At 64.6% G+C, this 113339-nt stretch carries 102 protein-coding genes, 1 tRNA gene and 1 pseudogene (1 of these 104 running past the window's edge); 56 read left to right on the top strand and 48 right to left on the bottom strand.

Features of this window, described 5'->3' with window-relative positions; genetic code table 11:
* Window positions 1–335: the 5' portion of a tRNA (guanosine(46)-N7)-methyltransferase TrmB gene (gene trmB / locus Q0877_RS09735; protein WP_299167291.1), read on the bottom strand. Its footprint begins 535 nt before the window's first position; 335 of the gene's 870 nt are visible here — the first part of the coding sequence; the start codon lies at window positions 333–335; its stop codon lies off the left edge, out of view.
* 45 nt (window positions 336–380) lie between these two features.
* Window positions 381–1610 carry a M20 family metallopeptidase gene (locus tag Q0877_RS09730; protein WP_299167290.1) on the bottom strand — a complete coding sequence of 410 codons (1230 nt, stop codon included), beginning with the start codon at window positions 1608–1610 and terminating at the stop codon, window positions 381–383.
* A gap of 319 nt (window positions 1611–1929) precedes the next feature.
* On the opposite strand from Q0877_RS09730, the gene Q0877_RS09725 reads away from it, so the two are divergent.
* Both Q0877_RS09725 and Q0877_RS09720 read left to right on the top strand, forming a co-directional pair.
* Window positions 1930–3600: a DEAD/DEAH box helicase gene (locus tag Q0877_RS09725; protein WP_299167288.1), complete on the top strand. Its 1671-nt coding sequence runs from the start codon at window positions 1930–1932 to the stop codon at window positions 3598–3600.
* A 136-nt stretch (window positions 3601–3736) separates the two neighbouring features.
* A complete protein-coding gene (locus Q0877_RS09720; protein WP_299167286.1) occupies window positions 3737–4141 on the top strand; it encodes a YccF domain-containing protein in 405 nt (134 codons plus the stop codon).
* A 10-nt stretch (window positions 4142–4151) separates the two neighbouring features.
* Here the strand turns inward: Q0877_RS09720 and Q0877_RS09715 are convergent, their stop codons facing one another.
* On the bottom strand, window positions 4152–6134 hold the full coding sequence (locus tag Q0877_RS09715; protein WP_299167285.1) for a penicillin-binding transpeptidase domain-containing protein: 1983 nt from the start codon (window positions 6132–6134) through the stop codon (window positions 4152–4154).
* 99 nt (window positions 6135–6233) lie between these two features.
* On the opposite strand from Q0877_RS09715, the gene Q0877_RS09710 reads away from it, so the two are divergent.
* A complete protein-coding gene (locus Q0877_RS09710; protein WP_299167284.1) occupies window positions 6234–7232 on the top strand; it encodes an aldo/keto reductase in 999 nt (332 codons plus the stop codon).
* Between the two features lie 119 nt (window positions 7233–7351).
* Window positions 7352–9949, top strand: coding sequence for an ATP-dependent chaperone ClpB (clpB, locus tag Q0877_RS09705; RefSeq protein WP_299167283.1), 2598 nt, complete (start codon window positions 7352–7354; stop codon window positions 9947–9949).
* Window positions 9950–9960: 11 nt separating this feature from the next.
* Here the strand turns inward: clpB and Q0877_RS09700 are convergent, their stop codons facing one another.
* Complete coding sequence (locus tag Q0877_RS09700) at window positions 9961–11499, bottom strand: septum formation family protein (RefSeq protein ID WP_299167282.1); 1539 nt, start codon at window positions 11497–11499, stop codon at window positions 9961–9963.
* A gap of 274 nt (window positions 11500–11773) precedes the next feature.
* Here Q0877_RS09700 and Q0877_RS09695 point away from each other — a divergent pair, with 274 nt between their 5' ends.
* On the top strand, window positions 11774–12001 hold the full coding sequence (locus Q0877_RS09695) for a DUF3073 domain-containing protein (protein ID WP_299167281.1): 228 nt from the start codon (window positions 11774–11776) through the stop codon (window positions 11999–12001).
* 87 nt (window positions 12002–12088) lie between these two features.
* Here the strand turns inward: Q0877_RS09695 and purM are convergent, their stop codons facing one another.
* The 7 genes from purM to Q0877_RS09660 form a co-directional block, all read right to left on the bottom strand.
* Window positions 12089–13216, bottom strand: a complete 1128-nt coding sequence (purM, locus tag Q0877_RS09690) for a phosphoribosylformylglycinamidine cyclo-ligase (RefSeq protein WP_299167280.1) — start codon at window positions 13214–13216, stop codon at window positions 12089–12091.
* Window positions 13213–14772: an amidophosphoribosyltransferase gene (purF, locus tag Q0877_RS09685; RefSeq protein WP_299167278.1), complete on the bottom strand. Its 1560-nt coding sequence runs from the start codon at window positions 14770–14772 to the stop codon at window positions 13213–13215. The genes purM and purF overlap by 4 nt, the downstream gene beginning before the upstream one ends.
* A 41-nt stretch (window positions 14773–14813) precedes the next feature.
* Window positions 14814–15101: a hypothetical protein gene (locus tag Q0877_RS09680; protein WP_299167276.1), complete on the bottom strand. Its 288-nt coding sequence runs from the start codon at window positions 15099–15101 to the stop codon at window positions 14814–14816.
* 18 nt (window positions 15102–15119) lie between these two features.
* Complete coding sequence (locus Q0877_RS09675) at window positions 15120–16568, bottom strand: DUF2079 domain-containing protein (protein ID WP_299167275.1); 1449 nt, start codon at window positions 16566–16568, stop codon at window positions 15120–15122.
* Window positions 16565–16954: a sterol carrier family protein gene (locus Q0877_RS09670; protein WP_299167274.1), complete on the bottom strand. Its 390-nt coding sequence runs from the start codon at window positions 16952–16954 to the stop codon at window positions 16565–16567. Before Q0877_RS09670 ends, Q0877_RS09675 begins: the two co-directional genes overlap by 4 nt.
* 2 nt (window positions 16955–16956) lie before the next feature.
* A complete protein-coding gene (locus Q0877_RS09665) occupies window positions 16957–17961 on the bottom strand; it encodes an asparaginase (protein ID WP_299167273.1) in 1005 nt (334 codons plus the stop codon).
* Window positions 17962–18037: 76 nt separating this feature from the next.
* On the bottom strand, window positions 18038–19594 hold the full coding sequence (locus Q0877_RS09660; RefSeq protein ID WP_299167272.1) for a molybdopterin-dependent oxidoreductase: 1557 nt from the start codon (window positions 19592–19594) through the stop codon (window positions 18038–18040).
* A 179-nt stretch (window positions 19595–19773) separates the two neighbouring features.
* Between Q0877_RS09660 and purD the strand changes: the two genes are divergently transcribed.
* On the top strand, window positions 19774–21096 hold the full coding sequence (gene purD, locus Q0877_RS09655; protein WP_299167271.1) for a phosphoribosylamine--glycine ligase: 1323 nt from the start codon (window positions 19774–19776) through the stop codon (window positions 21094–21096).
* A gap of 2 nt (window positions 21097–21098) precedes the next feature.
* Window positions 21099–21965, top strand: coding sequence for a phosphoribosylaminoimidazolesuccinocarboxamide synthase (locus Q0877_RS09650; protein ID WP_299167269.1), 867 nt, complete (start codon window positions 21099–21101; stop codon window positions 21963–21965).
* A gap of 80 nt (window positions 21966–22045) precedes the next feature.
* On the opposite strand, the gene Q0877_RS09645 is transcribed toward Q0877_RS09650, so the two are convergent.
* The 5 genes from Q0877_RS09645 to Q0877_RS09625 all read right to left on the bottom strand — a co-directional run bounded on the left by Q0877_RS09645 (window position 22046) and on the right by Q0877_RS09625 (window position 29305).
* Window positions 22046–22122: transfer RNA gene (locus tag Q0877_RS09645), tRNA-Pro, on the bottom strand.
* Between the two features lie 93 nt (window positions 22123–22215).
* Window positions 22216–23985: an ABC transporter ATP-binding protein gene (locus Q0877_RS09640; RefSeq protein ID WP_299167346.1), complete on the bottom strand. Its 1770-nt coding sequence runs from the start codon at window positions 23983–23985 to the stop codon at window positions 22216–22218.
* Window positions 23986–24092: 107 nt separating this feature from the next.
* Window positions 24093–25919, bottom strand: a complete 1827-nt coding sequence (locus Q0877_RS09635; RefSeq protein ID WP_299167268.1) for an ABC transporter ATP-binding protein — start codon at window positions 25917–25919, stop codon at window positions 24093–24095.
* Between the two features lie 120 nt (window positions 25920–26039).
* Window positions 26040–26924, bottom strand: coding sequence for a metallophosphoesterase (locus Q0877_RS09630; protein WP_299167344.1), 885 nt, complete (start codon window positions 26922–26924; stop codon window positions 26040–26042).
* Between the two features lie 53 nt (window positions 26925–26977).
* Window positions 26978–29305 carry a transglycosylase domain-containing protein gene (locus Q0877_RS09625; RefSeq protein WP_299167266.1) on the bottom strand — a complete coding sequence of 776 codons (2328 nt, stop codon included), beginning with the start codon at window positions 29303–29305 and terminating at the stop codon, window positions 26978–26980.
* Window positions 29306–29342: 37 nt separating this feature from the next.
* Here Q0877_RS09625 and Q0877_RS09620 point away from each other — a divergent pair, with 37 nt between their 5' ends.
* From Q0877_RS09620 to Q0877_RS09610, 3 genes are read left to right on the top strand one after another with little or no spacing between them, the layout of a single operon-like run.
* A complete protein-coding gene (locus Q0877_RS09620; protein WP_090584370.1) occupies window positions 29343–29504 on the top strand; it encodes a DUF4177 domain-containing protein in 162 nt (53 codons plus the stop codon).
* Between the two features lie 59 nt (window positions 29505–29563).
* Window positions 29564–29983: a RidA family protein gene (locus Q0877_RS09615; RefSeq protein WP_299167343.1), complete on the top strand. Its 420-nt coding sequence runs from the start codon at window positions 29564–29566 to the stop codon at window positions 29981–29983.
* 4 nt (window positions 29984–29987) lie between these two features.
* Entirely contained in the window at window positions 29988–30899 is a 912-nt protein-coding gene (locus Q0877_RS09610; protein WP_299167264.1) for an NUDIX hydrolase, read from the top strand.
* 172 nt (window positions 30900–31071) lie between these two features.
* Here Q0877_RS09610 and Q0877_RS09605 read toward each other — a convergent pair whose 3' ends face one another.
* On the bottom strand, window positions 31072–31749 hold the full coding sequence (locus tag Q0877_RS09605; protein ID WP_204532184.1) for a Crp/Fnr family transcriptional regulator: 678 nt from the start codon (window positions 31747–31749) through the stop codon (window positions 31072–31074).
* Between the two features lie 234 nt (window positions 31750–31983).
* On the opposite strand from Q0877_RS09605, the gene Q0877_RS09600 reads away from it, so the two are divergent.
* The 4 genes from Q0877_RS09600 to Q0877_RS09585 all read left to right on the top strand — a co-directional run bounded on the left by Q0877_RS09600 (window position 31984) and on the right by Q0877_RS09585 (window position 37078).
* A complete protein-coding gene (locus Q0877_RS09600; RefSeq protein ID WP_299167263.1) occupies window positions 31984–33168 on the top strand; it encodes a MarP family serine protease in 1185 nt (394 codons plus the stop codon).
* 183 nt (window positions 33169–33351) lie between these two features.
* Window positions 33352–35046: an ABC transporter substrate-binding protein gene (locus Q0877_RS09595; RefSeq protein ID WP_299167262.1), complete on the top strand. Its 1695-nt coding sequence runs from the start codon at window positions 33352–33354 to the stop codon at window positions 35044–35046.
* Between the two features lie 86 nt (window positions 35047–35132).
* Complete coding sequence (locus Q0877_RS09590) at window positions 35133–36137, top strand: ABC transporter permease (protein ID WP_299167261.1); 1005 nt, start codon at window positions 35133–35135, stop codon at window positions 36135–36137.
* A complete protein-coding gene (locus tag Q0877_RS09585; RefSeq protein ID WP_299167259.1) occupies window positions 36134–37078 on the top strand; it encodes an ABC transporter permease in 945 nt (314 codons plus the stop codon). The genes Q0877_RS09590 and Q0877_RS09585 overlap by 4 nt, the downstream gene beginning before the upstream one ends.
* A gap of 123 nt (window positions 37079–37201) precedes the next feature.
* Here the strand turns inward: Q0877_RS09585 and Q0877_RS09580 are convergent, their stop codons facing one another.
* From Q0877_RS09580 to acs, 4 genes are all read right to left on the bottom strand, one after another.
* On the bottom strand, window positions 37202–38944 hold the full coding sequence (locus Q0877_RS09580; RefSeq protein ID WP_299167258.1) for an ABC transporter ATP-binding protein: 1743 nt from the start codon (window positions 38942–38944) through the stop codon (window positions 37202–37204).
* A gap of 4 nt (window positions 38945–38948) precedes the next feature.
* Window positions 38949–39425 carry a type II 3-dehydroquinate dehydratase gene (gene aroQ / locus Q0877_RS09575; protein ID WP_299167257.1) on the bottom strand — a complete coding sequence of 159 codons (477 nt, stop codon included), beginning with the start codon at window positions 39423–39425 and terminating at the stop codon, window positions 38949–38951.
* 85 nt (window positions 39426–39510) lie between these two features.
* A complete protein-coding gene (locus Q0877_RS09570) occupies window positions 39511–40809 on the bottom strand; it encodes an MFS transporter (RefSeq protein WP_299167255.1) in 1299 nt (432 codons plus the stop codon).
* A gap of 164 nt (window positions 40810–40973) precedes the next feature.
* Window positions 40974–42956: an acetate--CoA ligase gene (gene acs, locus Q0877_RS09565; protein WP_299167254.1), complete on the bottom strand. Its 1983-nt coding sequence runs from the start codon at window positions 42954–42956 to the stop codon at window positions 40974–40976.
* A 309-nt stretch (window positions 42957–43265) separates the two neighbouring features.
* On the opposite strand from acs, the gene Q0877_RS09560 reads away from it, so the two are divergent.
* Genes Q0877_RS09560 through Q0877_RS09550 form a run of 3 tightly spaced genes read left to right on the top strand, consistent with a single transcriptional unit; the run spans window position 43266 to window position 46182 of the window.
* Complete coding sequence (locus Q0877_RS09560) at window positions 43266–44681, top strand: hypothetical protein (protein WP_299167252.1); 1416 nt, start codon at window positions 43266–43268, stop codon at window positions 44679–44681.
* A 41-nt stretch (window positions 44682–44722) separates the two neighbouring features.
* Window positions 44723–45502 carry an endonuclease III gene (gene nth / locus Q0877_RS09555; protein ID WP_299167250.1) on the top strand — a complete coding sequence of 260 codons (780 nt, stop codon included), beginning with the start codon at window positions 44723–44725 and terminating at the stop codon, window positions 45500–45502.
* On the top strand, window positions 45499–46182 hold the full coding sequence (locus tag Q0877_RS09550; RefSeq protein ID WP_299167248.1) for a CoA pyrophosphatase: 684 nt from the start codon (window positions 45499–45501) through the stop codon (window positions 46180–46182). Before nth ends, Q0877_RS09550 begins: the two co-directional genes overlap by 4 nt.
* Window positions 46183–46212: 30 nt before the next feature.
* On the opposite strand, the gene Q0877_RS09545 is transcribed toward Q0877_RS09550, so the two are convergent.
* Complete coding sequence (locus Q0877_RS09545) at window positions 46213–47919, bottom strand: bifunctional 3'-5' exonuclease/DNA polymerase (protein WP_299167246.1); 1707 nt, start codon at window positions 47917–47919, stop codon at window positions 46213–46215.
* Window positions 47920–48046: 127 nt separating this feature from the next.
* On the opposite strand from Q0877_RS09545, the gene ssd reads away from it, so the two are divergent.
* The 7 genes from ssd to Q0877_RS09510 all read left to right on the top strand — a co-directional run bounded on the left by ssd (window position 48047) and on the right by Q0877_RS09510 (window position 52896).
* Entirely contained in the window at window positions 48047–49114 is a 1068-nt protein-coding gene (gene ssd / locus Q0877_RS09540; protein WP_299167245.1) for a septum site-determining protein Ssd, read from the top strand.
* Window positions 49111–50301 carry a TadA family conjugal transfer-associated ATPase gene (locus Q0877_RS09535; RefSeq protein WP_299167243.1) on the top strand — a complete coding sequence of 397 codons (1191 nt, stop codon included), beginning with the start codon at window positions 49111–49113 and terminating at the stop codon, window positions 50299–50301. Before ssd ends, Q0877_RS09535 begins: the two co-directional genes overlap by 4 nt.
* Window positions 50302–50303: 2 nt before the next feature.
* A complete protein-coding gene (locus Q0877_RS09530; RefSeq protein WP_299167241.1) occupies window positions 50304–51029 on the top strand; it encodes a type II secretion system F family protein in 726 nt (241 codons plus the stop codon).
* Window positions 51026–51589, top strand: coding sequence for a type II secretion system F family protein (locus Q0877_RS09525; RefSeq protein WP_299167239.1), 564 nt, complete (start codon window positions 51026–51028; stop codon window positions 51587–51589). Before Q0877_RS09530 ends, Q0877_RS09525 begins: the two co-directional genes overlap by 4 nt.
* Before the next feature lie 277 nt (window positions 51590–51866).
* The gene (locus Q0877_RS09520; RefSeq protein WP_299167238.1) at window positions 51867–52154 is read left to right on the top strand and encodes a DUF4244 domain-containing protein; all 288 of its coding nucleotides are present in this window, start codon (window positions 51867–51869) and stop codon (window positions 52152–52154) included.
* Between the two features lie 53 nt (window positions 52155–52207).
* Window positions 52208–52528, top strand: coding sequence for a TadE family type IV pilus minor pilin (locus Q0877_RS09515; protein WP_299167237.1), 321 nt, complete (start codon window positions 52208–52210; stop codon window positions 52526–52528).
* Window positions 52525–52896: an Rv3654c family TadE-like protein gene (locus Q0877_RS09510; protein ID WP_367182160.1), complete on the top strand. Its 372-nt coding sequence runs from the start codon at window positions 52525–52527 to the stop codon at window positions 52894–52896. The genes Q0877_RS09515 and Q0877_RS09510 overlap by 4 nt, the downstream gene beginning before the upstream one ends.
* 12 nt (window positions 52897–52908) lie before the next feature.
* On the opposite strand, the gene Q0877_RS09505 is transcribed toward Q0877_RS09510, so the two are convergent.
* Window positions 52909–55263: a DEAD/DEAH box helicase gene (locus tag Q0877_RS09505; RefSeq protein WP_299167235.1), complete on the bottom strand. Its 2355-nt coding sequence runs from the start codon at window positions 55261–55263 to the stop codon at window positions 52909–52911.
* Window positions 55264–55336: 73 nt separating this feature from the next.
* Window positions 55337–55987 carry a GNAT family N-acetyltransferase gene (locus Q0877_RS09500; RefSeq protein ID WP_299167234.1) on the bottom strand — a complete coding sequence of 217 codons (651 nt, stop codon included), beginning with the start codon at window positions 55985–55987 and terminating at the stop codon, window positions 55337–55339.
* A gap of 98 nt (window positions 55988–56085) precedes the next feature.
* On the opposite strand from Q0877_RS09500, the gene Q0877_RS09495 reads away from it, so the two are divergent.
* Entirely contained in the window at window positions 56086–57003 is a 918-nt protein-coding gene (locus Q0877_RS09495; protein WP_299167233.1) for a rhodanese-related sulfurtransferase, read from the top strand.
* A 58-nt stretch (window positions 57004–57061) separates the two neighbouring features.
* On the opposite strand, the gene Q0877_RS09490 is transcribed toward Q0877_RS09495, so the two are convergent.
* Window positions 57062–58177, bottom strand: a complete 1116-nt coding sequence (locus Q0877_RS09490; RefSeq protein ID WP_299167232.1) for a hypothetical protein — start codon at window positions 58175–58177, stop codon at window positions 57062–57064.
* Between the two features lie 280 nt (window positions 58178–58457).
* On the opposite strand from Q0877_RS09490, the gene Q0877_RS09485 reads away from it, so the two are divergent.
* From Q0877_RS09485 to proC, 4 genes are all read left to right on the top strand, one after another.
* Window positions 58458–60080, top strand: coding sequence for a methyltransferase (locus tag Q0877_RS09485; RefSeq protein WP_299167341.1), 1623 nt, complete (start codon window positions 58458–58460; stop codon window positions 60078–60080).
* A gap of 113 nt (window positions 60081–60193) precedes the next feature.
* Window positions 60194–62953, top strand: coding sequence for a type I DNA topoisomerase (topA, locus tag Q0877_RS09480; protein WP_299167231.1), 2760 nt, complete (start codon window positions 60194–60196; stop codon window positions 62951–62953).
* A gap of 44 nt (window positions 62954–62997) precedes the next feature.
* Window positions 62998–63984: a Ppx/GppA phosphatase family protein gene (locus Q0877_RS09475; RefSeq protein ID WP_299167230.1), complete on the top strand. Its 987-nt coding sequence runs from the start codon at window positions 62998–63000 to the stop codon at window positions 63982–63984.
* A gap of 284 nt (window positions 63985–64268) precedes the next feature.
* Window positions 64269–65102: a pyrroline-5-carboxylate reductase gene (proC, locus tag Q0877_RS09470; RefSeq protein ID WP_299167339.1), complete on the top strand. Its 834-nt coding sequence runs from the start codon at window positions 64269–64271 to the stop codon at window positions 65100–65102.
* A gap of 54 nt (window positions 65103–65156) precedes the next feature.
* Here the strand turns inward: proC and Q0877_RS09465 are convergent, their stop codons facing one another.
* Window positions 65157–65825, bottom strand: coding sequence for a TrkA family potassium uptake protein (locus Q0877_RS09465; RefSeq protein WP_299167228.1), 669 nt, complete (start codon window positions 65823–65825; stop codon window positions 65157–65159).
* A complete protein-coding gene (locus Q0877_RS09460; RefSeq protein WP_299167227.1) occupies window positions 65818–67230 on the bottom strand; it encodes a TrkH family potassium uptake protein in 1413 nt (470 codons plus the stop codon). The genes Q0877_RS09465 and Q0877_RS09460 overlap by 8 nt, the downstream gene beginning before the upstream one ends.
* A 171-nt stretch (window positions 67231–67401) precedes the next feature.
* Between Q0877_RS09460 and Q0877_RS09455 the strand changes: the two genes are divergently transcribed.
* The 5 genes from Q0877_RS09455 to Q0877_RS09435 all read left to right on the top strand — a co-directional run bounded on the left by Q0877_RS09455 (window position 67402) and on the right by Q0877_RS09435 (window position 71088).
* Window positions 67402–68550: an acetoin utilization protein AcuC gene (locus tag Q0877_RS09455; RefSeq protein ID WP_299167338.1), complete on the top strand. Its 1149-nt coding sequence runs from the start codon at window positions 67402–67404 to the stop codon at window positions 68548–68550.
* Window positions 68551–68603: 53 nt separating this feature from the next.
* Entirely contained in the window at window positions 68604–69050 is a 447-nt protein-coding gene (locus Q0877_RS09450; protein WP_299167225.1) for a helix-turn-helix transcriptional regulator, read from the top strand.
* 295 nt (window positions 69051–69345) lie between these two features.
* Window positions 69346–70425, top strand: coding sequence for a 3-deoxy-7-phosphoheptulonate synthase (locus Q0877_RS09445; protein WP_299167224.1), 1080 nt, complete (start codon window positions 69346–69348; stop codon window positions 70423–70425).
* A 153-nt stretch (window positions 70426–70578) separates the two neighbouring features.
* Window positions 70579–70791: a helix-turn-helix domain-containing protein gene (locus tag Q0877_RS09440; RefSeq protein WP_299167223.1), complete on the top strand. Its 213-nt coding sequence runs from the start codon at window positions 70579–70581 to the stop codon at window positions 70789–70791.
* Window positions 70792–70989: 198 nt separating this feature from the next.
* Window positions 70990–71088, top strand: a complete 99-nt coding sequence (locus Q0877_RS09435) for a 30S ribosomal protein bS22 (RefSeq protein WP_003792170.1) — start codon at window positions 70990–70992, stop codon at window positions 71086–71088.
* Window positions 71089–71136: 48 nt separating this feature from the next.
* Here the strand turns inward: Q0877_RS09435 and Q0877_RS09430 are convergent, their stop codons facing one another.
* Window positions 71137–71979 (bottom strand): HAD family phosphatase, encoded by an 843-nt coding sequence (locus Q0877_RS09430; RefSeq protein ID WP_299167222.1) that lies wholly within the window; start codon window positions 71977–71979, stop codon window positions 71137–71139.
* Between the two features lie 85 nt (window positions 71980–72064).
* Here Q0877_RS09430 and Q0877_RS09425 point away from each other — a divergent pair, with 85 nt between their 5' ends.
* Together Q0877_RS09425 and Q0877_RS09420 are read left to right on the top strand one after the other, a co-directional pair.
* On the top strand, window positions 72065–72334 hold the full coding sequence (locus Q0877_RS09425) for a glutaredoxin family protein (protein WP_299167220.1): 270 nt from the start codon (window positions 72065–72067) through the stop codon (window positions 72332–72334).
* Window positions 72335–72493: 159 nt separating this feature from the next.
* Window positions 72494–73204, top strand: coding sequence for a redox-sensing transcriptional repressor Rex (locus tag Q0877_RS09420; protein WP_299167219.1), 711 nt, complete (start codon window positions 72494–72496; stop codon window positions 73202–73204).
* 52 nt (window positions 73205–73256) lie between these two features.
* Here Q0877_RS09420 and Q0877_RS09415 read toward each other — a convergent pair whose 3' ends face one another.
* Both Q0877_RS09415 and Q0877_RS09410 read right to left on the bottom strand, forming a co-directional pair.
* Entirely contained in the window at window positions 73257–73925 is a 669-nt protein-coding gene (locus Q0877_RS09415; RefSeq protein WP_299167218.1) for a hypothetical protein, read from the bottom strand.
* A 180-nt stretch (window positions 73926–74105) separates the two neighbouring features.
* On the bottom strand, window positions 74106–74657 hold the full coding sequence (locus Q0877_RS09410) for a YceI family protein (RefSeq protein WP_299167217.1): 552 nt from the start codon (window positions 74655–74657) through the stop codon (window positions 74106–74108).
* Window positions 74658–74858: 201 nt separating this feature from the next.
* Here Q0877_RS09410 and Q0877_RS09405 point away from each other — a divergent pair, with 201 nt between their 5' ends.
* The 5 genes and pseudogenes from Q0877_RS09405 to ccsB all read left to right on the top strand — a co-directional run bounded on the left by Q0877_RS09405 (window position 74859) and on the right by ccsB (window position 79455).
* Entirely contained in the window at window positions 74859–75524 is a 666-nt protein-coding gene (locus Q0877_RS09405; RefSeq protein WP_299167216.1) for a histidine phosphatase family protein, read from the top strand.
* A gap of 86 nt (window positions 75525–75610) precedes the next feature.
* Entirely contained in the window at window positions 75611–76183 is a 573-nt protein-coding gene (locus Q0877_RS09400; protein WP_299167337.1) for a TlpA disulfide reductase family protein, read from the top strand.
* 59 nt (window positions 76184–76242) lie between these two features.
* Window positions 76243–76692 (top strand): annotated as a pseudogene (locus Q0877_RS09395) (cytochrome c biogenesis CcdA family protein); the annotation flags it as partial.
* A gap of 43 nt (window positions 76693–76735) precedes the next feature.
* Window positions 76736–78424, top strand: a complete 1689-nt coding sequence (locus Q0877_RS09390; protein ID WP_299167215.1) for a cytochrome c biogenesis protein ResB — start codon at window positions 76736–76738, stop codon at window positions 78422–78424.
* Window positions 78424–79455: a c-type cytochrome biogenesis protein CcsB gene (gene ccsB / locus Q0877_RS09385; RefSeq protein ID WP_299167214.1), complete on the top strand. Its 1032-nt coding sequence runs from the start codon at window positions 78424–78426 to the stop codon at window positions 79453–79455. Before Q0877_RS09390 ends, ccsB begins: the two co-directional genes overlap by 1 nt.
* An 84-nt stretch (window positions 79456–79539) precedes the next feature.
* On the opposite strand, the gene Q0877_RS09380 is transcribed toward ccsB, so the two are convergent.
* Window positions 79540–80184 (bottom strand): response regulator transcription factor, encoded by a 645-nt coding sequence (locus Q0877_RS09380; RefSeq protein WP_299167213.1) that lies wholly within the window; start codon window positions 80182–80184, stop codon window positions 79540–79542.
* Window positions 80177–81469 (bottom strand): sensor histidine kinase, encoded by a 1293-nt coding sequence (locus Q0877_RS09375; RefSeq protein ID WP_299167212.1) that lies wholly within the window; start codon window positions 81467–81469, stop codon window positions 80177–80179. The genes Q0877_RS09380 and Q0877_RS09375 overlap by 8 nt, the downstream gene beginning before the upstream one ends.
* 184 nt (window positions 81470–81653) lie before the next feature.
* On the opposite strand from Q0877_RS09375, the gene Q0877_RS09370 reads away from it, so the two are divergent.
* Both Q0877_RS09370 and Q0877_RS09365 read left to right on the top strand, forming a co-directional pair.
* Window positions 81654–82736, top strand: coding sequence for an ABC transporter permease (locus Q0877_RS09370; RefSeq protein ID WP_299167210.1), 1083 nt, complete (start codon window positions 81654–81656; stop codon window positions 82734–82736).
* Between the two features lie 28 nt (window positions 82737–82764).
* Window positions 82765–83472: an ABC transporter ATP-binding protein gene (locus Q0877_RS09365; protein WP_299167209.1), complete on the top strand. Its 708-nt coding sequence runs from the start codon at window positions 82765–82767 to the stop codon at window positions 83470–83472.
* 89 nt (window positions 83473–83561) lie between these two features.
* On the opposite strand, the gene Q0877_RS09360 is transcribed toward Q0877_RS09365, so the two are convergent.
* Together Q0877_RS09360 and Q0877_RS09355 are read right to left on the bottom strand one after the other, a co-directional pair.
* Window positions 83562–84044, bottom strand: coding sequence for an Lrp/AsnC family transcriptional regulator (locus Q0877_RS09360; protein ID WP_299167335.1), 483 nt, complete (start codon window positions 84042–84044; stop codon window positions 83562–83564).
* Window positions 84045–84311: 267 nt separating this feature from the next.
* Window positions 84312–84698, bottom strand: coding sequence for a PLD nuclease N-terminal domain-containing protein (locus tag Q0877_RS09355; RefSeq protein WP_299167207.1), 387 nt, complete (start codon window positions 84696–84698; stop codon window positions 84312–84314).
* 30 nt (window positions 84699–84728) lie between these two features.
* On the opposite strand from Q0877_RS09355, the gene Q0877_RS09350 reads away from it, so the two are divergent.
* Window positions 84729–85022: a DUF4229 domain-containing protein gene (locus Q0877_RS09350; protein WP_299167206.1), complete on the top strand. Its 294-nt coding sequence runs from the start codon at window positions 84729–84731 to the stop codon at window positions 85020–85022.
* Window positions 85023–85043: 21 nt separating this feature from the next.
* Here the strand turns inward: Q0877_RS09350 and Q0877_RS09345 are convergent, their stop codons facing one another.
* The 4 genes from Q0877_RS09345 to Q0877_RS09330 form a co-directional block, all read right to left on the bottom strand.
* Window positions 85044–85928 (bottom strand): 1,4-dihydroxy-2-naphthoate polyprenyltransferase, encoded by an 885-nt coding sequence (locus Q0877_RS09345; RefSeq protein WP_299167204.1) that lies wholly within the window; start codon window positions 85926–85928, stop codon window positions 85044–85046.
* A 74-nt stretch (window positions 85929–86002) separates the two neighbouring features.
* Window positions 86003–87136, bottom strand: coding sequence for an AMP-binding protein (locus Q0877_RS09340; RefSeq protein WP_299167203.1), 1134 nt, complete (start codon window positions 87134–87136; stop codon window positions 86003–86005).
* Between the two features lie 6 nt (window positions 87137–87142).
* On the bottom strand, window positions 87143–88114 hold the full coding sequence (locus tag Q0877_RS09335) for a 1,4-dihydroxy-2-naphthoyl-CoA synthase (RefSeq protein ID WP_299167202.1): 972 nt from the start codon (window positions 88112–88114) through the stop codon (window positions 87143–87145).
* Window positions 88115–88162: 48 nt separating this feature from the next.
* Window positions 88163–88600 carry a VOC family protein gene (locus Q0877_RS09330; protein ID WP_299167201.1) on the bottom strand — a complete coding sequence of 146 codons (438 nt, stop codon included), beginning with the start codon at window positions 88598–88600 and terminating at the stop codon, window positions 88163–88165.
* Window positions 88601–88784: 184 nt separating this feature from the next.
* Here Q0877_RS09330 and Q0877_RS09325 point away from each other — a divergent pair, with 184 nt between their 5' ends.
* The 5 genes from Q0877_RS09325 to Q0877_RS09305 all read left to right on the top strand — a co-directional run bounded on the left by Q0877_RS09325 (window position 88785) and on the right by Q0877_RS09305 (window position 93856).
* The gene (locus Q0877_RS09325; protein WP_299167200.1) at window positions 88785–88994 is read left to right on the top strand and encodes a dodecin; all 210 of its coding nucleotides are present in this window, start codon (window positions 88785–88787) and stop codon (window positions 88992–88994) included.
* A 171-nt stretch (window positions 88995–89165) separates the two neighbouring features.
* Entirely contained in the window at window positions 89166–90791 is a 1626-nt protein-coding gene (locus tag Q0877_RS09320; protein WP_299167199.1) for an ABC-F family ATP-binding cassette domain-containing protein, read from the top strand.
* A 250-nt stretch (window positions 90792–91041) separates the two neighbouring features.
* On the top strand, window positions 91042–92238 hold the full coding sequence (locus Q0877_RS09315) for an acetyl-CoA C-acyltransferase (RefSeq protein WP_299167198.1): 1197 nt from the start codon (window positions 91042–91044) through the stop codon (window positions 92236–92238).
* Window positions 92238–92990 carry an enoyl-CoA hydratase/isomerase family protein gene (locus Q0877_RS09310; RefSeq protein WP_299167196.1) on the top strand — a complete coding sequence of 251 codons (753 nt, stop codon included), beginning with the start codon at window positions 92238–92240 and terminating at the stop codon, window positions 92988–92990. Before Q0877_RS09315 ends, Q0877_RS09310 begins: the two co-directional genes overlap by 1 nt.
* Window positions 92991–92995: 5 nt before the next feature.
* Window positions 92996–93856, top strand: a complete 861-nt coding sequence (locus Q0877_RS09305) for a 3-hydroxyacyl-CoA dehydrogenase family protein (protein WP_299167194.1) — start codon at window positions 92996–92998, stop codon at window positions 93854–93856.
* Here the strand turns inward: Q0877_RS09305 and Q0877_RS09300 are convergent, their stop codons facing one another.
* Together Q0877_RS09300 and Q0877_RS09295 are read right to left on the bottom strand one after the other, a co-directional pair.
* Window positions 93857–94252, bottom strand: a complete 396-nt coding sequence (locus tag Q0877_RS09300) for a type II toxin-antitoxin system VapC family toxin (protein ID WP_299167193.1) — start codon at window positions 94250–94252, stop codon at window positions 93857–93859.
* Entirely contained in the window at window positions 94249–94548 is a 300-nt protein-coding gene (locus Q0877_RS09295) for a type II toxin-antitoxin system Phd/YefM family antitoxin (RefSeq protein ID WP_299167191.1), read from the bottom strand. The genes Q0877_RS09300 and Q0877_RS09295 overlap by 4 nt, the downstream gene beginning before the upstream one ends.
* 94 nt (window positions 94549–94642) lie before the next feature.
* Here Q0877_RS09295 and Q0877_RS09290 point away from each other — a divergent pair, with 94 nt between their 5' ends.
* Window positions 94643–95482 carry an endonuclease/exonuclease/phosphatase family protein gene (locus Q0877_RS09290; RefSeq protein WP_299167190.1) on the top strand — a complete coding sequence of 280 codons (840 nt, stop codon included), beginning with the start codon at window positions 94643–94645 and terminating at the stop codon, window positions 95480–95482.
* Here Q0877_RS09290 and Q0877_RS09285 read toward each other — a convergent pair.
* Window positions 95479–96414, bottom strand: coding sequence for an SGNH/GDSL hydrolase family protein (locus tag Q0877_RS09285; RefSeq protein WP_299167189.1), 936 nt, complete (start codon window positions 96412–96414; stop codon window positions 95479–95481). The genes Q0877_RS09290 and Q0877_RS09285 overlap by 4 nt on opposite strands.
* Window positions 96415–96493: 79 nt before the next feature.
* On the opposite strand from Q0877_RS09285, the gene Q0877_RS09280 reads away from it, so the two are divergent.
* Both Q0877_RS09280 and Q0877_RS09275 read left to right on the top strand, forming a co-directional pair.
* Window positions 96494–97555, top strand: a complete 1062-nt coding sequence (locus tag Q0877_RS09280; protein WP_299167188.1) for a bifunctional 2-polyprenyl-6-hydroxyphenol methylase/3-demethylubiquinol 3-O-methyltransferase UbiG — start codon at window positions 96494–96496, stop codon at window positions 97553–97555.
* A gap of 32 nt (window positions 97556–97587) precedes the next feature.
* Complete coding sequence (locus Q0877_RS09275; protein ID WP_299167187.1) at window positions 97588–98337, top strand: tyrosine-protein phosphatase; 750 nt, start codon at window positions 97588–97590, stop codon at window positions 98335–98337.
* Between the two features lie 3 nt (window positions 98338–98340).
* On the opposite strand, the gene Q0877_RS09270 is transcribed toward Q0877_RS09275, so the two are convergent.
* A complete protein-coding gene (locus tag Q0877_RS09270) occupies window positions 98341–98691 on the bottom strand; it encodes a PaaI family thioesterase (RefSeq protein WP_299167334.1) in 351 nt (116 codons plus the stop codon).
* A gap of 167 nt (window positions 98692–98858) precedes the next feature.
* Here Q0877_RS09270 and paaZ point away from each other — a divergent pair, with 167 nt between their 5' ends.
* On the top strand, window positions 98859–100943 hold the full coding sequence (paaZ, locus tag Q0877_RS09265; RefSeq protein ID WP_299167185.1) for a phenylacetic acid degradation bifunctional protein PaaZ: 2085 nt from the start codon (window positions 98859–98861) through the stop codon (window positions 100941–100943).
* Window positions 100944–101056: 113 nt separating this feature from the next.
* Here the strand turns inward: paaZ and Q0877_RS09260 are convergent, their stop codons facing one another.
* Window positions 101057–101191 carry a hypothetical protein gene (locus Q0877_RS09260; protein WP_299167184.1) on the bottom strand — a complete coding sequence of 45 codons (135 nt, stop codon included), beginning with the start codon at window positions 101189–101191 and terminating at the stop codon, window positions 101057–101059.
* On the opposite strand from Q0877_RS09260, the gene Q0877_RS09255 reads away from it, so the two are divergent.
* The gene (locus tag Q0877_RS09255; RefSeq protein ID WP_299167183.1) at window positions 101190–102002 is read left to right on the top strand and encodes a type IV toxin-antitoxin system AbiEi family antitoxin domain-containing protein; all 813 of its coding nucleotides are present in this window, start codon (window positions 101190–101192) and stop codon (window positions 102000–102002) included. The two genes, Q0877_RS09260 and Q0877_RS09255, sit on opposite strands and share 2 nt — an antisense overlap.
* A 176-nt stretch (window positions 102003–102178) precedes the next feature.
* On the opposite strand, the gene Q0877_RS09250 is transcribed toward Q0877_RS09255, so the two are convergent.
* From Q0877_RS09250 to paaI, 3 genes are all read right to left on the bottom strand, one after another.
* Window positions 102179–102784 carry a TetR/AcrR family transcriptional regulator gene (locus Q0877_RS09250; RefSeq protein ID WP_299167181.1) on the bottom strand — a complete coding sequence of 202 codons (606 nt, stop codon included), beginning with the start codon at window positions 102782–102784 and terminating at the stop codon, window positions 102179–102181.
* Between the two features lie 78 nt (window positions 102785–102862).
* Window positions 102863–104194: a phenylacetate--CoA ligase PaaK gene (paaK, locus tag Q0877_RS09245; protein WP_299167180.1), complete on the bottom strand. Its 1332-nt coding sequence runs from the start codon at window positions 104192–104194 to the stop codon at window positions 102863–102865.
* Window positions 104191–104679: a hydroxyphenylacetyl-CoA thioesterase PaaI gene (gene paaI, locus Q0877_RS09240; RefSeq protein WP_299167178.1), complete on the bottom strand. Its 489-nt coding sequence runs from the start codon at window positions 104677–104679 to the stop codon at window positions 104191–104193. Before paaI ends, paaK begins: the two co-directional genes overlap by 4 nt.
* A 187-nt stretch (window positions 104680–104866) precedes the next feature.
* On the opposite strand from paaI, the gene Q0877_RS09235 reads away from it, so the two are divergent.
* Window positions 104867–106711: a gamma-glutamyltransferase family protein gene (locus Q0877_RS09235; RefSeq protein WP_299167177.1), complete on the top strand. Its 1845-nt coding sequence runs from the start codon at window positions 104867–104869 to the stop codon at window positions 106709–106711.
* Between the two features lie 8 nt (window positions 106712–106719).
* Here the strand turns inward: Q0877_RS09235 and Q0877_RS09230 are convergent, their stop codons facing one another.
* Both Q0877_RS09230 and Q0877_RS09225 read right to left on the bottom strand, forming a co-directional pair.
* On the bottom strand, window positions 106720–108891 hold the full coding sequence (locus tag Q0877_RS09230; protein WP_299167176.1) for a S9 family peptidase: 2172 nt from the start codon (window positions 108889–108891) through the stop codon (window positions 106720–106722).
* A gap of 46 nt (window positions 108892–108937) precedes the next feature.
* Window positions 108938–109969, bottom strand: a complete 1032-nt coding sequence (locus Q0877_RS09225) for a LacI family DNA-binding transcriptional regulator (RefSeq protein ID WP_299167175.1) — start codon at window positions 109967–109969, stop codon at window positions 108938–108940.
* A 146-nt stretch (window positions 109970–110115) separates the two neighbouring features.
* On the opposite strand from Q0877_RS09225, the gene pulA reads away from it, so the two are divergent.
* Window positions 110116–113184: a pullulanase-type alpha-1,6-glucosidase gene (gene pulA / locus Q0877_RS09220; protein ID WP_299167174.1), complete on the top strand. Its 3069-nt coding sequence runs from the start codon at window positions 110116–110118 to the stop codon at window positions 113182–113184.
* Window positions 113185–113339 lie beyond the last annotated feature (155 nt).

The following is a 113339-nucleotide window of genomic DNA, read 5'->3' as shown; positions in this document are numbered from 1 at the left end:
ATGCGCAGCAGGGTCTGCGCGAGCCCCGGCTTATACACCTCAAGCGCAAGGAAGTTGCGGTCAGGATCGGCCGCAGCGGCGTGGGCTACCGCTTCACCGAGACCTGACCCGACCTCCACCACCAGCGGGGCATCACGGCCAAAGGAGGCAACGGCTTCGTACTCCCATCCGGGATCAACGGACGTGTCTGCCTGCGAACTGCGTGGAACGTCCACCACCAGGCCCTCAGACAGCTCAGCCCACGCGTCGCGACGCCGACCCTGCAGGCGCGAACCTCGGCGCACGAAGGATACGGGCTGGGAAGGGAAGGGCTGGGGTTCGGGTTGCGTGCTCATCGGTACAAGCGTAGCGAGGCCTGCAAAGCCAACCGTGCAGCTGGATCAGGCGCCGGACAACTCTTCGATCCGCGCGAGGGCCAGCTGCGCATAGAGGGCCGTACCGTCGGCGAGGATGCTGTCATCGAAGGCGGCGTAGGGGGAGTGATTGAAGGCGGTGTCCGCTGGGTCGACGCCCGGCTGCACGGCGGACAGGAACACGAAGCTCCCGGGCACTGCCGCAAGCACACGGGAGAAGTCCTCGGAGCCGCTCAGGGGATTCACCATCTGCGTGTACCGCTCGTCGCCGAACAGCTCCCGCACGTGCTTCTCAAGGTTTGAGGTTTCACTCTCATCCGTCACGGTCAGCGGGTACTCGGTTTCATACTCGACCGTCGCGTAGAGCCCGTGCGCTTCGGCAATACCGTTCACCAGGCGCGGGATCGCGGTGCGCATCAGCTCCCGGTTCTGCTCGGAGAACGTTCGGATTGTTGCTTCGATGCGTGCCGATTCGGGGATGACGTTGCGTTTGGTTCCCGCATGCAGCAGGCCGACGGTCAGGACCACGGGATCGAACATGTCGAACTGGCGGGTGATCACCGTCTGCAGGCTGGTGACAATCTCCGCCGCAACGGTGACCGGGTCTTTCGCGCGGTGGGGTGCCGACCCGTGGCCGCCGGCGCCGTGGACCGTTACATACAGTCCATCGGACGCCGACATCAGCGTTCCGGGCCGGCTGGCGAACAGGCCGTTGGGAAGCAGTGAGGACACCACGTGGATACCGTACGCAGCATCGGGCCGCCGCCCGGCGGCTTCGAGCACACCTTCGCGGATCATCACCCCTGCCCCATCGAAACCCTCCTCGCCGGGCTGGAACATCAGGACGACGTCGCCCGCCAGTTCATCCCGCCGGTCGGCAAGGATTCGCGCGGCTCCGGCGAGCATGGCTGTGTGCAGGTCATGCCCGCAGGCGTGCATGGCGCCGTCAATACGGGAGGTGTACGGAACTCCGGTCTGCTCCTGCACCGGAAGCGCGTCCATGTCGCCGCGCAGCAGCACCACCGGCTTCTGTTCAACCGACGACGGTGCCGTCCCGCGCAGGACAGCAGTCACCGACGTCGTATCCTCACCAATGCTCACCTCGTAGGGGAGTCCATCGAGGGCTTCCAGAACCTTTTCCTGCGTCCGTGGAAGGTGCAGTCCGATCTCCGGCTCCTGGTGCAGCCGGTGGCGCAGCTCAGTCACTTCCCCGGAAAGGTCTGCTGCGGAGGAACGGATATCGGCGGCGTTGGGCATGGATTCTCCTGGGATGTGACGAGGTTATTGGGTGGCACGCGTGGTGGGCTTGCTCACACATGGCCCATCCTTGCCAACCGCCGTCAGGAGCGCAACCGCTCCACTGATAGACTTGAACCACTTGCTTGCGGCATCCGGAGCTTGTTCCTGGAGATTTCCGGGTTCCTTCAGCCGCAGCCTGCGTCGATGAACGCATTCTTTTGTCCCGCGCTATCTCCCAAGATCGTGAGAGCGGTTGACACTGTCTGACTTTCCTTCGGCGGACTCTGGGCACCAACCGGTGCGCAGGGAAGATGAGAAGAAAGTTCGTGTACTTTACATGACTACCTTTGCTGCGCTTGGCGTGCCCACAGCGCTGGTCCGTTCCCTCACCGACCAGGGAATCACCGAACCATTCCCCATTCAGGTCAAGACCTTGCCTGACACCCTCGCGGGCCGCGACGTACTCGGCCGCGGCCGCACCGGCTCGGGCAAGACCCTGGCCTTCGCGCTGCCGATGGTGTCCCGCCTGGCCGAGCGGGAGGCGGCCTACCGCCGCAAGCCCGGGCGCCCGCTGGCGCTCATCCTGGCCCCCACGCGCGAACTTGCCACACAGATCAATGCCACCGTTGAACCCCTTGCCGGCGAACTCGGCCTGAACACCACCGTCATCTATGGCGGCGTGTCACAGGCTCGCCAGGAGAAGGCGCTGCGCGCCGGCGTCGACATCGTCATCGCCTGCCCAGGCCGGCTGGAAGACCTGATGCGCCAGAAGCTGGTCACGCTCGAGTCGGTCGAAATCACCGTGCTCGACGAGGCTGACCACATGGCTGACCTCGGCTTTCTCCCCGTCGTGAAGCGGATCCTCGACACCACGCCCACCGAGGGCCAGCGCATGCTGTTCTCCGCCACGCTGGACAACGGCGTGGACAAGATCGTGCAGCGCTACCTGTTGAACCCGCTGACCCACTCCGTGGACACCACGCAGGCCTCGGTCACCACCATGGAGCACCACGTGCTGCTCATCGGCGATCAGACGCAGAAGAAGCAGCTCATTGTGCAGCTCGCCTCCGGTACCGGCAAGCGCGTTCTCTTCATGCGCACCAAGCATCACGCTCGCAAGCTCGCCAAGACCCTGACCGACGCCGGTATCCCCGCCGTCGACCTGCACGGCAACCTTTCGCAAAACGCACGCGACCGCAACCTCGCTGAGTTCTCCACGGGTGACGTGCGGGTGCTCGTCGCTACGGACGTCGCAGCGCGCGGTGTCCACGTGGATGACGTCGAGCTTGTGGTCCACGTTGATCCGCCGACCGAACACAAGGCCTACCTGCACCGCTCCGGCCGCACCGCGCGCGCCGGTTCTGACGGCACCGTGGTAACGATCACCCTGCCCGAGCAGAAGGGCGAGGTGCAGAAGCTCATGAGGGCCGCCGGCGTCAACGTCGCGTTCGAGAACGTGTCAGCCACCTCACCGCTCGTCGGCAAGCTCATCGGCGACGTTGCAGAGAAGATTGACCCTCGCACCCGTGCCGCACTTCTCGCCCAGCGCGAGACCCCGCGCGGTGGTGGCTCCTCGACCGGAGCGAACGCTGAGCGCAAGCGTGCCCGCCGTGCCGCTCCCGCAGCGGGCGGCCGTGGCGGACGCGGAGGACGCGGCCGTGTTGCAGCGGACCCGCAGGGTAATCGTGCAGAGGGCAACCGTGCGGAGCGCCGCAAGGACCAGCCGCAGGCTGCCCGCTTCGGAACCGACGGCGAGCGCCGTCGTACCGGTGAAGGCGCACCCGCCGCCCCCGGTAACCGTACCCGCCGTCCCCGTCCTGCACGCTCGGGTGATGTCGCAGCGCACAGCGCAACAGGCACACGCGGTGCCGGCACGCAGGGCAAAGCCCAGGCCGGCTCCGGACAGCGTAGCCACGCGCCGGCGTCGTCAGGCCGTCCCGCCGGCACCCGGGGGGCCGGTCCCCGTCGAGCCGGCGCACCGGCGTCGAACGAACGCCGCGGCCGCTAAGCAGCAAGCCGAACGCAACAGCACTGCCCACCGAGCTGAACCAGCCCGGTGGGCAGTGTTGTTTCTGCGCCGATGCGGGTCCAGTCAGGGGAGCCCCTCATGGCTTTTCGACGCCGCTGATGGGAAGAATAGACCTATGAACGCACTCCTGAACATCATCTGGCTTCTATTCGGTGGAATCTGGCTGGCAATCGGCTACTTCCTGGCAGGAATTGTCTGCTGCCTGCTCATTGTCACCATCCCCTTCGGGATCGCGTCCTTCCGCATTGGCGCCTACGCGCTGTGGCCGTTCGGACGCTCAGTAGTGGACCGCGGCGGGCGCACCTACTTTTTCTCCACCGTAGGCAACGTGATCTGGGTTGTGGTGGCCGGTGCGTGGATTGCCATCGGGCACGTGCTGACCTCCATCCCGATGTTCCTCAGCATCATCGGCATCCCGCTGGGCATCGCGAACATCAAACTCATCCCGGTTTCACTGATGCCGCTGGGCAAGGAGATCGTTCCGACGTCGGGCACCCGCTTTCCGCAGCAGCTGAGGTAGCGGCCCGGGTCTACTGACCGGCTCCGCCAAGGAACTCTTCCATCAGCGGGCCTCCCGAGATGGAACCGCGTTCACCCTCCTCAACGAAGACGGCAACCGCGAGGTCACCCTGCAGCGCCACCACCCAGGCATGCGTGCGGGGCGGATCCTCCGTGCCGAACTCGGCGGTGCCGGTCTTGGCGAGGACCGGTTCGCCCGGGATGTCCGCGAGCAGCTGTGCGCCTCCCACTGTGACTACGGCGCCCATCATCTCCCGAAGAGCTGCAGCCTCGTCGGCGGTCAGGGTGCTTGGGGCCGGCGCCTCAATGGTTTCCGCAGTTGTTTCCTCAGGTGCGGCCTCTGTTGCGGACTCTGTTGTCGGTTCAGCAGAAGCCGACGACGACGGCGCCTCCTCCGTCGCGCTTCCCGCCAGGAGCGTGGGCGCCACCCGTTCCCCGGCGCCGACCGAGGCAGCCATGATGGCCAGGGACAGGGGAGAGACGAGGACCTCGCCCTGCCCGATCATTGAGGCCGCGTGTGCGGTACCGTCCGCCTCTGTTGGGACCGAGCCGAAGAAGGCCGGGGTGCCGATCGGAACATTGACTCCGATGCCGAGATCCGCGGAAGCCGACGCCAGTGCCTCCTGGGAGACGACATCGCGCTGTGAGATGAAGCCGGTGTTGCAGGACTGCGCGACAGCCTGCAGGAGAGGGATTTCCCCGGTGAACTGCGCGGGATAGCCGGGCACGTTGTTGAAAGCCCGGCCTTCGACCACCAGCTCCTCCGGGCAGCTGGTGGGGGTTTGAGGGGTGAAGCCGTTCTTGAGCAGGGCGAGCGAGGTGGCCACTTTGAAGGTGGACCCGGGCGGGTACTGGCCGAGGAGCGCGGTCTGCAGTCCTTCGCTTCCGGGCCCGTTCGCCGCGGTAAGGATTTCCCCGGTCGAGGGCCGGATGGCAACAATCGAAGAGGCCGAAGGTTCCTCCGCGAGAACGTCCTCCGCAAGCGTCTGCAACGCAGGGTCCAGGGTGAGCTCCAGCGGTTCTCCGGGAACGGGTGCCTTCTCGAACAGGACCTCGCTGGTACGGGTCTCACCTTCCCCGGTCACGGCCTCGATGACCATGCCCGGCGTGCCACCCAAATGCTGGTCATACTGCAGTTGAAGCCCGGACAGCCCGGCGACGTCGCCTGCCTCCAGCCGCCCCTCCGACTGTTCCACCAGCTCGGCGGTAACCGGGCCAACCGATCCCAGCAATTCACGCGCGAAGGTGCGGGTAGGAGCCAGCGACATGGTGTCCGGGATGCCCGATGCCCCGGGGATGGCGTTGATCTCGTCGTCCGAGACGGGGCGCTCCTCGTTGTCCCGCAGGACAATCGCTTCGACGAAGGCTTGCGCCCCGGCGTTGATCACTTGTTCGTTGTAGGCCGCCGGGTCGATGCCTACCAGCTCGGCAAGGGCTGCGGCCGAGGATTCGAGCTCCGGCGTCTCAATGCGGGTTTTATCGATGCCAATCCGGATGACGGGGCGGTCGGTGACCAGGACCTCGCCTCCAGCACCGAGTATCTCGGCACGTTCGGCGGCTGTGCGGGAGGCGGCAAGCGAGGCATCCGGCCCCAGGCCGTCAACCGCCACGGAGGGGGCCCAGCCCACCTGCCAGGCATCATCGACCAGGGTGAGTTCCGCTGTGGTGGTGTAGGTCCAGTCGCTGTCGATCTCGTCGACGTCCCAGACGTGGTTGAGCTGGGCCGTTGCAGTGTCTTCGCCTGTTGATTCCACGCCGGCCACGGTCACGGTCGGCGACGCGGGGTCGAGCGCAGCCGTGATTTCTTCGAGCTCTGCCGAGGCGTCCTCAGCGGACGCGGACGAGAACGCGACGCCGCTCAGATCCCCGCTCGTCAGGCCCTCGGCGAGACGGTTTGCTGCATCTTCTGCGGTGGGACCGTCCTGCGTGCACGCGGTCAGCGTCAGCGCCAATGCGGCAATGGTCAGGACAGAAGTCAGATTGGTTTTCCCCATGGGCTCCATTATTGCCCACGCGCTTCCCGGACTGGCGGTTTACCCACATATGCCGCGCATACCTGTCCGGAGGGCAGTCAGCGGAATACCATCGGAGGCATGACCCTTTCCCGAATTGAATTGGCAGCCGGCTTCATCGTGAGTGCACAGGGTTTTGGCGGCATGGCGCTGACCGAGGTGTACGGCGGTCTCGATCAGGAACAGGCCCTGAAGACCCTTCACCACGCGGTGGATGCAGGCGTGACGTTCATCGACACGGCTGACGTCTATGGTGCGGGAAGCAATGAGGAGCTGGTCGGCCGGTTGCTTGCCAGCCGACGGAACGACGTGGAAGTTGCCACCAAATTCGGTATCGAGGGCAGCCCGGCCGCCGGGTACACCGGTGTCCGCGGGAATGCGGAGTATGTCCGGACAGCAGCCGAGGCGAGTTTGCGGCGGTTGGGGACGGACGTCATCGACCTCTACTACATGCACCGGCGTGACACATCCGTGCCGATTGAAGAGACGGTCGGAGCCATGGCAGAACTGGTCGCGGCGGGAAAGGTCCGCCAGCTGGGACTATCCGAGGTGACGGCGGATGAGCTTGCCGCCGCCCATGCCGTGCACCCTATCGCTGCCGTGCAGAGTGAGTGGTCGATCTGGAGCCGGGATGTCGAACGGCAGGTTGTGCCCAGGGCTGCCGAACTTGGCGTCGGTTTCGTGCCCTACTCGCCGCTCGGCAGGGGTTTCCTCACCGGCACTGTGCAGGTTCAGTCGCTATCCGCGGGGGACTTCCGTCATCGCGTGCCGAGATTCAGTGCGGACGCGATGGACGCCAATGCCGCCGTGGTGGAAGCGGTCCAATCGGTGGCCGTCAACGTCGGTGCGACGCCCGCGCAGGTGGCGCTTTCCTGGCTTGCGGCGCAGGGTCGGAAATTCGGGCTGCCGGTGGTTCCGATTCCAGGTACCCGCAAGCCGGAGCGGGTGGACGAGAATCTTGGTGCCGTTTCCGTCACGCTTTCGGAGGCAGATTTCGATGTGCTGGACGCGGCAGCGGACCTCGTGGTGGGGGAGCGGAGCGCCAACCCGACGTGGGTGTCGAAAGGCAGGGAGCTCTGAGCGCAGGCTTGCGGCCGCCAGTGGTTCGCCTGCAGTGAAAAGGGCGCTCACGAGGATTGCCGACTAACTTGAGTCGAGTACACTCAACTTAGTTGATGTTGCTATTGCAGGAGGCCAGCATGGACACCAAGTTCACCACCAAGAGCCAGGAAGCACTGTCCGCTTCCGCTATGAATGCCTCCACCGCGGGCAATCCGCAGGTGGAACCCGCGCACGCGCTCAAGGCGCTGATGGACCAGCGCGACGGCGTGGCGGTAGCCCTGCTGACAGCCGCCGGTGTGAGCCCGGACAGCGTCAGCGTGAAGGCGAGCACCGCGATCAAGGCGCTGCCGTCGTCGTCGGGCTCCTCCGTTGCGCAGGCGCAGTTCTCCCGGCCGATGCTGCAGGTCATCACGGCCGCGCAGCAGGAGGCTGAGTCGCTGGGAGACTCCTATGTCTCCACCGAACACCTCCTTCTCGGCATCGCCGCTGACTCCGGTGCCGCCGGCAGGATTCTGCGGGAGGAAGGGGCGTCGCGGGATGCCCTTGTCGCGGCACTTCCCGGCGTGCGCGGTGACCGGCGCGTCACCAGCGCCGATCCCGAGAACACTTTTCAGGCGCTTGAGAAGTTCGGCGTGGACCTGACGGAGATCGCACGTTCGGGCAAGCTCGACCCGGTGATCGGCCGGGACACGGAGATCCGCCGCCTGGTGCAGGTGCTGTCCCGGCGCACCAAGAACAATCCCGTGCTGATCGGTGAACCGGGCGTCGGCAAGACCGCCGTCGTGGAAGGTCTTGCCCAGCGCATGGTTGCCGGCGACGTGCCCGAGTCGCTGCGGGGGAAGACGCTGATCAGCCTCGACCTGGGGTCGATGATCGCCGGTGCAAAGTACCGCGGTGAGTTCGAGGAACGGCTCAAGGCCGTTCTGGAGGAGATCAAGGCATCCAACGGTCAGATCGTCACGTTCATCGACGAGCTGCACACCGTCGTCGGAGCAGGCGCATCCGAGGGTTCCATGGACGCCGGGAATATGCTCAAGCCCATGCTGGCCCGCGGTGAGCTGCGCCTGATCGGTGCAACCACGCTGGACGAGTACCGGGAGAACATCGAAAAAGACGCAGCACTTGAACGCCGCTTCCAGCAGGTCTATGTTGGCGAGCCGAGTGTCCAGGACACCATCGGCATCCTCCGAGGGCTCAAGGAACGCTACGAGGCTCACCACAAGGTTTCCATTGCGGACTCGGCGCTGGTGGCGGCCGCAACGCTGTCCAACCGGTACATCACCGGCCGGCAGCTACCGGACAAGGCGATCGACCTAGTGGATGAAGCGGCGTCGCGGCTGCGGATGGAGATCGATTCAGCACCGGAAGAGATCGACCAGCTGCGCCGCGCCGTCGACCGGCTCACCATGGAGGAACTGGCGCTCGAGGGTGAGTCCGATGAAGCATCAGTGGAGCGACTGGAGGCCCTGCGCGCCGACATGGCGGACCGCAAGGAGCAGCTCGCTGCCCTGAACGCCCGCTGGGAAGCGGAGAAGGCTGGGCTGAACCGCATCGGTGATCTGAAGGCAAAGCTGGATGAGCTGCGCTCGCAGCAGGAACGCACCCAGCGCGAGGGTGATTTCGAGACCGCTTCCCGCATTCTCTACGGCGAGATACCGCAGGTGCAGCGGGAGCTCGATGCAGCGCAGGCCGAGGAGGAACGCTCAGCTGATTCGCCGGAGCTCATGGTCGCCGAGGAGGTCACTGCGTCCGATATTGCGGAGGTCATCTCCGCATGGACCGGCATCCCGGCCGGCCGCATGCTGCAGGGCGAGAGCCAGAAGCTGCTGCACATGGAAGAGAACCTCGGGAACCGCCTGATCGGCCAGAAGAAGGCAGTGGCCTCGGTTTCTGACGCTGTCCGCCGTGCCCGGGCCGGAATCTCGGACCCAGACCGGCCCACCGGGTCGTTCCTGTTCCTCGGCCCCACCGGTGTCGGCAAGACCGAGCTCGCCAAGGCGCTCGCCGACTTCCTGTTCGACGACGAACGCGCCATGATCCGCATCGACATGTCCGAATACTCGGAAAAGCACGCAGTGGCACGGCTGGTCGGTGCACCTCCCGGGTACGTCGGCTACGAGGAAGGGGGACAGCTCACGGAGGCGGTGCGACGCCGGCCCTACAGTGTGGTGCTGCTCGATGAGGTGGAAAAGGCGCACCCGGAGGCGTTCGACATCCTCCTGCAGGTGCTCGACGACGGCCGGCTGACCGACGGTCAGGGACGCACCGTTGACTTCCGGAACGTCATTCTGGTGATGACGTCGAACCTCGGTTCGCAATTCCTGGTGGACCCGACGATGGATGAGCCGGCCCGCAGGGATGCCGTCATGTCAGTGGTGAACGCGAGTTTCAAGCCAGAGTTCTTGAACCGGCTGGACGACATCATCATGTTCGACGCGCTGAGCCTGGAGGAGCTGTCACAGATCGTTGATCTTCAGGTGCACGCCCTCGGTGCCCGGCTTCAGGAACGTCGGCTCACGCTCGACGTCACGGACGCGGCACGGGAGTGGCTGGCACTGACCGGTTTCGACCCGGCCTACGGCGCACGCCCGCTACGCCGCCTGGTTCAGCGGGAGATCGGCGACAGGCTCGCCCGCGGGCTCCTGTCCGGCGGCATCAACGACGGGGACAAGGTGCGCGTGGATCGCGCTGCGGACGGCGCTGAAGGGCTGACGGTCGCCAGCGTCACCGGGTAATAACCGGGCACTTACTCCGTGAGTAGGGTGTCGGTGATGTTGTCCTCGTCGGACACCACGAAGCAGTCGATACGCCGGTCGCCCTCCGCCCAGGTTCCCGACGTCGGTGTGACCTGGGTGAGCGTAAGGCTGGTGTATTCGGCGGCTGCGTTTTCGTCGATCGTCACCGCGTTGCACAAATCATCACCGCTGGCGTTCAGGGCGGTCTCCCCGGGGAACTCCGCTTCTTCGGGGAGGCTGGTGGTCGCCAACAGTTGGGCGTTGTGCGGAGTGGTGCAGGTCACGGTAGTGACGTCAGCGCTGAGGTCCGTCGAGTCGAAGCCGAGTATGCAGGCTCCAGCCCCGAGCTCGAGCGGAGAGACGCCCTCGGCGATGATTCCGTCAGCGCCCGGCGTGGTACTGGGGGAGGAGCCGGCGTCGGCATCGTCTGAACGCAGTGCGCCGACAATGGCGGTGATCGCGAAAATCAGCAGGGCTATCACAGCCAGGCCAATTACACCGAGAATGATCAGCTTTTTCCTGTTCGACCCGCGGGAGGACCGGCCAACGGAGCGGGCACGGATGCGGGTGGGCGCAGGCTCGTCCGGAGCTGCCGGAGGGAGGCCGTAGGGGCCGCCGATGGGCGGCACGGGGCTTGCGGGTGCATGCGGCTGCGGGGAAGGGAAGGGCTGCGCCCAGGGCGCCTCAGGGGCGGCCGAGCCTCCGGCCGGTTCGGTTGCTTCGGGAACCGCGGTTGCTTCCACAGCTTCGGCTGAGCCTGTCGCTTCGGCCTGGTCGGATGCGTCGGTTGCTCGGGGAGCCTCGGGCACTTCGGTTGCTTCCGGAGCAGCCTGCGCTGCGGTTCTTTGGTCTTCCGTCTCGGCTGTTGTGCCAGCTTGCCCGGCTTCGAACAGTGCATCCCAGCGTGACTGCTCCTGGGCCGTACCGGTCCAGCCGGGGTCATCGCTTGAGACGGCGAAGCTTGCCAGCCCCGCGGAAGCATCTTCGCCGGCGGAACCGTCCGTCTCCTCAGACTCGTCAGGCTCGTGCACAGCGGCGTCCGATGCGCCCGCCTCTTCGGAAGCGCTGTCCGGAGCACTCTCACTGTCGACCGTCTCGTCGGTCGCGTCAGATCCGTCGGTCGCCCCAGATCCGCCCGTCGCGTCAGATCCGCCGGTCGCCCCAGATTTGCCCGTCCCGTCACCGGCCGCACCGCCCGCCGGGGCCGTGCCCGCGGGCGCAGCGGCATCTGCCGGATCCTCTGTCGGGCGGGGACCCGCCACGAGGGTTCCGACCTCCTCGGCCTCCTGCGCCACCAGTTCGGCTTCTGCAGCAGCTTCCTCCAGCGAGGCAGCCTTGGCCGCGTCGTCGCTGATCTCTGCCGCCTCGAGGGACGGCTCGCTCAGCTGGACCTCTTCGGCCGAAGTGCTGAGGGTCGGCTCGACGGCGTCGGCGGATACATCCGGATCGGAGAGATGAACCTCGTCAGCCTTGAGGAGGTCCGGTTCCGGTGTGGCCGATTCATTCGCGGCGGAATCGCCATCCTCCGGCTTGTCCGGCTGATCGCTCATAGTGAACTGCTCCCTCGTGTGCCCGCCGCGGTGACGGGCTGACTTTCGTCCAAATTACCCCACGACTCTAGCCAACAACGGGGCTTCTCCGCATGGAGGGCGAAGAACTGTCCGCGCAATGCCGAATCGGGTCCGGGGCCGCCCGCATCGCGGACCCGAGAAACCATGTAACCTATAGAGACGACACATTGACCGGATACTCCGGGGCCTCGTTGCGCCTTTGTTTTAGGCCACAGCGACCACCTCCGGATCGACGCAAAAAGGGGGTCACGCCATGGGGCGCGGCCGTCAGAAGGCGAAAGCCACCAAGCAGGCACGGGACATGAAGTATTTCAGCCCGTCCACGGACTACTCGGCGCTTCAGCGCGAGCTTAAGGCGACCGGTAGTCGCGCCTCCCGCCATGATGATCCGGTCGAGCCGGATTATTCGGCGTATGAGGACAAATACGCGGACCAGTTTGACGATGAAGGGGACGACGGCGGCACCCGCCGAATCGGTTAAGCGTCCTTTTTGAGCTGATCGCTCGCATAAATACGTTGAGAACCAGCGGCCAGGCAGTAGATGCCAGGCCGCTGGTTCTTGTTGTGCTCAGAGTGAGTAGGAGCCGACCAGCCGCACGGAGCCGCCGTCAACGCCCTTTGCGCCCTGCACATAGTCAGGACCGTCAGTGCTTCCATCCGAGGCGCTTCCCACCTGACCCATGACCCACGAGGGCACACCGCGCTCGTTGAGGTGCGCAACCGCGTCGTCAGCTCCGGCGGCCGAAATCACGGCAACCATTCCGACACCCAGGTTCAGCGTCCGTTCCAGATCCGGCAGCGGCACGCTGCCCAACTCTGAGACGAGGCTGAAGACCGGGGGAAGCGACCACGTGGAGCGGTCCACGGTTGCCTCAAGGCCACGGGGAAGTACGCGCGCGAGGTTCGCAGCGAGCCCGCCGCCGGTCACATGGCTGAAGCCGTGAACGGCACCGTCGGATGTGAGGGGGAACCGGCGGGCGAGGTCGAGGCAGTCCGCTGCGTAAACGCGAGTAGGCTCGAGCAGTTCCTCACCCAGGGTGCGGCCGAGCTCTGAAACCTGGCGGTCCAGCGCCCAACCGGCCTGGTTGATGACACGGCGCACCAGCGAGTAGCCGTTCGAGTGCAGGCCGGAAGACGCCATGCCGATGATAACGTCCCCCTCGCGTACACGGTCGGGGCCCAGCAGCGAGTCAGCCTCGACCACACCGGTGGCCGCGCCCGCGACGTCGTACTCATGCTCACCCAGCAGGCCGGGATGCTCAGCGGTTTCGCCGCCCACCAGGGCTGTACCGGCAACGGAGCAGGCCGAGGCGATGCCCCGCACGATCGCGGCAATACGGTCAGGGACTACCTTGCCGCACGCAATGTAGTCCGTCATGAACAAGGGTTCAGCGCCGACGACGACGATGTCGTCCACCACCATGCCCACGAGGTCGAATCCGATGGTGTCGTGGATGTCCATGGCCTGCGCGATGGCAACCTTGGTGCCCACGCCGTCGGTGGAGGTGGCAAGCAGGGGCTTGCGGTAGGTCAGAAGCTTCGACACGTCATAAAGGCCCGCGAAACCTCCGACGCCGCCCACCACGTTGGCCGTGTGGGTGGCCTTGATAGCGTCCTTCATGAGCTCCACCGCCCGGTCGCCGGCTTCGACGTCTACTCCGGCGCTTGCATAGGTGATGGGGTCAGAGGAGGTCATACCCGCTCTTTCTTGTCAGCTTCGGTCAGGAGGGTTTCGAGTTCGTTGCCAGGCCCCGGGTCGCACCCCGTGGCGCCGGCCTTCTCGGCAGGATCCACGCGCTCGAGCAGGTTCTTGCCGCGACGGTCTTCCTCGGGCAGCTCAATCGGGTAGTTGCCGGTGAAGCAGGCCGTGCAGAGCCGCTCCCGCGGCTGCCTGGTGGCTTCGATCATGCCGTCCTCGGAAATGTAGGACAAACTGTCTGCTCCGATGGACTTGCTGATCTCGTCAACTGCGGCGCCGTTGGCAATCAGCTCGGCACGCGAGGCGAAGTCGATGCCGTAGAAGCAGGGCCAGCGCACGGGCGGGGAGGAAATTTTCACGTGTACCTCGCGCGCGCCGGCTTCACGCAGCATGCGCACCACTGCCCGCTGCGTATTGCCGCGGACAATGGAATCGTCGACCACGACAATGCGCTTGCCCTTGATGACAGACTCCAGCGCGTTCAGCTTCAACCGGATGCCGAGCTGGCGCAGAGTCTGGCTGGGCTGGATGAAGGTGCGCCCCACGTAGGAGTTCTTCACGAAGCCGTGCGCAAAGGGAATGCCGGATTCTTCCGCGAAGCCCACCGCTGCCGGTGTGCCGGACTCCGGGACGGGGATGACGACGTCGGCCTCTGCAGTGTTCTCGCGGGCCAGTTGACGGCCCATTTCCACGCGGGAGTCGTACACCGACCGGCCGGCGATGGCGGCGTCGGGGCGGGCGAGGTAAACGTACTCGAAGACGCAACCGGCCGGCGTCGTCGGAGCGAAGCGGCGGGAGCGGACGCCGCCCTCGTCGATGGCAATGAACTCTCCGGGTTCTATCTCCCGGATGTAGCTGGCGCCTACGGTGGCGAGGGCGGCCTGCTCCGAGGCGACTACCCAGCCGCGCTCCAGCCGGCCGAGCACCAGCGGACGGACGCCGTGCGGGTCGCGTGCTGCGTACAGCGTGCCCTCATCCATGAACACGAAGCAGAACGCACCCTCGATTAGGGGAAGCAGGCCCAGGGCCGTGTCCTCGAGGGAGCGTCCGTCGTCGCCGTCCAGCAGGGTGGTGACCAGCGCGGTGTCGGAGGTGTTGCCCTGCGCCATTTCGCCGCTGCGGGGCTTCCCCTGGCGCTTGAGAACCATCTGGTACAGCTCAGCCGAGTTGGTCAGGTTGCCGTTGTGGGCCAGGGCAACCGTTCCGGCGGCGGTGGCGCCGAGGGTGGGCTGGGCGTTGGCCCAATTGGAGGAACCGGTGGTGGAGTAGCGGCAGTGTCCCACGGAGATGTGGCCGGTGAGGGTGTTCAGGGTGGCCTCGTCGAAGACCTGGGAAACCAATCCCATGTCTTTGTAGACGTTGATCCGGGCGCCGTCGCTGGTGGCTATGCCCGCTGACTCCTGGCCGCGGTGCTGGAGGGCGTAGAGCCCGTAGTACGTAAGTTTGGCGACTTCCTCGCCGGGAGCCCATACGCCGAAAACGCCGCAGGCGTCCTGGGGGCCTTTTTCGCCGGGGAGAAGATCGTGGGAAAGCTGTCCGTCACCGCGCACCATTGCTCTATTCTCTCACGGCGGAATGGGGGTTGTTTTCCGGACTATTCGTCGTCGGTGCGCTCCGCCGTCGCCTGCTTCATGCGGCGGACACTGATCCGGTCGAGGAGCAGCACCACCAGGGCGCCGATCAGCAGCCCCGGAATGGCGAAAACCACCGTGAAGAAGCCGAGCACGGACTCGCGGGTGAGCGTCGGATCAGCCGGTCCCGTGTAGGCCACGATCAGCGCGGCGATGAACCCGATCAACGCGCCCAGTCCCATGAACGGTCCGAACTTCGGGGCACGTCGGACGGTGACCTGGCGGCGCTCTGGAGGCTGCTGCGAACTCATGGTTCAAGGCTACCGGGATCAGCTCTCGCGCTTGACCAGTTGGTACCCCGCTTCGTCGAAGATCAGCGTGTAGTCCTCGCCCGGCCAGGTATCCTCGGCGTGCTGTTCCGCACTCTCCGGGCGGGTGGCCCCCCAGCTCCAGTCCTCGGCGTCGACCACGAGGTATTCCGGCGCCGGATTCTCATTGCCGATCCAGTACACCTCGGTTTCCGGCACGAGGTACGGCATCAGGACGACCCCCGACTCCACGGTTGCGCCCGCCGGAATCCGGTCCATCATCCGGTGCGCCGCGTCCCAGCGCGGGGACGGTTGGTAGGTCTCCGGTTTCGCCAGTGCGCCCAGTGCCTGGCCGGGCAGCAGCATGAGCGCCACCACGGTGACGACGGGCACGACGGCGGCGCTATAGGAGCGCAGCCAGCCGTGCCTGCTGCGGCGGGCAAGAAGGATTCCGTGAATGAGAGCGGCGAACAGGACGGGCATGAGCACGGCGTTGTAGTGCCAGTCCGTTCCCCAGTAGGACTCGTTGGTCGCGGCGAATCTCCACAGCAGCGTTGGCAGCAACACCGCGGCCAGCGGCGAGCGGAGGAACAGGAACCCGCCGGCGAGGAGCAGCAGCCACAGCGTCTCGTACTTCTCCGTTGCCGTCAGCATGGTGAACAGGGTATCCACCGGGTTGGCCAGGAGCGCGGCGGTGTCGATGCGGTCCGAGTAGTCGTAGGTGCCGCCGGTGTTGAGCGCCGGCAGGAGGACGCCCACCGACAGGACCACCCAGGCAAGGCCCCAGAGCGCCAGCCACAGGCCTGCCTGATAGCGTCTCCGGAAGCGCCAGGCCAGCACCAGCCCGAACGCGAACACCGTAAGCCCCATGTCCTCCTTCACGAACACCAGCAGCCCGGCGGCGACGACGGCGGTGCGCAGCCTGCCCTCGATGTACGCCTCCAGTGCCAGCGCAAGCAGGGGCAGCGCGAGCGCCACCTCATGGAACTGCACGGCGACGGCGGCCTGGATCCCCCAGGACAGGCCGTACGCCGCTCCGAGAAAGAGCCCCGGGACGCGTCCCACATGCCGTACGGCCAGCCGGGTGAGCACCAGGACGGACCAGCCGATCAGCAGGTTCTGCAGGACCAGCAAGGTGAGCCCCGACGGGAACAGCGCGTAGGCCGGGGCCAGGATGACGAGCAGGGGATGGAAGTGGTCGCCGAGCAGATTGAACCCGTGGCCCTTGATCGGCACAATCGGCGCATCGAAGCCGGCGTAGGCCTTCGCTAGCTGCGTGAAGATGCCGAGGTCCCAGGACGGGGTGCCGAAGCTGTACCACTGGGCAACGGAAAAGACCGTGTACAGGGCCGTGACCACTCCGGCGACGCCCCAGGCCTCCACCGGCTGCCGCCGAAGGGCGGCGAGGGCGCCGCGCAGTCCCCGGACCGGGAAGTTCGGCTCACCTGCGCCCTCCCGCTCGAGGATCATGCCGAATCCGGCCCCGGTGGAGGCGGTAACTGCGGGAAGAGCGGCAACAGCGCCGACAGGTCCGCCCGCTGGCCGGAAGCCGAAACAGCACCTGAGGCAACGGCTTCCGTCCAGCGCAGCGCCCCGGTGATCAGCGCGAGCCAGGTGTCAGCGTCCGTCTCGATCACGTTCGGCGGAGTTCCGCGGGTATGGCGGGGGCCCTCGACGCATTGGGTGACACCGAGCGGGGGTACCCGTACCTCCACGGTGTTGCCGGGCGCGCGTGCGGCGAGTTCCTCCAGGGAGTAGCGCACCGCCGTCGTGCGTTCTGTGCGGTCGCTGCTGCCGGCGGCCACCGCGCGGACCGCAGCGGTGCCGGCTGCCGCAGGGATACGCCGTCGTGCCATTGTCAGTCCAGCAGCGCCATGACGGGGGCAGCGAGGCGCAACTTGCCGACGGGCACGCCGCCGCCGAGCACGGGCTGGACTACCTTCTCCAGCACGGGCGCAACAGCTTCAGCGTCGAGGGCCCCGCTTGCTGCAAGGAGGGTCAGGCCCACCAGGGTGGTGGCCCGGATGTTCCCGTCCAGGACCTTCAGAGCCATCGAGACGCCCGTCGGCGTAGCCATGACGAGGACGCCTTCGGCTCCGTTCTTGGCCAGAATCCCGAGGTCCTCCATGACCACTGAGTTCTCGCGACCGTGGCCGTGCACGGCCCAGGGGTAGTCGAGCATGGCTGTTGCGATGGTGGCTGCGCGGGCATCCGCGTTCTTGTCGCCGGGGGCCTTGGCGATCTTGCCGATGCCGCGTGCCAGTCCAGTGAGGGAGACGGCGCCGAGCGGGGCACCGCAGCCGTCCACCGCCCAGTGCTGCACAGTCTCTTCGGTGTATTCCTCAATGATGGCGGCGATGCGCTGCTGCAGGGGATGGTCCCGGTCAAGGTAGGTCTTGTGGTCCCAGGAGTTCTCGGTGCAGGCCCAAAGGAAGGCGGCGTGCTTGCCGGAACAGTTGAACGCAACGCGCTGGGGGCCCTTGTCAGCGCGGATGAGCCGGTTGCGGGCTTCCTCGTCCTGGGGCCAGTCGGCAGGGCACTGCAGATCGTCTTCGGTGACGCCGGCCGCGCTCAGCATGGACTTCACGACATCCGTATGTTCGGAGCTGCCGACGTGGCTGGCAGCTGCCAGGGCGACCTGAGCTCCGCGCAGCGGGACACCCGACTGCATGGACGCCAGCGCCTGGAACGGCTTCAGGGTGGAGCGGGGGAAGATCGGCGCGTTCACGTCCCCGAGTTCGGTGACCGTTGAACCGTCCGCGGCCAGCACCACTGCTGAGCCGACGTGGCGCGATTCGATGAAGCCGTTACGCTCCAGCACCGCGAGGTCAACCGCGCTGGAGGAGGGAAAAGTGGAGGGCATGGTTCAAGTATTACGCATGTAGCTTGTGCCCACCGAAGGGAACGGTCATCCGGTGGGCACAAGTGCTCCGGCGGGGCTATTCCGCCGAGAACTGCACGGTGTGCCAGCCCGAAGCGCCGTCCGGGACTGTGTCGGCACGCTGTTCGGTCTGGACGCCGTCGGGATGATAGGCCCGTGAGCGGATTCGGTGGGACCCGGCCTCAAGCTGCACTTCGTGGCTCCATTGCCGCCAGGTGTCCACTGTGTACTCGGCGGCGAGGGTTGCTTCTTCCCAGGGGCCGTCGTCGACCTGTACTTCCACCCTGTCGATGCCGCGGTTCTGGGCCCAGGCCGTGCCGCCCACACGGACAGTTCCGGCAGGCACGCTGGCGAAGGCCCGGGGAACTTCGACGCGCGACTGCGTCTTGATGGGGCCCTTCTCAGCCCAGCCGCGGTCGGTCCAATAGGCGGTGGCATCGGCGAACCGGGTCACCTCGAGGTCGACCACCCACTTGGTGGCCGAGACATAGCCGTACAGCCCGGGGACCACCATACGCACCGGGTAGCCGTGCTCAAGGGGCAGCGGTTCGTCATTCATTGCGACGGCGAGGATGGCGTCCCGCTCATCCTGCAGGATGGGCAGGGGAGTGGAGGCGCTGAAACCGTCGGTGCTGGTGGACAGAACCATGTCAGCGCCCGCGGTGGGGCGGGCACGTTCGAGGAGCTTGCGGATTGGGTAGCCAAGCCATTTGGCGTTGCCCACCAGATCCCCGCCCACCGGGTTGGACACACAGGTGAGGGTGATGTGCCGTTCGATCAGTTCGGAGTCCAGCAGATCCTGGAAGTTGATCCGGATCTCCTCCTCCACCATGCCGTGGATGCGCAGTTCCCAGGTGTCGACGTCGATGGCTGGGACCTGGAGGGCAGTGTCGATCCGGTAGAAGTCAGGATTGGGTGTCAGCCACGGATCAACCCCCTCAAGGTCAACATCGACACCGGCAGGGACCGGCATGGCCGGGCTCGCCGGGGCAGGGAAGCTCAGGCGCTCGCGGGCCACGTTCACCGTGTTCCGGATACCGCTGACGACGGCGCCTCCCGCTGCCGTGGCGGCGGCGACGACGGCGGTGACCCCCGCTGCAGCGAAGAACCCGCGCCTGCTGACGGAAGTCCTGGCCCCCACAGGGTGGGAACCGCCGGCACTGAAGGCGCCGTCGTCGTCGTTGGTTCTTGCCTCGGTGTGCGGTTGCGCGGCATGCAGCTTCCGGATCATCCAACGAAGCGCGGCCAGGCCGGCCAGTGTGCCGATAACCGAGGGCACCGCATCGACGGCGGAGGCACCTGCCCGCGAGACGACGGCGGCAACCATCACCGCACCCATGAAGAGGACACCGACTACACCGAGGATCCAGCGGCGCCAGGCGAGGTAGCCGAGAATCGCGGCGAGGATGATGATGGTCACGGCCATGCCGACGAAGAGCGCGAGCTTGTCGTTGGTGCCGAAGGTGTCGATCGCGAAATCCTTCAGCCAGGCCGGCGTGAAGTCGATAAACGTGGAGCCGAGGGCAATCAACGGTGCTGACCGGGTTGAGAAGAACGCGCCGATCAGCTCGGCCACACCGAGCACCAGGCCGGCCGCGAGGATTCCGGCAAGCATCGGTAGGGCTCTTGGCGACGAAGCGCTTCGGGTGGGCTTGCGAACGGCTTTCATACTGAGTGTTCGGAGAGACAGACTTGGCGTATTGGTGATCGAGGTGCAGGTGCGGCTTCACACGGAATTCACACTAACCCTGCGCAGTAGTTGGGCATAGGGGCGACCCAGTACCCTGAACTACTGTGAAGGTTCTTGTGATTGGCCCCGGAGGCCGCGAACACGCCATTGTCCGAGCGCTCCTGACTGATCCCTTCGTGAGCGAGGTGCATGCCGCTCCCGGAAATGCGGGAATGGCGCAGGACGTGCCGGTGCACAGCATCGATGCGAACAGTCCCGACGCCGTGACGGAGCTGGCCGCACAATTGGGCTCCGACCTCGTGGTTGTCGGTCCGGAGGCCCCGCTCGCTGCCGGTGCTGCAGACGCCCTCATCCAGGCGGGTATCCCCGTTTTCGGGCCCACTAGGGCTGCAGCGCAGCTCGAGGCGTCGAAGGCGTTCGCCAAGCAGGTCATGGCCGCAGCGGGCGTCCCGACGGCGATGGCGAAGGTTGCGTCGACCGCCGCAGAAGCCGAAGAGGCGCTGGACTCCTTCGGTGCCCCCTACGTGGTCAAGGATGACGGCCTCGCTGCGGGCAAGGGAGTAGTGGTCACTTCCGACCGTTCCGCAGCCCTCGAGCACGCCCAGGTTTGTTTCGACGCCGGCGGCTCAGTGGTCATCGAGGAGTACCTTGACGGCCCGGAGGTGTCACTCTTTGTCCTCTCCGACGGCTCTACCGTGGTGCCGCTGGCGCCAGCACAGGACTTCAAGCGCATTTTCGATAATGACGAAGGGCCGAACACCGGCGGCATGGGTGCATACTCGCCGCTAGAGTGGGTGCCCGCCGGGCTGGTGGATGAAGTGATCGAGCGCGTTGCGCAGCCCACCATCGAGGAGATGGCGCGCCGCGGTACCCCGTTCACGGGAGTTCTTTACTGCGGGCTCGCCCTGACCTCGCGCGGGTTGCGCGTCATCGAATTCAACGCCCGCTTCGGGGATCCGGAGACGCAGGCCGTGCTCGCCCGGCTCAAGACGCCGCTGGGCGGTGTGCTTCTCGCTGCAGCGAAGGGCGAACTGGAGACCGTCAACAACCTGAACTGGTCCTCGAAGGCCGCAGTCGCCGTCGTACTCGCCTCAGCAAACTACCCCGACAAGCCGCGCACCGGCGATCCGATTTCCGGTCTGGCCGAGGCTGCTGCCCTTGACGGTGTCTCGGTGCTTCATGCCGGCACCGCGCTGGACGGGAACGGCGCGGTGGTCTCTGCCGGTGGGCGGGTGCTCGCCGTCGTCGGGCTTGGTGAGGATCTCGCGGAAGCGCGCGATAAAGCGTACGACGGCGTGAGCCGCCTTGAGCTTACCGGCGGCCAGTACCGGACGGACATTGCGGCGAAGGCCGCGCGGGGCGAAGTCATCGTCTCGCAGCCGGCTGCAGGAACGGGTGCAGTGGCCGGTTCAGAGACGGGGGCATAGTCATGGCACAGGAACTTGCGGGCTGGCGGCACATCTACTCAGGCAAGGTCCGGGACCTTTACGAGCCCGAAACGGGCGAGGACGACCGGGTGTTGGTGGTCGCCAGCGACCGGATCAGCGCCTACGACTTCGTGCTGTCCTCCGAGATCCCGGACAAGGGTCGCGTGCTGACCCAGCTGAGCCTGTGGTGGTTCGAACAGCTTGCCGGCATCCCCAACCATGTCCTTTCCACCGACGTTCCCGCCGAGGTTGAAGGCCGGGCCATGATCTGCCGGCGGCTGGAAATGTACCCGGTGGAGTGCATTGCCCGTGGGTACCTGACCGGTTCGGGGCTCCTGGAGTACAACGAGTCGCGGACAGTGTGCGAGCTGCCGCTGCCGGAAGGCCTGGTTGACGGATCCCGTTTGCCCGAGCCGCTGTTCACTCCGTCGGCCAAGGCCGAGGTGGGCGAGCACGACGAGAACATCACCTACGACGCCGTCGTCATGATGGTGGGGGATGATCTCGCCGCGAAGCTGCGCTCCCTGACGCTCGATATCTACTCCCGGGCGGAATCGATTGCGCTGGATCGCGGGGTCATCCTTGCGGACACCAAGGTGGAGTTCGGGATGTCCCGCTCCGGCGAAGTGACCCTGGGCGACGAGGTGCTGACGCCCGATTCCTCGCGTTTCTGGGATGCGGCCCTGTATTCGCCGGGCAAGGCGCAGCCCTCCTTCGACAAGCAGTTTGTACGGGACTGGCTAACCTCCGACGACGCCGGCTGGGACCGCGTGTCAGAGCCGCCTGCGCTGCCGGCCGGGGTGATTGAGAAGACCCGCGCCCGGTACATCGAGGCCTACGAGCGGCTGACCGGACGGACGTTCACCTAGCGGTACCGGACGAGCCGTTACGGATATGCACTTAATACGAGAGAGGGCCTCACCGTCAGGTGAGGCCCTCTCTCGTATGCTGGTCGGGGTGACAGGATTTGAACCTGCGGCCTCGTCGTCCCGAACGACGCGCGCTACCAAGCTGCGCCACACCCCGATGCACTTCGCGGCCGAAAGGCCTGTGAAAGCAACCTCTCAAGGATAACGGACAAATTCCTCGGACACGAACTAGGACCGAATCAGCAACAGCCTAAACGAGCGAATCCTGCCAGGCCGCGTGCAGTGTGGCGAACCGGCCGTTGCCGCTGATCAGGTCAGCCGGCGTACCGTCCTCAACCACGGCGCCGTCGTGCACCACCAGCACGCGGTCCGCGATCTCCACGGTGGAGAGCCGGTGCGCGATGATCAACGCGGTCCGGTTGCCGAGCAGCTTCTGCAGGCCCTGCTGGACCAGCCGCTCACTGGGGATATCCAGCGAAGACGTTGCCTCGTCGAGGATCAGCACCGCCGGATCCGCGAGGAACGCCCTTGCAAAGCTGATGAGCTGCCGCTGGCCCGAGGAGACCCGGCCGCCGCGCTTGTTCACATCGGTGTCGTAGCCCTCGGGCAGCGACGTGATGAACTCATGCGCTCCCACAGCCCTGGCGGCCTGCTCAATTTCCTCCCGGCTCGCCTCAGGCTTGCCGAGCGCGATATTGTCCGCGACGCTTCCGCTGAACAGGAACGCCTCCTGGGTGACCATGACGACGGCACGGCGCAGGTCACGGGGCGACAGTTGCCTCAGGTCCACCCCGTCTAGGGTGATGCTGCCTTCGGAAACGTCATAGAACCGGGCGATGACCTTGGCGAGCGTCGACTTCCCGGCGCCGGTCTGTCCGACGAGGGCAATCGTCTGTCCTGCGGGAATGGTGAGGTCCATGCGCGGCAGGATGACTGGGCCGTTCCCGTAACGGAATTCGACGCCGTCGAACTCGATCCGGCCTTGCGCGTCCTTCAACGGCACCGGGTTCTTGGGCGGGCGGACGGTGGGCACTTCCTGCAGGAGCCCGGAAACCTTCTCGAGCGCAGCGGCTGCCGACTGGAATGAGTTGTAGAACATGGCCATCTGGTCCACCGGCTGGAAGAACCGCTTGCTGTAGAGCAGCAGGGCCAGCAGCGCACCGATCTCGAGGGAGCCGCCCAGCACGCGGAAGCCACCGAACAGCAGCACCGCCGCAACAGTCACGTTGCCGATCAGTACCAGACCGGGCTGGAAGACGCCGTTGAGATTGATCGAGCGTACCGTCACCTTGCGGTAGTCCTCGGCCAGTTCGTCGTAGCGTTCGGCGTTGACCTTCTCGCGGCGGAAGGCCTTCACGGCGCGGATGCCGGTCATGGTCTCGATGAAGTGGACGATCAGCTTTGCCGATACCACCCGCGACGACCGGTACGCGATCTGCGAGTGCTTTTGGTACCAGCGCGCCAGGAACGTCATGGGGATTGCCGCAACGAGAATCAGCAGTCCGGTGGGCCAGTCCAGCACAAAGATGGTGACGGCGGTGAAGATCATGTACATCAGGCCGGACGCCAGTGAGCTTACGCCGGAGTCCAGCAACTCGCGCAGCGCTTCCAGATCCGAGGTCTGGCGCGAGATGATGCGGCCCGAGGTGTACTTTTCGTGGAATTCGAGGCTGAGCCGCTGCGTGTGCCGGAAGACGCGCAGGCGGAGGTCCAGCAGCATCTCCTGACTCAGTCTGGCCGCCGCAAGGACGTAGCCGGCCGTGAGGGTCGCCGCGAGTACTGCCGCCAGCAGGTAGGTGACGCCCGTTGCCCAGAGCAGCGCAGAGTCGCCCTGCAGCAGCGAGGGGAGTGCATGGTCAATACCGAAAGCGATGATTGCCGGTCCGGCCACGCGTGCGATTTGTGAGAAGACCACGAGGAAGGCGGTCCAGATGAACTGCTTGCGGTTGGGGCGGATGAGGGAGCCGAGCAGTCTGAAGGATCGGGCCCGCACCGACTTGTTCTGCGCCCGGTCCAGCATCACCTCATCCTCGTTGTGGACTCCGGAGGAGATAACCGACGACGACGGCTGGCTCGCGCGGGTACGCTTCTCCGGCTTCTCCGGCTTCTCCTGCTTCGGTGCGGCGCTCATGCGCGAGCCTCCTGGTCGTTGTGCTCCAGCTCTTCGAGCTCGCTGTCGAGGTCCACGGGCTCCTCGGTGAGGCTTGCAATGACGTAGCGGTAGTGGTCGCTGCGCGCCAGCAGTTCGGTGTGGCTGCCGACGTCGGAAATGCGCCCGTTCTCCATCAGTGCCACGCGGTCCGCCAGCGCAACGGTGGAGGGCCGATGCGCGACGATCAGTGTGGTGGTGTCTGCGAGAACCTGGCGGAGCCGCTCCTCCACGAGCTCTTCGGTACGGACATCGAGCGCTGACAGCGGATCGTCGAGCACCAGCACCTTCGGTTTCGCTGCGATGGCCCGGGCGAGCGCCAGCCGCTGGCGCTGCCCGCCGGACAGGCTGAGGCCCTCTTCGCCGATGAGCGTATCCACTCCTTCGGGAAGCGAGTACACGAAGTGAGCCTGCGCGACGTCCAGCGCTTCAGCGAGGATGGCCTCGGCGTCGTCGTCGTTCTGTGCTTCGGCGCCCATCAGCACGTTCTCACGCACTGAGTTCGAGAAGAGCGTGGTGTCCTCGAAAGCTACGGCCACGTGGCGGCGCAGCTCTTCGAGTGAGAACTCGCGCAGGTCGATGCCGTCGATCCGGATCGCGCCGCCGGTGACGTCGTAGAGCCGGGGGACCAGCTGAAGCAGGGTGCTCTTGCCGCAGCCGGTCACTCCTACCAGGGCCATCGTTTCGCCGGCCTTGAGGGCGAGGTTGACGCCGTCGATCACGGACGTTGAAGTGTCTGCCGCGTCGGGATACCGGAAGGAGACGTCGTCGAACGTCACCTCTCCGTGCGGGTCGGTAAGCGTGCGGGGGTTCGGCGGCCCGGTGATGGTGTTCTCGGATTCCATCACCTCGTAGTGACGGTCAATCGCGGTTTTGGCAGTGAATGTCATGGCGAGCAGGGGACCGATGAATTCAACACGGCCCGCGACGACGCCGGCGGTTGCGAAGAACGCCACCAGGCCGCCGATGGTGACGTCGCCGTTGACGGCGAGGAGAATGCCGGTGACCAGCGACGCGCCCAGGGCGAGTTCGGGGAGCAGCGTGACGATGAGGGAGAACGTAGCCAAACTTTTGGCCTTGTGAATCTCCGTTTCGCGCAGTTCCTCGGCCTGGTCGCTGAACGCGTCGAGAGCTTCCCGGCTCCGTCCGAAGGCCTTCAGGACGCGGATGCCGTGAACGGATTCCTCCACAGTGGTGGCGAGGTCACCGGCCTGATCCTGGCTCTTGCGCGAGACCCTGCTGTATGAAGTCCGGAAGCGGAATCCGTAGATCATCACGGGGATCGCCGCTGTAAGGAAGATCAGGGCGAGGGGCCAGCTCATGAAGAACATGATGGCCACGCCCGCGGTCAGCGTGATCGCGTCCACCACGAGCATGATGGCGCCGAATGCCATCCACCGTCGCATGAGGTTGAGGTCGGACATCGCGCGGGACAACAGCTGCCCGCTTCCCCAGCGGTCGTGGAAGGCCACCGCCAGATTCTGCAGATGGCGGTAGAACGACGTGCGGAGGTTGGTTTCGACGGTGGTTGCTGGATTGATGACGAAGAACCGCCGCAGGGCAACAAAAACAGCTTCGAGCACTCCCAGCAGGAGTACGATCCCGGACGCTATCCATACGGTGGACGTGGCCTGCCCCTCGGCAAGAGCGTCATTGACAAGGATGCGGAATACCTGCGGGATGGCAAGCACCATGACGCTCGCACCAAGGGCTGCGAAAAGCCCGAGAACCAACCGCGGAATGATGGGCTTCAGATGCGGGTACAGGCGCCTGAGAGACTCCCACAGCGTTGTTTGCGTCGGCATGTTCTTCTCTCGAAATTGTGAAGATACGAGGGAGCCGAAATTTTCGTGTCCCCCAGCAACAATCCTATGTCAGGCGGTGCTCGACGTGCACGAACGGGAGGGCCGGTGCGTAACAGGAGCTCAGCGGGGCGTGAGCGTCAGCAATACTGCTTCGGGGCGGCAGGCAAAACGGACTGGCGCAAACCGCGAGGTCCCGATGCCGGCGGACACGTTCAGCGGGACCGTCCGGCCGTTGTGCTCCCACCGGGTGAGGCCACGGGCTCGCCAGGTCGGCAGGTCACAGTTACTGACGAGGGCACCGTACCCGGGGACGCATACCTGTCCGCCGTGTGTGTGGCCGGCCAGGATCAGGTCTGCTCCGCCGCCGGTGAAGGTGTCAAGGACTCGCTGGTATGGCGCATGCGCTACCCCGACGCGAAGGTAAGGAGCTTCATGCGCGGTGCTGCTCCCCGAGGGGAAGCCGACAAACTTGTCCCTCTTGAGATGAGGATCGTCAACGCCGCTGAAGTCGAGGCGGACACCCCTCACTCCCATGGACTGCGACCGGTTGGTGAGATCAACCCATCCCGCGGATCCGAACCGGGCGAACATCTGCTGCCACGGCAATTCCTTCAGGGGTTTGTCCCCGCTGTTGGAGGACGGCCCGGTGAAGTACTTGAAAGGGTTCTGCAGGCGAGGGGCGTAGTAGTCATTGGAACCCGGCACAAAGACGCCGGGGAATTCCAGGAGCGGTTCAAGCGCATCCAGCAGGGGTGCGAGTGCCTTGGGGTGGCTGAGATTGTCTCCGGTGTTGACCACGAGGTCGGGCTTCAGCTCGGCAAGGCCCTGCAGCCATTTCGTCTTGGCGGCCTGACGGGGAACCATGTGAATGTCTGCAAGATGCAGAATCTGAAGAGGACGGCTATGCGGCGGGAGGATCGCCAGCGTCTCCTTGCGGAGTCCAAAGAGGTTTCGCTCGACGAACGCTGCGTACCCGAAAGTGGCGACGCCGGCCGCTGCGGTCATACCCAGTGCAAGTGCGGCGCCGGTACGGGTTCCCTCTTTAGCTGTTCCCACGATCAGTCGTTGCCTCCGCCGTTGCCGTCCTCATTACCGTTCCCATTGTTGCCTGAATTGTTCGGCGGCGTAACCGGCAGCGTGTTACCACCCGGTGCCGGCGGGAGGATCAGCTGACCGTTATTGATCGTGCCGTTGTTCGCGCCGTTGCCGCGGTTACTGTTGGACGGTTGTCCGAGGTCGGTGCGCCCTGCGGTGAGCATGTTGGACGGCGGATCAGCGAACGGCTCGGGCTGGTAAGAACCCTGAATCTGCTGCATGTAGCGCGCCCAGGACGGTGCGGCGACAAACGCGCCGTCAATCTCCTCATAAACGCGCCCACCGATCTGGAGTTCGGACAGGGACCCGCTGTTGGCCTTCCAGTTACCAACCCAGCTGGCAGTGGCCATGGCCGAGTTGTAACCCATGAACCAGGTCTGCGAGCGGGCGTCATTGGTACCGGTCTTGCCTGCCATGGGAATGCCACCGAACTCGAGCAGCTGGCCTGAGCCGCGCTCCATTACTTCTTGGGTGGCGTAGTTCACGCCGCGGGCCAGTTCCTTGGGGATGACCTGCTCACATTCCGGCTGCGGCACCGGGAAGGTTGTTCCATCAACGGCGGTGACCTCGGTCAGCGCCCTGGGTTCGCAGGTGAGCCCCTCAGCGGCAAGGCCCGCAAACGCGGTAGCCATCGACATGGGGGAGACCTCGCTACCGCCGCCGATCAGCGCGGACGGCTGTACCTGCAGCGGGGTGTATTCGCCGCTTGCGCTCTTGCCGTCGTGGACGCCGAGCTTCGACGCAATCTCGAAAGGCTTGCAGAGATCAACCTGCTTGGCGGTGAACATGGTCACGGTGTTGTAGGACTGCGCGAGGCCTTCGAGCACCGTGTAATTGCCGTAGTTGATGTCGCCGTAGTTCTGCGGCTCGTAACCATCAGCGTCCGGCAGGACGTACTCGCCGCCCGGCAGGCAGCTCGCCTCCCAGGTTTCACCCTGTGGGTAGAGCTTCTTGCTCCCGTCAACCACGGTGTTCAGTGACCGGCCGTCTTCAAGCCAGGCTGCCACAACGAACGGCTTGAACGTCGAGCCCGGCTGGAAGCCGCCCAGCCCGCCCAGCGGCTTGTTGGGATCGCCGCCTGCGTACTGGTCAACGTTGAAGTTCAACACCGAGTCGCCCGGAGTTTCACCCGGCATAAACCGGGTGTTCTGCGCCATCACCAGGATGTTTCCCGAACCCGGCTGCATGCTCACCATCGAGTGGCCCACAGCGGCGTCAGTGGTTTCCCGGTTGGCAGTCTCATTGATTGCGGTCTGCGCAGCTGCCTGGGCGCGCGGATCGAGGGTGGTCTGGATGGTCAGGCCACCGCGGTACAGCATGTTCTCGCGGTCCTCGCGAGTTTCACCGTAAGCGGGATCGTTCAGGACCAGGTGCGTCACGTAGTCGCAGAAGTAGGGCGCCTGCTCGGCGCCGACGCAGCCGTTAAGGACCGGCGTGATGTTCAGACCGAGATCTGAGGCGACGGCGGCGTCATACTCTTCCTGCGTGATCATCCCGGTCTCCAGCATGCGGCCGATCACCAAGTTGCGGCGCTCCAGCGACCGCTCCGGGTACAGCTCCGGGCTGTAGAAAGTGGGTCCGTTGACAACGCCGGCAAGCAGCGCGGCCTGCTGGATATTCAGGTCCTTGGCCTCCACGTTGAAGAAGTACTTGGAGGCTGCCTGTACGCCGTACGTGTTGCCGGTGAACGGCACGATGTTCAGGTAGCCCGCAAGGATCTCGTCCTTGCTCAGCTCCTTCTCCACGGCAATTGCGAGTTTGGCTTCGCGGAGTTTGTCACCCAGCGTCTTCTGGCCGCTGAACGTGATGTCGCCGCCGCTCTGCATGCTGGCGTCGATGAGCACGTTGTTGACGTACTGCTGGGTGATGGTGGAGGCACCGCGGGTGGTGTCGCTGCTGATGTTGCTGATGGCAGCGCTGATGATGCCCTGCAGGTCCACGCCGCCGTGGTTGTAGAACTGGTCGTCCTCGATCGCGATCAGGGCATCGGTCATGTTCTCGGAGACCTGATCCAGCGTCACTGGCTGGCGGTTCTCTTCATACAGGGTGGCGATCAGCGAACCATCCGAGGCAACGATTTTGGAGGGCTGCGCGAGCGCGCCGCGCTCAAGCTCAGCCGGGAGATCCTCGAAGAACTGGATAGAGGCGGAGGCGCCGGTGCCGGCAGCAGCAGCCACGGGCACCAGGAGACCAGCAGCAAGCACCCCACTCAATCCACTGATTCCAAGAAATGCAATGATTTTCCCCAGGGTGGTTGCCGTGTCAAAGAAAGGAGATTTACGAGCAGCCATGTACTCCAGTTTACAAGCACGCGCTACCCTGTGAGTCATGACCAAATGGGAGTACGCCACAATTCCGCTCATCATCCACGCGACCAAGCAGATCCTCGACCAGTGGGGTGAAGACGGCTGGGAGCTCGTGCAGGTGGTGCCGGGGCCTGATGGCAATGGTCTTGTCGCATACCTCAAGCGGGAGAAAAACGCGTCGTGACCAGCGCCAATGAAGCGGTGTCCGCCGTCGAGAGCAGGCTGGAGGCCCTTGGGATCACCATGCCTGAGGTCGCCGCGCCGCTCGCTGCCTACGTGCCTGCAGTGGTCTCCGGGAACTACGTCTACACCTCCGGGCAGCTCCCTTTTATTAATGGCGAACTCCCAGCTACAGGCAAGGTCGGCAGTGATATAAGTCCGGAACAGGCCAAGGAGTTCGCGGCAGTCTGCGCCGTCAACGCGCTCGCGGCCGTGAAGTCGCAGATTGGTGATCTGGACCGCGTCAGCCGCATCGTCAAGGTTGTCGGTTTTGTGGCATCGGATCCTTCGTTCACCGGTCAGCCGGGCGTTGTCAACGGCGCTTCGGAGCTGCTCGGGACGGTCTTCGGTAAGGCAGGGGTGCACGCGCGTTCCGCCGTCGGAGTCGCCGTACTACCATTGGATTCACCCGTCGAAGTCGAAATTATTGCGGAGTTCATCTAGTTCTGTGAACCGTTCAAGCACCAGGCTCTTTCCAGTTCCGAAGGAGCAGCAGGGCGCCGCCCGCAGCTGGATCGATCACGGCGAGCGCACCCCCATGAAGCCGCGTCCGGCGTCGTCGGTCGTGCTGATCCGTGACGCTCCCGTCGGCACCGAGGTGTACCTTTCCTACCGCCGCGGAGAGTCGCCGCTTGGCGTCGTGGCTTTCCCGGGCGGCAGCGTTGAAGAGCACGACGACGATGCCCTCTCCTGGTTTGGGCCCACACCCGCACAGTGGGCGGCGGCGCTCGCTACCGAGGACCATCACGTCGCGCGGCGCTTCGTGATCGCGGCTATCCGGGAGCTTTTCGAGGAGACCGGCGTGCTGCTGGCCGGGCCGGATGCGTCGAGCCTGGTCGAGGGCACCCGCCAGCCGCAGTGGATGGAGGCCCGCGAAGCAATCGCCGCCGGTGAAAAGACTTTCGCGGAGATTCTCGGCAAGCGCGGACTGGGTCTGCGCACTGACCTCATCAAGCCGCTGTCCGCCTGGCTCAGCCCGGACTTCGCGCACCGCCGGTTCGATACGCGCTATTTCGCGGCGGCGCAGCCTGTGAACCAGGAACCTACGCTCCTTGCCAGCAAGGGCGTGTGGGGGCAGTGGCGATGGTCGGCCGAGGAGATCATGCAGCGCAACACCAGCACGCTCGGAGACGAGGTCGGTCAGCCGAACACGGTCGGCCGGACCCTGAGCGAGTTGACCGTCCCAGCAGTGGAACTCATTCTCGAGAAGATCGGCTCCTCGCGCGGCTGCATCGCCTACCTGTCCCACAAGAGGCCGATGAAGGTGTTTTCACCCCGGCTGACTGAGTCCGGCGGGGAGCCGCAGATCGAGGTCGAATGCTCAACCGCTACGGAAGGTTCCGAGCAGCGCGGCCGCTAGCCGTCGTCGTCGTCCTGGGTACTTGCCCAAGTCATTGGCAACTCCAAGCATTCCCGACTCTTCGGGATAGCGAATTCGCCAGAAGATGCCGCTTAACCCCTAACGAGTGGCTTAAGCGCTAACGCGTGGCCGGAAACCTATCCGGCCACGCGTTAGTTGTGTTGCTCAGGGGCTAGCGGCTCCGCTGACGCAGACGCTGGATGTCGAGGATGACGACGGCGCGGGCCTCCAGACGCAGCCAGCCGCGCTGCACGAACTCGGCCAATGCCTTGTTCACCGTTTCGCGGGAGGCGCCGACAAGCTGCGCAAGTTCTTCCTGCGTCAGTTCGTGGGCAACGAGGATGCCGTCGGTGGCGGGGCGGCCGAAGCGGTCCGCGAGGTCGAGCAGCGCTTTCGCGACGCGCCCCGGGACGTCGGAGAAAACAAGGTCCGCGAGGGACTCGTTGGTACGGCGCAACCGGCGGGCCAGAGCCTGCAGCAGCTGGGCGGACACCTCGGGCCGGGTCTCCAGCAGCGCGCGAAGATTCTCGTTCTTCAGGCCGGCGAGGCGGGTTTCCGACACCGCAGTGGCCGTGGCCGTGCGGGGACTCGGGTCGAACAGGGCCATTTCACCGAACAGCTCGCCGGGGCCGAGGATGGCCAGCAGGTTCTCGCGGCCGTCCTGTGCAGTGCGGCCAAGCTTGATTTTGCCGGAGACGATGAAGTAAAGCTGATCGCCCTGGTCGCCCTCGCGGAAGACCGAAGCGCCGCGGGACAGGTCGACTTCTGTCAGCTCGTCAGTGAGCGCAGCAAAGACCTCGTCGCTGAGTGAAGCGAATAGGGGCGCCCTGCGCAGTACCTCAATATCCATGAAATCTCCTCGGTGTAATGCAAAATGTGCTGCAACAGAACGCGTTGCAAAGCTGGCCAGATTACCGTCTTTTCCCATCTTGCCGTACGCGGCCACGTTGTGACACCTGCTACACGCGTGTTCGCCCCTGGGGTAGGGAATTTCGTACCAGCCATTCCCGGCGGACTGTCAGACCGGGACCGTAGAATCGAAGCTCAGCAGGGGAAGTGAGGCGCTTCCTGGAAGGGGAGTGGCGTGTACGGCTTTACACTCCTGGACATCATTCTGGTGCTGGTGCTGATCGGGTACCTCATAGCGGGGCTGAAGAACGGCTTCCTGGTCACGCTCGGCGGCATCATCGGCTTTGCCGGCGGCGCAGTGGCGGCCTTCTTCGCCATTCCGCTGGTCAGCGCGTGGGTGCCCGACGACGCCTGGCGCCTCGCCGCCGTGATCGCCACCGCGCTGCTCCTGGTGATTATCGGGCAGGCACTCGGCGCCGGGCTGGGGCGGGCACTGAGCAGCCGGGCGGGTTCGGTTCCCGTGCGTGTCCTTGACCGCCTGCTGGGCGGGGTCACCAACGTGACCGTAGCCGCGCTTGTGCTGGCCATGCTTGCGTTCAGCATCAGCACCATGGGCGTGCCGTTCCTTTCCCAGTCAATAGCGTCGTCAAAGGTGCTGAGCAGCATCGACACCCTGACGCCCTCGCCGGTGCGTGCCTGGATGGCGCAGATCCGATCCATCGCAGTTGCTGACGGGATTCCTACGCTCCTGGAAGGCGTAGCGCCGGCCACTCCCGCGCCGGTCCCCGATGCTTCGGTGGACACCCCTGAGCTCGCTGCCGCCTCACAGTCGGTCCTGCGCATCGCCGGCACCGCGTTCCAGTGCGGCCAGAACCAGACGGGTTCGGGTTTCGTCGTTGCACCGGGCAGGGTGGTCACCAACGCCCACGTCGTCGCCGGCGTGAACCAGCCTGTTGTGGAGGTTCCCGGCGCCGGCGCCATGCCGGGAAGCGTGGTCTACTTCGACCCGGTCAGGGACATCGCGGTGATAGCGGTGGACGGGTTGGACCGCCGGCCGCTCGAGCTCGGCGGCGACCTTGAGCCGGGAGACACTGCAGCCTTTGCCGGTTACCCCGCCGGTGGGCCTTTCCAGATCCAGCCGGCGAGCGTCCAGAACCGCTCCGACGTGCTGGTCGAGAACATTTACGGAGCAGACCCGACGGCCGTTGACGTCTACACCCTCGCGGCGAACGTCCAACAGGGAAACTCCGGGGGGCCGCTGCTGGACATGGAGGGCCGCGTAGCCGGCATCATCTTCGCCAAGTCAACCGCGGATGTCCCGGTCGGCTACGCGCTCACGCTCGAGGAGCTCCGCCTCGTCGTCGAACAGGTGGCTGCGCTCAACGAAACGGTGTCAGCGGGACAGTGCACGGAACGCTGAGCTTCACCGCACTCAACCAAGCTGAGCTTCACCGCACTTAACCAAATCGTGATCGGTTGCTGACTGGAAATACTGCGTGTGCCCGCGCTGCGAGTTAGGCTCGTCACACGAGGCAACACGGCACGCCGTGCGCCGCCGGACACAGCGACGTGTCCGCCAGGTAACAGATCATCAGGAGCACTCATGTTCACAAGCAAAACGGCGCGGGGAACGCTTCCCACGAGGAAGCGCGCTGCCGCCATTACTGCCGGTGCCGCGATCAGCGCACTGCTACTCAGCGGTTGCGTGCAGAGCCAGCGCGAGGAGGACGGCGGCGCTGCGGCAGAGGGCGAGGTCGACTCGACCTTCGTGTTCGCGGCATCCTCCGACCCGGCGTCGCTTGACCCGGCATTCGCAAGCGACGGGGAGTCCTTCCGCGTCAGCCGGCAGATCTTCGAAGGCCTCGTTGGCGTCGAACCCGGAACAGCTGACCCGGCGCCCCTGCTGGCCGAGTCCTGGGAGACCTCCGAAGACGGACTGTCCACCACGTTCGCGCTGAAGGAAGGCGTGACCTTCCACGACGGCACCGAGTTCAACGCTGAAGCCGTCTGCTTCAACTTCGACCGCTGGTACAACTTCACCGGTCTGGCCCAGGCGCCGTCGGTGTCCTACTACTACAACAACCTGTTCCGCGGTTTCGCTGACTCCCCGGACGCCGCTGTGTATGAGTCCTGCGAAGTGAACGGAGACCTCGAAGCCACAGTCACGCTCGCGAAGCCGTTCGCCGGTTTCATCCCCGCGCTGTCCCTCCCCGCATTCGCCATGCAGAGCCCCACCGCGCTGCAGGAGTTCAATGCTGATGACATCGGAGGGTCCTCCGAAGCTCCCCAGCTGAGCGAATACGCACAGGGACACCCGGTAGGCACGGGTCCGTTCAAGTTCGACTCCTGGAACGTCGGCGCGGACCTCACGGTTTCCGCCAACGAGGAGTACTGGGGTGAGCAGGGCGACGTCCAGACGGTCATCTTCCGTATCATCGATGACCCTCAGGCGCGCACGCAGGCGCTGCAGGCGGGAACCATCGACGGGTTCGACCTGGTGTCGCCGGCCGACATCCCGGTCCTCGAGGAGGAAGGCTTCATGATCGTTCCGCGCGATCCGTTCACCATCCTCTACCTCGGCATCAACCACGCCGTCGAAGAGCTGAGCGATCCGCTGGTTCGCCAGGCCATTCACCATGCGATCGACAAGCAGGCACTGATTGACCAGACGCTGCCCGAGGGAACCCAGCTGGCCACCCAGTTCATCCCGGACGTTGTCGACGGCTACAACGAGGACGTCACAACCTACGAGTACGATCCCGAGCGCGCCAAGGAACTGCTCGCCGAGGCCGGCTACCCGGATGGTTTTGAGGTCCAGTTCAACTACCCGACTGACGTCTCACGTCCGTACATGCCTACTCCCGAGCAGGTCTTCACCAACCTCAGCGCCCAGTTGGGTGAGGTCGGCATCACTGTCACCCCGGCGCCCGACGTCTGGACGCCTGACTACCTCGACCGCATCCAGGGCACCGAGAACCACGGCATCCACCTCCTCGGCTGGACCGGCGATTACAACGACACCGACAACTTCATCGGCGTCTTCTTCGGCCAGGAGAAGCCCGAGTTCGGCTTCGACAACCCTGAGCTGTTCACGGCACTCAGCGAAGCCCGCGGCATGACTGACCGCGAGGAGCAGACCTCCACGTACGAAGAGATCAACGAGCAGATCGCCCAGTTCAACCCGGCGATCCCGCTGGCGCACCCCGCGCCGTCGTTGGCCTTTGCTCCCCGGGTGGATTCCTACCCTGCGAGCCCGGTCAATGACGAGGTCTTCAACATGATCGAACTGAACGAGTAACAACTCTGGCGGAGGGACCGGCCCATTGGTCCCTCCGCTTTTGTTTGCTCTCGTTCGGCTCGGCTTCATGCTGTTGAAAGGACACTGTGCTTCGCGTCATCGGTAAACGTCTTGCCCTGCTGGTTCCCACCCTGTTTGGACTGTCCGTCCTGTTGTTCCTCTGGGTCCGGAGCCTGCCGGGTGGTCCTGCTACTGCCCTGCTGGGCGAGCGGGCAACCCCCGAAGCGGTCGCTCGGGTGAATGAACTGTACGGGTTCGATGAACCGCTTCTCCTGCAGTACTTCACCTACATGGGCAAGCTGCTCCAGGGTGATTTCGGCACCTCGATCATCACCGGCCGTCCTGTACTGGAAGAGTTCGCAACACGCTTCCCGGCCACCATCGAACTCAGCGTGGTGGCGCTGATCTTCGCTATCGGCGTCGGTATTCCACTGGGATACCTGGCCGCCCGCCATTATGGGAAGCTCCTCGACCACGGATCGGTGGTCCTCAGCCTCATCGGGATCACCATTCCGGTGTTCTTCCTGGCCTTCATCTTCAAGTACCTGTTCGCCATCCAGTGGCCTATCCTGCCGCCGGACGGCCGCCAGGACCCGCGGATCAACGCCACGCATGTCACGGATTTCTATGTGCTGGACGGCATTCTGACGGGGGAGTACGACGCCGCGTGGGACGCGTTCCAGCATCTCATCCTTCCGGGACTGGCCCTGGGAACCATCCCCCTGGCGATCATTGTGCGCATCACGCGTGCTTCTGTCCTGGAAGTGCAGAACGCAGACTATGTGCGGACGGCCCGTGCAAAAGGTCTGATGGAAAAGACGATCCGGAGCCGGTTCATCCTGCGGAACGCAATGCTCCCTGTTGTGACGACGATCGGTCTGCAGACCGGCCTCCTGATTTCAGGCGCGGTTCTTACGGAGACAGTGTTCGCCTTCAACGGCATCGGCAGTTTCCTCGCGCGGGCTATCTTCGAACTGGATTATCCGGTGCTGCAGGGCTTCATCATCTTCATCGCGATCCTGTACGCGCTGATCAACCTCATCGTTGATGTTTCCTACTCAGTCATCGATCCAAGGGTGCGTGTCCAATGAGCACTGTCCTGCCGCCCGCCGCGGGCGGGCCAACTTCCCCGACCACCGACCCAACGCTGGCCGAAGGCGGCGGCACCGGTCTCTGGAAGGACGCCTTCCGCCGCCTGCGCCGCAATCCGCAGGCCATCGCCGGTGCAGTCATCATCGGCCTGTTCCTGCTGGTTGCCGCGCTGGCTCCGATCCTTGCGCCCTACGGCGGGGAAGAGCTGCCCGGCCGCACGGAGATCACGCCGACCAACATCCCGGGACCGGGTGAGCTTGCCGAGTACCCGCTGGGTCTGGACCGGTTCGGCGGCGACGTTCTCAGCAAACTGATCTGGGGCGCGCAGGCTTCGCTGCTGATCGGAGTCATTTCGACGGCGATCGGCCTGGTCGGCGGCATGCTGCTGGGGCTGCTGGCCGGTGGCCTTGGCGGCTGGGTGGACAGCGTCATCATGCGCTTCGTGGACATCCTGCTGTCCGTCCCGAACCTGCTCCTGGCTGTCAGCATCGCAGCCATCCTGGGACAGGGGCCCTACGCGGTGATGATTGCCATCGGCGTCTCGCAGTTGCCGATCTTTGCGCGGCTGCTGCGCTCCTCCATGCTCTCGCAGCGCGGATCGGACTACATCCTAGCCGCGCAGACTCTCGGCCTGAGCAAGCGCACCATCACCATGAGCCACCTGCTGCCCAACAGCGTGGGGCCGGTGATCGTGCAGGCGACGCTATCCCTCGCTACAGCGGTGATTGACGCGGCCGCACTGTCCTTCCTGGGTCTGGGCGGCGGGGTTCCGCAGACGGCCGAGTGGGGCCGCATGCTGACCTACGCACAGGCCGAACTGGCGTCCTCGCCGTACCTGGCCTTCCTGCCCGGTGCGTGTATCGCCATCACCGCACTTGGATTCACCCTGCTGGGTGAATCGCTGCGCGAGGCACTGGACCCGAAGACCCGCCAGAAGTAAACCTTCATCTCCGGGAGGCCGGGAAGAAGAACACGACGACGGCCGGCTACCTTTCGAAGGAAAGGTGACCGGCCGTCGTCGTACGCTGACTTTTCTATGCAGCCCTGTCAGGGCACCGGCACGTCAGGCGATATTGAGTTCGTTGCCCGGGATGGAGGCCAGGAGCTTCCGGGTGTAGGGGTGGCGCGGGTTCTGGAAGACTTCCTCGGAGCTCGCTGCCTCGACCAGCTCGCCGTCCTTCATGACGCACACGTAGTCGGAGATGAGCCGGACCACGGCGAGGTCGTGGGAGATGAACAGGTAGCTCAGGCCCAGTTCGGACTGGAGGTCGCCCAGGAGCTTGAGGATCTGCGCCTGCACCAGCACGTCGAGGGCGGAGACAGGCTCGTCGCAGACAATCAGCTCGGGCTTCAGCGCCAGGGCACGCGCGATGGCGACGCGCTGCCGCTGCCCGCCGGAGAGCTCCGAGGGGTAACGCCGCAGCGCGTTGTGCGGCAGTGACACCTGGTCCATGAGCTCACGCACCCGGGCTGCGCGCTCCTTCTTTGAGCCGCGTTTGTACGCGTTGAGGGGTTCCTCGACGATGCGCTCGATGGTGAACATCGGATTCAGCGACGAGTACGGGTCCTGGAAGACCGGCTGCACACGCTGGCGGAAATCGGCGAGCTGCTCCTTGTTGAGGTTCGCCACGTCCATGCCGTCGAAGGTCATGGTGCCGGCGGTAGGCTCGATGAGCTTCAAAAGCATGCGCGCCGTCGTCGTCTTGCCTGAGCCGGATTCGCCCACGATGGCGACGGTCTGCCCCCGCGGAATGTCCAGCGTCACGTTCTTTGCGGCGTAGAAGTCCTCGGAGCTGCCGCGCCTCTTGTAGATCTTGGTCAAGTCACGGATTTCGACGATGTTGTTCGTCGGAGCGGCTTCCTCGACAGAGTCCGCCTCTGACTGGTGCTCCTCGAAGGCTGCCTGTGCAAGGGCAACGCGCTTCGCGGCGTCCTCGTGGTAGGCGCCCGGACGCAGCCGGACAGCGGCTACGCTCGGCGCGGCACGGACCAGGGACTGGGTGTAGGGGTGCTTGGGATCGTTCAGGAGCTGCGCAGCCGGTCCGGTCTCCACCACACGGCCGCGGTGCATCACCACGAGTTCCGACGCACGCTCGGCGGCCAGCCCGAGATCATGCGTGATGAGCAGCACCGAGGTACCGAGCTGCTCGGTCATGGTGTCGATCTGGTCGAGGATGGTGCGCTGCACGGTCACGTCGAGGGCGCTCGTGGGCTCATCGGCGATCAGCAGGCGCGGACGGCATGCCATTCCGATGGCGATCAGCGCACGCTGGCGCATGCCGCCGGAGAACTCGTGCGGGTACTGCTTGGCGCGGTCTGCGGCGTCGGGAAGGCCTGCAGCCGAGAGCACCTCGACCACGCGTTCCTTGACGTTCTTCTTGTCCGCGAGCCCATGCACCATCAGGGTCTCCGCGACCTGCGTGCCGATCTTCGCCACGGGGTTGAGGTTGGACATGGGATCCTGCGGCACGAGGCCGATCGCACGGCCGCGGATGGTGCGCATCGCTGACTCCGGGAGCGGAACCAGGTCGCGGCCCTCGAACAGAATGCTTCCGCCGGTGACCCGCCCGTTGCCGGGCAGCAAACCAATGCAGGCCATCGCCGTCGTCGATTTGCCCGAACCCGACTCGCCCACGATGGCGAGCGTCTTTCCGCGGTGAAGGGTGAAGCTCGCGTCTTCTACGGCGTGTACCTCACCGTAGGTGGTTCGGAAGCTGACTGCCAGGTTCTTGACCTGAAGCATCGGGGCGTTGCTGGCGGGATCGGCGTCTTTGCCTGATGCATCCTTGGGGGTGATTTCCGTCATAGCTCTATCGTCCCTCATAACCGCCCTGCATCAGGTCATGGCGCGTCAGTTTGCGCACGAGGTGGTCGATGGCCAGCCGGTAACCGTCCACGCCGGCCCCCACGATCACTGCATCCGCCACCGGCGACAGGTAGGAATGGTGCCGGAATTCCTCACGCCGGTGCACGTTGCTGATGTGCACCTCGACGGTTGGCAGGCCGACGGCGCTGACTGCATCCCGCAGGGCCACTGACGTGTGGGTGTAGGCGCCGGCATTGAGAACGATTCCGTCCACTGCTCCGGCAGCGCCCTGGATGGCGTCGACCAGCTCACCCTCGTGGTTGGACTGCCTGCAGTTGACGGCCCACCCGTGCGCACCGGCAGCAGAGGCACACAGCTTCTCAACGTCGTCGAGCGTGTGGGAGCCGTAGACGTCCGGCTCGCGGGTGCCGAGCAGGTTCAGGTTCGGGCCGTTGAGAATCAACAGGGTAGTGGTCGCCATGGCTTAACTATGCCTGATCCCCACGCGCCTTCCGGCTCCCGTCAGTGTCCCTTCCGTGTCCTTTCCCCGGCGGTGTTTCCGGCCGTCAGCCGAGTGTCGGCACCTTGCGCTGAATGCGCGCTGCCGCCGTCGCGCCGGCTACCGTCACGAGGCTCATGAGGGCAAGTACGACGCCGGGATGCCACCAGGCGCCGTCCGTCGCCTCGCCGAACGCCTGCGTGATCGACGGGGCGAAACCGGCCACGATTGCGGCGATGCTGTAGGAGAAGGACAGTGCGGTGAAGCTGGTGCTTGGTTCGAAGAGGTCGGCCATCAGGCCACCGAGCGCCGCCCAGCTCGCCGTCGGCAGGATCCCGCCGAGCAGGATCGCCGCCACGTAGAGGGGTGCGTCCGCGATGCTGATGACCCAGTAGAGCGGGAAGGCGATCAGCGCGGTGCCGAGCGCACCACCCGCGACGACCCTGGCCGAGCCAATCTTCATGGCCAGCCAGCCGAAGGCCGGGATGGTTGCAAGCTGCAGCAGTGAGCCGATGAGCGCCGCATTGAGAACCGTTTCCTGCGCCAGGCCAAGCCGTTCGGTGCCGTAGGCCTGGGTGTAGGAAACCATGAGGAAGTAGGAGCCGATGCCGAGGACGGCCGATGCAGTGGCAACGACGACGGCGATCGGCTGGGAACGCAGCACGCTCAGCAGCGGAACGCGCACTTTCTGCGCGGTCCGGAAGACCGGCGTCTCATCTATGGCCAGGCGCAGGTAGAGCGCAACGGCGAGGAACGGGAAGGCGAGGAGGAAAGGAATCCGCCAGCCCCAGGTGGTCATGACGTCCGGAACGGTGACCGTGAGGATGAGGAAGATCAGCGAGATCAGCATGGTGCCGACGGGGGATCCCAACTGGGGGATCGCGGCGTACAGGGCACGCTTCTTCGGGCTTGCGTGTTCGGTTGCGATCAGGATGGACCCGCCCCACTCGCCGCCCAGCGACAGGCCCTGAAGCAGTCGCAGCACGGTCAGGATGATGGGGGCCCACACGCCGATGACACTGTAATCCGGAAGAAGCCCCACAGCGCCGGTGGCCAGACCCATGAGCAGGATGGTCCAGATGAGGGTCTTCTTGCGGCCGATGCGGTCGCCGAGGTGACCGAACAGGATGGCGCCCAGCGGACGGGCGACGAAGCCCATGGCGAAGATCAGGAACGCCGACAGGGTGCCCGCGAGGGGATCCTGGGCTGTGAAGAAGACCTCGTTGAAAACGAGTGCGGCGGCAGTGCCGAAGACGTAGAAATCGTAGGACTCGAGGGCGGTTCCGACGAAGGACGCAGCGGCGGTCTTTCGGGCCATCCCGGGCCGGGTGGCCGGCGTCGGGCGGGGTTCGGTGGAGGTGGACACGCTTCAGAATTGTCCTCGGTGCATGTCTGACGCGGCCAGCAAATTCCGTCAACGTCACACGGGTGCTTGACCCACCTCACACCACGGACGCCGGCTACCCTCCGCTGGAGTTGGCGGGCCGGCGTCCGTCAGTTACGCACGATGAACTATTTCCGCAGCGGCTCTTACTTCCGCAGCGACGCAGCAATCTGCTGCATGATCGTCGGGTCGGACAGCGTAGTGGCGTCGCCCACCTCGCGGCCCTCTGCAACATCCTTCAAGAGGCGGCGCATGATCTTGCCCGAGCGGGTCTTGGGCAGCTCCGGCACCACCAGGATGTTGCGCGGCTTGGCGATCGGTCCGATTTCCTTGGCGACGTGGTTGCGCAGGGTGGTGACGACGTCGTCGTCCTGCGCAGCGGAACCGCGCAGAATCACGAAGGCAACCACGGCCTCACCGGTTGTCTCGTCAGAGGCGCCGACGACGGCGGCCTCCGCCACCGATGGGTGGCTCACCAGTGCGGACTCAATCTCCGTTGTGGACAGGCGGTGCCCGGAGACGTTCATGACGTCGTCCACCCGGCCGAGCAGCCAGATGTCCCCGTCCTCGTCTCGTTTGGCCCCGTCGCCGGCGAAGTACATGTTGTCGAAACGGGACCAGTAAGTCTCCTTGAACCGCTCCGGATCGCCCCAGATTCCGCGCAGCATCGCGGGCCACGGTTCCCGGATCACAAGGTAACCGCCCGAGCCGTTCGGCACGGACTGGCCCATTTCATCCACGACGTCGACTGCGATGCCGGGCATGGCAACCTGCGCAGACCCGGGCTTGCACGCAGTGACACCGGGGAGCGGGGAGATCATGTGGGCGCCGGTCTCGGTCTGCCACCAGGTGTCGACAACCGGTGCGCGGGTTTCCGAACGTCCCCCGTTGCCGCCGATGATCTCCCGGTACCACATCCACGCTTCGGGATTGATGGGTTCGCCTACCGAGCCGAGCACCCTGATGGAGGAGAGGTCGAACTTGGCGGGAATATCCCGGCCCCACTTCATGAATGTACGGATGGCCGTGGGTGCGGTGTAGAGGATGGAGACCTTGTACTTCTCAACGAGCTCCCACCAGCGGCCCTGGTGAGGGGTGTCCGGTGTGCCCTCGTAGATGAGCTGGGTAGCGCCGTTGACCAGCGGGGAGTAGGCGACGTAACTATGCCCTGTCACCCAGCCGATGTCAGCGGTGCACCAGAAAACGTCGGTCTCGGGGTGCAGGTCAAAGGTGTTCTTCTGGGTGAACGCCGTCTGCGTCAGAAAGCCGCCGGTGGTGTGCAGGATGCCTTTGGGCTTTCCCGTGGTGCCGGAGGTGTAGAGGATGAAGAGCGGATGCTCCGAATCGTGCCCCTCTGCGGTGTGCTCTTCCGCGGCCTGACCAACAGCGTCATGCCACCAGATGTCGCGTCCCTCGGTCCAGCCGACCGGTTCGCTGTTGCGCTTGACCACAATCACGTTCTCAACTGTGTGCCCCGGACGTTCCAGGGCACTGTCCACAGCGGGCTTCAGCGGGCTGGGCTTGCCCCGGCGGTAGGTGCCGTCGGAAGTTACCACCAGTTTTGCTTCGGCGTCATCGATCCGGCTGCGCAGGGCGTCTGCCGAGAATCCGCCGAAGACAACTGAGTGAATGGCGCCGATGCGGGCGCATGCCAGCATGGTGATTACGGCCTCGGGGATCATGGGCAGGTAAACGGCCACGCGGTCGCCCTTGCTGACGCCCAGCGACTCGAAGGCGTTGGCGGCCTTCTTCACCGCGGTGGTCAGCTCTGCATAGGTGTACGTGAGGGTGTCCCCCGGCTCACCCTCGAAATGGATGGCGACGCGGTCGCCGCGACCCTGCTCCACATGGCGGTCCAGGGCGTTGTACGCAGCATTGACCTTTCCGCCGACGAACCACTTGGCGAAGGGGGCCTCTGACCAGTCGAGAGCCTGTGAGAAATCCTCGTGCCAGGTCAGCAGTTCCCGTGCCTGGCGTGCCCAGAACTCGGGACCCTCCTTGCCCTGCTCATACAGATCGGCCGTGGCGATCGCATTGGCGGCAAACTCCTCGCCCGGCGGGAAGCGGCGCTCCTCGTGCAGCAAATTCTCGAATGCGTCACCCGTGGATACCTGGGTGTCTTCAGACATTGTGAACCCCTTCGGCCAATCAGTGCGGAGCGGGCCCGAACAGACGACGGCAGCCCGCAAAATGTGCTGTGTCCCACATTAGTAGGGACCTCCGACATTCGGTGTGCCGCCAGTCACAAGCCCGATGCGAAAGGCAACAATTCTGCGGTGAGCGGTGAGCGGTGAGCGGCGGTCGCCGACATGTCCCATCATTGGTAGGAAAGGAAGTGGGCGTTGACTAGGGTTGTCAGAGAAACCCGAATCCGGCTCAACGCCCTCGGCACCTGCGACTGCGGCACGCGCCGCTGTTACGAAACGGAGAATCCAGACATGACCGAACAGCGCCAGTACGACGGCGGCGCAGGCACCGCGCAAAGTTCGCCGGTGCAGCAATCCGGCCGGTCCGAGACCCCTGCTGACAGCTCCGCATCATCCGGGCACCCCGGACAGGCCGGCCACACCGGTCCCGAGGCGGTAGCCGGTCCCTTCACCCTGCGCGAGACCGTTATCGGCGTCTCCGTGCTGGTGATGTTCGTCGGCACCATCCTGCCGTTCGTGGATGGCGTCAATTTGTGGCGGACGTTCTCTCTCTTCTTCCTTGGCATCGGAATTCTCCTGCCGGTGGCCGCGCTGGCGCTGCTGGTGGGCCGCCGACAGGGCGCGAAGAGCCTGCGCGTCGGTTCGCTCTCAGTCGACCAGTTCGCGTCCGTGACCGCGGCCTTCGCCGCAGCGTTCTTCTTCCTTCAAACGGTGACGACGTTCGAAATCGGTTCCCTCATTGCACTGATCGGATCGATGGGCTTCCTGGTGGCCACGGTCGGTGGACCGCATATCGGCGTGTTCAAGCCCGACTTCGCCGGCCGTCCGTCGTCGTCTGCGCATCCCATCGCCCGGGAAGCATTGCCCGCCAAGCCGCGACCGCCCAAGCCGGTGCCGGCAGAGAAGGTGAGCGGTTGGACCGACCTCCATTCGTCCGGTGCGCCTGCAGCCAGCGGTCCGAGCAGCGCCGGCCACAGCGCCGGTTTTGCCGTTGCCGGTTACGCAGCCGGCCAGGGCGGCGGAGTCCCGCAGGCTCCTTCCGCAGGGCAGGATCAAGCCCGCCAGTCGGCCAGTGCTCCGGTGGCTGCTGAGAACAGGGAAGTCAAGCCTGCCGCTACAGGGGCAACCGCAGCGCAGCCTGATAGCGCGCAGACCGCGGGCGCACAGGCAGAGACCAAAGCTGACAGCTTGGCAGACCCGGACCGTCCCACCGATTCGGCGGCAGTCGCGCCAACATCCGCCGCGGCGCCCGCGTCGGAAGCCGCCGCGGAGCCCGCGTCGGAAGCCGCCGCGGCAGCCGGGTCCGCCGGCCCTGTTGCTTCTGCAGAGTCCGCCGCGCCGGCGCCCACTGCGGCGCAGCCCAGCGTTGGCGAAACACCTGACAGGACGGCCGCGCACCCGGTCGTCCAGCGCCACCCGGAAACCGCAGAGCAGCAGGCATCACAGCCCCGCACGGAGTCGATCTCGGCTACGCGCGACGCAGAGGATGACGAACCCATGCTCGAGGCCTTCTGGTTCGCCGTCGGAACGCCCCGCTCAGTGGTGGACGAGCAGACCGGAGCGCCGCTCTTCGTGCTTCAGCCCGGCGACTGGGAAGTGGGTATTGAGGACCGCGGACACGAGTTCCTCGTTCAGGACAAGCGCACCGGCCGCGTCGGTGTGATGCGGGACCTGCGGAACATCGAGCGCGCTCCCACCGAGGGCTAGCTCCGGGAGCCGGTGGGAACTACGAGGAAGGTCGGGTCAGCGTGGACGTATCTCCGATTGCTTTGAAGCGCCGTGCGCAAAAGATCCACCGGATCCTGGCCGAAACCTACCCCTACGCCGTTGCGGAACTGGACTTTCGTAACCCGTTCGAACTGCTGGTTGCAACGGTCCTGTCCGCCCAAACCACCGACGTCCGCGTCAATCTGACCACCCCTGCCCTGTTCGCCCGCTACCCGGATGCGCGCAGTCTCGCCGAAGCTCCGGAAGATGAACTCCAGGAAATGATTCGTCCCACGGGTTTCTTCCGGGCCAAGTCCAGAAGCCTGCTTGCGCTTGCCACCCGTATCGTTGACGACTTCGACGGAGCGGTGCCCGGGCGACTGGAAGACCTGGTTACGCTGCCCGGCGTGGGCCGCAAGACCGCCAACGTAGTTCTGGCGAATGCCTTCGGGGTGCCCGGCATCTCTGTCGATACGCACTTCGGGCGGCTGTCCCGCCGCTTTGGCTGGACCACCGAGGAGGACCCGGTCAAGGTGGAGTCCGACGTCGCCGCTCTTTTTGAGCGGAAGGACTGGACCATGCTCTCGCACCGGGTGATTTTCCATGGGCGCCGTGTCTGCCACGCCAAGAAGCCGGCCTGCGGTGTCTGCCCGGTGGCTGCGCTGTGCCCCTCCTATGGCGAGGGCGAGGTCGACGCGGCAAAGGCCCGGAAACTGCTGAAGTACGAGCTCGCACCGGGCCGTGAAGACCTCCACCGCCGCATGCTGGAGGGTGCTTCCCGTGCTGAGCTGCTGGCCGCGGGCCACACCCTGAGCGCATGAGCGCCTATAGCCAGCTGAAAGCCTTCGCCGAACGGTCAGCACCCATCGGTCCCGGCGCAGAGACTTCGGAGTCCTGGCAGCTGCGCGGGATCGATGTGGAAACAGCGCGGCCGGCCGCCGTCCTCATCCTTTTCGGGCGTCTGGATGACCGGCCGGCCAGAACGCACTCGGCTGCAGTGCCTGATGACCTCGACGTCCTGTTCGTAACCCGCGCCGGAACCTTGCGCAGCCACCCCGGCCAGGTAGCGTTCCCGGGCGGAAGAATTGACGACGACGACGCCGGCCCTGCCGCTGCCGCTCTGCGTGAGGCGGAGGAAGAGACGGGGCTGGACCCGGCCGGCGTCGAGATCCTTGGTGCACTGCCGATAGTCGGCCTACCCGTCAGCAACTACCTCGTGACGCCGGTGCTCGCATGGTGGGCGTCGCCGAGTCCGGTACGTGTGGTGGATCATGCCGAGTCATCCCATGTGTTCCGTGCGCCGGTCGCTGAACTGCTTTCGGACGACGTGCGGTTCACGGCGGTGGTCCGGCGGAACGGACGTAAACACAGCACCCCGGCCTTCACCATCGACGACATAACTATCTGGGGCTTCACCGGCCTGCTGCTGTCACGGCTGTTCGACGGACTGGGCTGGACGCAACCGTGGGATGAGTCCAGGGAACGCGACGCACCGCTGTAACGGCGTCGCTTGCTGGCGGCGCCCGTTGGACTACTTCGCGTCGGCGTAGGAGTCCACCACTACAACATTCACCGGGAACTCCACTGGAATCTCACCGAACATCAGTTGCGCGGCGGCCCGCGCGGCCTCGGTCACCATGGCGGAAACCTGGTCGGCGAGTTCACGCGGCGCGTGCAGCATCACCTCGTCATGAAGGAAAAAGATGATGTGCGCGCTGGCGTAGTCGGCAGTATTGGCGCGCAGGCGTCGTCGTAATTCCGCCAGCCAGCACAGGGCCCATTCCGCGGCGGTCGCCTGGACCACGAAGTTGCGCGTGAAGCGGCCGCGTGAACGCGCAAGGGAGTCGGCGCGCTGCTGCTCGGCGGCGCTGCTGGTTTGCTGCGCGGACAGCCACCGTTCCGACGGCGGCGGGCAGCCGCGGCCCAGAAAACTCGCGACGACGCCGCCCGCCTCCCCGGTGCGTGCCGCGGTCTCCACCACTGAAATTGCCTGCGGATAGGTCCGCGTGAGCTGGGGCATCAGGCGGCCGGATTCGCCGGTGGTTGCCCCGTACATAGCTCCGAGCATTGCGACCTTGGCCTTGGCGCGGTCGCCGCCGAAACCCTGATCAGCGATGCCCTGATAGAGGTCCAACCCGCGACCCGCTGCCGCCAGAGCGGAATCCCTGCCCAGCACAGCGAGCACCCGCGGTTCAAGCTGGGCGGCATCCGCGACGATCAACGTGTAGCCGGTATCCGCCCGGACGGCGTCGCGCACCTGGTGCGGAATCTGCAGGGCGCCGCCGCCGCGTGAAGCCCACCGTCCGGACATGCTGCCGCCAACTACGTATTCGGGCCGGAACCTGCCGTCATGCACCCAGATGTCCAGCCAGGTCCAACCGTTGGCCGTCAGGAGGCGGGAAAGCTTCTTGTATTTGAGTAGCGGCGCAATGGCTGGATGGTTGTGGCGCTGAAGTTCCCAGGAGCGGGTTGAGGACACTTCGATGCCCGCGCGGTGGAGCGCGCGCAGCAGCTCCTGGGGAGAATCCGGGTTGAAGCGGGGGTTGTCGAGAGCCGTGCGCAGTTCACCCGCCAGCCGCTCGAGTTCGGCGGGGCGGTGGCCGTCCCTCGGACGCGGCCCCAGCTGTGATTCGAGCAGCTCATTGTGGAGGTCCGCGCGCCAGGGGATGCCGGCATGCTCCATCTCGGCCGCGATCAGGGCACCCGCGGACTCCGCGGCCAACAACAGTGCCAGTTGCGCCGGCCGGTCGCTGTCCCTCACCGCCCGCTGCTGCGCTGCGAATTCTGCGCTGACCTCCACTACATCTGCACCGGCTGCGGGCTGCGTCGTCTCAAACAGGCTTTCCTGGAGTGGAGACGGCGCAAGGGGCGGCAGCACCCGGGCGGGGTTGGCATCCTCAGCTTCGTCGGGACGTGACTGCAGCTGGCTTCCATACTCAGTTGCCGATGATGAGGGAGAGTGGCGCAGGATCTCCCGGTTCAGCGCAACGTCGTGGCAGCGTTCGACGGAGATTCCTGCTGCAAGCAGTCCCGGGTACCAACTCCGGGTGCTGTCCCAGACCCAGCGGATTCCGGGTTGCTCCATCCTCCGAACAGTCTCACCGAGCTGGGCCACCGGGACCACGATGGCGTCCGCGGTCGGAGCTCCCGCGGCGTCCACCGGGAGGAACGCCGCCTGTGCATCGCCACCTGCGCTAATGCGCTGGCCGTTCGAGGGCGGCGCAAGGACGATGTACACGTCTTCTATTGTTGCCCACCGCAGAGCGGGCCGACTGCTCCTGCACCGGCCATGCAATTCCGCTCAAGATATCCACATACGCACCAGAGGCCACGCCGGGACCTTTGGGCGGGCGCAGGGTTGCACTATGTCTTCCTGGATCCCGGCCGCTGAATCGGCCGCCGTCGTGCTGGTCAGCTCCTCGCAAAGCATCCGCGACGAGGTGGCACGCGTTGCCGTTGCAGCCGGTCTTGCCCTGACCAGCGCTTCCACAGTGAACGATGCGTTGGCGCTGCGTCCCGCCGTTGTGCTGCTGGATAGGGACAGTGCCCGGCATGCGGTGCCGGGTTGCCCAGTGATCGTCGTGGGGTTGGAAGACCAGGAAGCTGGCACATGGACTGCGGCTTCACGGTGCAATGCCGACCGCGTGGCCATTCTTCCCCAGGCAGCGGGTTGGCTGGCCGAGCATCTGGGCATGCTGCAGCGCGCACAGGATGAGGGAACCATCGTCGGCGTGCTGGGTGCAGCCGGAGGAGTGGGTGCCAGCACCATCAGCGCATGGCTCGCAGCCTGCGCGCGGTCCCGGGACCTGCGCCCTCTGCTGGTCGATGGTGATCCGTTCGGCGGTGGGCTCGAGTTGGCTCTCGGCGGTGAAGCGCTGCCCGGCGTCCGGTGGCCGGACCTGGGGGAGGTCCGCGGAACCCTGAACCCCGATCAGTTGATACACGCACTGCCATCGCTTGATGGATTCTCGCTGCTGTCCATGGGCGCCGAGCCGCCGGCCCCGGGCGTCCTGGCATCAGCGGCGGTACCTGCAATCATGGAGGCCGCCCGGTCCGCGTTCGATCTCACGGTGGTTGATGTCGCGCGCGGCTGGTCAGCCGAGGGGTCGCTACTTCCTTACTGCGACAGCATTCTTCTTGTTGTACCCGGCCGTGTCCGGGCGATCTCCGCTGCCCGTGCCGTAGTGGCACAGCTTCAACCGCTACCTGTCCGGGCTGCCGTCCGGGGTCCTTTGGGGCCGGACCTTGATCCGGCGAGGGTGGCAGATGCCGTCGGTATACCGGGCGCCGGCTACCTGCCTCACCTGCGCGCTGCCGCAGGTAATGAAAACCAGGGGAGGGGTCTGGACCTGGCACGGCAGCGCTCCGTCCGATCCTTCGGCCGTTCGGTGCTCGACACCGTGCTGGCAGGCACTGTGAAGGCGGCCGCATGAGCAGGCAGGTCAGAGATCGGCGTCCCCGCCAGAACACTTCGCCCTCGGACGCCGCCATGGTGGCGCAGGTTCGTGACGCCGTGCTCAGCCAGGCGGAGCCGGTCACCGGTGCCCGGCTCGCTGCTGCCGTGCAGTCAACCGGACGCCTGCTGGGCTCCGAAGGTGCCTTCCGGACACTGGACCGGGTACGCGCGGAGTTGCAGGGCCTGGGCCCTTTGCAGCGTTTCGCGGAAGATCCGGCGGTGACGGACATCCTCGTCAACGGTGCGGGCGCGGTCTGGATTGACGACGGCGGCGGGCTGCAGCGCACCGAGCTCGCCTTCTCCAGTGATGCCGACGTGCGGGCACTCGCGACGCGGCTTGTTTCCGCCGGCGGGCGCCGACTGGACGACGGCAATCCGTGTGTCGATGTGCGGCTGGACCGCTTCCGGGTGCACGCGGTTCTTCCACCGTTATCCACGACCGGGACGCTGCTTTCCATCCGTATCCAGCGGCAGCGGCATTTCTCCTTCGAGGAACTCGTGTCCTCCGGTGCACTGGATCTCCGGATGTCCGCGGCACTGAGGGGAATCGTCGGCAAGCGGCTGAACTTCCTCATCAGCGGAGCCACGGGTACGGGCAAGACGACACTGCTCGCAGCACTCTTGTCGCTCAGTGCACCCCACGAACGCCTGGTGACTGTTGAGGACTCCGCTGAACTTAGCCCCGCCCACCCCCATGCTGTAGGGCTGCAGAGCAGGCACGGCAACGTTGAGGGTAGGGGATCTGTGGACTTGGCTGAACTCGTCCGTCAGGCGCTCAGGATGCGGCCGGACAGGCTTATCGTCGGGGAGTGCCGGGGTGCTGAGGTCCGCGAACTGTTGGCTGCGATGAACACAGGGCACGACGGCGCGGGTGGGACTATCCATGCGAATTCCGCGGCCAGCGTCCCAGCCCGGCTTTCCGCGCTCGCCGCCCTTGCCGGTATGGAGGCTCGCCCGTTGGCACTGCAGGCGGCGAACGCTCTCGACGTCATCATTCACGTCATTCGCACTGCAGGCGGCCGGACCGTTTCCGAGGTTGGTGTTCTCGAGACGGCCGGGAACGGGGAGCTCGTGGTCAGAACGGCACTGGCACGAAACGGCGCTACATCGGAGCCGGGCCCGGCGTGGGAGGCACTGGCCGCAAAACTCGATCGGGGGCGGTGAGCATGACCGGCGCACTCGTCGCCGCGTTGATCCTCGCAGCATGCTGGGTATTGGCCCTTTCCCGTCGCCCGCTGCGCACTGCGCCTCGGACGCAATCGGGTGTCTTCACCGTGCTCAAGTCTCGCTTCCCGAAACGCCCGGTTAAGTCTGATTCGCACGAGATTCCGCTTTTCGTCCACCAGCTGACGGGCCTGCTTCAGGCGGGACGAACGCCTTCCCAACTGTGGGGAGACGCGCTTGGAGTGCATGGGAGCAGTGCCGGCACCGGATTCTCGGTTGCTGTCCGGCCGGCGCTCCATTCAGCGCATCAGGCTGCCCAGCTCGGATTGAGCGTTCCGGATGTCCTGCGCGAGGTCGGGACCCGCACCAGGGATCACGCATTGAGGACGCTCTGGCAGGATCTGGCCGCCTGTCTTGAGGTCGCCGAGCGCAGCGGAGCACCGCTGGCTGATGTCCTTGCCCGCTATGCGGTTCAGCGTGAGTCGCAGCTGGACTCCGATGCCGCCCGCGATACCGCGCTCGCCGGACCCAGGGCTACCGTCCGTCTTCTCTCCTGGCTGCCACTGTTCGGACTCGCGGTGGGCTACCTGATCGGGGTTGATCCGCTTGAGGTGCTCCTTGATTCAGTGCCGGGCATCGCGGCACTCTGCGCTGGACTCGTGCTGATGATTGCAGGCAGGATCTGGTCGAGCAGGCTGGTTCGGGCAGCCGCAGGAGATTCAGCATGACAGGTGCGTTTGTGGCGGCACTTCTCCTGGCCGGCTGCTGGTTGCTCCACCGCTCGCCGCCGCTGGTAACCCTCCCGAATAGCTCCTCGCAAGGCGAATCCGCCCATAGCCAGTGGAAGGGGCTGGACGATCCAGCGCTCATGATGGACCTTATGGCGTCGATGCTCGCGGTTGGGTCGTCCCTGGACCGGGGCCTCGACGTCCTTGCGCGGTCATCTTCACCTCCGGTGAGTGCCGCACTGACGGCAGTCAAGACGGCGCTGGACCTCGGTGCGCCCTGGGAAGTGGCGTGGGCGGCGGTTCCGCGCACAGGGAGCGGCAAGGCCGCCCACGAACTCGGTCACGCCTTGCGGTTCGCCGGTACAACAGGGGCGCCATCCGCCGCCGTTGTGACTGCGCACGCTGCCCAATTCAGGCGCAGAAGGAACCGGGAGGCGGAGCAGCGTGCTGCCGCCCTGGGCGTGCGGCTGGTGGTGCCGCTGGGCCTCTGTTCGTTACCGGCTTTTGTCTGCCTCGGCGTTATCCCCGTCCTGGTTGGCCTCTTTCCCGCCTTCACCTGACTTTGTGTTGCGCACCGCGTCAGGACTGCGGCAACTCACCCGTCCCTCTGCGTGCACCCTGTCTGTTGCCGCCGCCGCAGGCCGCACCCGCATTCGCATTCGCACTCCACAGTCGGAGGGAAAGTACTGCGCTTTTCCACTTATCTGAATCTCCACCGGTCCGAGGCTCAGCCGGGCGGAAGACTCGAATCAGCCGCTGAAGCGGTTCGGACGAGACAGCACCCGCTGGATCGTCCAGCCAGGACCACCTGGAAAAGTTACTATCCAAGGAGTTGTCATGACAGGTTCCATCGCACCAACCGTCCTTCACGAGGACGCGCCGGAATGCCCCAATCAGGATCGTCCGCTCGCCACCGTGACCCGTCTGCAGCCGCCCCCCGCCAAGCCCAACCGCCGCACCCGGCGTGAACTGATGCGGTCCGAGGCCGGCCTTGCTACCGCCGAATACGCGATTGCCACGCTCGCAGCTGTAGGCTTCGCCGCTCTCCTGGTGGCGGTCCTTTCGAGCGGTGAGATCCGCGGCATGCTCATGTCGCTGATCACCAACGCGCTCAGCTTCGGCTGACCCTCGTGGACCGGACGGAACCGCGGAAGGTGCGCGGCAGGGAAGATGGTGCTGTGACTGCGGAGGCGGCAGTCGCATTCCCGGCGGTGATTGTGGTGCTGGCAGTTGTTCTTGCCGCTGCGACGCTCGGTCTGTCACAACTGCGGATAGAGGAAGCGGCAAGGGCCGGGGCACGTGAGCTGATGCGTGGCGAATCTTCCGCTGTTGTGGATGGCACCGTTCGCAGGATCGCTGGAGAGCAGGCACATATTGCCGTTCAATCCGGGGGTTCCTACAACACCGTAACCGTGACAACCACTGTTGATGTGCCGGTCCTGAATCTGCTCGACGTTAACCTCTCCGCGCGTGCCGTCGCTCTTCCGGAGCAGGAATGATGCGCGTCGGTCCGGACAAGGAATCCGGAGCCGGCACCGCGCTGATGGCCGGCGTCGCCATGGCAGCTCTGCTGCTTCTGTCAGTTGTTGTCCTGTTCGCGCAGGCGTCAGTGGCAGCATCCAGGGCAGCAACAGCGGCGGATCTGTCTGCACTCGCGGGGGCTGACGCCGCACGCGGGCTCCGCGACGGGAGCCCCTGTGCGGTAGCCGCCGAGGTCGCGTCCCTTCATGAAGCCCGGCTGACAGAGTGCTTGATCGAGGGAGAATCAGGACACATCGTTCGAGTTTCTACCGAGGTCGATTCCATTCCTGCACTTCCCCCGGCATCGGGGCGGGCACGAGCCGGTCCACCGTCACCAGGTCCCTAGCCGAAAGGAGGATTACCCGTCCGACATGCCGTTGGCTGGCGTGGGCTCACCGTCCGGAGCCTGCGCCAGCAGCATGTTGAGCAGCGTGAGGGCTCCATCCTTGCTGAGGGGGTTGTTGCGGTTGCCGCACTTCGGCGACTGAACGCAGGAGGGACAGCCAGCGTCACACTCACACGATCGGATCGCCTCCGCCGTGGCTCCCAGCCAGGTCTTCGCCGCCTCGAAACCCCGCTCGGCGAAGCCGGCACCGCCGGGGTGGCCGTCATAGACAAAGATGGTGGGCAATCCGGTGTCCGCGTGCAGCGCCGTCGACACTCCGCCGATATCCCAGCGGTCACTCGACGCGACGAGGGGCAGCAGCCCGATCGCGGCATGTTCGGCGGCATGGAGTGCTCCCGGAAGATCCGCGGCGCTGATTCCGCTGCTTTCGAGTAGCCGGTTGTCGCACTCGAACCAGACGCTCTTGGTGAAAAGGTCCCGTGCGCCGAGGTCCAGCGGTTCCTCACCGAGGATTTCATTCGAGACAAAGGCCTTGCGCTGGAAGGAAATCACCTGGGTTGTCACCTTCACCTCCCCGAAGCACACCCGGATGGGACCCCACGGCACGCTGCGGTGTTCGGAGATCACCTCGATCTGGGTGACGTCCCGCGCTTGCGTGTAGTAGTCGGGATTGGAACGGGTCACGATGGCGCAGTGGTCCTGCTCGTTCAGTTCCTCGACAACATAGCTCTGGCCCTGGTGGACATAAATTGCGCCGGCATGAGCCTGATAGTGGCTTTGCGGAGAGTCCATCGTGCCGAGTACCGTGCCGGTTTCGCTCTCGATGATGTTGATCGGGCCTCCGCCGTCCGCACGCAGGTTGACCATGCCGGCAGCACTTTGCGGATGAGTCCAGAACCAACCTGCGGGGCGGTTGCGCAGCAGCCCCTGGTCCACCAGCTGATCCAGCAGGGCAGGAGCCGTTTCCCCGAAAAGCGGCAGATCCTCGACCGTCAGCGGTAGTTCAGCGGCCGCAGCGCATAGGTGTGGTCCGAGCACGTAGGGGTTGGCGGGATCGAAGACCGTCGCCTCAACGCCCACATCGAACACTGCTTCAGGGTGGTGGACGAGGTAGGTATCGAGCGGATCGTCGCTCGCAACGAAGGCGGCAAGCGCGTCCTGGCCGGAACGCCCCGCCCGCCCGATCTGCTGCAGCAGGGACGCACGGGTACCCGGCCAGCCGGCCACCAGAACCGCGTCCAGGCCTGAAATATCGATCCCCAGCTCCAGCGCGGACGTGCTCGCCACGCCGAGCAACCGACCGGACCGCAAGGCGGACTCCAGCTGGCGACGTTCCTCGGGCAAGTAACCGGACCGGTAGGCTGCGACGCGCGCTGGCAGTTTCGGATCGACCTCGCTGAGCAGCCGCTTGGTGTTCGCTGCGATGCTCTCTGCGCCTCGGCGCGATTTGATGAAGGCGATGGTCCGAACCTGTGCCGACACCAGATTGGCCAGCAAATCGGACGTCTCGGCAATCACGGTCCTGCGTTGCCGGGCGCCGTTCTCCCCCCGAAGATCGGTCAACTGCGGCTCCCAGAAAGCCACCGTCGTCGACCCGTGGGGCGACGTGTCCTCAGTGAAAGCCCGAACGGGAGCACCGATCAGCTTCCCGAAGGACTCAGCCGGCGCGGCGGAGGTCGCTGACGCACCGATGAACACGGGATTCGCCCCGTAGTACGCGCACACCCGGCGCAATCTCCGCAGCAGATTGGCAACGTGCGACCCGAAAACGCCGCGGTAGCTATGCGCTTCGTCCACAATCACGTAGGTGAGGCGCCGGAAAAACCGTGCCCACCAGGCATGATTCGGCAGGATCCCATAGTGCAGCATGTCCGGGTTCGCCAGGACGAGATTGGCGTGATCACGGATCCAGCGCCGCGCGCCCGAGTCGGTGTCGCCGTCGTAGGTGTCCGCCCGGACTGTAGCCAGGCCAAGAGAGGAAATGGCGGAAAGCTGGTCGGCGGCGAGCGCTTTGGTCGGCGAGAGATACAGTGCGACGGCACCGGTCGGCTCGAGCGACACTTTCTCCGCCAGCGCTGAACGGTGGATTGCGTCCAGAACGGGCAGCTGGTAGCTCAGTGATTTTCCTGAGGCAGTGCCCGTGGCAATGACGACGTGCGACCCTGCATGAGCGGCATCCGCTGCAACGCTCTGATGCTTCCAGGGCTCGGAAATCCCGCGGGACCGGTAGGCCTCAACCACATCGGGGTGAACCCATTCGGGCCAAGGGCTGTGCACGGCATCGCGGGCCGGAAGTTGGCGCACGTGAACCAGTTGCTCAGGATCAACTCCGCCAAGCAGCGGAATCAGGGAATCATGAGCAAGCATCCAGCCATTTTGTCACCCCGACACAAATCAGTTAGGGGCGATCAGTTCGAGCAAGGGATCGAGCGAGCTGACGTCAGCGGCGGATCACAAAGGTATCAGCCAGGTGCGTCCAGCCCAGGTATTGGTACAGCTGGCGTCCCTCCTCGGAGGCCATCAGCAAGCCGGTTTCGACGTCGTCTCCCAGGATGTCGGCCGTCAGCGCGCGCATCACGAAGCTGCCTAAGCCCCGGCGCCGATACTGCTGCGAAGTGATGATGCGGTCATAGACAGCGTGTTCATCCTGTTTGGCTACCGACCCCCGAGCGGCCTCCTCGCCGTTCACAGTCACCAGAACGCGCCTGCAGTCCGCCTCGCGAATGTGCTCAAGTTTGAACTCGTCGTCCGGTGGGCGAGGGTCTTCGACATCCTGGCCATCCATATCGGCGCACATCAGAGCCTGCTGGCGATCGGTGACCCGCATCCCAAGCGGAGCCACCGCCTCGAGGAGCTCTTGCGCGCGGTTGGTGATCACCGTGAGCACGCGATAAGAGTCTTCGCGGGTCTCTTCGGCGAGATCAAGGAGTTCGCCGATAGTTGGTTCATAAACGATGGTCTCGAGGTGGTCCTGTTGGTCCGTGAGCAGGACCGACATGCTGCTCCCGTTGTCCTGTGGCGCATAACCGCGGCACTTTGCCCAGCCCGAAACCCACGTGCGGACAAGTTGATCAGAAAGAGCGGCTCCCATGACTGGAACCATAGTGGTGGCCCGCCCGTAAAGACATAGCTCGGCGAATAGGTTGCTGATTTGAGACCTCTCGCGTGCACGCCGGTACGCTTTATTGCGTGTCAATGAACCGAATCGTCCTCTACTACGCGTTCACGCCGCTGCCCGACCCCGAGGCTGTGCGGTTATGGCAGCGCGCCCTGTGTGAAAAATGGGGCCTCCGCGGCAGGATTCTCATCTCGAAGGACGGTATCAACGGCACCGTCGGCGGTGAACTCAACGCCGTCAAGCAGTACGTAAAGGCAACCCGGGAGTATCCCGCCTTCAAGAAGATGGACATCAAGTGGTCCGAGGGTGGTGCCGAGGACTTCCCCCGGCTCAGCATCAAGGTCCGCGATGAGATCGTGTCCTTCGGCGCACCGGGTGAACTGAAGGTGGACGAGAACGGTGTGGTCGGCGGCGGCACTCATCTCAAGCCCGAACAACTGCATCAGCTGGTCAACGAACGCGGCGACGACGTCGTATTCTTCGACGGGCGCAACGCGCTTGAGGCCCAGATTGGGAAGTTCCGGAACGCGATCGTCCCGGATGTAAACACCACCCACGATTTTGTGAGCGAGCTCGATTCCGGGAAGTACGACCACTTGAAGGACAAGCCGGTGGTCACGTATTGCACCGGCGGCATCCGCTGTGAGGTGCTTTCCAGCCTGATGGTCAACCGCGGATTCAACGAGGTGTACCAACTGCAGGGCGGCATTGTGCGTTACGGGGAGACACACGGGGACGCGGGTCTCTGGGAAGGCTCGCTCTACGTCTTCGACAAGCGCATGCACGTCGAGTTCACCAAAGACGCCAAGACAATCGGCAAATGCGTCCGCTGCTCCGCTCCCACCAACAAGTTCGAGAACTGCTCCAACCTGAGCTGCCGCAATCTGACGCTGTACTGCGCCGGGTGTGCCGCCGACCCGGCTACGCTTCGCTGCCCGCAAGGGTGCGAAACGGACGAGGCTGAAGCCACGGCCGTCGGCGCCGCCTGACCTTACCGCCCGGACGTGACCCAGCCACGGCCGTCGGCGCCGCCTAACCGCCCAGCCCTCAGCCGGCCGCCAATTCAAGGACCGGGCCCTGATGCAACGCGCGGTATACGCGGTTCCGCAACCTGTTCGCCTCCCCGTCGGTCAGCGTGCGGTCCAGCGCCTGAAGCGTGAGGCGGACCAGCAGGTTCACCTGCCCCGGCTGTGCTTCAAGACGGACGACCGCGGCAGCCGGCAGCTGCTCCACCGGCGTCCGTGCACGGATCACCAGTGACTCCAGCACATCCGCGTCCTTCCCGAGCGCCTCGCGGGCAACATCTCCAAGGATCTCCGCATCCGCCTCCGGTGTGCTCAGTATGGATAAATCCCTCCGGACCGCAGGCATGAGCGACACCGGGCGCCAGGGTCCAAGGTCGAGCATTTGCGCCGCGATGCGGGGGTCAGGCGAGCGCAGCAGCCGGATGTCGTCCACGCCCTTACGCAGCATCAGAGCACGGTCCAACCCCATCCCGAGTGCAAGGCCGCTCCAGCGCCGAGGATCAAGCCCAGCGCTTCGAAGGATCCTGGCGTGCACCAGGCCGCACTCGGCCAGCTCAAGCCAACCGGCCGACGTTTCGACGTCTATCTGAAGGCCATGAGAGGTATAGGAATGGGCAGCAGGGACGGCCCGCCAGCGCGCGCCGGGCAGAACGGCATCGACGACGGCGGCGGCCATACTGTGAAGGTCCGCCTCGCCCAGCAAGCCGCGCGCCTTGAGTCGCCACAGGTCCACCTGATGCGGGGTTCCGACGTGCGTCCGGTCCACCGCATCGCGGCGGTAGACCAATCCGGGAAGAACGTGAAGCCGGTCATACGGGTTCCCGATCTCCGTCAGCGAGTCAAGAACAGCTGGGACGCCGGCGGAGGTGTGACTTCGAAGCATCACCGTGGGGCTGGCGTGGCGCGAGTAGCGCGCATCCCGCGTGACGTCGTCGTGCGCGTAGCCAAGCCGGTCATAGTTGTCGGCCGTGGCAACAAGGGGCGTGGTGCGGTGGACCGTAGCGGGGACATTCCAGGTTTGCACCAAGCGGCTGACGACGCCGTCGAGCAGTTCCTGCATTGCGTGGGGTCCCTGCCCGGGATCGGTCAGGTCGCGGATGGACAGGGCGGAGGTGAGCTGGGGGATGGAGAGGTACATAGCTGGTCCTTTGGAGAGTGCCGGGAGGGGGTGAAGAAACCCCCGACCGCGGACACCGTGTGGACTCAGCTGGAGTTAGACGCGCAGCGCAATGCCCTCACGGCCGACAGGCGGCCGGGGGCTGATAAATCGCTGGCTGGTGTGCATGCGTCAATGGTAAGCGAGGACGTTCTCGAGCGGAACGCCCGGGGGCTTTCGTAGTGCCTTACCGGTTTGGCCATCTGCCCGCTGCTCCACGGCAACAACACGGAAGGCTCGAGCCCAATAGGCTTGTTGCGTGTTGAATTTTGCCGAAGTACCCGATGCCCCGCAGAGCGATGACCAGGACCTGTTGAACCGACTCGCCGCGGATCTGACAACTGTGAATTACACGGTCGACGGCGTCGCGAACCTGGTCGGTACTGACGCCTATGCCGCACTGGAGCGGGACCAGACCGTGCCGGCTCTGCTTGCCGCGCGCGCTGCGCAGGAGCGGGAAGGACAGCAGCAGGAAGGACAGCACAGCTCCGAAAGCCGGCTCGCCGCCGTCGTGCTGGTTTTCATGCTCGGCGAGAGCGCACCCGCCGCAACGCTGGATGCCGCATTTCCATCGACCGGTGCCGCCGGCCTGCTTTCGTTGGGGCTCGTGGAAGAGTACGACGGCGGTGTCCGCGCCTTGATGGACCTCCGCCCCTATTCTTCGGACACCGGCGGCGATGTGTGGGTGGCCTCCGACCTCGGTTCCCACGTCCGGCCCGGGGTACTGCGAACCGATCACGTGCTCGGGATCGGGCGGGCATCGCTGACCCTTGCCCAGTTCGCGGCGCGCGCTCCCGTGGACCGGGCACTCGACCTGGGCACCGGCTGCGGAATCCAGACCTTTCACCTCCTGGCCCACGCCCGCCATATCACCGCCACCGACATCTCCGAACGGGCGCTCGCCGTCACCCGGTTCAATCTGCTGCTCAACGCGTCGGCGCTCGGGATCGACCCGGCGGACCTCGACGCCCGCGTCTGTCTTCGGTTGGGAAGCTTGCTGGAGCCGGTATCGGGGGAGACGTTCGACCAGATCGTGTCCAATCCGCCGTTCGTGATCACTCCGCGCAGCACCGGTGAAAGAGTGGAGGACCAGTTCACCTACCGCGACGGCGGCCTTGCGGGCGACGACATCGTGTCGTCCCTGCTCGGCGGCATCCCATCAGTACTTTCGCCGGGCGGAACGGCGCAGCTCCTGGGCAACTGGGAGATCCCGGAAGGTCAGACCTGGGACGGGAGAGTTGCGGGCTGGGTCCCGGATACCGCGGATGTCTGGGTGGTTCAGCGCGAGCAGCTCACTCCTACCCACTACGCCGAGACGTGGCTGCGAGATGCCGCCGAAAACCGGGATCCGGCCAGATTCGCTGAGCGCTTCAGCGACTACCTCGCTGACTTCGGGTCCCGTTCCGTCGAGCACATCGGGTTCGGTATGGTCTGGCTGCGGAATACCGGCGGCCCGGCGACGCTGCGTCGCTTCGAAGAAATTACCTACGACCTTGAGCAGCCAATCGGACCCCACGTCAGCGCAGCGGTTGCGCGGCACGACTGGCTGGGCGATTGTGCCGACCTGCCTGGCCAGCACCTGCTCGTTGCGGAGGACGTCACCGAGGAGCGGCATCAGCGGCCCGGAGCTGAACATCCCGGCGTGATCCTGCTCCGGCAGGGAGCCGGTTTCCGACGCACCACGCTGCTAAGCACGGAGCTGGCCGGCTTCGTTTCAGCGTGCGACGGCGACCTTTCGGCGGGTCAGATCATCGGTGCCCTTTCGGCACTGCTGAATCGCGACGACGACGCGTTCTCCGACGCGCTGCTGGAGGAAGTGCGCAACCTGGTCAAGGATGGTTTCCTCGTCCCCGACTCTGGTGCCCCGACGGAGCCGTTACCCTAGTGCAGGTAGGCGTACCGCATACTGAGAAGGGCAGGATGCCCACCAATTCAGATATTGAGCTCAGGTTGAGCGGTTGTTCTGCTCTTTAAGAAGCACCTGTATCGAGGAGTGAAGTGCCAGCTAAGGCAACGAACAAGAAGCCCGGCAAGAAGCTCGTCATCGTCGAGTCTCCGACCAAGGTGAAGACGATTGCCGGCTACCTCGGGGAGGGCTTCGAAGTCGCCGCATCGATGGGACATATCCGAGATCTGCCGCAGCCATCGGACTTGCCCGCGGAGCTCAAGAAGAGCTCGCTCGGCAAATTCGCGGTGGATCTGGAGAAGGACTTCGAGCCGTACTACGTGGTATCGGCCGATAAGAAGAAGCGTGTCGCCGAGTTGAAGACGGCTCTTAAGGACGCCACCGAACTGTACCTCGCAACTGACGGTGACAGGGAAGGCGAGGCCATTGCCTGGCACCTCCTCGAGGTGTTGAAGCCGAAGGTCCCCGTCTACCGGCTCACCTTCCCGGAAATCACGCGCGAGGCCATTCAACGTGCCATGGAGGAGTTGCGCGACCTCGACATTCCCATGGTGGATGCCCAGGAAACGCGTCGGATTCTCGACCGCCTCTATGGCTATGAAATTTCCCCGGTGCTGTGGCGGAAGGTTGCCCGCGGGCTGTCCGCCGGCCGCGTGCAGTCGGTAGTTACTCGTCTGGTGGTCGAGCGTGAACGTGAGCGCATGGCGTTCCGTGCGGCGTCGTACTGGGATCTGACGGGTACGTTCTCGCCGGAAGATACGTCAAAAGGTGAGTCCTTCACCGCGAAACTCATCTCCGTGGACGGAACCCGGGTCGCCACAGGCAAGGACTTCAGCGACCTCGGCCAGCTGAAGTCACAGAGCGTCGCCGTGCTGAGCGAAGCGGCCGCAACGGCCCTGGCCGAGGGGCTTCAGCAGGCTGCCTTCGAGGTCCGCTCGGTAGACACAAAGCCATACACCCGTCGTCCTGCGGCGCCCTTCACCACCTCCACGCTGCAGCAGGAATCCGCCCGCAAGCTGCGCTTCTCTTCCCGCGTAACCATGCAGGTAGCCCAGCGCCTGTACGAGAACGGTTACATCACGTACATGCGAACCGATTCGCCTGCGCTGAGCGACCAGGCAATCGACGCCGCCCGGCGCCAGGCTTCCGAGCTGTACGGCGCAGAGTACGTCCCGGACGCCCGCCGCATTTATAAGGGCAAGTCCAAGAACGCCCAGGAAGCCCACGAAGCGATTCGTCCCGCCGGCGACTCTTTCCGGACACCCGCCCAGGTAGCAAATGAGCTGCGCGGTGACGAGTTCCGCATGTACGAGCTGATCTGGAAGCGCACCGTTGCTTCCCAGATGGCAGACGCCAAGGGCTCGACGGCGTCAGTCCGGCTGGGAGCGAGCACTCCGGACGGGAAAGACGCGGAATTCTCCGCTTCCGGTACTGTCATCACCTTCCGTGGTTTCATGGCCGCGTATGAGGAGGGCAGGGACGCCTCTCGCGACGAGGACGACGCTGCCGGCGGAAACGGTCAGTCGGGACAGGGCGGCCGTCTGCCCAATCTCGCTACGGGCGACGCCCTGGGCGCGGAAGCCATCGAACCGATCGGCCATGAGACTTCTCCTCCTCCGCGCTACACCGAAGCGTCCCTGGTGAAGTTGATGGAAGAACGCGGTATCGGCAGGCCTTCCACCTACGCCGCAACGATATCCACCATCATGGACCGGGGTTACGTCCGCTCCCGTGGTCAGGCGCTGGTTCCAAGCTGGATTGCGTTCTCGGTGGTTCGGCTGCTCGAGGAACACTTCACCGATTACGTGGACTATGACTTCACCGCCGAACTCGAGGAGGACCTCGACCGCATCGCTCGCGGCGAGGAGAGCCGCGTCCAGTGGCTGAACCACTTCTACTACGGGGACCGCAAGGATACCGGGCTGAGCACGATCGTGAACGATCTCGGGGAGATCGACGCCCGCCGTATCAACTCGGTGGAAATCGCTGAGGGCATAGTCCTGCGCGTCGGCAAGTTCGGCCCGTACCTTGAGAAGCCGCTGCCCGAGGATGCGCCGGAAGGTACGGAGCCCCAGCGGGCAAACGTCCCCGAGGACCTCGCTCCCGATGAACTGACGGCAGAGAAGGCTGTGGAGCTGATGAACAGCCCCGCGTCCGAGGAGCGCGTCCTGGGAACCGATCCGGAGACGGGACGGTCCATCGTGGCACGGGACGGCCGCTACGGGCCGTACGTCATCGAGATCATCCCGGAACCTACCGCAGAGGAGCTGGCCAACCAGCCGGTCGAGTACTACAAGAACGGCAAGCCCAAGCCACCGAAAAAGCCCGTGAAGGTCAAGCCGCGTACCGGTTCGCTGTTCAAGTCGATGACCGTTGAGACGGTCACGCTTGAGGACGCACTGAAGCTGATGAATCTTCCCAGGGTTCTGGGCAAGGACGCTGAAGGCAACGAGATCACTGTCCAGAACGGCCGGTTCGGTCCCTACCTCAAGAAGGGCTCGGACTCGCGTTCGATCGGTTCGGAGGAGGAGATTTTCACCATCACGCTGGAACAGGCGCTGGAGATCTACTCCCAGCCCAAGCAGCGTGGCGGAAGGGTCGCAACCCCGCCGCTGGCCGAGTTCGGTGATGATCCGGTGTCCGAAAAGCCGATTGTGGTCAAGGAAGGCCGTTTTGGTCCGTACATTACGGACGGCGTCACGAACATCACCGTGCCCAGGTCTACCGCTATCGAGGAGCTGACCCGGGAAACCGCCGTAGCGCTCTTGGCCGAGAAGCGCGAGAAAGGCCCGGCACCACGAAAGTCCGGCGGGCGCGCGCCGGCCAAGCGCAAGGCCACTGCACGCAAGTAGTAGCTGGTTGAGACCGTGGAAGCGCTGCGCGACATAATGGGCTCATGCGGCTAGGCGTCCTTGATATCGGATCCAATACGGTTCATCTACTCCTGGTGGATGCGCACCCAGGGGCGCGGCCGGTGCCTTACGCTTCCCATAAGCGCCCGCTCCAACTGGTGAGCCACCTGGATGCCGAGGGGCGGATCAGTGAAGAGGGCCAGCGGGAACTTGTAGGTTTCATCCGCCAGGCTCGCGCCTTCGCGAACGATCATCGCGCGGAAGACTTCCTCGCCTTCTGCACCTCTGCTATCCGGGAATCCGGAAACGGCGCAGACGTCCTGCGGCGGGTTGAGGCTGAGACCTCGGTGGTCCTCCAGGAGCTTTCCGGAGACCAGGAAGCCGCCATGACCTTCCAGGCGGTACGGCGCTGGTACGGGTGGAGCACCGGGTCCATTCTCAACCTGGACATCGGCGGCGGATCGTTTGAGATGGCCATGGGCCAGGACGAGCTGCCCGAAGTTGCGCGGTCGGTCCCGCTGGGTGCCGGACGCCTCACCAGAGAGAGGCTCCCCGGCGATCCGCCGACGCCGCTCGACGTCAAGAACCTGCGCCGCTACATTCGGCAAACCCTCAAGGAGTCAGCAGGCGCCTTTGCTGTCCTCGGCGAACCACACCTGGTTGCCGGGACATCGAAGACCTTCCGGTCCCTGGCGCGTATTGCCGGTGCGGCCCCGTCTGCAGCGGGCCCGTTTGTCCGACGAACGCTGCGTCGTCAGGACCTCTCCCTGTGGGCGAAGCGGCTGGAGGCCATGCCCGTAGGCGACCGGACAAATCTCGACGGCGTTTCCGAGCTGCGGGCGCGCCAGGTGCTTGCCGGTGCACTGGTCGCCGAGGCGGCGTTCGAAGTCTTCAACGTGCAGGAGATGGACATCTGTCCGTGGGCGCTGCGCGAAGGACTGATCCTCCGCCGCTTCGACACCCTCATGTTCGAGGCAGACGAGCCCATGCCGTCGGTCGGCGTCGGGCACGTGCACCTGGGAACGCGCTGACTGAGGCCCCCGGCCGCGTGCCGCGCCTAGGACACGAGCGCGAAGCAGACGAGAGGGCCCAGCAGCGGACAAAAAGGTAGTGCCGGTGAGCCTGCAGCGTGATTGGGGGAAACACTGCTGCGGCTCACCGGCACCGACCGGGCCAGGGAGAGCCCGGCCTCATCACTCGCACCTTTATGAGGTAATAACGACTGTACTGCTATTTCTGGGAACTGCACCCCATAGGGCCTGTGAGGACGCTGGGAATCCATCAGGCATGACACGATGGTCCGATGGCTATCAACATTCCACAGCACATTTCCTTCCTCGGCTGCGGCTCCATGAATGGTGCAATCCTCACGGGTTTGCTTGCTGCAGGGCTCCCGGCGGCACAAGTGACAGCAACCGTACGCAACCCCGAAAAGGCGTCCAGTCTCTCCAGGCAGCACGGTATCTCCGTGTTGTCCTCCACTGAGGATACGAGCGCCAACCGGGCCGCGGCGGCGGAGGCCGACGTCATACTGCTGGGAGTGAAGCCGGTCGGTACTCTTGATCTTGCCCGGGAAATTTCCCCCGCGCTGAAGCCGGGAACCGTTGTGATCAGCGTCGCAGCAGCCATCTCCATCGAAATGCTCGAGGCGGCGCTGCCCGAGGGCCAGCCGGTTATCCGAAGCATGCCGAATACGCCTTCCAGTCTTGGGCGAGGGGTCCTTTCGATCTCGGCTGGGACCAGTGCCACATCAGAGCTGATGGATCAGGCGCGTGCCATTCTGGGAGCAGCGGGCACCGTCGTCGAAATTCCTGAGGAGCAGGTGGACGCGCTCTCCGCGGTGAGCGGTTCCGGTCCCGCTTATGCGTTCTACCTCGCAGAGGCCATGGCCGCCGCCGGGGTGAAGCTGGGCCTCGACGAGGAGCTGGCGAAGCTCCTGGCTACCGAGACGGTGGCCGGTGCCGGGTTCATGCTCGCGGAGGAGGGCGCCGACGCAACCGCCCTCCGAAAGGCCGTAACAAGTCCGAACGGGACAACCGAGCGCGCGATCGCCACTTTCGACGAGCAAGGCCTGCGGGACATCGTTGCTGCCGGAGCACGTGCGGCGGCGGAACGTGCCGCTGCCATCACCCGTGAACTGGGCGGCTGAGCTTTCGGACGTGACCCCAGGGTGCGTATGTCTCGTTGAGGGCGCGTAACCCGTTCAGGGGCGCGCAGCGAACCGTTCGAGAAGATCCACGTGCCCCGAAACGATCAGCATGTCGCGGCTCGTCACCCTCGTGTCCGGCCGGGCGTAGGTGAAGTCCTCGCCCGGGGACTTTACGCCGACCACAGTGACGCCGTACTTTGAGCGCACTGCTGACTCGCCGAGGGTAAACCCCTGCGTTTCCTTCGGCGGGAACATCTTCACGATGGCGAAACCGTCGTCGAACTCGATGAAGTCCAACATCCGGCCGCCCACCAGGTGGGCGGCGCGCTGGCCGGCGTCGGCCTCCGGGTAGATGACGTGGTTCGCACCGATGCGCTTGAGGATTTTCCCGTGCGACGGCGTGATGGCCTTGACCCAGAGGTTGTCGATATTGAGGTCAACCAGGTTGGCGGTGATGAGCACGCTTGCCTCGATGGATGTGCCGACACCGACGACGGCGGCGGGGAATTCCTGCGCGCCAAGCTGGCGGAGGGCGTCGATGTTGGTGGCGTCGGCCTCCACGACGTGAGTTAGCGTCCCGGACCATTTCTGGACCAGCTGCTGGTCCTTTTCGATCGCCAGGACTTCGCGCCCCTGCTTCACCAGTTGTTCAGCCGTCGCGGAACCGAACCGTCCGAGCCCAATCACAAGTACAGGCGCGTTGTGTGCTGGTCTCTCAGCCAATGATTGGCCTCTCTTCCGGGTAGTGGTAGAGCGTACTGCGCTGGCGCAGAGCAAGTGCAGAAGCAACGGTAATGGTTCCGAGGCGCCCGGCGAACATGAGTGCCGACAGTACGTACTTGCCCTCGGGCGGGAGTTCAGCGCTGAGGTTGGTGCTGAGGCCGCAGGTGGCGAACGCCGAGATGACCTCGAAGAGCACCCGGTTCAATTCCTCCCCGGAGATCCACAGGAGCAGACCGGTACCGACAAGCACAATTGTCGCACCCGTGAAGATCACTGAAATGGCCACCCGCATGGCCCCCTGCGGAATCTTGCGTCCGTAGACGCTGACGTCGGAGTCGCCGCGGGCTTCAGCGAGGATGGCAAGAAACATCACTGCAATAGTTGTGACCTTGATGCCGCCGGCCGTGGAGGCCGACCCGCCGCCGGCGAACATGAGCGCATCCGTCAGGAGCATGGTCGTCGGCTCCATCTGGCCCTGGTCCACGAGATTGAAGCCGCCGGAGCGGGTCATCACGGAGGCGAAGAGCGCGTGGATGACCTTGTCGTTGCCGCTTAGTCCACCAATGGTCCTGGTGTTGGACCATTCCATCAACCCCCACAGCACCATCCCGGCGAACAGCAGGATGAGGGACACATTGATGGTGAGTTTGGTATGCAGGCTCCATTTCCGGACGTGGTGGCGGAATTGCACGAGAATGAGGATGACCGGGAAGCCGAGGCTCCCGACGAACACACCCACCATCAGCGGCACCAGGATCCACAGGTCTGTGTCGTAGGGGACGAGGCCATCGGAGTGCGGAGTGAAGCCTGCGTTGTTGAAGGCCGAGATGGAGTAGAAAAAGCCATGCCAGACAGCGAGCCAGAACGGTTCGCCGAGGATCATGAACCGTGGAATGAGGGCCAGGGCCAGCACCAGTTCGACCAACACTGAGGTGGTGATGACAATGCGAAGCAACGTACCGACCTCACCGAGGCGGCTGGCATTATTCAGCGCTGATTGCGCCAGCAATTTACCGCGGACACCAAGCCGCTTGCTGACTACCAGGGCCAGCAGCGAAGCCAGCGTGAGGGTTCCGAGACCGCCGACGAAGATGCCGATGAGAATGACCAGCTGCCCGAAGAAGGACCAGTAGGCTGCGGTGGACACGACGGTCAACCCCACTACGCAGACCGCTGAGACAGCAGTGAACATGGCATCGTGCAGGGGAGTGAACTCACCGGAGCTACTGGCAAACGGAAGGCTGAGCAGCGCGGTAAAGATCAGGACAACCAGGGCAAAGACCAGCAGGGCTACGCGGGCGGGTGAACTGTTCACCACGCTGTCGATGAAATCGCGCGCCCTGCCAAGCAGCTGCAGATGAACCCGGTCTTCCCCTCCTGACCAGAAGGGGTGTGTTCGTGCCATGCTTGCTGATCCGCTCCGTTTCTCCTGCTGCGTCCTGAAGAGTAGTAAACCACTTCCACACACCGGCCGTGGGCAGGACCGGTGCGGATCGCGTAGCCTGCTTGGGTGGCCAGTACCTCCGATCCCGCCCTTGCAACTGCCTTTGCAACGGCAGTGGTGTGGGATGACTCCATGCTCGCGTACAACTTCGGCGCCCATCACCCGATGAACCCCGAGCGGCTGAACCTGACCGCCCGCCTTGTCCGTGAACTGGGTTTGTTCGACCTTCCGCAGGTTTCGGTCGAGGTGCCGGAGGTGGCCGATGACGCCAGTCTGCAGACCGTTCACGACGCCGGTTATGTTCGGGCGGTCAGGGCAGCTGACGCCGATCCCGAGTCGGCGGACGGAACGGCTGGGTTCGGAACTGACGACACCCCGGCTTTTGCCGGCATGCATTCGGCGAGTGCTCGGCTCGTTGGCGGTTCACTCGCCGCGGCCGACGCCGTGTTGTCGGGTGCCGCCCAACACGCAGTGAATTTCGGTGGCGGAATGCACCACGCCGGCCGCGCCCGGGCCAGCGGATTCTGCATCTATAACGACGCCGCCGCCGCCGTTCAGAGGCTGCTCGACCGGGGAGTGCAGCGTGTCCTGTATATCGACGTCGACGCCCACCATGGCGACGGCACCCAGGAAATTTTCTGGGATGACAAGCGGGTCATGACCATCTCCCTGCATGAGACGGGAATGAGCCTGTTTCCCGGGACCGGCTTCTCGAACGAGATCGGCGGTGCGTCGGCTTCGGGCTATGCAGTGAACGTCGCTCTTCCCACCACCACGGGCGACGCCGGCTTCCTGCGCGCTTTCCACGCTGTGGTTCCGCAACTGACTGCTGCGTTCAAGCCCGAAGTTGTCGTCAGCCAGCACGGTTGTGACAATCACGCAGATGATCCGCTCACCAACCTGCGCTATACCGTTGACGCGCAGCACGCCGCTGCTGTTGCTGTCCGCGACCTTGCCTCCGAGCATTGCGGTGGACGCTGGATCGCCACCGGCGGCGGCGGCTACAACATCACCTCGGTGGTGCCGCGCTCATGGACGCTCCTCACCGCAGTTGCCGCCGGAGCGGACATCACGCTCACGACGCCGGTGCCCGCACCCTGGCGAACGTACGTTGCCGAGCGCTTCGGACGGTACGCACCGGAATTCCTGGGCGATGGTTCCGACATCTGGTGGCAGTCGTGGGAAGCCGGGTTCGATCCGAATGAGAACCTTGACCGTTCCATCATGGCGACGCGCAGGGCCGTTTTTCCTCTACACGGGCTGGACCCCTGGTTCGACTGACTTGCGATGACGCAAGGGATGCCGCTTTCGATATATACGGTTATGGTAATGGGATGGTCATGGATGATGTGTTCGCCGTCATCGCTGAAGCCACCCGTCGCCAGATTCTGGGTTCGCTGCGGGATGGGGACAAAGCGGTAGGCGAGTTGGTGCAGGAGCTTGAAGTGAGTCAGCCAACCGTATCCAAGCACCTAAAAGTTTTGCGGGAAGCAGGGCTTGTCACCATGCGCGCGCAGGGCCAAAAGCGCTTCTATTCACTCAATTCCGAACCGTTGCAGTATGTCGCCTCCTGGCTCGCAGAGTTTCAGTTACCCACTCCGCAGGGCAACTCCCTTGCGCCTGCCGTCGTCGAACCTGAACTCGGTGAACTGGTCACAGTGACGCCGGGACTTGCGCAAGCCGATGGTTCACAGCCGTTTGGGCGCACTGTTGGAAGGGCTGCGGAGCGTGCTGCGGATCTTCTGTCCCAGTTCCCGAAGCTCCGCCGCCGTAAGGAGTAGTTGCATTCCATGCCAGACAGCTGGGATTGGTGATAGCCCGAAGGGACGGCAGTCACAAACCGGTACCGCAGTTTGCAATGGCCGGCATGCCGGTTACGCTCGATGCCATGACAACCCGTTGGTATGCGTATCTTGTGTTGGCTCTGGAGGTATCCCGTAAGGGGCAGATCAACTAATACGCTGACCAACACCTTCAGAGCCAACAGGGCAGGAATCCTTTCCTGCCCTTCGTCGTTTCTTCGGCGGGTTCTGCAGGACAGTCCCGGCGAAGAATCTTCTTCGAAAGACGGGACCCATGGAAACCCTCACCACCGCATCGTCCAACCTCAATGTCCGCCGGATGGATACGCTGCCGACGCCCTCTACGGTGCTCGCAGAACTGCCGGGCTCCGACGAGCTGGCCGCTTCGATCCGCCGCTCCCGCGAAGAGATCAGGGCCGTCCTCAATGGCGTGGATGACCGACTCCTCGTCATCGTTGGCTCATGTTCCATTCATGATCCCGACGCCGGCATCGAGTACGCGCGCCTGCTTGCCGACGAGGCGCAACTGCACAGCGAAGACCTGCTGGTGGTCATGCGGGCGTACTTCGAGAAGCCCCGAACCACCGTCGGTTGGAAGGGGCTGATCAACGACCCGCATCTCGACGGTAGTCATGACATCGTCTCCGGCCTGCGCACCGCCCGGAAGTTCCTCCATGATGCCGCTACCCTCGGGCTTCCGCTGGCTACTGAATTCCTGGAGCCGATCAGCCCCCAGTACATTGCGGATCTCGTCAGTTGGGGTGCGATCGGAGCCCGGACCACCGAAAGCCAGATCCATCGCCAGTTGTCCTCCGGCCTGTCAATGCCGGTGGGGTTCAAGAACGGAACCGACGGCGGCATCACCGTGGCGCTCGATGCCTGTGCTGCCGCAAGCGCACCCCAGACGTTCCTGGGCGTCGACGACGACGGCCGGGCAGCGCTCGTCTCGACTACCGGGAACCCGGATACCCATCTGATCCTGCGCGGTGGAACGGACGGTCCGAACTACGGTCCTGCGGACGTGGCAAAGGCATCGGCGAGACTGGCTGCAGCAGGCCTGAACCAGAAGCTGATTGTGGATGCAAGCCATGCGAACAGCGGCAAGGATCACCTGCGGCAGGCCGACGTCGCACGCGAACTGGCGGATGCTCTTGCGGACTCGGATGGGATAGCCGGGGTGATGCTGGAGAGCTTCCTTATGGAAGGTTCACAGAAGTTGGACGTGAGCGCCCCAAGGAAACTTTCCTACGGCCAAAGCGTCACTGATGCCTGCATGGGTTGGGGTGTCACTGCCGGGGTGCTCGGCGACCTCGCCAGGGGCGCGCGCCGTCGTCGTAATGGTGGTGGTTCGTGACCATAGCGTGCTTTCACTTTGGTCACATCAACCACTAGAGTGTCTCTCTAGACGGATAATCCACAGGTTTCAAGCCGACACGCCGTCCGATGTCGAGCAGGAACGGTGGGAGGTGCATCCCGGGATGTGCTCGGAGAAAAGGACAGTGGTGGGATGACGAGCGGGAGTAACTTCTCTGACGTGCGCTTCCTGACGGTTGCCGAGGTGGCCGCACTGATGCGGGTATCGAAGATGACGGTTTACCGTCTGGTTCACTCCGGTGAGATGCCGGCTGTCCAGTTTGGACGCTCTTATCGGGTGCCTGAATCGGCCGTGCAGCAGTACTTGCGCTCCGCGTCCGTCGAGGGTGAGTCGGGTACCGGCTAGGAGTCCGGCCCTGGCCGGTCGGGAAGACCGGTTCGAGCGGGTACTCTGTTAAGAAGCGTTTTGCGTACGCGGTCGTATCGCGCGGCCGCACGATGTGCATCAGCGCGATGTACGTCTTTTGTCAGATTCGAGCGTCCCTGCCGCAGTTCCTGCGGTGGAGGTTGCCCGGAACCGGAATGAATAGTTTGTGAGGACTCTATGGGTTCAGTAATCAAGAAGCGCCGCAAGCGGATGGCGAAGAAGAAGCACCGCAAACTGCTTCGCAAGACCCGCCACCAGCGCCGCAACAAGAAGTAGAACCGCATCCGGTCCGCCACTGAGGCGGGCCGGTTTTGCATTTAAGGGCTAGCCCCGCATCCGTGTGAAGCCGCGCCACAGACCGTAAATGGCCCCGGCCCCGGTTGCTGCCTTGAGCCCCAGGGTGGCAGCGCGGCGGCCGCTCCGGAAATCGTAGATGGGCCAGTTGGAATCGCGGGCATGTTTGCGGAGACGGTGGTCCGGGTTGATCGCAACCGGATGGCCAACCATGCTGAGCAGCGGGACGTCGTTGTAGGAATCGCTGTATGCCCAGCAACGCGACAGGTCCAGGCCCTCATTGGCAGCAAGTTCGCGTACGGCGGTGGCTTTTGCAGGACCGTGGAGGAAATCGCCCACCAGCTTGCCTGTGTAGAAACCCTCAGACACCTCTCCGACAGTGCCTAGCGCTCCTGTGAGCCCGAGACGGTTGGCGATGACGCTGGCCACCTCGACCGGGGTTCCGGTGACCAGCCAGACGCGACGCCCGTTCCGGAGGTGCTGCTCTGCGAGGGCACGCGCTCCCGGCCAGATCTTTGACGCGATCATTTCGTCATAGACCTCTTCGCCGAGGGCAAGAATATCCTCGTGGGCGATGCCGATTGCGAAAGCGAGCGCGGCGTCCCGGACAGCGTGAATGTCCGTCATGTTCTCGCCGCGCATGACGAACCGCAGTTGCTTCCAGGCCAGCCCTGCAGCGAAACGAAGCGTGAAAGCCCGCCGCTGATACATCTTGCGTGCTACATGGAAGAGACTGGCTCCGCGCATCATGGTGTTGTCGACGTCGAAGAAGGCCGCTTCTCCAGCGGAACCGCCCAGCGGCGCCGCTTCAGCGGGCGCAGTTTCCGCGGAAGATCCGGGCTCGACGGCGGGTCGGAGGCTGGCTGCGGACATAGCACGAGTCTAATCACAGCTTGGCCCGCTTGCGGTGCGTCCGTGGGAACTCTGCCGGAGCCCCCGCCCAGTAGGCTTAGGAACCATGAATGAGCAGACCCACCGAACAGCGGGGAACTGGACCTCCGGCCTTGTCCTGGTGACCCGCCCGGACTGCCACCTCTGCCAGGCCGCACGCGAAACGGTGGCGCGCGTCACCGGCGACCTGGGCGTCAGTTGGCAGGAAGAATCCATCGCGGACCACCCCGAATTGCTGGAGCGATTCTCTGAAGAGGTGCCTGTACTGCTTCTCGATGGCGTCCAGCGGGACTTCTGGACAATCGACGAGGCGCGGCTGCGCAGGCTCCTGTCCTAGGTGTGCGCAACTCCCGGGTTCCCGCAACCCATCCGGTATCGAACTTTGAGCGCTTTGCCACGGGACCTAAAGTGGGAGTATCCGCCGTCATCCTCCGGCGGGCGGGCCGAGCAGCTCATGGCCGCCGGTGAACAGTGATGGAGCGATGAATCAGTGACCATGTCGGAGATTCCCGGGCTGCAGGCGGCTACCAGCGACCAGCACGGCAGGCAGATTCCGCCTGCATCCCTGGCGCGGCTGACGATCTACCTGCGTGCGCTGAACTCCCTGCTGGCAGAGGGTATTGAACGAGTCTCCTCCGAGGAGCTTGCTGACGCGGCGGGCGTGAATTCACCGATGCTCCGCAAGGATCTCTCTTATCTCGGCTCTTATGGAACCCGCGGCGTGGGCTACGACGTGCAGTACCTCAACAGCCAGATCTCCACGGCTCTCGGGCTGACCCAGGACTGGCGGGTAGCGATTGTAGGCGCAGGTAACCTGGGCCGTGCTCTCGCGGGCTACTCGGGCTTCCAGTCGCGCGGCTTTGAAGTGGTTGCGCTGTTCGATGCTGACCAGATGGTGGTGGGGACCGAAGTGGGTTGGCTCCGAGTGAGCCCCGTGCGGGAGCTCGCGACGGTGCTGCACCGGACCCGCGCCAACATGGCTGTCCTGGCGGTGCCGGCAGGCGTCGCCCAGGAGTTGTGCGATGAGCTCGTTGAATCCGGCATCACGAGCATCCTGAGTTTCGCCCCGGTTGTACTCCAGGTTCCGGACCACGTGCAGTTGCGCAAGGTGGACATGGCAACGGAGCTCCAGATTCTTGCCTACCACGCACAGCGGGCGCAGGACCCGGACATTGAATCCGGTCCCGGCGCCCGCGCGGTCCAGTAAACGAAGCAAGCCCAGCCAGTGCTGTGACCCGCCGGTCAGCGGCAACCCCCTGCTAGTGCGTGATCTGCTGCCGCTTGAAGTAGGCATTGGAGGGCTTGAGCCAGCACAGCACTACTCCGGCGACACCAAGCAGCACCACGAGGACGTTCAGTGCGATCGAGAACCCGCTTGGCTCCAGGCTCTGTCCATCCAGCTGTGCCTGTATTTCGGCGTTGCCCTGCAGTGCGGCGAGCGTTACCCAACTCATGATCATGAGCAGAATGGAGATTCCCGCGAGAACAGTTGCGGTGATGCGCGCCCAGTTGTGTCCTTTACGGATGAAGACGGCCAGCAGTACGTACACGCCGGTGGTGAGGATGCCTACAACGATCCCGATGCCGACACCGATTGCAGCAGCTCCCGCCGGCCCGCCGGTGTTGCCTGATCCCATGAGTGTGCTGATGAAGTTCAACACTCCCGCTGCAATGATCAGCCAGAAAGCAAGATTTACTTCCCGGGGCATCGGCGGCTTTGCTGCTTCGGGCATGCTCGCCGAGCTGGGGTAGGCATATCCCGCTGGCTGGGCTGACTGATAGGAGTACGGCGACGCAGGTTTCTGTGGCTCCGGAGACAGGCCGGCTCCCGAGTTCTGGGTTGGCCCTGGCTCTGCGGGATTCAGGGGGTCAGTTCCGGAGAGCTGATGCGGATCGCGGTCTGTCGGCTCGTGTGATGGCGTGCTCATGCGACCCAGCGTACCGCCCAAATGCGTGGACAGCGGGGGTTCAGGGCTGAGAAAACGGTGCCGCTGAAAAGTCCGGTGCCGCTGAATGACGCGGTGCGGTTGAAAAACAGTAGGGCGTACCGGTTAGCCCGGTACGCCCTACTGTTTCCGCCCTATTGAAGGGGGTGCTGACGAGGAAGCCTAGTTGGCTGAGGGTGCCACGAAAGCCGCGTCAAGGTTAATGGTCACCTTGTCGCCCACCAGGACACCGCCGGCCTCGAGGGCTGCGTTCCAGGTCAGGCCAAACTCCTTGCGGGAGATCACGGTCTGGCCGGAGAACCCGGCGCGCGTGGCACCGAAGGGATCGACTGCTACGCCGTTGAACTCGGTGTCGATGACAACTTCCTTGGTGATGCCGCGGATGGTGAGATCACCGATGAGCTTGTAGGTCTCGCCCGCGCCTTCGATGCGCTTCGACTCGAAGGTCATCTCGGGGAACTGCTCGACATCGAAGAAGTCGCCGCCGCGTACGTGGGCGTCGCGGTTCTCGTCGTTGGAGTTGAAGGATTCGGTCTTGATTGTCGCCGCAACCTTGGAGTCCTCAAGGGAGGATCCGATCTGCAGGGTGGCATCGACGGTGTCGAAGTTGCCGCGCACCTTGCTGATGCCTGCGTGCCGGACGCTGAAGCCGACCTCGCTGTGTGAGCCGTCGAAGTTCCAGTTGCCCTGGGTGAGTCCGGTGGGAATAGCCATGGTGTTTCTCCTGATCTGCAGTGCTTGGGTTGATGCTGCCGCCGGATGGCCGAACGGGCATGTACATGTAATAAACATGCATTTGCATCTTTTATTCCAGATATTGCTTCAATCTTCAAATGTTTTTTCCCGACTGCCGCGAACGAACCGGCAATCCGGGCCGATTTAGCCCTCTGCTGGATGGGATGCGAAACTGGATTCATGCCCACAGCCACCGTTCATCTCGTGCGACACGGCGAAGTCCATAACCCGGACGGGATCCTCTATGGGCGCCTGCCCGAGTTTCACCTGTCAGAGCTTGGCCGAGAGATGGCCGAGCGCGTGGCAACGTACTTTGCGGAGCGCAGGAACGACGGCGCCGACATAGTGCATCTCGCGGCCTCACCGCTGACACGTGCACAGGAAACCGCAGAACCGACGGCTCGGGAGCTCGGTCTCACAATCGTGACCGAAGAACGCATCATCGAAGCGGAGAACCGGTTCGAGGGAATGGCACAGGTTGCCCAGCAGCTCAGGCACCCAAAGCACTGGAAATCCTTGCGGAACCCATTCACCCCTTCCTGGGGCGAACCGTACAGTGCGCAGGTTGAGCGGGTCATGGCAGCTGTTCACGATGCGCGCCGCGCGGCTCTTGAGGCCACCGGCGGCAAGGATGCTGAAGCGATTATGGTCAGCCATCAACTGCCGATCTGGGTTGCACGGCTGGCGGCTGAAAAGAAGCGTCTGTGGCACGATCCGCGCCAGCGCCGATGCACGCTGAGCTCAGTAACCTCGCTCTACTTCGAAGGCGAGCAGCTCACCGGCGTGCGGTATGAGGAGCCATGCGCTGACCTTCTGCCCAGAGCGAAGAACCTCCCGGGAGCGTAATACAATTACTACACGTTGTAGAACCCGTGGAAGCCGTTGTGATTCAAACTAAAGCTGTCCCGCGCCGCCGCCCTGGCCGCGCGCTGATGCGCCTTGCTGCGTCGGTGCTCGCCGCCGTCGTCGTCCTTTCGGGCTGTGCGGCCCAGGACCCTCTGGCCCAGCAGGCAGCCGAAGGCAGCAATAAGAACTACATTGCAGGCGACGGCTCAGTCACCGAGTACGCCGCTGCCGAACGCGGTGAGCCCGTTCAGATCGAGGGGGAGCTCTACAACGGCGAGACTGTTTCCTCATCCGCGTGGCCTGGCGAAGTGACGGTTCTCAATTTCTGGTACGCCGCCTGCGCCCCCTGCCGGGAGGAAGCTCCGGACCTCGTCGCGCTGCACGAGGAGTACCAGCCGCAGGGCGTGCAGTTCTACGGCGTCAACATCCGGGACGGCCAGCAGAACGCCGAGGCGTTTGAGCGTAATTTCGGCATCCCGTACCCAAGTTTCAACGACGCCGACGGCGGCGTCCTCCTGTCCATGACAAGTTACGTACCGCCGCAGGCAGTGCCGACTACCCTGGTGCTCGACAAGGAGGGACGCGTCTCGGCCCGCATCCTGGGCCTCGCGGACAAGGGAACGCTCAGCGCGCTCATCGACTCCGCCCTCGCGGAGTAGTGGCTGTGACCACCTCCCTCCCACTCGGCTCAGTTGTAGCTCTGGCGCCGGCGGGGAACGGCCTGGTGGTGATTGTGCTCGGAATCGTCTTCATGGGCGGTTTCTCCTGGTTCCAGCAGGACCGGAAGCTCCATGCCCGCGTGCCGAGCGGTCTCTGGGGGGCGCCGCTGCTGGGGCTCACCTTCGGACTCGGCTGGGCGCCCTGCATTGGGCCGACGCTTTCCGCCGTGCAGCTGCTCGCTTTTTCGAACGACGGCGCCAGCGCGGCGAAGGGCGCGCTCCTCACCTTTGTGTACTGTCTCGGACTCGGACTGCCGTTCCTGCTGATTGCCCTCGGTCTGCGGCGGGGCATGGGGGCCATGAAATTCTTCCGGCGCCACCGGTTGCTGCTGCAGCGCTCAGGCGGAGGGATGCTGATACTGGTCGGAGTGCTCATGGCCTCCGGTGTCTGGAACCTGTGGATCAACGAGCTTCAGCAGTGGCTCGGCGGCGTGACGTTACCGATCTGATCGACTGATGGATAAATCGAAGGCTGAATCGAAGGAAGACTCAATGGCAACGAAGGACCGCGAAGACAGCGTCGCGCTCCCCGCTCTTGGCGTCCTCGGCACCTTGCGCTGGATCTGGACGCAGCTCACCAGCATGCGCACCGCCCTGTTTCTGCTGCTTCTGCTTGCCGTCGCGGCGGTACCGGGTTCGCTCTTCCCGCAGCGCCCGGCCAACCCTGCCGTTGTCACCCAGTACATTCAGGACAACCCTGAGACCGGGCCCATCCTGGACTGGTTTCAGCTGTTCGATGTCTACTCGTCCGTCTGGTTCTCAGCGATCTACCTGCTCCTGTTCATCTCGCTGATCGGGTGCGTGATTCCGCGGGCAATCGCTCACGGCCGCGCATGGCGTTCCAAACCGCCGCGCACCCCGAGCAGGCTCTCACGCATGCCGGTCCACGGGGCTTTTACCCTGCCGGGCGGGCAGGAATACCAGCCCAGCGGGCCGGAAGGCGGGCGTCCGGCGTCGGCCAGTGCCGCCGTCGTCGATGCTGCTGCCGCCCTGAAGAAGCGCGGCTACCGGGTGGATGTGCGTGACGAGAACGGGGCGCGTCCCTCCGTCGGTGCCGAGCGCGGCTTCCTCAAGGAACTGGGGAACCTTGTGTTCCACCTGTCCCTGATCGGTGTGCTGGTGTCCGTGGCTGTGGGAGGGCTGTTCGGCTACCGCGGCCAGAAGATTCTGGTTGAGGGGGAGACCTTCGTGAACACGCTCGTGGGATACGACTCCTTCACACCGGGCACCAACTTCTCCGAGGACAACCTGGATCCGTACTCCATTACGCTCGAGAACTTCGATGTGCAGTTTGACCGCCAGCTCACGCATTACGGTCAACCCATTGACTTCACGGCGACCATGACCACCAAGACCGCTCCCGGGGACTCACCGGAGCAGCAAATCCTGAAGGTCAATGAGCCGCTGACCATCGGCGGCACCAGTGTGTACCTCGTCGGCAACGGCTACGCGCCCGTAGTGACAGTGCGCGACGGTGAAGGTAACATCGCGCACCAGGGCCCCGTGGTATCGATCCCGCAGGACGGGCTGTTCACCTCCCTGATGGTGCTGAAGGTACCCGACGCACAGCCGGACCAGCTGGGCTTTGTCGGCTTCTTCCTGCCGACAGCTGCCATCGACGAGAACGGGGTTTCCTTCTCCCGAGACCCCGACCCGTTCCTGCCCCAGTTGAACCTCAACTCCTACTACGGTGACCTCGGACTGGACGACGGTGATCCGCAGAACGTGTACGTGCTTGACACTGACACCCTGACCGAGCTGAACAGCCGGAACAGCGAAGCCGGCGGCATTGTGCTCGACGCCGGAGAAACGTTCGAACTGCCCGAGGGCAAGGGCTCAATCACCTTCGACGGACTGCGCCGCTACGCCGCCCTGGACATCACGCATGACCCGGCTGAGCTCGGCGCCCTGGTGTTCTCCTCCCTGGCGCTTGCCGGGTTGAGCGCGTCCCTGTTCATCGGCCGCCGGCGGGTCTGGGTTCGGACCGGCACCGGCACGGACAGCAGCATTTCGGTGGAGTACGGTCTGCTGGCGCGCGGTGAGGACCACCGTTTGGCCGGCGAAGGGGCAGCGATCGAGAAACTGCTGCGCGAGCGTTGGCTGGCGGGCAGCACTGAAGACGACGAGAATGAGACAGCGCATGCGGGAGCGTCGGCGCCCGGAAGCGGTAAGGACAACTGATGCAGAACATAAACCAGACCCTTGGGCAGTACAGCGAGCTGTTCATGCTGCTCGCTGCCCTGGCCTACACGGCGGCGTTCCTCGCCTTCACCTGGGACCTCGTCAAGAGCAGCCGGCGGATCCGCGAGATGGAAGCAGGTCTTGCCGAGTCCGCCAAGGAGCGGGAGCTTGTACTTGCCGGCGCTGTAGCCGGCGGTAAGCGCGGAAAAGCGGCCGGCGACGGCGCTCCAGCGGGATCTACCGCCGACGACGCCATGAACTACCGGGGCGAGCGGCGCTCCGTCGCGCGCATCGCCGTCGCACTCACCATCGTGGCTGCAGCGATCCATGCCGTGGCCGTCGTCAGCCGCGGCGTCGCCGCCGGCCGCGTGCCGTGGGGCAACATGTACGAGTTCTGCACTACCGGCGGGCTGGTCGTAGCCGTCGTCTTCCTGGTCGTGCTCACCCGCAAGGACCTGCGCTTCCTCGGCACCTTCGTGATTGGGCTCGTGGTGGTCATGCTGTGCGCGGCCACCATTGGATTCCCGACGCCGGTGGCCAACCTCGTGCCTGCCCTGCAGAGCTACTGGCTGATCATCCACGTGTCCGTGGCCGTCGCCGCGTCAGCCCTCTTCACCCTGACCTTCGCGATGTCGGTGCTGCAGCTGATGCAGGCCAGCCGGGTGGCGCGCCTTGCCTCCGGCGGAGATGACCGGCTGCCGTTCATGCGATTGGTTCCCTCGGCCCTGAGCCTCGAGAACCTCTCCTACCGCATCAACGCGATCGCCTTCGTGCTGTGGACCTTCACCCTCATGGCCGGTGCCATCTGGGCGGAGAAGGCCTGGGGCCGGTATTGGGGTTGGGACACCAAGGAAGTCTGGACGTTCGTGATCTGGGTGGTTTACGCCGGGTACCTGCATGCCCGTGCAACCCGCGGCTGGACCGGGACGAGGGCAGCCTGGCTCTCGATCGTCGGTTACCTGTGCATCGTCTTCAACTTCACGATCGTGAACATCTACTTCTCGGGACTGCACAGCTACGCCGGCGTCTGATCCCATAGTTGATTTGGCAGGACACGCCCTTTATGGCTACGCATAAGGGGCGTGTCCTGCGAATTGAACGCAAAAGTTAAGCTGTCAGCGCCTGATGATGCGCTGCTGCCTCGCCGCTGAAATAGCGGCGGTGCGGTTATCCACGCCGAGCTTGTCGTAGATGTGAACCAGATGGGTCTTCACCGTTGCCTCGCTGATGAACAGCTCCTTCGCGATACGCCGGTTCGGCATGCCGGTTGCAAGGAGTTCCAGCAGCTGGATTTCGCGGGCGCTCAGGGACGTCGTCGGGCTCGAGATGCGGCCCATCAAGCGCGCGGCTACCTCCGGCGCGAGGGCGGTTTGTCCCCGTGCTGCTGACTGGACAGCCCGGCGGATCTCCTCCGGCGGAGCGTCTTTCAAAAGATAGCCGCCCGCACCGGCCTCGACGGCCGCGATGATGTCAGCATCGGTGTCATAAGTGGTCAGGATCAGCACCTGCGGCGGGTCTTCCAGCGCGCGGATGGTTCTGGTCGCGGTGACGCCGTCCATGCCCTCGCCCATCTGCAGGTCCATGAGCACAACCTGCACCGGCTGGCCGAGGGCAGCCAGTTTCCGCACCTCCGCCACGGCGGCGGCACCGTCTGCCACGTCGCCGGCTACCCAGACGCCGTCGAAATCGTTGAGCATTGCCCGCAGCCCGGCTCGGACAACCGGATGGTCGTCCACCAGAAGGACCCGGATCTCAGTCATCCGGTGTCCCGCCATCGAACGGCAGCAGGGGCAAACGGACGCTGACAACGGTGCCCTCACCGGCCTCGGATTCGATGTCAATGGCTCCGCCCAACGCGCTGATCCGCTCCCGTAGGACCCTCAGCCCAAACCCGGTGCCATCGGTCCGCTCGATCGCAGAGGCCAGTGCCGCATCCACATCGAACCCCCTGCCGTTGTCATAGATGTCGAGCGCCACCTCCGATCCCACGAAGGTGAGTGTGACGACCGCGGTGCCGGCACCGGAGTGCCGCAGGGAGTTCGACAGGGCCGACTGCGCTGCACGTAGCAGTGCAACCTCGTACGGAGCCGGCATCCGCACGGGGGTGCCGTCGAGCTCAAACCGGCAGCGCAGGCCGATGCCCTGGGCCGCCGCCTGCTGCTCAACGCTGGCACAGGTTCGGCGCAGGCTGCCGACGAGGAACTCGGGATCGCCCTCCGCCGCACTTAACCCGCGCACAAAACGCCGCGCGTCGGCGAGATTGTCAGACGCCGTCTGCTGCACAGTGCGGATGCGTTCACGTGCTGTCTCGATTGCTCCTGCGTTCAGCGACGCTTCCGCTGCCCGTGAGATGAGGACGATGCTGGACAGGCCCTGTGCCAGCGTGTCGTGGATCTCGCGGGCCAGACGCTCCCGCTCGGTGGCGACGCCGGCCTGATGCTGGGTGGTGGCAAGCTCGGAGCGTGTACGCCGAAGTTCCTCGAGCGCCTGCCGCTGGTTGACGCCCTCGAGGTAGAGGCTCTGGTAGACGATCGTCATGACCACGGCGAAAACCGCACCGAACGTCGGCCCGAGGATCATCGGCGCCTGGAGCTCCCCTTCGCGGTTCCACTGGGCCGCAATGACGACGCCGGTCAGCAGGACGATCACGGCCACGGCGTGCCTGGTACTGAGCAGGTGCAGGTGCAGGAAGAACAGGGCGAATGCCAGCCAGGAGAAGTCGGCGCTGAGAACCATGAGGACAACCCAGAGACCGGTCATCCCGGCCAGCCACAATCCCGCGTAGCGGGTTCCACGCGACGACGACGGCGCCACCTGCCGCTCCGCAGCCCGCTTCTCGCTGATGGTCCCGGCCAGGTACAGCCCGCCGAGGCACAGCGAGACCAGTAGAACCGGATACATGACGGCGGGGCCGGGTTCTGACGCCAGTGTCGCCGCCACTCCAACCAGGAGCAGTGCCAGAAAACCGGCGTGCAGGGTGATCCGGAGCATCCGCAGAACGGCCGGGGCGGCCAGGTATCCGGCCGGGCTCGCGGAGTCTCGCATACAGCAACCCTAGCCGCGCGCATCCACCGCGACATCAACCGATCGGTTGACCGGCGGACCAACCGATGGGAGCCAAGCAGATCAACCGTAGCCCCGATGTGTCGGCGGCACCGAACGCGGACAGTTGAAGCTGAGCGGCAAAGAGTCGCTCACTCCGTTTTCCAGCCATACAGAGGACGAAACGATGTACTTAGCTTTACGGGACCTCAGGTTTGCGAAGGGGCGGTTCGCCCTGATGGGAACCGTCGTCGGGCTTATTACCTTCCTGCTGGTCATGCTGTCCGGTCTGACCGCGGGGCTGGCCAACCAGTCGACGTCGGCAATAGCTGCTCTGAACGCCAACACCATCGTCTTCGGAGCACCTGAAGGCAATGAGCCCGCTGCTTCCTATCCTGAATCCCAGGTGGACGAGGACCAACTCGAGGTGTGGCGTCAGGCCGAGGGAGTTTCCCACGCCGAAGCACTGGGCATCGGCCAGACACGCCTCGAGGCCGGCGGTACCGCGACGGTCGCGGTGTTCGGAGCAGCCACGGACGGCGTGCTTGCCCCCGATAGCCTGACAGACGGCGGACTTGTGGTGAGCCGCACGGTGGCCGAGGCGCTGTCGCTGTCCGTCGGTGATACCGCGAGCATCAGCGGGACGGCGCTCCGAGTGGCCGGCATCATCGACGACCAGTGGTACAGCCACACGCCGGTGGTGTGGGCCACATTGGCCGATTGGCGGGCAACCGCGCACGTGTCCGATCCGGACGTGGTCGGTACGGTCCTCGCGTCAACCACCACCGACGAAGCGCCCGGTGCGCAGAGCCGCGAGGAGATTGACGCCGCGGCCGGGACCGTCAGCACAACGCGTACCGGCAGCTACGGCGCTCTGGCGTCCTTCGGATCCGAGAACGGCTCGCTCACCATGATGCAGGGCTTCCTCTATGGGATTTCGGCGCTGGTGATCGTTGCGTTTCTCACCGTGTGGACCATCCAGCGCACCCGCGACATCGCGGTGCTCAAGGCCCTCGGCGGATCCAATGGCTACATACTGCGGGACGCGCTCAGCCAGGCCGCCATCGTGCTCATCATCGGTGCCGCGGTCGGCGCGGCACTCGGTCTCGGCGGCGGCTATCTCGCCGCGACAGTGGCGCCGTTCCTGATCTCCGGTGTGACCGTCGTCGGGCCGTTCGCCGGCATTGTGCTCCTCGGGCTGGCGGGGTCGGCCCTCGCCGTCCGCGGCGTCACCAGGATCGATCCGCTGCTGGCCCTCGGCGGCAACTAGAACCCGAACTTTTTACGAAGGACATCGCATGACCATGAATCCAGTACCCGCCCTGAACCTCGTCAACGTTTCCCTTTCCTATCCCGACGGCGACGCCGGCACCATCACTGCCCTTGATGGCGTCACTCTGAGCGTTGACTCAGGAACCGTTACTTCGGTTGTGGGGCCGTCCGGCTCGGGCAAGTCCAGTCTGCTCGCCGTCGCTGCCACCCTTGTGCGCCCCACCAGTGGCGAGATCCAAATCGGTGGTGTGGACGTGACGGGCCTGGAAGACAGGCAGCGGACAGCGCTGCGACGGAAAGAAGTGGGCATCGTGTTCCAGCAGCCCAATTTACTGCCGTCGCTCACCGCGGTGGAGCAGCTGCTCATCGGTGAGCATCTTCGCGGTGGGGCGCCGAAGGCGGCGCGGTTCCGGGCGCTGGAACTGCTCGACGTCGTCGGCCTCGCCGGGGCGGGCAACAAGCGTCCGCACCAGCTTTCCGGCGGACAGCGCCAACGGGTAAACATTGCGAGGGCACTCATGGGCGAGCCCACCGTCCTGCTGGTGGATGAACCGACGGCCGCACTGGACAAGGCACGTTCCGAGTCGGTTGTCCGGCTGCTGTGCAAGGTGACCCGCGACCAGCAGTTGGCCACCGTGATGGTCACTCACGACACGGAGTTTGTTCCGCTGACCGATGCCGTCGTCACGATGACCGACGGCATGCTGCACTCACCAACTCCGGTGCGCGCCTGAACTCCCACGTTCATTTGGCAGGACACGCCCCGAATGCGATGGCATAAGGGGCGTGTCGTGCCAAATCAACGGAGGGGGGCAGGGGTGATTCAGCCTCCGATTGTCCCCAACAGCGGCGCCATCCGGTAGGGGATGGGTTGGCGTAGAAACATGCTGGTCCTGGTCCGCAGAATCCCCGGGCACAGGCGGATTTCCTCGGAGACCCGGTACAGGTCATCAGGGTCCCGGGCCACCACCCGGCACAGCAGATCTGTTTCGCCGGCCGGGGCGAGACACTCGATGACCTCCGGTATGGCTCGCAAACCCTCAACGGCGAGATCGATGCGGTGCTGATCCAGTTCTGCAGCGACATGTGCGGAGATACCCATCCCAAGCGCTTCGGGATCGATCCGCACACTGTGCGGCCTCAGAACTCCCTCGCGCTCGAACCGGTCAAGGCGAGCCTGCACGGTGCCCCGGGCCAGGCCGGTCCGTTGGGCGATGGCGAGGATGGTCATCCGCGGCTCGTGGTCGAGTGCCTCGAGCACAGCCCGGTCAATTCCGTCTCTGGTGTGGCGTGATTCCTTGTTCATGGCTCGCGGCCCTTCTCCGGACAGGGGGCTGGTCAGATTGACCACTATTGTCGCCAGCCATTCGGTCAGCGTAGTCATTTCGACCACCCGATCATCAGGCTGTTGTGCAAATCTTCGCACACAGGGTCAAATGGGTGGCATAAGAGTGCTGAAGGGACACCATCCCTGCAGCACGGGCCGCGGTGGCAGGGCACATCAACCCAGCATCCGTGTCAGGAGTCCCACAAGGACACCGAAGCGCCCGGGCAGGACCGCCGAAGTACCTACTCAGGCGGTCTTGCCGTCGCTGGCTGTTCCCTCGTCGTTCTTTTTCTTCTCCGCGTCACGGGCCCGTTTCTCGGCTTCACGCCTGCGCTGCTCGGCGTCGCGGGCTTCCTGGCGCCGCCTCATCTCAAGGTTGCGCAGGAACTGAGGGTCATCGTCCGGGGCTGTAGGACCGCGCTTCTGGCGCTGGCTGGGGCGGTCGTCTCTGCCTGGCCGCCCGAAAAGGAACCAGAGGCCGGCGCCCAGAAGGGGAACGAGAAGGATGGTGAAGAACCAGGCTGGTTTCGAGATGCTGCGCACCGATTCTGCCCGGCTCATGATGCAGTCGAACAGCGCGTAAACAATGACGGCGATCCCCAGGATCACGAGGAACAGCAACAGGCGGGGCATGCATCAATTGTAGGCGAGTAAACTTGGGTCGTGCCCTTCCTCAAATTCACTGCTTTGCGCCTCGGCTTCGTCGCGGTGTTCTTCGTGATCTGCTATTCCCTCGGTGTCGGGGCAATTTTCTCGGTGATCGCCGCAGCCGTCATGGCCTGGTGCGTCACGTACCTGTTTTTCCGCGGCCTGCGTAACGAAGCAGCAGCATCCCTCCAGCGCCGATTCCGTGATGGCGCGCCGCCGGTCCGCTCCGCCAGTGAGCTCCGCGATGCTGACGCCGAAGACAGTCTGGACCCCAATACCCACGTGAACGCAGATCGCCGCCGGCCGTAACCCGCCGTGTTCGGGCTACTGCTAGGACAGCACTCCTGAGAGCACCACGCCGGCGCCGAACAGCACACTAAAACCAAGGTTGATGATGCTGGTCTGCTTCAGGACCGGAATCAGGCTGCGTCTCTTCTTGCCCTTGAGCATCAGCCAACTAGGCATCAGGCACAGCGGGATCAGCAGCAGGACCAGCAGCACCCACGGGTAGTCGTAGACCAGAAACAGCGGCAACAACAGCGCGACCGTGAGCATCATGACGTAGCTGATGCGGGCGGCGGTGTCTCCGAGGCGGACTGCGAGGGTCAGTTTGCCGGCCTCGCGGTCAGTCGGGATGTCGCGTACGTTGTTGGCCATCAGCAGGGCCATGGCGATGATTCCGGTGCTCACCGCGCCTACCCATGCCGGTCCGCTGAGCTGGCCCGCCTGGGTATAGGTGGTGCCAAGGGTCGCCACCAGGCCGAAGAAGACGAAAACGAACAGGTCACCGAGGCCCATGTACCCATACGGGTTGCGTCCGCCCGTATATCCCCAGGCAGCCGCAACGCAGCCGATTCCGACGAGCAGCAGGAACCACGCCTGGGAGAGCACAATTAGGGCAATGCCGGCAACCATGGCCAGTGCAAAGCATCCGAACGCCGCCCACTTCACCTGTGAGGGCTCAGCGGCGCCGGAGCCGGTCAGCCGCAAGGGACCCACGCGCTCATTGTCCGTGCCGCGGATACCGTCGGAGTAGTCGTTCGCGTAGTTCACGCCCACCTGCAGCAGAACGGCCACAATCGCCGCCAGCAACGCGTTCACCGGCTTGAACGCTCCGAGGTCAAAGGCTGCAGCGCACCCGATGATGACGGGCGCCACCGCCATAGGAAGCGTTCGGGGACGCGCCCCTTCTACCCACTGCGCAGCTGTTGCCACGGTGTTTCCTCCGGTTATCTACGGTGTTAGTACTTGTTGTGCGTGGATGCTTGACGCCTGAACTGCGCAGAGCGTTACAACGCTGACTGCTCGAACAGCGCACGAAGCGCCAGCCGGTCGGGTTTGCCGTTGGGCAGCAGCGGAAGCTTGTCCAGCGTCAGCACGATTTTCGGTGCCGCATGCGAGCCCAGATGCTCTTGCGCATGCTGCCGCACCGCCTCCGGATTAACTGAGCCGACGACGGCGGCAGCCACCTGGGCGCCCCACTCCGGGTGGGAAACCCCCAGCACCAGCGCTTCGCTGACTCCCGGCATGCCTTCAATAACGCTGGAGACCGCGACCGCTGATACTTTGAGGCCGCCGGTGATAATGACGTCGTCCACGCGCCCGTGAACGGTGAGGACGCCGTCGTCAATGGTGCCGTCGTCGTCTGTGCGGAACCAGCGTCGGCCGGAGTTGAACGGAAACTTTTCCCGGGTCAGCTCCGGTTGGCCCAGGTAGCCATCGGCGAGAACCGGGCCGCTGATCCAGAGCCGGCCGTTGTCCTTGGTGAGTTCCACGCCTTCGAGGGGAACGCCGTCGTACACGCAGCCGCCGCAGGTTTCACTCATGCCGTAGGTGCGGACGATCTTCAGGCCGTGCGCGCGGGCCCTGCTCCGGAGAGCGTCGGTGACGGCCGCGCCGCCGAGCAGGATTGCGTTGAACCGCTGCAGTACCTTGATCGTTTCCGGTGAAGGGTCCTCCAGCAGGCGGTGAAGCTGGGTGGGTACCAGTGACGTGAAACGGACCTTGTCGGTCAGTTCTGCCGCCGCCTCCGTGAACCGCTCGGGGCTGAAGCTGCCGGTCAGGTCCATGGCCCACGGCCTTGTGCCCGCATAGAGCGAACGCACCAGCATCTGGAATCCGGCTACGTAGTGCACCGGCAGGGTGAGCAGCCACTGGCCCTCGGACTTCAATGCGTACGCGGTGCCCATGGCCGAAGCGGCAAGCGCGTCGACGCTGAGCATGGTCTGCTTCGGGGTACCTGTGGAGCCCGACGTGCTGAGCACCGCGGCGATCTCGTCATTCGACAGTTCGCCGTCGAAGCTTTGATGCTCCTCGGCGTGCGGTGCCACTGCAGGACCTTCGCCTGCAAGAGCTGCCGCGAGCGGGGCAAGGAGCGTGTGCGGATCGAAGCCCTGCGGGGTGTGAACGGGAAGAAGTTCCATCGGCGCCTAGAAGTAGTAGGGGAAGCTGGACCAGTCGGGGCTGCGTTTCTCGAGGAACGCTTCCTTGCCCTCGACCGCTTCGTCGGTCATATAAGCCATGCGGGTGGCTTCGCCGGCGAACACCTGCTGACCGGCCAGACCGTCATCGGCGAGGTTGAACGCGAACTTGAGCATGCGGATTGCCTGCGGGCTTTGATTCGCGATGTCTGCGGCGTACTCAAGGGCTACCTCCTCGAGCCGCTTATGGTCGACGGCTTCGTTCACCGCTCCCATGGCGACCATATCCTCGGCCGAGTACTCCCGGGCGAGGAAGAAAATCTCTCGCGCTCGCTTCTGCCCGATCTGCCGGGCGAGGAGCGCCGAGCCATAGCCGGCGTCGAAGCTGCCAACCGTTGCATCGGTCTGCTTGAACTTGCCGTGTTGGCGGGAGGCGATCGTCAGGTCCGCCACAACATGCAGGCTGTGACCGCCGCCCGCAGCCCAGCCATTGACGACGGCGATGACCACCTTCGGCATGGTCCGTATCAGCCGCTGAACCTCGAGGATGTGGAGCCGGCCCGCGCGTGCCGGGTCAATGGTTTCCTTGGTCTCTCCCTCTGCGTACTTGTACCCATCCCGCCCGCGGATCCGCTGGTCACCGCCGGAGCAGAAGGAGTGTCCGCCGTCCTTGGGTGATGGACCGTTGCCAGTCAGGAGGACCGTTGCAACGTCCGGTGTCATGCGCGCGTGGTCCATCACGCGGTAGAGCTCATCAACCGTGCCCGGGCGGAAGGCGTTGCGCACCTCCGGCCGGTTGAATGCGATGCGGACAGTCGGGAGATCGCGGAACGGGGCGCCGTCGTTCTGGCTGCGGTCTACCTGACTGCGTTCGACCTCCCGGTGGTAGGTGATGTCCTGAAGATCCTCAAATCCCTCCACGAGCCGCCAGCGGGCAGGGTCGAAGATATCGGATACCTGGGGTGGGAGATCTGTGGTCACCAATCGAGTCTAGCTTTGGACACGGGGGTGACTTCAAAGCGGGGGAGACTAACTCACACAGAACTCATTTCCCTCCGGGTCTGCCATGGTGTACCAGATGTGTGGTCCCTCGCTGCCCTGGTACAGGAAGCGTGCGCCCCGCTTTTCCAGGGCTGCACGAACCGCGTCCTTGTCATCACCGTCCAGGCGAATGTCGAGGTGGGTGCGGTTCTTCACCGTCTTCGGCTCCGGGACTTTCACGAAAAGGATGCGCTGGCGCCCCTTCTGACCCTCCTCATCCGGACGACACACCGCCTCACCTGTGCTCCAGACGCGGATGCCGTTGTGCTCGATCACATCGCTCTCCTTGGCGTAACCCTCGGCGAGCATCTTGTCGATGAAGTCCTGGTCAGTCGGCTCCACCCTCCAGTCCAGTGTCTCGGCCCACCAATCTGCCTGACTATGGGGATCTTCGCTGTCAATCACTACCTGAATGCTGTACGTCATGGGTCCACAGCGTAGGGACGTTTGCAACGCTGATCCAGAGTATTCCGGTCAGATGTTGTCCGCGATAGAAACGATCACCGGACGTACGAAGGGTCTGGACCGGAACAGCGGACAGGACTAGCGTGACATCCACCCGCCGGTAGCAAAGGCAGCCCACACCGGCCTGACTCGAAGGAGAAGAAGGATGGCGAACCATACTTACAGCATTTCCGAGGTCGTCGGCACGTCGCCGGATGGGGTGGACGCGGCAGTGACCAACGCAGTGACCCAGGCTTCCAAGACACTTCGAAACCTCGATTGGTTCGAGGTCAAGGAAATCCGCGGGCACCTGGTTGATGGCGCCGTCGCTGACTGGCAGGTGACCGTCAAGCTGGGCTTCCGCCTGGAGGACTGAACGGCGGCCGGGACCAGACCGTTGACGAAATCCAATAACACGGGCAGTCTGTTTCCTATGTGGTCCTAACCCGCACCAGTCTTCTCGTCGGCGTTGAGCTGGCCCCGATGCGCATATCCCGGGGCGGCTCCGCCGGCGCTTCTTCGACTTTGCGAGGTATTCGAGGTTTCCGTGACCGACCACATCCGCCTGACCAACGTGTCCCACGGGCACGGTGACAAACTCCTGCTCGACGACGTCAGCCTCACCCTCACCAGCGGTGAACGCATCGCACTTGTCGGCGAAAACGGCTCCGGAAAGTCCACGCTGCTGCGTCTGCTGTCCGGACAGGTTGCGCCCGACGTCGGGACGGTGACGGCCAGCGGCACAATCGGTTACCTGGCGCAGACACTGAACCATCCGCCGTCGGACACTGTCCGTCAGGTCATTGATGCGGCGCTCGCCGGCATCCGCTGGCTGGAGGCGGAAATGCGGACCCTCGAAGCAGGTCTGGGCTCGGCCGGCGCCGCTGAACTGGCCCGGTATGGAGACCTTCAGACTCGCTTCGCGCTCCACGGCGGTTACGACGCAGACGCGCGCGTCGGCTCAGCCATGCAGCACCTGGGGCTGGGAGACGTCACCCGTAATCGGCCGCTGTCCTCTCTCTCGGGCGGAGAGCAGGAGCGGCTTGCGCTCGCATGCCTGCTCGCCGACTCGGCTGCGATCCTCATGCTCGATGAGCCCACCAACCACCTGGACGACGACGCCGTCACCTGGCTTGAACGACGGCTCACCTCGCACCGGGGTGCTGTTCTCGCTGTGTCCCACGACCGGGATTTCCTGCGCACCTTCGCGACCGACATCGTTGAGCTCGATGGCGACCGGCGAAAGCTGCAGCGCTACGGCAACGGATACGAGGGCTATCTGCTCGCGAAACAAGCAGAGCGACGGCGGTGGGAACAGCAGTACCAGCAGTGGCTTGATGCTCAGGAGATTGAGCGTTCGAAAGCCGCGGCGGTCGAGCAGCACATGGGCTATGCACGGGTCCACGACGGCGACAAGATGGGCTACGACTTCAAGCAGGGAACCGTCCAGAAAGCGGTAACGAGCCAGAAGCGGAACGCGCTCGAACGGCTGCGCAGACTGGAGGAGAACCCGGTCGACCGGCCGCCGCAGCCGCTGGCGCTGTCCGCACGCTTCGGCGGGCGTTCCCTACGCGGCGATGTCATCACGGTCTCGGGCCTGCGGGTGGACGCCCGTCTGGCCGTTCCGTCGCTGACGGTGGCCGCGGGCGAGAGATTGCTCATCACCGGACCGAACGGAGCAGGAAAGACGACCCTGTTGAACGCCATCGCCGGAAACGGGCAGATCGACGCCGGATCTGTGCGGCAGCGTGGCCGGCTCGGTTACCTTCCGCAAGAACTGGATCCGCCGGTGAATCCGTCCCAGCGGTTGCTGCCCGCATTCGCGGACGGGCTGCGCGGTGACATTGATGAGCTCGCCGACAGGCTGCTGAACCTCGGCTTGTTCAAATCTGCCGACTTCCTGGTGCCCGTCGGCGGACTTTCCGCCGGCCAGCACCGCCGGGTGGCATTGGCTCGGCTGCTCGTAGGCCAGTACGACGTGCTCCTTTTCGACGAACCCACCAACCACCTGTCGCCGGTACTGAGCGGTGAGCTCGAAGAAGCGCTGGCAGGGTCCGCAGGGACCCTTATCATCGCAAGTCACGACCGGGCGCTGCGCCGCTGGTTCGCGGACCTCGGCGGGTCGGAGCTGCGGCTGGACGCCGGGCAGGTGGTCCGGCTGCGCGCGGCGTGACCTTAGCCCCCCGAGCGAGCCCCCCGAGCGATTCCGTGCAGGTTTGCCCGCCGGACCCGCCGTTTTCGCGGCGTGTCCCCGGCCGACACACGGTTCTGAGCCGCAAAGCTGCGAGAAACGGTACGGGGAGCCGGCGTAACGCCGGTTGACCGCTTCGACGCCCCATGCGATTCTTTATAGAACGAACGGTCGGTAATTGTGCCGCCCTCAATTCACCTCGCTGATTACGACGACGATGACGGAGACTGGCATGGCCGAGGCTTTTCTGGTTGGTGGGGTTCGTACCCCGGTGGGACGGTACGGCGGCGCGCTTTCGGCGGTCCGCCCCGATGACCTGGCGGCTCTGACTCTCCGCGAACTGGTGCACCGCACCGGTCTGGACCCCGAGACGATTGACGAAGTCATCCTCGGCAACGCGAACGGCGCCGGTGAAGAAAACCGGAATGTCGCCCGCATGGCCACCCTGCTCGCAGGCCTGCCCAACACCATCCCCGGGATCACCGTGAATCGGCTGTGCGCATCGGGCCTGTCCGCCATCATCATGGCCTCGCACATGATCAAGGCCGGAGCGGCCGACGTCGTTATTGCCGGTGGTGTCGAGTCAATGAGCCGCGCGCCGTGGGTCATGGAGAAGCCGACGACGGCGTTCGCCAAGCCGGGTGCTGCCTTCGACACCTCGATCGGTTGGCGCTTCACCAACCCCACCTTCGCGGCCCAGGAGAAGACCACGTTCTCGATGCCGGAGACGGCCGAGGAGGTTGCCCGCGTGGACGGCATCTCCCGGGATGACGCCGATGCCTTCGCGCTCCGATCCCACCAGCGGGCCATTGCCGCGATAAACGCCGGACATTTCAAAGATGAGATCGTTCCGGTGAACACCGCGCACCGCAAGAAGAACGTCACCGTTGACACGGACGAGGGACCCAGGCGCGACACCACGCTTGAGGTGCTCGCGGGGCTGAAGCCGGTCGTAGCGAAGGGCGGCGTGGTGACAGCCGGCAACTCGAGCTCACTCAATGACGGTGCCTCCGCCGTGATCGTCGCGTCCGAAGCCGCACTCACCCGGCTAGGCCTGACCCCGCGCGCCCGCATCGTCACGGGCGCCTCTGCCGGAGTGCCGCCGGAAATCATGGGTATCGGACCCGTCCCGGCCACGCAGAAGGTCCTCAAGCTCGCCGGCCGCTCCATCGGCGACCTCGACGCCGTCGAACTCAACGAAGCCTTCGCCACCCAGTCCCTTGCATCCATCCGCAGGCTCGGCCTCGACGAGGACATCGTCAACCGCGACGGCGGCGCCATCGCCCTGGGGCACCCGTTGGGGTCCTCTGGCTCGCGCATCGCCATCACCCTCATGGGCCGGCTGGAGCGTGAAGGCGGGAGCCTGGGACTCGCGACCATGTGCGTCGGTGTCGGGCAGGGAACCGCTCTGCTTCTGGAGCGCGTGTAGTGAAGACCCTCAAGATCGACGACGGCGGTAACCGCCTCAGCGTCCAGCTCAACCGCCCTGAGGTGCGCAATGCCATCGACCAGCAGATGGTCGACGAACTTCACGAGGTGTGCGCTGACCTTGAGCGCAACCCTCGAATCCTTGTGCTCTCCGGAACAGGTGGCGTCTTCGCCTCCGGCGCAGACATCGCACAGCTGAGAGAACGACGGCGTGACGACGCCCTTGCCGGAATCAACTCGACACTGTTCTCCCGAATCGCGAAGCTCCCGATGCCCGTGATCGCGGCGTTGGACGGCTACGCACTCGGCGGCGGTGCGGAGCTCGCCTTCGCCGCAGACTTCCGGATCGGGACACCCGCGCTGAAGATCGGCAACCCGGAAACGGGGCTCGGCATCCTGCCGGCGGCCGGCGCAACCTGGCGTTTGCGGGAGCTTGTCGGTGAACCCCTCGCCAAGGAGATCCTGCTCGCGGGCCGCGTGCTCAACGCCGATGAAGCCCTCACCGCCCGGCTCATTACCGAAATCCACCCCGCAGACGATCTACTCCCGGCAGCACACCGGCTCGCTGATCGGATCGCTCGCCAGGATCCGCTCGCAACCCGAATCACCAAGAGCGTCTTCCATGCACCACCTGAGGCGCACCCTGTAATCGATCAGCTCGCGCAGGGCATCCTGTTCGAGTCGGAGGCAAAGTTTGAGCGCATGCAGGCATTCCTAACGAGGAAAGACACCGACCGGGAGAAGAAGAAGTGAGCCTATTGGGTACCAACAGTGTTCCGGAGACTGTCGGCGTTCTCGGTGGCGGGCGGATGGGTGCGGGTATCGCGCACGCTTTTTGTGTGGCCGGTGCCGCCGTCGTCGTCGTTGAACAGAACGACGACGCGGCGAAGGCTGCGCGCGGAAGGATCACCGCGGCGCTCGACCGCAGCATCGCGAAGGGGACCACTCAGGAGAGCCTCGACGCGCTGTCCGCGCGGCTGCAGGTGAGCACGGACTACTCTGCTTTCGCTTCGTGCGGCCTGGTGGTCGAAGCTGTGCCGGAGGATTTGGCCCTCAAGACGGCCGCGCTGCGCGGAGTGGAGGAACAGCTCGACGGCGGCGCCTGGCTCGCGACGAATACCTCCTCGCTGTCCGTCGGCGAGCTGGCCGGCGTCCTTCAGCGGCCCGACCGGTTCTGCGGTTTGCACTTCTTCAACCCGGTACCGGCGTCAACGCTGATCGAGGTTGTGCTTGCGCCTTCTACCTCGGCCGAGCTGGCCGACAAGGCGCGCGGATGGGCTGTAGCGCTCGGCAAGACTCCCGTGGTGGTCAAGGATGCACCGGGCTTCGCCAGTTCGCGGCTTGGGGTCGCAATCGCCCTGGAGGCCATGCGCATGGTCGAGGAGGGAGTGGCGTCCGCTGAGGACATCGATACGGCGATGGTTCTCGGCTACAAGCACCCAGTCGGCCCGTTGCGGACAACCGACATTGTGGGGCTGGATGTGCGGCTCGGAATCGCCGAATATCTCGAGTCGACGCTGGGGGAGCGTTTTGCGCCGCCGCAGGTCCTCCGGGACAAGGTTGCCAGGGGAGAATTGGGGCGGAAGTCGGGCCAGGGCTTCTTCACGTGGGACCGGTGATTAGCTTGCCCCAGGAGACACCACCTCCAAGTTGTTCGCTTGGCACGCTTCGACCATGCGCCGATCATAAGTAACGAGCAGATCGGCGCGTATTTCGAGGGCGGTCGCCACATGAATGGCGTCGAGGGCCCGCAATGCTGCGGGCTTGAGGGCAGCTGCCCGATTCACAATCTCCTGTGTCATCGCGGTTGTGTTGAGGTGCGATAAGACGGATGCGATCGTTTGGGTAAGCGCGACCTGAGGGTGGCGCAATGCAGTGCGATGCAGCTCAACGACGGTGAGGTGCGAGGTTGCGAGGCGATCATTCTCGGTCGTTCCGAAGAACCGGCGCAGCTGTTCCGACTCCCGTTCCGGCACAATGATCTTGGCCAGCGCAGAGGTGTCCACGTAGATCACGAGCGATCCGCTCGCATCTCCTCCAGAATCTCAGCCATGCTGGGCCCTCCCGGTGGCAACTTGACTGGCTCGATGTCAGCTAGCGAGCCGGGGTTCGTTGCAGGAATCAGTGTCCCCTTCGCGATGAGCTCCTCACGCCAGGCAAGGTCCGCAGTCATCGGCTGCAGCGTAGCCATCGGCCGGCCATGGTTGGTGATAAGTACGCTTTCTCCCGTTCGCAGTGCTTCCTCGAGGATACTGGAAGCGTTTTGACGCAACTCCCGGACACCGACGGTCTTCAGAATGTGTGCTGTCATGGCCAGATTGTAGCACAAATTGTGTAACAATTGACTCGGGAACGGCAACGCGCCCTCGGTCCCGCGATGGGTGCAAAAGGGCTAAGGTTTTTTCATGAGCGAGCGGACCACTGTGGCAGACAGGCCGTTGATCGGACCCGTTGAGGCACCGCAGCTGCACATCATGACCTACAACATCAGGCGCCGGGTTGCTCATGTCAACCGCTGGAGCCATGACTTCTGGGGTCGCCGCGAACCGCTGGTCCGCCGTCTGCTTGCGGCCGAGCAGCCTACAATTCTGGGTGTGCAGGAAGCGCTGCCGGACCAGATGCCGGCGATCTGCGAGGGTCTGGGCGAGCGTTACAGCAGCATCGGACGCGGCCGTAACGCCGATGGCGGCGGCGAGCAATGCCCGATCGTGTACGACGCCGACCGGCTGGAACTGTTGGAGTGGGACCAGGACGCGTTGTCCAACACGCCCAACACGCCCGGATCGAATGATTGGGGCAACCTGATTCCACGGATCGTTGTGACGGCTCGCTTTCGCGACCGGGAAACAGGTAAAGAGCTCACGGCGGTCAACACCCATCTCGACCACATGTCCCGCAAGTCGCGCCAGCGGTCTGCGGAGGCAATACGTTCGCTGGTCGCGCGGATGGAAAGCGCCGTCGTCGTGATGGGTGACTTCAATACTGGAGCCGCGTCACAGCCCTACGAGGCGATGACCAGCGGTGAGGTGCTCGCCGATGCGTGGGACGAGGCGCAGGAGCGGCTGACCGACTTGTGGGGGACGTTTCCGCACTACCGCGCGCCGAAGCAGGGGCGCAAGCGGATCGACTGGCTGATGGTGAATCCTGGTGTCACCGTACTGGAAACGGGCATCAACACCACGCGCTACAACGGCGCGTGGCCCTCGGACCACACGCCGGTGCAGGCGATTATTACTGTCGATTAGTCGAGGTGCTTTATAGCCTGCCGGATTTCGTGCAGGTAGCCGTTCTTGTAGCCCTTCGCCGTGGGGTGCAGCGCGCCGGCGTTCGTAAACGGCTGGATCCAGGGCTGCGGTGAACCGAGGCCGTGGTTGTTGAACCGCTTGACGACGTCGACGTAGGTGAAGCCGGCTTTCTTCGCTTCTGCGCGAATCACCTTGTTGAGCTCGTCTGTACCGGCATTGATAATCTGCTGCTCGGCTGGGGTGAGCGGCAGCGGCGGAACTGGGGCGCCGGACTGGTCTTGGAGGGGAAGACCTGTTTCCAGGTCTATGGCGGGGACGAAGAAAGTAGCGCCGTAATTGGGTGAGAACAGGTGCGGGTAGCCGGTCACGACCACCTCGGCCTTCCGTGCTCTGGCGTCGATCTCGTCGTACAGCGCATCGAGCCGGACGGAAAGAATGTTTTGAGCGAAGAGCACGGTTTTGTTGACGGCTTGGGTGCATACAGCCGTTCCGTAACCGCACGCAGCGATCACGGTCTGATACCCGACGTCGTTGCCGCCGACTGTAAGGGTCACGAGGTCCGTCTTATCATTCAGCACCGCAGGGACAAGTTGAGCAATCTGTGTGGGGACATCAGGCACATTGGGGTCCTGCAGCACTTCCAGGGATTGTGCACCCGCACACGTCACGTTCGCGACTAGGTCGATTCTTTTTCGTTCATCGAGCAGCTCAGGGTACCCGAGCGGTGATTGCCCACAGAAGCCGAGAGGGCCGGCCCCGACGCCGGCCGCGTACGAGTCGCCGAGGGCGACATAGTGAGTAGTTCCGCGGTCGCCTGCCGAAGCTGGAAGAACCGCTGAACCTGCGATGAGACCCGAAGCCAGAAGTGTGCTGGCGGCAATTCGGAGGAGTTTCATCGCATCAAGATACTCCTGTTCGGCAGTTTCGACCATAGGTCCGCGAACACGTCTTGTCCGGGCACCTGAGCAGGTCCATTCTTGATCACAACCGCACGCCACTGTGGAGGAAGAAGTGACCCCTGAGCCGAACGCCGATGCCGTCGCGGAGCGCATCCTCCAGGCGGCGCTGGGCACCATCGACCTCCTCGCTGTCCATCTCGGCGACAGGCTCGGCTGGTACCGGAGCCTTGCCGGCGAGGGACCGGCGTCGTCGTCGGAATTGGCCGTCCGCACCAACACGAGTGAGCGCTATGCGCGGGAGTGGCTCGAGCAACAGGCCATCACGGGCATCCTGGTCTTGAACGACGACGGCGACACCCGCCGCTTCACCCTCCCCGCCGCTGCGGCGGAGGTACTGACCGACAGCAACAGCCTCAACTACCTTGCGCCGCTGGCTCGGATGTTCGCAGGAGCGGCCGTGCAGATGCCTGCGCTCCTGGACGCCTATCGCGCCGGCACAGGGGTGGGCTGGTCAGACTTCGGTGAAGACGTTCTCCAGTCCCAGGCGGACATGAACCGCCCGTGGTTCCATCGCGAGCTGGAGCGCGCGTTGAACCAGGCGCCGGACCTGGTGTCCCGGTTGCAGGCGGAAGAGACCACGATCGCGGACATCGGGTGCGGCGCCGGCTGGTCCACGATCTCTCTGGCCCGGAGGTTCCCTACAGCGAAGGTGACCGGATTCGACGTCGACGCAGCGTCGATCGACCTTGCGCGGGTCAACGCCGCGGATTCGGGCAGCGCAGTCGAATTCGAGCACATCGACGCGGCAGGACTGCCCGCGGATCGCTTCGACGCGGTGTTCGCGTTCGAGTGCATCCACGATCTGCCCTACCCGGTGGAGGTGCTGGCCAGCGCACGGCAATCGCTTCGGACGGGCGGCACCGTCGTCGTGATGGATGAGGCCGTGGCCGATGCCTTCCAACCGCCGTGTGATGACGTTGAACGGCTCATGTATGGATTCAGCCTGCTGATCTGCCTGCCCGACGGCATGTCGCATCCGAACAGCGCCGCTACCGGAACCGTCATGCGACGGGCCACCCTGAGCGGGTATGCGTTGGCCGCAGGATTCCGCGATGTCCGGGTTCTGCCCATCGAGGGTTTCGGGTTCTTCCGCTTCTACGAGTTGTTGCCCTGACGGCCTTCTCTCCGGTTGTTACCCTGAGGCACATGGCTTCGATCGACCTGGACCTCCTGCATCGAAACGGCAAGCACCGGAATGTTTCCTGGGACGGGGCGGTGAATGCGCGGGATCTTGGCGGCATCAGTCCTCGAATCAGGGCGGGCCGGCTGTACCGGATGGGGCGGCATGAGTGGCTCACGGACGCCGGTTGGCAGCAGGCGTACGACGACGGCGTCCGCACCGTTGTTGACCTGAGGAACCCTGATGAACGTGGACGCCGGGAAACGGATCCGGTCCTGAACACCGCCGTCCTGGAACGGTTTCGGGTAGTGAACTGCCCTACCGAGGACCAGTCCGATGAGGAGTTCATGCAGCTGGTCGGACCTTATTTGAACTCGCCCGAGTACTACCGGGAAAACCTGCGCCGGTGGCCGGAGAAGATTGCCAAAGTGGTGCGGGCCGTCGCAGAGTCGGAGGGCGCCGTCGTCGTGCACTGCGCAGCGGGACGGGACCGCACCGGCATGGTAACCGCGGTACTGCTGGCCCTCGCGGGTATTCCTCACGACGACATCGCCGATGACTATGCGCTCGCGGTGCACGGTATCAACGAGCACAACGTTGGGCTGGAGAAGCCGCACGAGACGCCGAAGTCGCCCGAGGAATTGCACGAGTGGGTCATGCACACCCGGGCGCATCTGCTGGAGCTGCTGGACAGCCTCGACGCAGCGGCCTACCTCCGGGACGCCGGTTTGTCCGGGGAAGAGATAGCGGCGGTCCGGGCGAAGTTGACCTCGTAGGGCCTACTTCTTCTCAAGCAGCAGGTTGGTGATGCGCAGGGTGCAGAGGCGGCCGCCGTCGTCGTTGGTCAGCAGTACTTCATGCGTGGTGAGGGTGCGCCCCAGGTGGATGGGCGTGGCTGTGATGGTGATGGTGCCGCTGCGCGCTGACTTGTGATGGGTCGCGGACACGTCCACGCCCACAGCAGTCTTGCCCAGCGTGCTTGCATGGATCACGGCTGCCCAGGAGCCAACGGCTTCACCGACCGCAAGCGATGCCCCGCCGTGCAGGAGACCGAAGGACTGCCGGTTGCCCTCAACAGGCATCGTGGCGACGACCCGCTCGACTGACTGCTCGAGGATCTTCACACCCATCTTCTCGTCGAGTTCGCCGAGGGTAATCTGCCAGGCTTCGCCGGTCACTGAAGGCTCCTAGTGGGGTGTGGAGGAATCATGCGTTCATGTACTCTGGACATATTACCGAACGTCCGTTCAGTAATGTTTGCCTTGTTTCTTGAGCACCCAAACGCGAAAGGTCAACGATGACTTCGACCGCCCTCAGCGTGGACATTGTCCCCAGCTTCATCCGCGACGCCTGGTGGACCCCTGACCAGCACACGTTGTCTGAAGACAACGCCACTGAAGTCCGGGATGCCAGCACCGGCGAGCTGCTTGCGATGGTAAGCACCAGCGGCCTGGATACTGCCGACGTCGTTGACTATGCGCGGACCACAGGTCAGACCGCGCTGGGGGAGTTTACGTTCCACCAGCGCGCGCTGAAGCTCAAGGCGCTGGCGCAATTTCTGAACGGGCAGCGGGAGCACCTCTACGAGCTGTCCGCGCGAACCGGCGCAACGAAGATTGACTCGCTGGTGGATATCGACGGCGGGATCGGCGTCCTGTTCACGTTCGGTTCGAAGGGCCGGCGGGAACTGCCCAACTCACAGGTTGTCATTGATGGACCTGTGGAGGTGCTGTCGAAGGACGGTTCCTTCATCGGCGAGCACATTTACACGCGCATTCCCGGTGTGGCCGTGCAGATCAACGCTTTCAACTTTCCGGTGTGGGGAATGCTGGAGAAGCTCGCGCCGGCGTTTCTGGCAGGCGTGCCGACGATCGTGAAGCCGGCAACGCCCACGGGCTACCTGACCGCCGCCGTCGTGAAGCTCATCATCGAGTCGAACATTCTGCCCGCCGGATCCCTGCAGCTCATCTCCGGTCCTGCCCGCGACATTCTGGACCACCTCGACTACCGCGACCTCGTCCTGTTCACCGGCTCAGCATCGACAGCGAACAAGCTGAAGTCCCACGAGAACGTGACGACCGGCGGCGTGCGTTTCTCGTCCGAGACCGACTCGCTCAACGCCGCAATCCTCGGCGAAGATGCAGTGCCCGGTACGCCGGAGTTCGATGCGTTCATCAAGTCCCTCGTCACGGAGATCACGGTGAAGGCCGGCCAGAAGTGCACGAGTATCCGCCGCACGCTGGTCCCAAAAAGTTTAGTGAACGACGTCGTTGCTGCCGCCCGCGAACGCATTGAACAGCGCGTCACTCTCGGCGACCCGCGCGCTGATGGCGTCACCATGGGCGCGCTTGCCTCGGTCGGGCAGTTGCGCGACGTCCGCGCTGCCGTCGAGTCCATGCTTGCGGCGGGCGGTGAGCTCGCATACGGAACGCTCGACTCTCCCCGTGTGACCCAGGCCGACGGCACTGTCGACGTCGTCGAGGGCGGTGCCTTTATGTCGCCGGTGCTTCTCACATGGGAGAACGCGGACGCCGTCGAGCTTCACACGGTGGAGGCGTTCGGCCCTGTCGCCTCGGTGGTGGGATACGACGACACTGCACACGCCGTGCGGCTTGCCGCGATGGGCGAGGGTTCGCTTGTTGCGACGGTCTGCACCAACGATCCAGCCATTGCGCGCGACCTGGTGATGGGCATCGCCGCGCATCATGGCCGCATCCTGATGCTGAACCGTGAGGATGCGCGGTCCTCAACCGGACATGGTTCGCCCGTTCCGCATCTCGTGCATGGCGGTCCCGGCCGCGCCGGCGGCGGCGAGGAGCTCGGCGGTATCCGCTCAGTGCTGCATCACATGCAGCGCACCGCCCTGCAGGGCTCGCCGAACATGCTGACCGCCGTGACGGGTGTTTGGCACACCGGTGCCGACCGGAACTTCGACGAGGAGCATCCGTTCCGCAAGAATCTCGCGACTCTGCGAATCGGGGACGCAGTGCGCTCCGACCTGCGCCAGGTGACGCTTGAGGACATCACGGCGTTCGCGAACGAGACCGGCGACAAGTTCTACGCGCACACCAACGAGGAAGCCGCGGCGGCGAACCCGTTCTTCCCCGGCATTGTGGCTCATGGGTACCTGCTGCTGTCCTGGGGTGCCGGGCTGTTTGTGGAGCCTGCTCCGGGGCCGGTTCTGGCCAACTATGGGCTGGAGAACCTGCGGTTCATCACGCCGGTGGCCGCCGGGGATTCAATCCGCGTGACCCTGACGGCGAAGCGCATCACGCCGCGCGAGGATGAGGAGTACGGCGAGGTGTCCTGGGATGCAGTGCTCACGAACCAGAACGACGAGATCGTGGCAACCTATGACGTCCTGACCCTCGTGGAGAAATAGCCCCGCGCCCATTTAGCTGCCCTGACGCTCGTCTCACGGACCCTGTGCGGCCTTATCCCCTCCCGGTCTGTGGACACTACGTCCCACTGGATCAGCGGTTTCGCTGGGAATGTCTAGACATCCCCAGCGAAAGCTGCGATCTGGTGGGACGTTTTGCTGTGGGCGCCTGCCCGAGCGTGCCTGAAGTTTTCCACATCCTGGCGATCGGAGACCTCGATGCCGGCAACCTCGATAACCATGTAAAGCATGAACGTTGTTGACGTCCTCACCCTGCAGGGAGGGGTTGCCCGCCGCAGAGAACTCGTCAGCGGTGGGGTCAGTGCCGCCCAGTTGCAGCGCGCGCGTGACGACGGGCGAGTAGTCAGGCTGGGACGAGGGATTTATGCACTGCCCGACGCCGACCGTCGGCTCATTGAGGCGGCGGAACTGGGCGGTGAGCTGGCCTGCATCAGCGCTGCGGCACACCGTGGATTGTGGGTCCTTCGTTCCCCCAGGCTTCTTCACGTGTGCTTGGATCACGGACGCCGCACCGCCTCTTCCGTGCGCATACATCGAGCGGCACGCCCCGTCACGACTCTTCTTATCTGCCTGCAGGTGATGCGGTGTCTCCCTGAACTCGACGCACTGTGCATCGTGGAGTCGGCAGTGGTGAAGCGTCTCGTCTCCCTTGAGGAGCTCCGCGGCAGTGCCGGCGGCAAGCATGATGGACCTCTCCGCCGTATCATCGCTCTGATCGACCCGCACTCCCAATCCATTCTCGAGACCGCCGCTCGCTATCCGCTTCAGGAAGCCGGGCTCGCAGTGCAATCCCAGGTATATGTCAAAGGTGTTGGTCGACTGGATCTCTTTGTCGAGGGCGTTCTCGGGATTGAGGCTGACGGGCGCGAGTACCACAGCGGCGCGACGGAGTTCGAGGAAGACCGTCGGCGCTGGAACCTGCTCACTGTTGGCGGTGTTCCTGTACTCAGAGTGACTCGCGGCCAAGTTGTTGAGCGTCCAAGGGCTTATCTCCAGCAGGTACAACGTGCTGTACTGGTTCACCAAAAGGTACGTCGCTAGTGCTAGCTCCCACCGAATCGAGGTTTTGACTGGGAATGTCTAGACATTCCCAGTCAAAACGAGGATCCAATGGGACGGAGTGTGGGTCGCGAGTGGCGGGTGGCGAGGTGGCGGGGCCGGGCGGCAGGGGAAAGCATGCGGGTGGAAAGGCGCAGGAGAAGGCGGGTCGAGAACCGTTAGGCGTGGTGGTGCAGGCCCTCAAAGACCATGGCAATGACGTCGTCAGCGAGCTTCTCCGGCGTCAGCGGACCCCCGGGCTTGTACCACTCGACCACCGAGTTGATTGTGCCGAACAGCAGCCTCGTCGTGGTGCGCGGATCGATGTCCTTACGGATGGAACCCTCGGACCGCGCAGCCTCCACCAGCGACGCCACTTGATGATCAAAGGTACGACGGCGCTCAAGGGCTTCGCGCTCAACCTCCGTATTGCCGCGCAGCCGCAGCAGGAGCGTTACGAAGGGCAGGCGCTCGGTCAGGACGGCGATGGTGCCGCGCAACACGTACTCGAGCCGCTGGTCCGCCTTGCCTGACGTTGCATTCGCGTGTGTCAGTACGGCTTCGAGTCCTCCGAGTGCATGGTCCAGCGCGAGGCGCAGCAGGTCACCCTTCGACGGAACGTGGTGGTAGATCGCCGACTTGCTGATACCCAGGTTCTCCGCGAGAACGCCCATGGACGTGGCCTCGTAGCCGTGCCGGTTGAAGACATCGACGGCGATGTTGAGGACGGTCTGCTGGTCGTATCCGGGGCGTCCGCGGCGGGTAGCGGCCTGTGAGCTGGGCATACGGGCTATTTTCGCATGAACGTTCGGTCAGGCCCCACCGCGGCCGGCCCATCAGGCCACACAGCATGCACCATACAGCTACACCTTCGGCCGCAGGTCGTAGATCCGTTTCAGCTTCCCGCTTGAGCGCGCCAGCGAACCGCTCTCCACGATTGTGATGCCGCAGCTTGACCCGATGTGAATCTTGATCTGCCTGCTCAACTCCGAAGCGGCCGCTGCAGCCTCATCTGCACTAACCCCTTCGCGCGGTTCAATCCGGACGGTCAGCTGGTCCATCCGTTGCCCCTCAGGACGCGTGAGTTCCAACTGGAAATGCGGGCTCAGCGCAGGGATCCGAAGAGCGATCTCCTCGATCTGGGTTGGGAAGAGGTTGACTCCGCGCAGAATGATCATGTCGTCGCTGCGCCCGGTGATGCGGTCCATTCGGCGCATGCCGGGTCGGGCTGTACCGGGAAGAAGCCGGGTCAGGTCGTGCGTGCGGTACCGGATGATCGGCAGCGCCTCCTTGGTTAGTGAGGTGAAGACAAGCTCACCGGACTGGCCGTCGTCGAGCACTGCGTCAGTGAAGGGATCGATGATCTCCGGCCGGAAATGGTCCTCCCAGATGTGCGAGCCATCCTTCGTCTCGACGCATTCACCCGCGACACCGGGGCCCATAACCTCGGACAGCCCGTAGATGTCGCAGGCGTCGAATCCCATGCGCTGCTCCAGCTCGTAACGCATCTGGTCGGTCCACGGTTCAGCGCCGAGCACGGCAGTCTTGAGCGATGTACCTTTCGGGTCAACGCCGGCAGCCACCATTGCATCGAGAATGGTCAGCAGGTAGGTGGGAGTGCTCAGGATGGCGTCCGGCTCGAAATCCTGAATGAGCTGCACCTGCCGTTCGGTCTGCCCTCCGGAAATCGGAATGACGGTGCAGCCAAGCTTCTCGGCGCCGAAGTGTGCTCCCAGCCCACCCGTGAAGAGTCCGTAGCCGTAGGCGTTGTGGACCTTATCGCCTTTCTTGACCCCGCTCGCCCGCAGGCAGCGTGCAACCAGCGACGCCCACCGGTCAAGATCCCCGGATGTGTAACCAACGACCGTGGGCCGCCCGGTGGTGCCCGAGGACGCGTGAATGCGGGCCACGCGCTCCTGCGGAACCGCGAACATCCCAAAGGGATAGGTCTGCCGCAGGTCCTCCTTGGTGGTGTAGGGGAACTTGGCGAGGTCGGAAAGCTCCCGAAGGTCATCGGGGTGGACACCGGCGTCATCGAACTTGCGGCGGTAGAGGTCCACGTTCTCGTACGCATATTTCACCGTCCACTGCAGGCGTTCGAGCTGAAGCTCCTCGATGCGCCCCCGGTCGTAGCTCTCCTCGGGATCCCAGGTGGCTGCGTCCGCTGCGGTCGCCTTGATGGCCGTGGTGCTCATGAAGTCCCCTTCTCGGGCCGGTTGTCGGACTGGTTCTTGGCGGAAGCGCCGCGGCTGCTCTTGTTGGGCACGGTGCGTGAACGGCCCCGGAACTCCGCGATCAGGCGACTGTCGCCGTCGTCGTTTGCAGCAGTGATTGCAATGTCATAGAGGCCGCTCCGGCCGGCAGAGGCCCTCCGGTCCGCTACAGCGGTCAGCACGTCACCGGGCAGGGCGGGGGCAAGGAAGTTGATGTCGACGCCGGAGGCAACGGTAATGGTCTCCGATTCGCCGGGCGGATTGCAGGCCAGGGCGAAAGCGGAGTCCGCGAATGCAAAGACCATGCCGCCGTGCGCGATCCCGAAGCCGTTGAGCATCTCCTCGCGCAGGCGCATGGTAATGGTGGCGTGCCCGTCAGCGAGGCGGAGCACTTCAATCCCCATCCAGCGAGAGGCGTGATCCTGTTCAAGGATGGGATGCGCAGGGCGGACGTCAGTGTCCTTCATGGAGGCCTCTCAGAATTATTTACCGATCGTTCATTAGGTAATACCGCAACGACTACGACTGTCAAGCATATGAAGGCATTGTGGCGATTCCCTGTGGTCCGCGAAGCGGAGGGAGCCGGCACTGCCGCCCGGACGGCTCTGGTGCTAGTCTTTCCGCACACACGCCGCTGAAGCGGAAGGTACGCCCTTGCGACAGCCAATGCTCCGGTTCCTCGCTACTCCCCTCTGCCTTGGGAGTGCGCTCACGGCCTGTTCCGGCCCGGCGACGCCGGAGAGCACGCCAACAACTGTCCAGGCGCAGACCTCCCAACCGGTGCCCGAAACCGTATCGCCGTCGCCGTCGCCGTCGTCCACCAGCCCGACGAGGCAGCCGGAGCGGGAGCCGCACGTCGAGGCCGTCGTTTCGTCGAACTCGCGAGCAACGGACGCGGGCGCGCAGATTCTCGACGACGGTGGGTCGGCAGCGGACGCAGCCGTCGCCGTCGCAGCAGTCCTGACCGTCGTTGAGCCCTTCTACTCAAGCGTGCTGGGCGGTGACACCTGGGCGCTCTACTACGACGCCGGCAGCCAGGATGTCACCAGCCTCAACGGGGTGGGGCCGGTAGGCAGCAAGGCAACGCTCGAGGACTACGCTTCTCGCGCCGGCGAATACGGCATGCACCAGGCAATCCTGCCCGGCGCGTGGGATGGCTGGATGCTCTGGCTGCGGGATCACGGAGACCTGCCGCTGCGGGAGATCCTTGCTCCTGCCATCGAAATTGCGCGCGCCGGCTACCCGGTCAGCAGTGAAATGACTTTCTGGCTCACCCAGCAGGAACAGAACATCCGGAACAACCCGAAACTTCGCGAGCTCTACCTGCGCGACGGCGGCCTGGTCGCCACCGGCCAGACCGTCACCCAGCCGGACCTCGCCAACACCCTCGAAGCCCTGGCAACCGCGTACGACGACGGCGCCGCCAGCGCCGGTGACGCGGCGGCTTCACACGCGGCCGGCATCGAGGCGGCGCGGGACTACTTCTACCGGGGCCCGCTCGCGCAGGCTATCGTCCAGTACTCGGACGAGTTCGACGGCTATTTCACCCTGGACGACTTCGCCGGGTACGAGGCGGAGTTGGTGGAGCCGATTTCCATCGACTGGGGCGGCGGACTCGAGGTGTTGCAGAACCCCCCGAACAGCCAGGGCATAGCGATGCTTCAGGCGTTGAACATCCTGAAGAGCGAGGACTGGTCGGGCAGATCGCCCTCGGACCCGGATGTCGTCCACCGGCAGGTCGAAGCGGTGAAGCTTGCGTACGCGGACCGGTTTGCGTACGTCGGGGATCCCGAGCGAACCGACATACCTGTGGAGGAACTACTGTCCGACGACTACGCGGCCGCGCAACGCACCCGGATTGATATGGACGCCGCGGCGCAATGGCCGATCGAGGCAGGGTTGGACCGACAATCAACCGACACCACCACGTTCCACGTCACGGATACCGAGGGGAATGCAGCCGCCGTCACCACCAGCCTCGGCGGGCAGTTCCTGGTGGTGGGGGAGACCGGCATCCATATCAACGAGCGCATGAAGTTCATGTCAGTGGACCCGGACAACGTGAACGTCGTGGCGCCGGGCGCAACCGTGCGTCATACATCCAACCCGTACATGGTGCTGCGCGACGGCCGGCCGTACCTGTTGGGTGGGAACACCGGCGTCGATACCCAACCGCAGGCGCAGCTTCAGCAGTTCATGAACGTGGTGGCGTTCGGTCTCTCTCCGCAGGAAGCGGTTGCACAGCCCCGCTTCGTGAGCACGTCGTTCCCGCAATCGATCTTCCCTTACCCGGCGGACAACATCCTGCACGTGGAGACAAGCTTCGCGCCCGCCGCCATCTCTGAATTGCGCTCACGCGGACACAACATCGCAATAGGCCAGGGAATTTTCGGCACCGCCAACATGATCGCGCTCAACGAGGACGGCACCGCTGCCCAGATCGGCGCTGAACCGCGCAACGAGACGGCCAGCGGCGTCGTCCTGCCGCTCGATGAATAATCCAGAAGTTACCCCGCGATACTGCCCGCCCCCGAGAGCACTTTTGTGGCGCGCAGCGCGTCGGCCACGAAGGCGTAGTCCCAGGCGACATCCTTCCACTGCTCGTACCGTCCGCTGGCGCCGCCGTGGCCGCCGTCCATCTCGGTCTTGAGGACAATGGGTTCGCTGCCCGTTGTTAGTTCACGGAGCCTCGCCACCCACTTGGCGGGCTCCACGTAGAGCACGCGGGTGTCGTTGAAGCTCGTCACCGCGGCGATCCGCGGGTACGCGGCTGCGCGGATGTTCTCGTATGGGGTGTATTCCTTCATGTACCGGTAGACATCGGCGTCCGTGATGGGATTGCCCCACTCCTCCCACTCCAGTGCGGAGAGGGGCAGCTCCGGATCAAGGATGGTGGTCAGCGCATCCACGAAGGGGACCTGCGCCACGATGGCGCAGTACTTCTCGGGAGCCAGGTTTGCCACGGCGCCCATCAGGAGCCCGCCTGCGGAACCTCCGATAGCGGCAATCCTGCTGGCGTCCACCCAGCCTGACCCGGCCAGATAAGTGGTGGCGTCGACGAAGTCCGTGAAGGTGTTCTTCTTCTCGAGCTTCTTGCCCTTTTCATACCAGGTCCGTCCCATTTCCCCGCCGCCGCGGATATGTGCCACGACGAAAATCACGCCGCGGTCCAGCAGCGACAGACGGGAGATGGAGAACGCCGGGTCCATGCTGATCTCATAGCTGCCGTAGGCATAGACGACGGCCGGGTTGGTGCCGTCCTGCTGCAGGTCCCGCCGCCGAAGTACGGAGAGCGGGATCCGGGTGCCGTCCGCCGCCGTCGCCCACTGGCGCTCGGCGATGTAGTCCTCGGACCGGTACCCCCCGCGCACCTCGGTCTCTTTGCGCAGGGTGAGTACACCGCCGTCGAGCAGATAGTCATACACACGCGGCGGGGTGAAGTAGGAGGCGTAGGAAAGTCGAATCACCGGGGCTTCGAACTCGGCGCCGGCCAGGTTGCAGGTGTACAGCGCCTCGTCGAAGGCAGGCTCGAGCGGAGCCGGCTGTGCGGGCGTGCCGAGGCCTTCCCGCGGCAGGATTTGCACGCGCATGGTGGTGTCCTTGCGTACCGAAACCAGAACGTGCGTAGCGGTGACGGTGGCACCGTGGACGCGGACGGCGTCGTCGTGCTCAACTACCGGCAACCACTCCTGCTCCGCGAGCGGGCGCTGGAACTGCTCCGCGGCCACGAGGCTCACCATCGAGTTCTTCGCTCCGCGGTCATGGGTGAGCAGGTAGTGCAGACGGCCCTCGACGCGCAGCGGCTCCGGTTCGTAGAGGACGCGATCCGAACGCGGGATCAGTGTGGTGAGGCCGGCCTCCTGGTTCTCGAGGTCAAGCACCCGGTACTCGCTGTACTCGGAGCAGCCGATGCCGATGAGCAGCTGCGTGCGGTCCGCTGACAGGTCGAAGCCGGTCCACATCGCGACGTCGTCTTCCTGGTAGACCAGCACATCCTGCTCGACGTCGGTGCCAAGCCGGTGCGATTTCACCTGGTAGGGGCGCCAGCTGTCATCGACGACGGTGTAGAACACCTGGGATCCGGCCGGTGAGAATGTCAGGCCGTAGAAGACGTTGGGGATCTCATCCGGAAGGAGCTCGCCGGTGGACAGGTTCTTGATGCGCAGGGTGAATCGCTCATCCCCGGCGTTGTCCACGCTGAAGGCCAGCAGGTTCCCGTCCTCGCTGACCGTGAGACCGCCGAGAGAGAAGAAGGGCTTTCCCTCCGCCTCGGCGTTGCTGTCAAGGAGTACCTGTTCGCCCTCGACCGGCTGCCCGGGCACAACCTCAGGGGGTGTCCAGTCACGCGCGACGTCGCCGGTATCCACTGCGCGCACACGGCAGTGGATGCTGTACTGCTTTCCCTCCTCGGTGCGGGAGTAGTACCACCAGTCCTTCTTTCGGGCGGGGACGGACAGATCCGTTTCCTGTGTGCGGTTCTTGATCTCGCTGAAGATGTCCTGGCGGAGCTGTTCCTGCCCCGCCGTGACAGCCTCGGTGTAGGCGTTCTCGGCCTTGAGGTGCTCGACGACCTCGGGGTTGTCCTTGGTGCGCAGCCATTCGTACGGGTCGACCACAGTGTCGCCGTGGTGGGTGCGTTCGGTCGGGACCTTCTTGGCAACGGGAGGGGTGGAAGTCATGGCTCCATCCTGCCAGAGGGCCGCGGCTGCCTGAGCGACGGGAAGGTCAGCTGGGAGCGGCCGTGGTGGATCCCCGGACAATCAGGTCCGACTCGAACAAAACCTCCGTGCGGCTGCTGCGTTCGCCGGACAGCTCTGTGAGCAGCGCCTGGACCGCGGCTTCGGCCATGGCGGAGACGGGTTGCCGAAGCGTTGTCAGCGGCGGGTCAGTGAAGGCCATCAGGGGTGAATCATCAAAGCCGACGATCGACACGTCCTCCGGTACGCGCAACCCCCGGGAGCGTGCGGCACGGATCGCGCCGAGGGCCATCACGTCCGAGGCGCAGACGATGCCGGTGTGGCCGGATTCCAACAGTTCGACGGCGGCGCTGTGGCCACCCTCGATGCTGAACATGGTGACGGCGGTGTGTTCCGTGGGATCGGCCTGGCCGAGCTGCTGGTCCAGGCCGGCACGGAACCCTTCCGCCTTCCGGCGGCTGGGAATGAAATGCTCCGGGCCGGTGGCGAAACCGATTTTGCGGTGCCCCAGGGAGGCGAGGTGACGGACGGCGGTCTGGATGGCGATGGAATCGTCAGTGGCGATGGCCGGGGCGTCAATCTCCGCCCGTGTTCCGTTGACCAGCACAAAAGGGATGCCGCGCGCACGCAGCCGCTGATACCGCTCGACGCTTGCACGGCCGTCTGCGTGGGCCGCGCATACGAAGATCAGACCGCGCGCCCCCTGATCGAGGAGAAGGGAAACGTACTCGTCCTCGGGAACGCCGCCGCCGGGCAGCGTGCAGAGCGCGGGAATGTAGTCGTTTGGAGCAACCAAAGCGCTGATCGCGCCGGCGAAGGCGGGAAAGATCGGGTTGACCAGATCAGGCACCACAATGCCGATCTGCCCCTTGGCTCTGCCCGACAGGCGGTCGGGCCGTTCATAGCCGAGGTCATCCATGGCGGTCAGTACGGCCTGGCGCGTTTCCCTCGACGCCCCGCTCCGCCCGTTGAGCACCCGCGAAACCGTAGGCACACTGACTCCGGCGTGGCGCGCTACATCCTCCAGTCGGGGCTTGTCGGTTAGCGGAGAAAGGGTCACGGGTCCATCGTATCCGGCCGCGAGCGGCGAGTGAAAACTTTCATGAAACTTTCAGCAAGCTATTGACCGGCTTACGACTACTTCCTAGGGTGAGAAGCGCCTACTACCAAGACCGGACGTGCACTGTGGCACGTCGAGGAGGATTTATGCTCACCGCTTCATCTGTTCACCGCGGCCGACGGCGCGCCGCCGGGCTGGCCGCCGGTGTCCTTGCCGTACCGCTGCTCGTCAGCCTGGTGCCTGTTCCGGCGCTCGCCGACCACAGCGCAACTCCAACCTCCGTGACCCTTGTGGGCTCGCTTCAATCCGAGCTCGGCTGCCCCGGCGACTGGCAGCCCGAGTGCACGGCATCGGCCCTGACCGAAGTCGATGGTGCGCCCGGCACCTACAGCGGCACTTTTGATGTTCCGGCCGGGGATTACGCTTACAAGGCAGCCCTCAATGGCACCTGGACCGAGAACTACGGCGACGGCGGCGCGGCGGGTGGTGCCGATATCGCCTTGACGTCCCAGGGAGGGCAGATTACCTTCACCTACGACCACAGCACCCACGTGATGACCAGCGACGTTCCGGCTTCGCTGGTCTCCGGTGCTGCAGCGCACTGGCTGGCGCCCGGTGTCCTGGCGTGGGATCTGACAGATGCCCCGGAAGGCGCGTCCTACCGCCTCTACTACGCGCCGGACGGCGGCCTGGAAGTGGTTGACGGCGCCGTTCCGAATGGTGAGTACATCGACCTGGAACGCAGTTCCGACTCCCTCGGCGCCGAGCTGGCAGCCGCTTCCCCGCACCTGACCTCCTTCGACACCCTGACCCTTCCGAAAAAGGCCGCGCGCCAGGCAAAGGACCTGCTCAAGGGTGAGTTGCTTGCTGTACAAATCGGTGCAGACGGAACGGTCCTGCAGGCCACCGGCGTGCAGGTTCCTCGCGTGCTGGACGCGCTGTACCCGAAAGCCCTCAAGCGCACCCTCGGTCTGAGCTGGAAGGGCCCACGCCCGCGCTTCGACCTGTGGGCGCCGACGGCCCGTCAGGTGAACCTCCACGTGTACCGCGAGGGATCCGGCGGCGAAGCCCTGGCCACCGTTCCCCTGAAAGAAGGGCACGACGGCGTGTGGTCACTTCTCGGCGAAAAGGACTGGAAAAACGCCTACTACCTCTACGAAGTGGAGGTCTACGTGCCGGAAACGGGGGCAGTGGAGCGCAACCTCGTCACCGACCCCTACAGTGTTGGCCTCTCCACTAATTCCGAGCGCAGCCTGATCGTTGATCTGGACGATCCGGCACTCGCACCATCCGACTGGAAGTCGATCGAGAAGCCCGCCCTTGCGCAGCCCGAAGACCTTTCACTGTATGAACTGCACGTCCGGGATTTCTCGATTTCCGACACCACAGTGCCGGCGGAGCGCCGCGGCACGTACGCAGCCTTCGCGGAACCGGACAGCGATGGAATGAAGCGGCTCGCAGACCTGGCGGATGCCGGGCTGAACGCCGTGCACCTCCTGCCGGTGAATGACATCGGAACCATTGAGGAACGCCGCGACGTCCAGGCCGAGCCGCAGTGTGATCTGGAGAGCTTCGCTCCTGACAGCGAGGAACAGCAGGCCTGTGTCTCCGCCGTCGCGGGCAAGGATGGCTTCAACTGGGGCTACGACCCGCTGCACTACACCACGCCGGAAGGCTCGTACTCCACCAATCCCGAGGACGCCACCCGCATCCGCGAATTCCGCGACATGGTCGCCGGCCTGAACAACACGGGCCTGAGGGTGATCCAGGACGTGGTCTACAACCACACCGCCGGCGCCGGCCAGACCTCGACCAACAACCTGGACCGGATCGTACCCGGGTACTACCACCGGTTGAACCCGGCCAGCGGAGCAGTCGAGACCTCGACCTGCTGCCCCAATACGGCAACCGAGAACGCCATGATGGGCAAGCTCATGGTTGACTCCATCGTGACCCTCGCGCGCACCTACAAGCTGGACGGCTTCCGGTTTGACCTCATGGGTCATCACAGCAAACAGAACATGCTCGATGTTCGCGCGGCGCTCGATGCACTGACGCTCAAGAAAGACGGCGTCGACGGCAAGAGCATCTACGTCTACGGCGAAGGCTGGAACTTCGGCGAGGTGGCCGACAACGCCCGCTTCGAACAGGCCACCCAGCTGAACATGGCCGGCACGGGCATCGGTACCTTCAATGACAGGCTTCGTGACGCCGTGCGCGGCGGCGGACCCTTCGATGAGGACCCTCGCGTGCAGGGCTTCGGGTCCGGACTCTGGACCCAGCCCAACGGCGCCGAGGCCAACGGCACTGCCGAGGAACAGCGCGCCCGCCTGCTGCTGAACCAGGATCAGATCAAGGTGGGGCTGACCGGGAACCTGCGGGACTACACGTTCATCGACCGCACCGGAAAAGAGGTGACCGGCGTGGACGTCGACTACAACGGCAGCCCCGCCGGCTACACCGCCGATCCGCAGGAAGCCATCACCTACGTCGAGGCCCACGACAACGAGACACTGTTCGACAGCCTTGCGTTCAAGCTGGCGCCCGGAACATCGATGGCCGACCGCATCCGGTTCCAGACCCTCTCGCTCAGCACCACGGCATTCGGACAGGGCATTTCCTTCTGGCACGCCGGGGGAGAGGCGCTGCGGAGCAAGTCGCTTGACCGCAACAGCTACGACTCCGGTGACTGGTTCAACCTCCTGGACCACACCGGCACCGACAACGGCTTTGCCCGTGGTCTTCCGCCGCGTGCGGATAACGCTGACAAGTACGGGTACATGTTGCCGCTGCTGGCGGACCCTGCACTCAAGCCCGCGCCGGTGGAGATCGCTTCGGCTCGCGATCAGGCCCTGTCCCTGCTGGAAATTCGCAGGAGCACGCCGCTGTTCCACCTGGGTACGGCCGAGCTGGTGCAGCAGAAGGTGTCGTTCCCCACCAGTGGCCCTGAACAGACTCCGGGCGTGATCGTGATGCACATTGATGACACCACCGGACCGGACATGGATAGCGAGCGGACCGGCGTCGTCGTCGTTTTCAATGCGTCCGATACTGCCGCCACGCAAACGGTTCCCGCAGCGGAAGGGCAGCCCTTCGGGCTGCATCCGGTCCAGCTCGACGGACCGGATGACGTGGTGAAGGGTGCATCCTTTGATCCCGCGACAGGCAGCTTCACCGTCCCGCCGCTCACGGTCGCGGTCTTCGAGGCGAAGTAGGAACAACTGATCAGAGCGGAAGGGCCGGAACAGCAGAGCACGCTGTTCCGGCCTTTCCGCGTGGCGGAACGCGCCGGTGCGTAGTGCCTCAAGTCAATATGCCCGTGAAAGTTGATCGGTGCCTCAGGTAGGAATGCCCGCGAATGGGTTAGCCT

Source organism: uncultured Arthrobacter sp. (genome assembly GCF_947495145.1).
Lineage (GTDB): Bacteria > Actinomycetota > Actinomycetes > Actinomycetales > Micrococcaceae > Arthrobacter_D.
This window is presented reverse-complemented; position numbering and strand designations above follow the sequence as displayed.

What these genes read in the sequence shown, in the direction of transcription:
- Q0877_RS09730 (WP_299167290.1), bottom strand. Translation starts at nt 1,610, where the DNA reads ATGCCCAACGCCGCCGATATCCGTTCCTCCGCAGCAGACCTTTCCGGG.
- Q0877_RS09725 (WP_299167288.1), top strand. Translation starts at nt 1,930, where the DNA reads ATGACTACCTTTGCTGCGCTTGGCGTGCCCACAGCGCTGGTCCGTTCC.
- Q0877_RS09720 (WP_299167286.1), top strand. Translation starts at nt 3,737, where the DNA reads ATGAACGCACTCCTGAACATCATCTGGCTTCTATTCGGTGGAATCTGG.
- Q0877_RS09715 (WP_299167285.1), bottom strand. Translation starts at nt 6,134, where the DNA reads ATGGGGAAAACCAATCTGACTTCTGTCCTGACCATTGCCGCATTGGCG.
- Q0877_RS09710 (WP_299167284.1), top strand. Translation starts at nt 6,234, where the DNA reads ATGACCCTTTCCCGAATTGAATTGGCAGCCGGCTTCATCGTGAGTGCA.
- clpB (WP_299167283.1), top strand. Translation starts at nt 7,352, where the DNA reads ATGGACACCAAGTTCACCACCAAGAGCCAGGAAGCACTGTCCGCTTCC.
- Q0877_RS09700 (WP_299167282.1), bottom strand. Translation starts at nt 11,499, where the DNA reads ATGAGCGATCAGCCGGACAAGCCGGAGGATGGCGATTCCGCCGCGAAT.
- Q0877_RS09695 (WP_299167281.1), top strand. Translation starts at nt 11,774, where the DNA reads ATGGGGCGCGGCCGTCAGAAGGCGAAAGCCACCAAGCAGGCACGGGAC.
- purM (WP_299167280.1), bottom strand. Translation starts at nt 13,216, where the DNA reads ATGACCTCCTCTGACCCCATCACCTATGCAAGCGCCGGAGTAGACGTC.
- purF (WP_299167278.1), bottom strand. Translation starts at nt 14,772, where the DNA reads ATGGTGCGCGGTGACGGACAGCTTTCCCACGATCTTCTCCCCGGCGAA.
- Q0877_RS09680 (WP_299167276.1), bottom strand. Translation starts at nt 15,101, where the DNA reads ATGAGTTCGCAGCAGCCTCCAGAGCGCCGCCAGGTCACCGTCCGACGT.
- Q0877_RS09675 (WP_299167275.1), bottom strand. Translation starts at nt 16,568, where the DNA reads ATGATCCTCGAGCGGGAGGGCGCAGGTGAGCCGAACTTCCCGGTCCGG.
- Q0877_RS09670 (WP_299167274.1), bottom strand. Translation starts at nt 16,954, where the DNA reads ATGGCACGACGGCGTATCCCTGCGGCAGCCGGCACCGCTGCGGTCCGC.
- Q0877_RS09665 (WP_299167273.1), bottom strand. Translation starts at nt 17,961, where the DNA reads ATGCCCTCCACTTTTCCCTCCTCCAGCGCGGTTGACCTCGCGGTGCTG.
- Q0877_RS09660 (WP_299167272.1), bottom strand. Translation starts at nt 19,594, where the DNA reads ATGCTTGCCGGAATCCTCGCGGCCGGCCTGGTGCTCGGTGTGGCCGAG.
- Q0877_RS09650 (WP_299167269.1), top strand. Translation starts at nt 21,099, where the DNA reads ATGGCACAGGAACTTGCGGGCTGGCGGCACATCTACTCAGGCAAGGTC.
- Q0877_RS09640 (WP_299167346.1), bottom strand. Translation starts at nt 23,985, where the DNA reads ATGCTGGACCGGGCGCAGAACAAGTCGGTGCGGGCCCGATCCTTCAGA.
- Q0877_RS09635 (WP_299167268.1), bottom strand. Translation starts at nt 25,919, where the DNA reads ATGCCGACGCAAACAACGCTGTGGGAGTCTCTCAGGCGCCTGTACCCG.
- Q0877_RS09630 (WP_299167344.1), bottom strand. Translation starts at nt 26,924, where the DNA reads ATGACCGCAGCGGCCGGCGTCGCCACTTTCGGGTACGCAGCGTTCGTC.
- Q0877_RS09625 (WP_299167266.1), bottom strand. Translation starts at nt 29,305, where the DNA reads ATGGCTGCTCGTAAATCTCCTTTCTTTGACACGGCAACCACCCTGGGG.
- Q0877_RS09620 (WP_090584370.1), top strand. Translation starts at nt 29,343, where the DNA reads ATGACCAAATGGGAGTACGCCACAATTCCGCTCATCATCCACGCGACC.
- Q0877_RS09615 (WP_299167343.1), top strand. Translation starts at nt 29,564, where the DNA reads ATGCCTGAGGTCGCCGCGCCGCTCGCTGCCTACGTGCCTGCAGTGGTC.
- Q0877_RS09605 (WP_204532184.1), bottom strand. Translation starts at nt 31,749, where the DNA reads ATGGATATTGAGGTACTGCGCAGGGCGCCCCTATTCGCTTCACTCAGC.
- Q0877_RS09595 (WP_299167262.1), top strand. Translation starts at nt 33,352, where the DNA reads ATGTTCACAAGCAAAACGGCGCGGGGAACGCTTCCCACGAGGAAGCGC.
- Q0877_RS09585 (WP_299167259.1), top strand. Translation starts at nt 36,134, where the DNA reads ATGAGCACTGTCCTGCCGCCCGCCGCGGGCGGGCCAACTTCCCCGACC.
- Q0877_RS09580 (WP_299167258.1), bottom strand. Translation starts at nt 38,944, where the DNA reads ATGACGGAAATCACCCCCAAGGATGCATCAGGCAAAGACGCCGATCCC.
- aroQ (WP_299167257.1), bottom strand. Translation starts at nt 39,425, where the DNA reads ATGGCGACCACTACCCTGTTGATTCTCAACGGCCCGAACCTGAACCTG.
- acs (WP_299167254.1), bottom strand. Translation starts at nt 42,956, where the DNA reads ATGTCTGAAGACACCCAGGTATCCACGGGTGACGCATTCGAGAATTTG.
- Q0877_RS09560 (WP_299167252.1), top strand. Translation starts at nt 43,266, where the DNA reads ATGACCGAACAGCGCCAGTACGACGGCGGCGCAGGCACCGCGCAAAGT.
- Q0877_RS09550 (WP_299167248.1), top strand. Translation starts at nt 45,499, where the DNA reads ATGAGCGCCTATAGCCAGCTGAAAGCCTTCGCCGAACGGTCAGCACCC.
- ssd (WP_299167245.1), top strand. Translation starts at nt 48,047, where the DNA reads ATGTCTTCCTGGATCCCGGCCGCTGAATCGGCCGCCGTCGTGCTGGTC.
- Q0877_RS09535 (WP_299167243.1), top strand. Translation starts at nt 49,111, where the DNA reads ATGAGCAGGCAGGTCAGAGATCGGCGTCCCCGCCAGAACACTTCGCCC.
- Q0877_RS09530 (WP_299167241.1), top strand. Translation starts at nt 50,304, where the DNA reads ATGACCGGCGCACTCGTCGCCGCGTTGATCCTCGCAGCATGCTGGGTA.
- Q0877_RS09525 (WP_299167239.1), top strand. Translation starts at nt 51,026, where the DNA reads ATGACAGGTGCGTTTGTGGCGGCACTTCTCCTGGCCGGCTGCTGGTTG.
- Q0877_RS09520 (WP_299167238.1), top strand. Translation starts at nt 51,867, where the DNA reads ATGACAGGTTCCATCGCACCAACCGTCCTTCACGAGGACGCGCCGGAA.
- Q0877_RS09510 (WP_367182160.1), top strand. Translation starts at nt 52,525, where the DNA reads ATGATGCGCGTCGGTCCGGACAAGGAATCCGGAGCCGGCACCGCGCTG.
- Q0877_RS09505 (WP_299167235.1), bottom strand. Translation starts at nt 55,263, where the DNA reads ATGCTTGCTCATGATTCCCTGATTCCGCTGCTTGGCGGAGTTGATCCT.
- Q0877_RS09500 (WP_299167234.1), bottom strand. Translation starts at nt 55,987, where the DNA reads ATGGGAGCCGCTCTTTCTGATCAACTTGTCCGCACGTGGGTTTCGGGC.
- Q0877_RS09490 (WP_299167232.1), bottom strand. Translation starts at nt 58,177, where the DNA reads ATGTACCTCTCCATCCCCCAGCTCACCTCCGCCCTGTCCATCCGCGAC.
- Q0877_RS09475 (WP_299167230.1), top strand. Translation starts at nt 62,998, where the DNA reads ATGCGGCTAGGCGTCCTTGATATCGGATCCAATACGGTTCATCTACTC.
- Q0877_RS09460 (WP_299167227.1), bottom strand. Translation starts at nt 67,230, where the DNA reads ATGGCACGAACACACCCCTTCTGGTCAGGAGGGGAAGACCGGGTTCAT.
- Q0877_RS09455 (WP_299167338.1), top strand. Translation starts at nt 67,402, where the DNA reads ATGCTCGCGTACAACTTCGGCGCCCATCACCCGATGAACCCCGAGCGG.
- Q0877_RS09450 (WP_299167225.1), top strand. Translation starts at nt 68,604, where the DNA reads ATGGTCATGGATGATGTGTTCGCCGTCATCGCTGAAGCCACCCGTCGC.
- Q0877_RS09445 (WP_299167224.1), top strand. Translation starts at nt 69,346, where the DNA reads ATGGAAACCCTCACCACCGCATCGTCCAACCTCAATGTCCGCCGGATG.
- Q0877_RS09440 (WP_299167223.1), top strand. Translation starts at nt 70,579, where the DNA reads ATGACGAGCGGGAGTAACTTCTCTGACGTGCGCTTCCTGACGGTTGCC.
- Q0877_RS09435 (WP_003792170.1), top strand. Translation starts at nt 70,990, where the DNA reads ATGGGTTCAGTAATCAAGAAGCGCCGCAAGCGGATGGCGAAGAAGAAG.
- Q0877_RS09430 (WP_299167222.1), bottom strand. Translation starts at nt 71,979, where the DNA reads ATGTCCGCAGCCAGCCTCCGACCCGCCGTCGAGCCCGGATCTTCCGCG.
- Q0877_RS09425 (WP_299167220.1), top strand. Translation starts at nt 72,065, where the DNA reads ATGAATGAGCAGACCCACCGAACAGCGGGGAACTGGACCTCCGGCCTT.
- Q0877_RS09420 (WP_299167219.1), top strand. Translation starts at nt 72,494, where the DNA reads ATGTCGGAGATTCCCGGGCTGCAGGCGGCTACCAGCGACCAGCACGGC.
- Q0877_RS09415 (WP_299167218.1), bottom strand. Translation starts at nt 73,925, where the DNA reads ATGAGCACGCCATCACACGAGCCGACAGACCGCGATCCGCATCAGCTC.
- Q0877_RS09410 (WP_299167217.1), bottom strand. Translation starts at nt 74,657, where the DNA reads ATGGCTATTCCCACCGGACTCACCCAGGGCAACTGGAACTTCGACGGC.
- Q0877_RS09405 (WP_299167216.1), top strand. Translation starts at nt 74,859, where the DNA reads ATGCCCACAGCCACCGTTCATCTCGTGCGACACGGCGAAGTCCATAAC.
- Q0877_RS09400 (WP_299167337.1), top strand. Translation starts at nt 75,611, where the DNA reads ATGCGCCTTGCTGCGTCGGTGCTCGCCGCCGTCGTCGTCCTTTCGGGC.
- Q0877_RS09390 (WP_299167215.1), top strand. Translation starts at nt 76,736, where the DNA reads ATGGCAACGAAGGACCGCGAAGACAGCGTCGCGCTCCCCGCTCTTGGC.
- ccsB (WP_299167214.1), top strand. Translation starts at nt 78,424, where the DNA reads ATGCAGAACATAAACCAGACCCTTGGGCAGTACAGCGAGCTGTTCATG.
- Q0877_RS09380 (WP_299167213.1), bottom strand. Translation starts at nt 80,184, where the DNA reads ATGACTGAGATCCGGGTCCTTCTGGTGGACGACCATCCGGTTGTCCGA.
- Q0877_RS09375 (WP_299167212.1), bottom strand. Translation starts at nt 81,469, where the DNA reads ATGCGAGACTCCGCGAGCCCGGCCGGATACCTGGCCGCCCCGGCCGTT.
- Q0877_RS09370 (WP_299167210.1), top strand. Translation starts at nt 81,654, where the DNA reads ATGTACTTAGCTTTACGGGACCTCAGGTTTGCGAAGGGGCGGTTCGCC.
- Q0877_RS09365 (WP_299167209.1), top strand. Translation starts at nt 82,765, where the DNA reads ATGACCATGAATCCAGTACCCGCCCTGAACCTCGTCAACGTTTCCCTT.
- Q0877_RS09360 (WP_299167335.1), bottom strand. Translation starts at nt 84,044, where the DNA reads ATGAACAAGGAATCACGCCACACCAGAGACGGAATTGACCGGGCTGTG.
- Q0877_RS09355 (WP_299167207.1), bottom strand. Translation starts at nt 84,698, where the DNA reads ATGCCCCGCCTGTTGCTGTTCCTCGTGATCCTGGGGATCGCCGTCATT.
- Q0877_RS09340 (WP_299167203.1), bottom strand. Translation starts at nt 87,136, where the DNA reads ATGGAACTTCTTCCCGTTCACACCCCGCAGGGCTTCGATCCGCACACG.
- Q0877_RS09330 (WP_299167201.1), bottom strand. Translation starts at nt 88,600, where the DNA reads ATGACGTACAGCATTCAGGTAGTGATTGACAGCGAAGATCCCCATAGT.
- Q0877_RS09325 (WP_299167200.1), top strand. Translation starts at nt 88,785, where the DNA reads ATGGCGAACCATACTTACAGCATTTCCGAGGTCGTCGGCACGTCGCCG.
- Q0877_RS09315 (WP_299167198.1), top strand. Translation starts at nt 91,042, where the DNA reads ATGGCCGAGGCTTTTCTGGTTGGTGGGGTTCGTACCCCGGTGGGACGG.
- Q0877_RS09295 (WP_299167191.1), bottom strand. Translation starts at nt 94,548, where the DNA reads ATGACAGCACACATTCTGAAGACCGTCGGTGTCCGGGAGTTGCGTCAA.
- Q0877_RS09290 (WP_299167190.1), top strand. Translation starts at nt 94,643, where the DNA reads ATGAGCGAGCGGACCACTGTGGCAGACAGGCCGTTGATCGGACCCGTT.
- Q0877_RS09285 (WP_299167189.1), bottom strand. Translation starts at nt 96,414, where the DNA reads ATGGTCGAAACTGCCGAACAGGAGTATCTTGATGCGATGAAACTCCTC.
- Q0877_RS09275 (WP_299167187.1), top strand. Translation starts at nt 97,588, where the DNA reads ATGGCTTCGATCGACCTGGACCTCCTGCATCGAAACGGCAAGCACCGG.
- Q0877_RS09270 (WP_299167334.1), bottom strand. Translation starts at nt 98,691, where the DNA reads ATGGGTGTGAAGATCCTCGAGCAGTCAGTCGAGCGGGTCGTCGCCACG.
- paaZ (WP_299167185.1), top strand. Translation starts at nt 98,859, where the DNA reads ATGACTTCGACCGCCCTCAGCGTGGACATTGTCCCCAGCTTCATCCGC.
- Q0877_RS09255 (WP_299167183.1), top strand. Translation starts at nt 101,190, where the DNA reads ATGAACGTTGTTGACGTCCTCACCCTGCAGGGAGGGGTTGCCCGCCGC.
- Q0877_RS09260 (WP_299167184.1), bottom strand. Translation starts at nt 101,191, where the DNA reads ATGCTTTACATGGTTATCGAGGTTGCCGGCATCGAGGTCTCCGATCGC.
- Q0877_RS09250 (WP_299167181.1), bottom strand. Translation starts at nt 102,784, where the DNA reads ATGCCCAGCTCACAGGCCGCTACCCGCCGCGGACGCCCCGGATACGAC.
- paaK (WP_299167180.1), bottom strand. Translation starts at nt 104,194, where the DNA reads ATGAGCACCACGGCCATCAAGGCGACCGCAGCGGACGCAGCCACCTGG.
- paaI (WP_299167178.1), bottom strand. Translation starts at nt 104,679, where the DNA reads ATGAAGGACACTGACGTCCGCCCTGCGCATCCCATCCTTGAACAGGAT.
- Q0877_RS09230 (WP_299167176.1), bottom strand. Translation starts at nt 108,891, where the DNA reads ATGACTTCCACCCCTCCCGTTGCCAAGAAGGTCCCGACCGAACGCACC.
- pulA (WP_299167174.1), top strand. Translation starts at nt 110,116, where the DNA reads ATGCTCACCGCTTCATCTGTTCACCGCGGCCGACGGCGCGCCGCCGGG.